Here is a 115,343-nt window from a genome sequence, read left to right on the forward strand (position 1 = left end):
GTGATTTGAGGAAGCCCACACTATACCGCTTACGGTTAGTGTGGGAGGATGTCACCATGACCACGACCATGAAATCGAGGGTGAACGTTCTGTTGCTGAGTATTAACTTGTTGAATATCCTGATTAATTCGATTTCCGTCACCTACAGCATCAGCTGATTGTGTTGCCCCTTGAGAAGAATTTTGTTGTGGTTGATGCTTTCCTTTCGAGTTACCACGATTTTTCTGGACATTCACTTGAATGATATACTGGTTAATTTGGTTATTGTCACCTGTAATAGTCGCTGTTTGGTTACTACCTTGAGTGCTTGTTTGTTCTGCTCTCACTGGTAAAGAAAAAACTCCTAAAGCAGCTATAGACATGAGAGCAAACAGATAACTTTTTTGCAGCATTTTTAAATAACCTATGTTTTTAATACAATTGATTTTTACTATCATCTTCTAATTTGGGAACTATTTTCTAAGGGCTTTGTAAAGTTATGATATAAAAGCATTAAGATATTTCAGAATTATTTTTTATAAAAAATAATTCTGAAATATTTTTCCTTATAAAGAATTACTTGAGCAGTCTGTGTATCTACTGAACCTAAACTTATTAAAAACTTTATTTTTAATAAATTTTAGAAGGTGCGTTATGCAGAGGCGTGACGTACCCTACTTAACCATATTCTATCTGTGAAATGTACTTAACAAGTATTCGGCAAAATACAATTCTAGTTTGCCGAACCAGAAGACTTAGTGTAAACCGTACATTATATAGTCATAATATCTATTTCGGTAATCATCAATAATTAAGTGATAAAAACCGAATTTACAGCGTTTCTAGTTCTCAATAACATAAGAATCAAAGGAAAGATTAAAACCTGCAATTGTTTGGCAGTACAAATACTAGTTATTCGAGGTAGAATCATGACATTAGTTCGTTTGAACCCCTGGCAAGAATTTAACGCAATGCAACGTCAATTAAACCGCTTGTTTGATGAAGCTTTTGTACCAGCCAAGGAGTTTAACAGAAGCTTTATTAGAGTTCCTGCTGCTGAATTGCAAGAAACATCCGATGCGATTCATCTCAAGCTGGAAATTCCAGGAATCGAAGCTAAAGACCTAGATGTGAAAGTCACAGAAAATGCTGTTTCCGTCAGTGGCGATCGCAAGTCAGAAACTAAGACTGAAGACAAAGGTGTGACTAAGAGCGAATTCCACTACGGCAAATTCCAACGTGTCATTCCACTTCCTTCGCAAATTCAAAATACCAATGTCACCGCCGAATATAAAGACGGTATTCTCAATTTGACATTGCCAAAAACTGAAGCCGAGAAGAACAAAGTTGTCAAAGTTAACTTAGACCAATCTGCTGCGTAATTAGGGTAATACAGCCAGAGATTAAAGTCTCTGGCTATTAGCTTGGCATTTGTCAGTAGATTAATATAATGTCCGGCAAATTAACCATAATTCAAAGCAGAACCTCTCCCCGCCTTTGACGTAAGTCAAAAGCGCCCCTCCCCTAGTAGGGGAGGGCATGGGGGAGAGGCGAACATGGCATAACTCAAAGCCCGGTTGCAAGTGAGCAACCGGGCTTTTTTATTAATACCAGTACTAAGGAAAAGCTGTTCAAGCAGACTACTCAAGTAAAGGTAAAAATTTCTTAATTAGCCCAATAGTGACACCGGGAAGTTCCAGTTGGGGTGTAAAGCCTACATCGTCGAGATGATAAAAGATGCGAATTGCCTGAGGGTTCATTTCGGCAAGACGGCGTCCTACTTCTGGTCCTGTGAATTCTGACTTTTGCCCCCAAATGATAGCAGTGGGGACGGTCAATTGAGTGATATATAGGGATAAATCAAAGGATAAATCCCCACGTACGAAAGCAAGAGCAGCGTACTCAGCATTAAACTGTTGGGCAGATTGCAAATATGCCTCGACAATTTCAGGATATACTCGTTCTGCACGAGCAAATTGGCGTTGTTCCAGGTAGCCGCGAATGCCAAAACCGCTAGCAACTCCAGTCATGTAAAGCAACCGATCCACACCTGGAATGTTGACAATTTGAGCAGAGAAGCTGCGGCTGTAGTCTTGTCCAAATTCAGCAAGACCTGCTGGTGTGATCAAAATTAAAGACTTGAACAAATCGGGGCGAAGAATCGCAGCGCGAATGGTGAAAGCAGCAGTGAGTCCAGAGGCGATCGCATGAATCGAACCATTGCCAGTCTTCTCTATAAACTCGATAATAAGCTTAATGTAGTCATCAATATGATAACTTCGGGCTGGATGGTCAGAGCGTCCCCATCCAACCAAATCTGGCGCTACGATTCGATAGTCTGCGGCAAAAGCTGGATAAACTTTAGACCACTCGTAGGCAGAAGAACCGCCACCAAACGCGTGTAGGAAAAGTAATGTCCTATCGCTTGATTGGTCAACATCTGTATCAGACCACGGTTTCCCAACAGCAGTGTAGTACACCATTCTTCCTAGCGCGGTCATCACGTATTTCTCACCAAACCCAGGAGGCAAAAACATAGAAATACCTCATATGCTGCATCATTATTTCAATCGTGGAGACCATAACCAGAAATTTGCATCACTCTAAAGTTCAATTTAGAACACTAATTTAGTAATCCTGGAAGAACCTCTCCCCCAACCCCTACCTTGGTGAGGAGAGTTTGACTCCCCCTTCCCTTCTAGGGAAGGGGGCTGGGGGGTTAGGTTTTTGATTACTAAATTGATGCTCTAGAAAGCGGTAATTAAAGTTTTCAAATCATCTGTGTGTATCTGCGAGTCTTATCGACGACAATTAATCTGTTACCCCGCAGCTGCTCAATAAAGGATGAATATGTTTTCTCAAGAAGTCTTCGTCTTTGCTGCATCTTTTGCCCAACAGCGGCTGTGGTTCCTCGACCAGTTGATACCCGGCAATGCCCTTTATAATGTGCCGACAGTCATTCGTTTGACAGGGAGGCTCAACTTAGCTGCACTAGAACAAACGTTTAACGAAATTGTGCGTCGCCACGAAGCCTTACGCACCACATTTAAAGTGCTGGAGGGGCAACCCGTGCAGGCGATAGCACCCTCCCTAACCATACCCCTTTCTCTATTAGACCTGCGGCACTTACCACCAGACGAACGGGAGGGGGAAGCAAAGCGCATTGTTACCGCAGAGATAGAACGTCCTTTCGATTTGTCTTCTGAACCATTGCTGCGAGTGATGCTGCTACAGCTTTGGGAAACAGAATATATTCTAGTGCTGAATATGCACCACATTATCTGCGACGATTGGTCTATTGGTGTACTGATTCGGGAACTGGGAACGCTGTACACAGCTTTTGCACAAAACCAGGCTTCCCCCCTACCGGAACTGCCTCTTCAGTACGCCGACTTCGCCCAATGGCAGCGCGAGTGGTTACAAGGAGAAGTGCTACAAACCCAGTTAGCTTATTGGCAGCAGCAATTAAACGGCATTTCCATGCTGCATCTGCCTACAGATAGACCGAGAGCAGCTATACAAAGCTATCAAGGAGCAACACAATTTCTAGAGTTACCGAAAAAATTATGTGATGCACTTGTGACGCTTTCCCAGCAAGAAGGTGTCACCTTATTTATGACGCTGCTGGCAGCATTTCAGACGTTACTTTACCGCTACACATACCAAGAAGATATTGCGGTGGGTTCGCCAATTGCTAACCGTAACCGTAGCGAAATTGAAGGACTCATTGGTTTTTTTGTCAATAGTTTGGTGCTACGTAGTAACTTATCTGGAAACCCGACTTTTCGAGAACTGCTAGGCAGAGTACGGGAGGTAACACTAGGAGCATATAGTCACCAAGATTTGCCTTTTGAAAAGCTCGTTGAGGAATTGCATCCAGAGCGAAATTTGAGCCACCATCCGTTATTTCAAGTGGTGTTTGGTTTCGAGAATGCACCAATGTCAGCGCTAGAATTACCTGGTTTAGTGCCTAGCTTTATAAATATTGATTTTAAAACAACACGCTTTGATTTGGAGTTGCACCTGTGGAAGTGTTCTGAGGATTTCCGGAGCCTATGGGGCGCAAACTGGGAGCATTCCGAGGGTATTAGAGGTGTAATGGTGTACAACACCGATTTATTTAATAAAGCCACTATTACTCGAATGCTAGAACATTTTAAAACATTGTTGGAAAGTATTGTTTCTCATCCAGAACAACCCATAGCCAATCTACCGCTATTGAGCGAAGGTGAGCTACATCAGGTATTAGTGGAATGGAATAACACCCATGCTGATTATTCACAAGATAAGTGTATCCATCAATTGTTTGAAAATCAGGTAAAGCAGAACCCTGATGCTATAGCAGTCATATATGAAGATGTAGAGACGTTGCATGCAACGTCTCTACATATGACCTATAGAGACTTGAATATTCGCAGCAATCAACTAGCGCACCACTTACAAAAATTGGGTGTAGGTGCTGACGTTTTAGTAGGCATTTGTCTAGAGCCTTCACCAGAAATAATAGTTGGGTTGCTGGCTATCCTGAAAGCGGGGGGAGCTTATGTACCTTTAGACCCTAGCTATCCGCAAGAACGCCTAAATTTCATGCTGGAAGATGCACAAGTTCCAGTCTTACTAACTCAAGAAAAGTTGAGCAAGCATTTTGAAGCTTTCTCAAACCGAATTTTTTACATAGATAAAGACTCGGAAATTCTTGCTCAACAAAGCGAAGAAAATCTAACAAGCAGCTTGACCAGTGATAACTTAGCGTATGTTATTTATACTTCTGGATCTACAGGAAAGCCTAAAGGAGTTACTGTCACTCATAAAGCCGTGAATCGGCTGGTGTGCAACACAAACTATGTAAAATTGGAAAGAACTGATAAAATTGCCCAAGCCTCAAACACTTCCTTTGATGCTGCCACTTTCGAGATTTGGGGAGCGCTCCTTAATGGCGCTCAACTTATTGGAATTAGCAAAGATGTCATAATCTCGCCTCACGAATTGGCATTACAACTACGACAAAAAGGCATCAGCGTTTTGTTTTTGACCACTGCCTTATTCCAACAGATTGCTAGAGATGTTCCGCAAGCTTTTGCTTCGTTACGATACTTGCTATTTGGTGGCGAAACTGTTGATATGAGATGGGTTAACAAGGTTATTAAATATGGTTCGCCAAAGCAATTCATTCATGTTTATGGTCCTACAGAAAATACAACATTTTCTTCTTATTACTGTGTGGAAGAATTACCAGACTCATCCACATCTATTCCCATAGGTCGCCCGATTACGAACACACAGATTTATCTGCTGGATGCTGATTTACAGCCTGTGCCCATTGGCGTTGTCGGCGAGTTGTACATCGGCGGTGATGGACTGGCGCGAGAATACCTCAATCGTCCTGAGTTAACTGCTGAACGCTTCATTCCCAATCCTTTTAGTAGTAAACCAGAAGCGCGTCTTTATCAGACGGGTGACTTAGCCCGCTATTTACCAGATGGCAATATTGAATTTTTGGGTCGTATCGATAATCAAGTAAAGATTCGCGGCTTCCGCATTGAGTTGGGAGAAATTGAAGCGGTGCTGAGTCAACATCCAGCAGTGGAAGAAACAGTTGTCATTGCTGCTGAGGATATACCTGGTGATAAGCTTTTGGTTGCTTATATTGTTCCGAGTCCTGAGTATCGAGTCCTCAGAGCAACATCTGACTCAGCACTGATGAGTGACATTAGCCAATTCGTGAAACAAAAGTTACCAGCTTATATGATACCAAGAGCGTATGTGGTGCTGGAATCTCTTCCACTGACACCCAACGGCAAAGTGGATCGCCGCGGCTTAAGAGCACCCGATACACTCACTCTCGATATGAAAGAAGATTATGTGGCACCACGGACGTCGGTAGAAGAGGTGTTAGTGGAAATTTGGGCTAAGGTTTTGGGAAAAGAGCAGCTAGGTGTCCACGATAATTTCTTTGAATTGGGCGGTCATTCTCTACTAGCAACTCAACTGGTTTCTCGAATACGCGACGCCTTCCAAATAGATTTGTCTGTACGCAACTTGTTTGAAGCACCGACTGTGGCACAACTTGCTAGGTACATTGAGACAATCTGTTGGGCAGCGAAAGCTTTGGATACGACCGGAACTACAGATCAGGAGCGAGAAGACGTGGAATTTTAAAGAATTTTACCAAGTTTTCAACCTGATTTACGTGCAGGCAACACAAAACGCTCTGACAGCTTCGCTAAACCGCTGGTTCTGCTCCATCAATGCCATATGTCCACCGCGTTTAATGGTGACGAGTTCAGCTATTGGCAATTCTGCTTTCATGCGATCGCTCGCAACAGGTTTAGTCGCTATATCTGAAGCACCGCAGACAATCAACACTGGAACGTTAATAGTCGCAAGTGTCTTTGTTTCGTCGTAGTTGAACATTGCCAATGTACCGCGAGCCAGAACACCAGGCGAACCCAATGCTGATAAGAAACCTGCAAAATTTAGTTGCCCGCGTGTTTCAGTACCAGTAAATCCAGACAGTTCTACGCTGATGTACAGCGAACCATTAAAATACGACAGCCAAGTGATCAGCCACATGATAGGTGACAGTAGGATGGTAAGGTACAACAGAGGTTCGAGCAGCGGCTTCTGCAATTTACGTACCAAACCGCTAAAGATACAAGTCTTTACTGGATTAGTGTAGGTGGTATCTACAAGGATTAAGCCAGCCACCCGACGCCCCAAATGCTCTGGAAACAGCCGACAGAATGTCAGGTTAATCATGCCTCCCATGCTGTGTCCCAACAGGATGACAGGCTTATCCCCGGCTATGGCAACAACGGCTTCGAGATCGCGGGCATATTTTTCTAGGGAGTAATCGTTGTTTTTCGGTCTAGAGGATTTTCCCAGCCCCGGCAAATCCCAAACAATCACTCGGAAGCCATGACTCAGCTGTCGCTTAGCATAGTACCACACAGTACTGTTTGGTCCCCAACCGTGGGACATGATAATCGGTTGACCATCCTCAGGACCATAAAACTCTACTTGTAGTACGCTACCATCTGGTCGTGGCACACGCTGCACAGTTCCGGTACGCATGAGCTTGGGTTCTTCAGTTCCAGGACGGCGCAGAAGCGGCAAACTGATAAAACGACCGCCAAAAGACCACAGAACCATTGCCAGTCCAGCCACCAAGTAGGACATTCCCACAAGTTCCCGTTCGTACCACTCATAGAGAATGTAGATTCCCCCGCCAAGCACGCCAATCGACAGCAGTTGAACCAGCCATACAAGCAGGAAATAATGAGGCATGAACACCATGAGCCTAAACCTTGGGTTAGTTTGTTAACTGCGTTGTCTTTCAGCTTCATACGATAGTTCAAACAATCCAGGGTACACAATCTCTCTAATGTTCGACATTTTCAACCCAAGGAATGATTTGTATGAAGTTGTGAATGTGTTAAAACGTCTTGGTCAATTGACAACGAGCAACTAACAGCTGTTGCGAAGGGGCGTAATTTTGAACACAGTTGAGTTTCTATCTTATCTTCGCAGCTTAGATATTCAGGTTTTTATTGAGGGCGATCGCCTTCGCTGTAACGCTCCTGAAGGAACGCTCACACCAGAATTGCGTGTAGAAATTCAACAGCGCAAAGCAGAAATTATTGGATTTTTAAAAGTAGCTAATTATACTACGCTCCACACCTCTACACCCCTCGTACCTATTTCGCGAAACAGGAATCTCCCCCTCTCCTTTGCTCAACAGCGGCTGTGGTTTCTTGACCAATTAGTACCGAACAATCCTTTCTATAACGTCCCAGCAGCATTTCGTTTAACAGGTTCGCTTAATTTGACAGCGCTGGAACAAACTTTTAACGAAATTGTGCGGCGTCACGAAGCTTTACGTACCACTTTTGTCATACTGGAAGGGCAACCAGTTCAGGTCATTGCACCTATTTTAAATGTATCCTTAGCAGTCAGAGATTTGCAGCAACTGCCACAAGTCGTAGTAGCACCGACTCCTCGGGATCAACGTGAAAAAGAAGCGCGACGACTCATGACTCAGGAAGCTCAACGTCCTTTCAATTTATCAACTGATCCATTGCTGCGAGTCACACTGCTGCGGTTGGATGAAGCAGAACATATCCTGGTGCTGAATATGCACCATATTGTCTCCGATGGTTGGTCTATCGGAGTGCTGATTCGAGAGATAGCACTGCTTTACACAGCTTTTGCCAGCAATCAACGTTCCCCTCTGCCAGAACTACCGATTCAATATGCAGATTTCGCATATTGGCAGCGTCAATGGTTGCAAGGGGATGTGTTGGCAAAGCAACTTGGTTACTGGCAAAAGCAGTTGGAAGGCGTTTCCATGCTAAATCTGCCAACCGACAGACCAAGACCAGCAGCTCCAACTTACCGGGGTGCAAGGCAATTTCTCCAATTACCAAAAAGTCTGAGCGAAGCGCTAGAAACTCTCTCGCAGCAGGAAGGGGTGAGTTTGTTTATGACAATGCTTGCAGCCTTCCAGATTTTACTTTATCGCTACACGCAGCAAGAAGATATTGCTGTGGGTTCACCAATTGCCAACCGCAACCGTAGTGAAATCGAAGGGTTAATTGGCTTTTTTGTCAATAGCTTGGTGCTGCGTACCGATTTGTCAGGGAACCCAACTTTTCGCTCACTGTTGAGTCGAGTGCGAGACGTAGCTTTAGAAGCTTATGCTCACCAAGATTTGCCTTTTGAAAAGTTGGTGGAAGAACTGCATCCAGAACGCAACTTGAATCAAAATCCGCTGTTTCAGGTGGTGTTTGCGCTGCAAAATGCGCCAATGTCAGCGTTGGAGTTACCTGAGTTAACTCTTAGTCCCTTACCATTTGATAGTGAAACAACACGGTTTGATTTGGAGTTTCACCTGTGGGAGCGAGCCTCCAAAGGAGGAGCTTCGCTAACGCCTGAAAATGGGTTATGGGTAAATAACTCAGAAGGTATCAGCGGTTTTGTCATTTACAGCACCGATTTATTTGATGACAGCACCATTACCCGGATGCTGGGACATTTCCAAACGCTGCTAGAAAGTATTGTCGCTCATCCAGAACAACGAATTGCAGATTTACCGTTTTTAAGCGAAGCTGAGCGACATCAGTTGTTAGTGGAATGGAACAATACCAAAGCAAATTATCCTCAGGATAGATGCATTCATCAGCTATTTGAAGCTCAGGTAGAGCAAAATCCTGATGCATTGGCGCTGATATTTCCAGATGTAGAGACGTTCCATGGAACGTCTCTACATCTAAGCTATCAAGAGTTAAATATACGTAGCAACCAACTGGCACATTACTTACAAAAACTGGGCGTTGGTGAGGAGGTTTTGGTAGGACTTTGTGTAGAGCGCTCTTTTGATATGGTCATTGGAATGTTGGGCATTCTAAAAGCGGGTGGAACGTATGTGCCTTTAGATCCCACCTATCCCCGTGAACGCTTAAGCTTTATGCTTGAAGATGCTCACATTCCAGTTATATTAACTCAGGAACGATGGGTTAACCGTCTTGAAAAACAGAATTCCCTTATCATTTTTTTGGATAAAGATAGGGAGACAATTGCTAAAGAAAGTGAAGATAATCTTACTAGCAAGGTTACAGCAAATAATCTTGCTTATGTCATCTACACCTCTGGCTCAACAGGCAAGCCTAAAGGGGTTAAAATTGAACATCGAGGATTGTTAAATCTTGTCTTTTGGCATCAAAAAACCTTTGCAATTTCACCGGTTGACCGAGTCACACAAATTGCCGGAGTAGCCTTTGACGCTTGTAGCTGGGAAATTTTGCCTTATCTGAGTGCTGGAGCAAGTATTTATTTTCCAGATGAGGAAACTAGGCGATCGCCTGAGAAACTGCGAGATTGGCTAGTGTCAAAAGCGATAACAATTAGCTTTGTACCAACACCTTTAGCAGAGAAACTTTTATTATTAGATTGGTCGAATCAAGCAGCTTTACGAATATTACTTACAGGTGGCGACAAACTACATCAATATCCTTTAGCTAAGTATCCTTTTCAGGTTGTAAATAATTACGGACCAACCGAGAATACTGTTGTCACAACTTCCGGTCAGGTTTTTGTTACGAATCAAGCAGATCCCCCCAACCCCCCTTTCCAAGGGGGGCAAGGGGGGATCGCACCTGCAATTGGTCGTCCGATTGCCAACACACAAGTTTATATACTAGATAAACATTTGCAACCTGTACCCATCGGCGTTCCAGGAGAACTGTACATTGCTGGTGATGGACTGGCGCGAGGCTATTTAAACTCTAGTGATTTAACTGCTGAAAAATTTATTCCTAATCTTTTTAGCAATCAGCAAAAAGCACGTCTTTATAAAACAGGTGATTTAGTTCGCTATCAACAAGATGGTAACATCGAATTTTTAGGTCGCCTCGACGAACAGGTTAAGGTGCGGGGCTACCGCATTGAGTTGGGAGAAATTGAAGCGGTGCTGAGTCAGCATCCAGCAGTACTGCAAACGGTAGTCATGACTCGTGACAATGAAGGGGAAAAGCGGTTAGTCGCTTATGTGGCGCTGAATGCTGAAGACAACAGTCAACAAGAACAAATCCAACAGACGCCATTGCAGGATGAGCAGGTTTTGCAATGGCAGATGCTCTATAACGAAACTTACAATACACCTGCGGGTGATTCCGATCCAACATTCAATATTGTGGGCTGGAATAGCAGTTATACAAATCAGCCAATTCCAGCAGAACAGATGCGCGAGTGGGTGAATAACCAAGTTGGACAAATTCTGGCTTTGCAACCCAGCCGAGTCCTAGAAATTGGTTGTGGAACAGGTTTATTGCTGTTTAGAATTGCGCCTCACTGCGTTAAATATTATGGGACGGACTTTTCCCCAGCTTCACTTAACTATATTCAAAAGCAGTTGGCAAATGTAGAACTCTCGGATGGCGCGTCTCTACAACAGGTAACGCTGTTTGAAAAGATGGCTGCTGATTTTCAGGGAGTAGAAGCACAAGCTTTTGATGCGGTGGTTCTTAACTCGGTTGTGCAATATTTTCCCAGTATTGATTATCTTATTCGTGTCTTAGAAGGTGCTGTCCAGGCAACTGCTCCTGGTGGCTTTATCTTCATAGGAGATGTCCGTAGTTTACCGCTGTTGCAAGCTTTCCATGCATCGGTACAACTGTATCAAGCTGAACCGTCTCTCACTCGTTCCGAGTTGCAGCAACAGGTACAAATGCAAATTTTCCAAGAAACAGAGTTAGTCATTGATCCGGCTTTTTTCACTGCATTAAAGCAGCAGCTTCCCCAAATTAGTCATGTACAAATTCAATTGATACGAGGTTCCTACCACAATGAATTAACTCAGTTCCGTTATAATGTGATTCTTTCTATTGGCGGTGAAACTGATCCCCCCAACCCCCCTTATCAAGGGGGGCTTGAGAACCCCCCTTTTCAAGGGGGACAGGGGGGATCACAATGCCTGAACTGGGAAGACAATAACTTCACAGTCGCAACAGTTCGTCAGCTATTGATTGAGAATCAACTAGAAATCTTAGGCATTACTAATGTGCCTAATGCCCGAGTTATGGCAGCAGTTAAAACAGCAGAATGGTTGTCAGGCGCAGAAGATTTTAAAACTGTCGGTCAGATGCGTGAAGCTTTGCAAAAACTCCAAAATTTAGGAGTTGAGCCAGAAGATTTTTATGGACTGGCTAATCAACTACCATACAAGGTTAATATTAGCTGGTCAGATTCAGGTAGTGAAGGATGCTATGACGTGGTTTTTGTCAAGCAAGGTGCATCCAAGCAAAGAACTATTTTTCCACTCAATACTCACGCGCGTCCGTGGCAATCTTACGCGAATAATCCCCTACAAGCCAAAGCAGCACGTAAGTTAGTGCCGCAATTGCAGACTTATCTCGCAGAAAAGCTACCTGAGTACATGGTGCCTTCAGCTTTTGTGGTGCTGGAGTCTCTACCTTTGACACCTAATGGCAAAATAAATCGTCGCGCCTTAAGAGCATTCGATCCAATTCAGCCACAATTGACAGGAGGTTATGTTGCGCCTCAAACTGCTGTTGAACAACTGCTGGTGAAAATTTGGGCTGAGGTTTTGGGAGTTAAGCGTGTGGGTATTGATGATAATTTCTTTACCTTGGGAGGTCATTCCTTACTGGCAACTCAGCTTGTCTCTAGAGTGCGCGATGCTTTTAAGGTGGAGTTACCTTTGCGTAGCGTATTTGAAGCACCGACAATTGCAGAACTATCTAAGGTGGTTGAAAGTTTGAAAGCTAGTAATGTTGAAAGTAAAGCTCCAGCTTTAGTGCCGCTTTCTCGTGAGAGTCGGCGGATGAAGTTATCATCGCTGAATAAAGAAAGCGAACAGAGATAACCAAGAGTCGCGCCACAACCACAGGACTTACGCATGCATTAGACCTATTGCACAAATATTTTATGGTAAAATCAAGGATTTGCTACCACGCATCTTGACAGAAAAGGTTAAATTGATGGGTAATGCGAGCATCTTGCTCGCACTACCAACCCGTCAAAATGAATTTGACACACCAGTAGTGGGTCTTTTGGATAACGTGACATATCTACATCGCCCTCCGTTAATTCATTCAACTGTTCATATTTTTACTTTGCCACTAGCTTATTTAAATGGCTATGAGCGCGCCAAATGACCCACTAGTCGTCGTGAAGTAGATGTTTGTGCTGCAATATTGCTTTGGATGCATATGTTGATTTTATTGCAATTATATATTCTTGTGGCGTATTAAACCAGTACAAGCCGTGGAGAATGGATAAGTGAGGGAAGGATGACAGAAGAAGACCGTAGCGTCAAACTTGGAGGGAGTGCTGACAGCAGTGTCATTATTCCTGGTAATAGCAATACTGCTACTATTACCATCACTAATTACTATTACCGTGAAAATACAACACTATTACCTAGTGAATATATTGATAGTGCTGATGAAAATTTCCTCTGTCCTTATCGCGGTTTATTTCACTTTGGTCCCGATGATGCAGAGTTTTTCTTTGGACGTGAGGTATTTGTAGAAGAACTTTTCGTTGCGACTCAAACAAGTCATTTTATACCCGTGTTGGGGGCGTCAGGAAGTGGGAAATCGTCAGTCGTATTGGCAGGACTAGTACCGAAGCTGCAACAAGCAGGTCACTGGCTATTTACTCACTTCCGTCCGGGTTCCGACCCTTTCCATGCGCTGGCGCTGGCGCTGGTTCCTCTTTATACCCCATATTTCAATGCTACTGAACAGATAGCTCAAGCTCGTCAGTTAGCGGGTTATTTTCGTGAAGGTACTGTGACTCTGGCTAATGTATTTGCCCAGATTCACCAAAACCACGGCAATCATCGGGTGCTGTTGATTGCAGACCAATTTGAAGAACTTTATACTTTGTGTGGAGATCAGAAAGTTCGCCTTGGTTTCCTAGATACGTTATTAGCTTGCTTTCAATCTTCCCCTGACAATACTACGGTGTTAGTTGCAACCATGCGGGCAGATTTCTTGGGGAATTTCCTCTCCTATCGTCCACTTGTAGATGTGTTGCAAAATGCTGACATCAAGCTGGGACCAATGAACTGTGAGGAACTTTCACAGGTGATTAAAAAGCCTGCTGAAAAATTGGGGGTGACATTTGAAGCGGGACTGGTAGAACGCATTTTGGAGGATGTGGAAGATGAACCGGGTAATTTACCTCTGCTGGAGTTTGCGTTAACACAGTTGTGGAAAGGACGAAGGGGTAAACAGTTAACTCATGCAGCTTATGAGGAAATTGGTGAGGTACAAGGTGCCTTGGCTCGTCATGCAGATCAGAATTATGGTAAGTTGAGTGCAACTGAAAAAGAACAGGTAAAGCGAATTTTTATTCAGTTGGTGCGTCCGGGGGAAGGAACGGAAGATACGCGAAGATTGGCGACGAAAGCAGAATTGAGTGGAGCAAGCTGGGCATTGGTGAATCAGTTGGCGGATGCGCGATTAGTGGTTACTAGTCGTAATGCTGCGGGGCAAGAAACAGTAGAGGTTGTCCATGAAGCGCTGATACATAATTGGGGAGAACTGCGAGGATGGATGGGCATGGCTCGTAGCTTTAGAGCTTGGCAAGAGCGACTGCGGGCAGCAAAGAGACAATGGGAAGCAACGAATCGAGATCCGGGTTCTTTGTTGCGTGGTGCAGCATTAGCAGAAGCAGAAGAAAAACTGAAGGAACGCCCAGAAGAGTTAATTGATGAGAAAGAATTTATCGAGCAGAGTATCCAAGAAGGCGATCGCCAGGAAAAAGAAAAGGAAGCCGCCCGCCAGCGCGAACTGGCACAGGCTCAGGAGTTGGCCGCAGAGCAGAGTCGGCGGGCCGAAGTAGAGCGCCAGCGGGCCCAGGAACAGACCAAAGCGACTAGAAAACTACGTCGGTTAGTAGTAGGGCTGGTGGTGGTGTTTCTGGGAGCAGCAGGAACAGGAGTGTTTGCAATGATCCAAACAGGAGAAGCTCAACGCCTACGCTTTGGGTCTATTGTGCAGGCACTCGCAGGACAAGCACCGCGTCAGCCAGAGCAACTTAAGCAAGATGAGCGAGGTGCTTTGCTCGCACGCCAAGCTTATCTCTTCAATCAGAGGAATCAGAACCAAGTTCTGTATCAAGCTAATGTTAATGATGCGCTGCGGGCAGTCCTTGGTTTCCGTTATTTTAGCGCCGTCCTGCGCGACCACACAGATAGGGTATGGTCGGTAGCGTTTAGCCCGGATGGTCACACGATGGCTTCAGGTAGTCTCGACGGAACTGTACGAGTATGGAACTTACTCCAACCCGGAACCAAACCCATCGTTCTACGTGGTCACGAGAATTGGGTTACTTCGGTGGCATTCAGCCCGGATGGTCAGATGCTGGTATCAGGGGGTGACGATAAGACAGTGCGGCTGTGGGATTTGCGCCAGCCTAGCGCCAAACCTACCATCTTCAACCACAAGGATAGGATTTGGTCAGTAGCATTCAGTTCGGATGGCCACACAATCGCCTCAGGCAGTGAGGACAAGACGGTGAGCCTGTGGGATCTACGCCAGCCCAGCCCTAAACCTATTGTTCTGAATGGTCACGAAGATATTGTTAGGTCGTTAGCATTCAGTTCGGATGGTCACACGCTCGCATCGGGCAGTGACGATAAAACTGTAAGGCTGTGGGATTTGCGCCAGCCTAGTGCCAAACCAATTGTCCTGACCGGACACTCAAAGGCAGTCAGTTCAGTAGCGTTCAGCAGGGATGATCAGATGCTAGCTTCCGGCAGTCAAGACAACACAGTACGACTGTGGAATCTACGTCAGCCAAATAGTATACCTACCGTCCTGAATGGACACGAAGATATTGTTAGGTCAGTCGCGTTCAGTTCGGATGGTCAGATGTTGGCTTCGGGTAGTGACGATAAAACTGTGCGACTGTGGGATTTGCACCAGCCTAGTGCCAAACCAACTGTTCTGACCGGATATTTAGAGGCAGTCAGTTCAGTAGCGTTCAGCCGGGATAGTCAGATGCTGGCTTCCGGCAGTGACGACAAAACTGTAAGGCTGTGGGATTTGCGCCAGCCCAGTGCCGCACCTACTATTCTCACGCAAAAGGATTCAGTGAGTTCGGTGGCGTTCAGCTCAGATAGCACGCTAGCCTCAGGTAGTCAAAGCAGATACTGGAAAGACCATAATGTACAGTTATGGAATCTGCGTCAGCCTAGCGCCAAGCCTATCGTCCTGACTATCCCCAATAGTGCCGGGATATATTCAGTGGCATTTAGTCCAGATGGTCAAATATTGGCATCCTCAGCAGAAAGCATGGATGAAGGAAAAGGAGGTGTACAGCTTTGGAATCTGGGTCAACCCGGCAGCAAACCCACCGTCCTCAGTGAGGCAAGAGGATACAGTTTAGTATTTAGCCCGGACGGTCACACACTAGCCTCGGCTGGTTACAAGAAAATACAGATATGGAATCTGCGCCAGTTAGAAACCAAACCCTTAGTCTTGGAAGGTCATGAGAACTATGTTACATCGGTGGCATTCAGTCCAGATGGTGATACGCTGGCTTCGGGTAGTAATGACAACACGGTACGGGTGTGGAATCTACGCCAACCAAATGCTGCCCCCATTATCCTGCGCGGGCATGAGCAACATATTACATCGGTGGCGTTTAGTCCAGATGGCCACACAATAGCCTCTGGCAGTCAGGACAAGACGGTACGGTTGTGGAATTTACGCCAGCCCAACGCTGCTCCCATTATCTTAAGCGGTCACCAGGACAAGGTTAGATCGGTGGCGTTTAGCCGGGATGGTCACACATTAGCTTCGAGCAGTAACGATCAGACAGTACGGTTATGGGATCTGCGTCAGCCAAATGCTGTCCCTACCATCCTACGCGCCGTTCTGAGATCTCCTACAGATGGATTCAGTTCAGTGGCGTTCAGCTCAAATGGTCAGTCCCTAGCATCAGGCAGTGACGATGGAACTATTCGGATCTGGAATATTCGCACTGAGGCTTTGGCAGACAAAGTATGTGAAAAAGTATGGCGCAATCTAACACTGGAAGAATGGCGTCGTTTTGTAGGTGAAGGTATTCCCTACGAGCGCACTTGCGGCAACTTGCCTGCTGACTCGGAAACAAGCAACAACAACAAACCTCGGTCAGCACCAGCAGAAAAATTAGTTACGCCAGTACAGATGTTTCCAGCTAACAAAACGATATTCAAATACTTGCCACGAGTGGGAACACTGCGATGGTCGGATGTGCCAGGTGCAACAAGTTACACGGTCGAGATTGAGTTCTGCCAGCCTGGCGGATGTACCGCCAACAATGCTCCCTGGATACAAGCATCTAACCTCCAATCTACCAGCTATACTTTTGATTTCGTTGGCGCACAACCAGGACGTTGGCGAGTTTGGGCAGTGGACGCTGCTGGTCGTGAAAGTCCTAAAAGCGGATGGTGGGAGTTTCAGTTCACAAGATAAGTCGGCGTTAAAAAATCAATTTATGTAAAGAAGTGTAAAATCAGCAAAGAGAATATAAATGAATCGTCCCAGAGTTTTTACAAAACTCAACATACCTTGGTTTTATCATGCCGACTTACTTAGTACAGCTTCGCGGAAATAAAACAAGTATTAGATAGCTTTCCCCAAATTAAATGCGAGCCATACATCGAAAGATTGTGGATGCCGTGTACTGAACAGCATATTTTACAATCTTTCGAAAAAATATATACTCAATCTGTATAAAAATCCTAAATACCAACGTATTTTCCTCGAACATATATAAAAAACCATATTAAATAACACCGTGAAAAAAATCCTCATCCTCTCCGCTAACCCCAAAAACACAAGTAATCTGCGCCTAGATGAAGAGGTGCGGGAAATCAAAAACACACTGCAACTATCTCCAAATCGAGACGAATTTCAAATCATCACTGAATTTGCGGTACGAGTGGATGATTTAACCCGCTTCCTGTCTCACCATCAACCAACAATTGTTCACTTTTCCGGACATGGCTCTGGTACTGATGGATTAGCCTTGGAAGATAATTTTGGGTATACGCAACTTGTAAGTACCCAAGCCCTAGCAAAACTATTTGATTTATTTCAGTCACAGGTGGAGTGTGTTTTACTTAACGCCTGCTATAGCGAAGAACAAGCCACAGCAATTCATCAACATATTGATTGCGTGGTGGGGATGAATCAGGCGATTGGAGATATGGCGGCGATGAAGTTTAGTATGGGATTTTATACTGCTTTGGCGGCGCTCAGGAATTATGAAGATTGTTTTCAAATGGGTTGTACATCTATTGATTTGCAGGGAATTCCAGAATCTTTAACCCCTAGGATCAAAATTAGGCGACGGCGTTATCAGACAGAACAGCCCACAAATGCAGTAAAATCTCACAAGGCTGATGGTATAAATAATGATAATAAAGGTGGGCAAAATCGTTCAGTTTCTATTGGGGGTACTGTTACTGGTAGTGCGGTTATAACAGGAGACAGCAACACTGCAAACATCAATTTTCAACAAGTCAGTTTACCCACACCTGCAAGTGTCAACATAGAAATAGAAATCAACGCCTTACGTGAGATACTAGGGAAGTTAGAAAGCTCAGACCGTCGTAAAATTGACAATGCCTTTGAAGATGCCCAGGAGGAGCTAAATAAGCCACAGCCAGATAAAAACGAGGTGGGTAAGGCATTAGAACGAGCTTTTGACTATGCCAAGAAAGCCGAAGGGTTTGCCTGTACGATCGCAAAACTTCAGCCACACCTTACTAAAACTACTGCTTGGTTAGGTGATAATTGGCACAAGTTGCTAAGTTTAGTTGGTTTAACAATTTGATAAACGTTATTACCGAACGGTATTGAGAGTGCGTCTCGAAGAGAAGAAATAATCGGTGTGCATTTGTGGTTGTAAATATCCATTAATCATACTTTTGCAAGAAGTCTAATCTTTGCGCCTTCTGTAGGAAAAGCCGCTCTGCGTCTATGCGGGTATTTTCTGCTGAGATACGCGTAGCGTGCCGAGGAAGGAGGCATAATAAAATTCATACTCGGCAGCAGGAACGCCAAATTAACTTTTTATAGATGTAACACTTATTATGACAACAAACGACAATACGATTAAACTCGACCAGTTTTTGAAGTTTGTGGGTATAGCGCCGACAGGTGGGCAAGCCAAGCTAATGATTCAACAAGGTGAGATAAAAGTCAATGGTACAATTGAAACCCGACGAGGACGGAAATTAGTATCGGGCGATAAAGTAACAGTGGAAGGACAAACTTTTAAGGTTGACTTTTCAGAGTCGTAGTGGAAGCTGTGCAGGCGAATCGCCATCTACTCTAAATCTAATTCCTGAGAATTTGCTGCAATCCAAGCTGCTATAGAATCTTGCTCCTCTATCCCTTCTGCCAAATTGGTTATCTTGATAACTGCTTCTGCTTCTTGTGCAATCAACTCGTATCCATTTAAACGTAAAAAAACGTCGATGACAACAAGAGCAATTCGTTTATTGCCATCGATGAAAGCATGATTCTTTGCTAAACCATAAGCGTAAGCTGCTGCTAAATCAAACAAAGTGGCACTATCGCTATAAGTAAATAAATGCTTAGCTCTAGCTAAGCTAGCGCTAAGTAGTCCAGAATCTCTTATGGCAGTAGCTCCTCCATACTCTGCAATTAACTCTTCGTCCATGGCTATGACTGCTGATTCGCTCACCCAGCGGGGCTCCTTCATTTAGCCAATTCTCGAAGAGCATTGCGGTAGTTCTTGCGAGTTTTCTCAAAAGCCTCCATTGCTGCTTCAAACTCAGGATCGTATGGAGTTATCCGAACTCCATCAGGAGTTTCTGTGAGAAAAATATTGTCCCCTTCTTGAATATTTAACTTTTGCAGTAACTCTTTAGGAAATACTGCTCCTAAAGAGTTACCAATCTTTCTAATCTTTAAATTGTAATGCATACTACCTCTAAACCTGATATTAGGTGTGCGATTGCCCGAACGGCAGACGCCTAAAGGCGTATCGCTAACTAACCTAAATAAATTATAGTTATAACAATTGTAATAACTAAGTAACAAGAAAATTTTAACATACTTAAAAAACCCGAATCACCAGCTTATGAGCCAGTTTTTTTCTGACAACTCCTCCCCAGCTGCTGAAGAAAAATTCAATATTCCTGAAGAAGCAGAAGTCTTCATCTTCCCTGCATCATTTGCCCAAGCTAGATTGTGGTTTCTCAACCAGTTGGCATCGGGCAATCCCTTCTACAATGTGTCAACAGCACTTCGCCTGACTGGTTCACTCAATTTAACTGCCTTAGAGCAGACATTCAACGAAATTGTACGCCGCCACGAAACCTTACGCACCACTTTTGTGTTGATGGAAGGGCAACCAATGCAGGCAATATCTCCCACCTTAACCATACCCCTTCCCTTAATAGACCTACGTCATCTTTCAGCAACAGAACGCGAGACACAAGCGCGGCGACTCGTAACCGCAGAGGCTCAATGTCCTTTCAAGCTAACCACTGGTCCATTACTGCGAGTGACACTGCTACAACTGGATGAAGCAGAATATCTGCTGTTGATCAATCTACATCACATTGTTGCCGATGGTTGGTCGATTGGAGTGCTGATTCGAGAACTAGGGGCATTATACACAGCCTTTGCTTGTAGAGACGTTGCATCCGAAAGTTCTACACCCTTACCAGAACTACCCATTCAGTATGCAGATTTCGCTCAATGGCAGCGCGAGTGGCTTGTGGGAGAAGTACTCCAAACCCAATTAGCTTACTGGCAAAAGCAATTGGATGGTATCTCGGTGCTAAATCTTCCCACCGACAGATCAAGATCAGCAGTGCCAACATACAGAGGAGCAAGACAATTTCTAGAACTCCCGCACTCTTTGAGTCAAGCGCTAGTTGCCCTCAGCCGTCAAGAAGGCGTTACATTGTTCATGACTCTGCTAGCAGCATTCCAAACGTTGCTTTATCGTTACACGCAGCAAGAGGACATTGTAGTCGGTTCAGCGATCGCCAATCGCAACCGCAGCGAAATAGAAGGGTTAATTGGTTTTTTTGTCAATAGTTTAGTCCTGCGAACTGATTTATCAGGCAACCCGACGTTTCGGGAACTGTTGAATCGAGTACGAGAAGTCACTTTGGGAGCCTATGCCCATCAAGATTTGCCATTTGAAAAACTGGTGGAAGAACTTCATCCGCATCGAGATTTGAGCCGTCATCCGCTGTTCCAAGTCGTGTTCAGCCTGCAAAACACTCCGATTGAAGCGCTACAGTTACCTGGGCTAAGGCTGTCGCTGTTCGAGTTCGACAGCAAAACCGCTAAGCTTGATTTGGAGTTTCACCTGTGGCAGGATTTGGAAAGTCTCAAAGGACAAGTGATCTACAGCACCGATTTATTCGATGACACCACCATTAGCCGGATGCTGGGGCATTTCCAAACGCTGCTAGAAAGCATTGTTACTCATCCACAACAGCGCCTCTCAGATTTGCCTTTGCTGACTGCGCGAGAACGGCAGCAGTTATTGATTGATTGGAATAATACCAGGAGAGACTACCCGCAGAACAAGTGTTTTCATCAGTTGTTTGAAGCGCTTTTAGAGCAAACTCCTGATGCGATCGCGCTTAGTGCATGCTCCGCAAACGCACTCGTCTTTGAAAATCAACACTTAACCTACCACGAACTGAACATCCGAGCTAACCAACTTGCATATCACCTGCAACAACTGGGAGTCGCCCCAGACACTTTAGTTGGCATTTGCCTAGAGCGTTCTTTTGAGATGATTATAGGACTGTTGGGCATCCTTAAGGCAGGTGGAGCATACTTGCCTTTAGATCCCAGCTATCCTCAGGATCGTCTTAACTTCATTCTGGAAGACGCGAAAGTATCGGTTTTACTAACTCATTCTTCACTAGCCTCTACTTTAGCCTCCTCGTTCCCAGGCTCAGCCTGGGAATGTAAGGCAGGTTGGGGGAATCACAAAGATGAATTGACTGTAATTTGCATAGATAAAGATTGGGAGACAATTGCACAACAAAGCCAGGAAAACCCAAAGAACTGCCTAACATCTGACAACTTAGCTTATGTCATCTATACCTCTGGCTCAACAGGAAAGCCTAAAGGTGTTTTAATCGAACACCGAGGACTATCCAACTTGATACAAGCGCAGATTGAAACATTCAATTTACAACCGAGTCACCACATTCTACAATTCGCATCATTAAGTTTCGACGCCTCAATTTTTGAGATTGTCATGGCATTGGGAACAGGAGCGACTCTTTATTTAGCAAAGAAAGAATCGGTTCTACCCGGACAAGCTTTGATCCAACTATTGCGCGAAAAAGCTATTACTCATGTCACCCTTCCGCCCGCTGTTTTAGCAGTCCTACCAAAAGTAGAACTTCCCGCACTGCAAACTATTATTTGTGCAGGTGAATCCTGTTCCGAAGATATTGTAAAATTTTGGGCATCTGGTCGCCGATTTTTTAATGCTTACGGACCAACTGAAGCAACTGTTTGGTCAACTGTTGCAGAAATTAGCGCTACTGGTGAAAAACCGCCCATTGGTCGCCCTATCGCTAATACTCAAATCTATATATTAGATAAACATTTACAACCTGTACCAATTGGAATTCCTGGCGAAATATACATCAGTGGTGAAGGACTGGCGCGAGGCTACCTCAACCGTCCTGAATTAACAGAAACTTGCTTTATACAAGAAACCGACTTTCTCCCAAAAACGCGACTTTACAAGACAGGTGATTTAGCTCGTTATCGAAGCGACGGCAATATTGAATTTATCGATCGCATCGACAATCAGATAAAAATTCACGGTTTCCGCATCGAATTGGGAGAGATTGAAACGGTGCTGAGACAACATCAAAGCGTCCAAGAAACGGTGGTTATTGCTCAAGAGAATGTCTCTGGTGAGAAGGACTTAGTGGCTTATATTGTTCCCCATCAAAAACAAGCGGCAACAAATATTGAACTACGTAACTTTTTAAAACAAAAATTACCACAATACATGGTTCCAAGAGCTTTTGTAGTGCTAAATTCTCTGCCACTAACGCCTCATGGCAAAGTAGATATCCATGCTTTGCCTACACCCTATAGTCCTAATACCCGCTCATTAGATAAAGCGTTTATCGCTCCTCGTAACTCAACCGAGTTAACACTTGCAAAAATCTGGGCTGAAGTTCTTAACCTTGAATCTGTTGGTATTCACGATAACTTCTTCGACTTAGGAGGAAATTCTCTGGTAGCTGTACGGCTTGTAGAACAAATCCACAAGCAATTTGAACGTGAATTACCACTATCTTCGTTATTTTTAAATTCAACAATTGAAACTTTAGCAAAATCTCTATCTTCAGAAAAAGCTTCTCTGCCTTGGTCTCCCTTAGTTGCCATTCAGCCTAGTGGTTCAAATCCTCCTTTCTTCTGTGTTCATCCCATTTTTGGTGTTGTTTTCCCTTATTACGAATTGGCTCATCAGTTAGGGAAAAATCAACCATTTTACGGGCTACAACCTATGGGGCTTGACGGAGAAAGTTCGCCACTGACTTCTATCGAAGATATGGCTGCTTACTACATTGAAGCATTACGTACAGTGCAGCCAAGAGGTCCTTATTTTTTAGGAGGTTGGTCTTTTGGAGGTTTGGTTGCTTTTGAAATGGCTCAGCAACTGCAAGCAAGCGGGCATGAAGTGGCTCTACTTGCTTTGCTTGACACTGCAGCACCAGTTTCCAGTAATCAACCTTCTGTTGGCGATAGTTTGAGGTTTCTTTTCACTACAGTGGCGCGATATATATGGTCATTTTTCCTCGATTATTTTTATCTAATAAGCGCTTCTAACAAGAATCAAGTTGACAGTTTTACTTCTCGTTTTCCTCTTTTTAATCCTATTTTTAATAACTTTGTTCGACGTATTGAAACCAATCTGTTCTCGCACTTTATACCTCAGGAGTCCAAGTCACGGATTTTGCGCGAGTTAACAATTCGCCCAATGCTTCGTGTTTTCCATGCCAATAGCCAAGCAACTGTCAACTATGTCCCACAAGTCTATCCCCACCGAATAACTCTTTTTAGAACAAGCGTTCAGTCAAGCATTGCTGAGGCAAATCTAACTATGGGTTGGGGTGAAATCGCTCTTAAAGGAGTGGAAATTCACAACATTCCTGGGAATCACCTAACTATGCTGAGAAAACCCCATATTCAAGTTCTTGCCGAACAGCTAAAAGCTTGTATTGAGAAAACCCAGACTTTATAGAAGTAGCCGTCTGGTTATTTATCTTTTATTTGTATTTGTCTTTTAGTTATTTGTCTTTTAACACTACAACCCAATGAACCTCTGAATCGTGGGGCTAGCCTCTGCTTTCATCTAGACGCCAAGAATTCTCCACCCGTTGGAGAGAAATTTGTAATATTTCATACTATGAGAGCAGAAAAAACAGAATTTCACCTAATAGGTATAGATGTTTTGATACATTTTATCATTCAAGAGAAAGATGAATAATTTTTGAATATTTCTAATATGAAAAAGAACAAGCAATGCAGGAGAAAAATAGATGGCACTCGTAAAGCTTGGTGACTTCTACCCTGACTATCGTGAAGAACACTCCGATCTCGATGACATCAAGAACTTTGATGTTTATGCTCAAGGAGATAATAAAGTCGGCTCGGTTTACGATATCTTAGTCGATGAGCAAACAGGTAAATTCCGCTATTTCATTGTAGACACTGGCTTTTGGGTTTTTGGCAAGAAAGTTTTACTGCCTGTTGGTCTTGGCAACATTGATTATGGTGCAAGACGGATTTCTGTCAATGGTCTGAGCAAAGAGCAAGTCGAAAGCCTGCCTAATTACGATAATTTGGAAAAGGTTGATTTTGACTACGAAGAGCAGGTACGGGGTGCATACCGTCCAATAGCTGCTACTTCTGCGGGTACTGCTACTGCAGGTGCTGCTGATGCTACTGCTGCTATTTCTGACTTAACTCAACCTACTTACGATCGCAATACTTACAACTACGAGCACGAGCCGTCATTATATAACCTTAATGACAGCAATGACAGCGAGGGTCAAACCTTGAAGCTGTATGAAGAGCGGTTGATTGCTGACAAACAGCGCCGTAAGACTGGAGAAGTGACGATCGGCAAACACGTGGAAACACAAACAGCTCGTGTTGCAGTACCCGTGGATAAAGAGCGCGTCGTCATTGAGCGTACAACTCCCACAGATGCTACAGCTGTAAATCCAGGGGAAGCCAACTTCCGTGAAGGTGAAGTTGCTCGTGTCGAGCTTTACGAAGAAACGCCCGATATCCGCAAAGAGGCTGTTGTGCGGGAAGAAGTTCGAGTCAAGAAGGTTGTAGAACACGAGACAGCTGAAGCGACTGATACGATTCGACGTGAAGAGCTAGACGTGGATACCCAAGGTCTTCCAATTGTAGATAAGCAAGGCTAAGCAAGGCTAGCACTTTGTTAAAGGCTCACAGGCAAATCAAGTATATAGCTCGAGCTGTGAGCCTTTAATATTTGCATACACTAAAGTATAAAATAAGTAAAGTTATTTCATACTTCACTCATCCCTTTAGCAGACGTTAGAAAAATTGAAAGCGTTTTATAGTAAATCCTTTGTAAAAACAAAAGCGATTTACAGATTAAGATGCCAAATTTTTCTATTTTGACCATTGTTGGACTGGTAATTGCAATAATTGGCGTAATTGCTTGGGTGGGTGGTAGCTTAAGAGTTGCAAATCTCGAAATAAATCTTGAAACACCAAAGGGGCGTGTTGTCTTCATTTTTTCTGTGTTACATATTTTGGTGGGTTTGTTGATTATCGTTATTAGTGTGGTAACTTGAGGCTTCATGCCATCAAAGGCTTGCCTTTGAGAGTACTTTGTCCCGTTGGAACTCATTGAACCTGTCGCTAACGATACTGCCTGGATTACTAAAATTTAATATTTACAAATTGCTTTGGATATGGTGATCCAAAAACCTCAGATGAAGGCAGAGATTCAACCTTACTGATAGTAGTTGGCTCTTGGGTTGCAGTTGAGGCAGAACCTTGAAGGCTCAGAGATTTCACCAAACTCAGGGGTAACGGTTCCTGACTGATGGCATTGATGTAATCTGCACTTAAGTAGCGACTGTAACTCTTCTCATTAGCAACGTACGTCTGGAAGTAGGGAAGACTCAAAGCTCTGATATATCGCTGCGCTAAGGCAGGGCTAGGACCAATCACCTGTTCGGGAACCGGTACGGCATCATTTGGTGATGCCCCAATTGTCGAGAAGTGGGTTCCGCCATTAATTAATACTAAATATTTATTTGGGGTTGTTAACCAGGTAAACGGTTGAATTTGTTCTGGAAAAGCCGGAGCAACGGTATCAACACTACCAGCGACCATCATCACTGGGATTTTAATTTGGCTGAGACTGGCTTGCCCTAAAATACTACTATCAACAGGGTTAATGGCAATGACTGCCTTGACCCGTGGATCTGATAAGTTATATTTAGATTGCGGTAAACTCACAGCTAAGCACTGAAGTAACAGCGAAGCATTGAGTACATCTGGTGAAGCTGGGCAGTTCTTGTCAAGTTGTTTAAAATCAATTGCTGCTCCTGCTAATGCCAAAGCCGTGTAACCACCAAAGGATTGACCCACCACGCCTATCTGTTCCAAATTCAAGCGCCCTCTATAAGTCGGGTCGGATTGAGATAGGCTACTGAGTTGATCCAACAAATACTTTATGTCCAAAGGTCGGTCAATAAATTCTCTGGGGCTTGTGATTTCTGCCGCCCTACCTCCGAAGAGTGCTTGCAACTGTTGGGCATTGCTACCTGGATGCTCTGGAACGGCGACGACAAAGCCATAAGAAGCGAGGTATTCAGCAAGGTAAGCAAAACTGTTGCGATCAGAGCCAAGTCCGTGGGAGATGACAATGAGTGGACGAAGGCTGGATACATTTGGTAGGTAGATGTCAGCAGGAAAAATGCGCTCGCGAGAGCTATCGTTAAGTATGATAGTTCGCTTTTGCCAACTAAAGTTTCCTGGTCGTGGCAGGTCAGTCACTGAAATATTACTTAATGTGGGAGCCGTGCCTGCATCCAACAAGGACTGCTTATTGATCAGTGCGATCGCCTGTTGAGTTTGATTCACCAGCCTCTGGAACGATCCTGCAATCTCCAAGCTGCGCGCTAAATCTATCGAAATTGCTCTTGAGGGAAACTTGCGTAGCACGTTTAATAACGTTAACCCTTGTGGGTCTGCTGCTGCAAGAATCAGGGAGGCTCGAATTGCATAAAACCCATTAATGCGAGATCCCTGCTGTACAACTTCTCCCAAATTTTCTAACAATCTCTTGCCAATTGGCGTGTAAAGAAATTGCGAAACCGCTACGGCATTTAGGGGAATGGGAGTCAGCAAAAATTGCCGTAGCAGGTTGAGTTGCTCCTTGCCTGCATACTGAACATATGCAGCCAAATCATCGTCTATTTTGCCTGTTCTGGCATAAGTTTCCAAGGAATTAATGGGAATAGAGCGAGCCACAAGACCGTAGGAGATGGTCAACCGTTCTGCACCCAAGCTAGGACGGGGGGCTAGGGTAGGGATGAACCCAATACTGAAAAGCCCCACCGCTAAATGTAATAAAATTGACTGCTTGCTGACAACACGAGCGTGAGGGCGCAACCGAACAACTCCAGAGATAGTAGGCGACATCGGTGGGCAATTCATGAATATCACTGAGCGCTTATTTAGCAATTTTACCAAGAACCACCGATGTGATTCTATTCGCCTTGACACTGGTGTGGTTGATTATCCTTGTGCAACGATGATAGAAGAATGAGCAAGGGGAATTTGGAAAAAGGCGATCCCTCTTAAAGGGGTTGATCCCACAACCATTGCATTGCTCCTGCTTATGACTGCATAAACTTCTAACTTCTGGCAATCTACAAAGAGAAATTGAATGAACAATAACCGCTGGACATTAACAGGAAGAAAAGCCTTGATTACCGGAGGAACTAAGGGGATTGGATTGGCGATCGCCCAAGAATTCCTGTCCCTGGGTGCTGAGATTATGATTGTTGCCCGAAATGCAGAAGCAGTGAAGCAACAGCTTGAGAACTGGCAATTGCAAGGAGCGAAAGCTTATGGAATTGCCGCAGACGTTGCCACACCTAAGGGTCGTCAGGCAATCATTGAACAAGTCAATCAAACTTTAGGAGAATTAGATATTCTTGTCAACAATGTTGGCACCAACATTCGTAAAAAGGCGTTGGAATACACAGAACAAGAGTATGAGTCTATATTTCAAACCAACTTAACTTCTCTATTTGAAATGTGCCGACTGGCTTATCCTTTGCTGAAAGCTGGAAACAACAGTAGCATCGTTAATATAGGTTCTGTTGCTGGGTTAACCGCAGTTCGCACAGGCGCACCTTATGGGATGACAAAAGCGGCGCTTGTACAACTGACCCGTTCTTTGGCTGTAGAATGGGCAGGAAATCAAATTCGGGTAAACACTGTTGCTCCCTGGTTTATTCTCACCCCTTTAACTGAACCTTTGTTGAGCAATTCAGATGTATTGAACTCTGTTGTATCGCGCACGCCGATGGGGCGAGTTGGTACACCAGAAGAAGTCGCAGGTTTAGTGGCGTTTTTGTGTATGCCAACAGCTACTTACATTACTGGACAGTGTATTGCAGTTGATGGTGGCTTTTTAGCCTTTGGTTTCTAGAAAGTACGGGGATATCTGCTTATGACTCTCGATGCAGCCAGCTAAAAAGCCCCAAAGAAGCGACTGTTCCGATAAAATGAGCGGCGATACCGTTCATATTTGCCGTTGCAACAAAGATATCAAGAGAGCGAATAATGCGACTTGGATCGTAAATTGCGACCCCTTGAGGTTGGGCTATGGATTTTGAAAGTAGGACTCCCAAACCAGCACCACCCCCCAAAATGAAGAGTAGCATTCCCACTAAACCAGCAATCACACTGATCCGCAGCAATTGGATCACCTGTGCTTTTTTAGGGTGTAAATCTGGATTTGGATTGCGAAGCCGTCTGGCAAAGCGAGTCAAACGAAAATCTAAATAAAGACTAAAAACTAGTGCCAAAATTCCACAAACTGCCCAAAAGATGCTGATACCAATTCCTGGTGTCGTTCCTTGAGTGTAAGTCGTGACTCCTACTCCAGGCGTAGGTGGTGTTAGCGCTTGAGAGAAGTTACGACCAGAAATAGCGAATATCACCATTAGGACAGATGCAGCCCCCAATCCCAGCTGCAACCAGAAGCTAACCCAACCAACAAAGCGCAATAAATTGGCAATTCTTTCTAATTTAGGATGAAGTGTGCGTTCTTCTGATTGGGTTTGCATAGTCATTTCATAAAGGTCGAACTTCATTAAATCCTTCCTCTTTCAACCATAGGTAGATCAACAGGAAATTACGACCTTCTGAAGTATGAATGACCAGTACTCAGACTAATATTAAGTCTCGATGTTAACAGTATTGTGTGCAAGCAGATAAAGTCAGGGGTACCAAAACGATTATCTTTCTGGTGAAGTAGACATGAGTCACAAAGCTTGATCTAGAATTTATCAGGATACTTATGTCTACGTACATTTACTATCCGTTTATCGGCTGGGTTAATAATTCGGTTATGAATGTTGGATCTTTCAAGAAGGTTCCTTTGCAACCTTTAGTGTTACTCTGGCTGGCTTATGCTTGGCTGGGATGGTATTTGTCTGTTAATCACATTGTTTGGCTGGTGGGAGCTTCTGTAGCAGCTTTAGTGTTAGCTGTGGCTTGGAGGAGTATTTCTTGGTTAGAGCGTTTGATTGAATTTGGTTCTAAGACTTTAGTTGTCGTCTTGGTTTTAAGTGCATCAATTGCTTTAATCGCCACTTGGTCGCTTTTTTCGACCTTCATTATTATGCCCTTAGCAACTACACTTTTGGCTGCAATGGAACTGCGTTTTGCTGGTTTTAGCAAAAGAGATAGGCTTTTGCTAGTTACTGTACTTGCTGGATTTGGTTTAACCGTGGGCGAAGCCATAGATATTGTTCTTTTACCCAGTGGTAGGTACTAATTATCTGTTGTCTTGCTGTTGTTTTGGCTCAATGTCCAAGGGAAAGAAGTTCAAGAACTCAAGGGATTTGATGTAATATATGTATTATTTGTAGCCGTATTGAGTTATGGCAGTACCGCTTCATAAAGCATGGACAAATATGCCCAGCCTTGGTGGCGAGGCGGTTTGATTAGTTAGATTTGGTAACTGTGTGATACGAAAACCGCCTCGCCACCGCCTCAAAGAGAAATCTTTCTTGGGTATGAATGGATAAGGCGGTCTTGTTGTCTATTTCAGACCCAACCCTTGAGGGTGCTTTTTAGATACAAAACAAACAAACCCGATTTCTGAGAGAAACCGGGTTTTTTTACCCTTCAATTGTGATAAACTACTTGACTGGAGTTTTTAATTCTTCTTGGGGTACCTGCTGACTTTCTGTTGGTTTAAGCCGTTGCCACAAAGCGCGTGGCGTTGCTTGACGGAAAGCTCCACAATAGTGCATCGTCATCACAGCTTTGAAAGCCCAATGATCCGGTGAAACATCGCTAAAGGGTACAGGCAAGGTTTCTGCCTGGTTCTGAATGCAGGCATTGAGAACTTGATTTGGTTTACCTGGGCTAGCAGTAGGGGTATCTTGAGCTTTCACAGGAGTCACTAAGCCAGCAGTGGATAACACGATAGTCGTTGCTAGAACAATACGGTTCATGCTATATGCGTCAGTTTTAGGTGGTAGAAAACATTGTAACTATCGTTAGTAGTACAACTAATCCAGCAACCCACAACATTAAAGCCCCCCAACTCACAGAATCTTGTTGTAATTTATGCCACAAATTTGTGACAAAATTATTACGTATTGCCATTTTTACCCTCCGATTTTGACGCTCGCTAGTACCAGACGCCACTCATCAAGCTTGAACTCAGTTATGTTAAATTTGTCCTTGGAAATAAGAGCAGTAAATTAATGGAGCGCACGCGAACGCGTGCCTCTAGGCGCACTCCCTTGCTTAAAAAAGAATAATCTACAAAAAGACATTTATTGTCTCTAGAATGTATTTTCGCATACGTAAGTGTTTACACTTGCTAATTTTCCAATATTGAGAAAATTCTTAATGCTTGCTTGCCGTTGTTTCAACCAGAAATTTAGAATCTCCAACCTGATAGAAATCACACAAAAGCACGAGAATTCTACGGATTGATTTTCATAGTTTGATATCTGGAATTATGAGTATATTGAAAATAGACAGCAATTATCTGTTCCAATAGGTGAGCAAAAAATGGTGCAACAAATAAGACCGGGTGAACCACAATATATCTGCGTAATTCCAGTTGAGAGCATAACAGGAAATCAAGAGGAAGAAATAATGACTTTTGGTGTGTCTGCTGATCAGGCAAAACATCAAGCCGAGGAATTGTTAGCAAATAATTACGGATGCAAGCGATTGCCCAAGGGGCAGTGGCAAAGCCAATCGCAAGTCGTGGAATTGATCCAGCAGGCGATCTGCGAACCAATAGGTCAGTGGTGTTCCGCCAATAGTCACCAAGAATAGTACTTAGATACATCTATAACTTTTGTACGGTTACAATACCTTGCGCCCTGACTCGTTATTGATAATTTCTGACTCATTTCACCCATGCAAATATTCAAAACACTACTGCGGGTTCGCCACTACGAAATGGACGCTTTGGGACACGTCAACAATGCAGTTTACCAAAACTATCTAGAACAGGCAGCCATTGAACACTCTGAACACCTGGGCTTAACTTTCGATCTCTATCAACAACTTGGTGGTGTATTTGTCATGCGACGCGTAGAAATTGAGTACCTGCGTCCAGCAGTAGCAGGCGACACGCTAGAAGTCACGACTTGGTTAAGAGAAATGCGTGGTACTCGTGCCTATCGCCAGTATGAGATTCGCAAACAAAACCAAGATGATTTGTTAGTCACGGCTGAGGCTTTATGGGTATGGGTAGACGCCAAAACAATGCGCCCCCGACCAATTCCCGATATGTTGATAGAGAAGTTCTTGCAAATAGAAAAATCACAGGTTGTTACGTAGTTAGTAGCGCTTACGCCAAAAATCATCAAATATGGATTTCATTTTTCGACTGTAAGGTGGAGAGAAGTCCTGTAGGCGGTCAGACCAGTACCGCAGTTTCTTACGGAGGGAAACCCTCCAAGAGAACTGCTCGCTGCCGAAGTCCGAACGGTTAGCCCGACCTAGGCAACTAGCTCTCCCGTTGGGGTAACCCTCGCGCAGCGCCCCTGGCTCTCCCGTTGGGGTTTCCCAACAAGCGGGAACTTCGGGGCAGTGCGAAGCATTAGCATATAATCTGGACATAATATTACGGCACTGCCCACCCTACTTTTGAATGCTTTAGTGGGCGGAGTGGGTCAATTTACGCGTCTCCTGCTTCTCCTGCTATCTTCAAGTAAGATTTAATTCAGATTTTTTTTGCCTTTGGGCTTCGTACAACATCAATGCAGCGGTAATTGCCACGTTTAATGATTCTACCCCTGGACTTAGGGGAATTTTCACTTGCAAATCTGCCATTGCTGTCAACTCTGGCGACAAACCAGCACCTTCATTACCCAACAATATTAAACTGGGTTTGCGCCAGTCTACATCCCAATAAGTCAAAGTCGCATTGGGTAAGGTAGCAATAACTTGCATTCCTGCTTCCTGGCTTTGCTGGGCTGTCGCTTTTAAATCAGAACTCACTGCCATTGCTTGGCGAAACCACTGTCCTGCAGAAGCACGTAAGACTTTTGGGTTCTCTAAATCCACACTATCTTCACTCAGCCACAATCCAGAGGCTCCAGCTGCAGCAGCAGTCCGAATCATTGTACCCAAGTTCCCTGGATCTTGCACAGTCTCCAATGCTAGCACGATACCAGTAAACGGCACTTCGCCAACACGATAACCTCGTTTTGCCGTCGCGACTACGCCATCCGGTTGCATGGTGGTGGCGATCGCCTTTAAAATTTCCTCGCTGACAATTTCTGCCCGTTCGCAAACACCACACGCTTTCTCCCACAGCAAAGGATGGGCGTCTTGCCATTCTGGAGTGCTACACACTGCTTCTAACGGGTAATTCACTGCACAAGCTTCCTCTAACAGGTGCGTTCCTTCCACTAAAAACAATTGCTGCTTGTGCCGTTCCTTGGGGGAGTGTAGTTTGCGGATTTGTTTGACTAGAGGATTTTGTGTACTTGTTAGCATCAAATCTCTGAATTTTGAGTGCTAAGTTTTGTTGTTACTTGGCACTTACTACTCAAATGCGGAACCCGGGACTTGAACCCGGAAGCCTTGCGGCACTAGAACCTGAATCTAGCGCGTCTGCCAATTCCGCCAGTTCCGCGAATGTCACTGTTTCTTGACCGTATTTAATTATCACCTAATTCTTTAATTGTGTCAAGTAATTATTCTTTTTATCACAATCTTCCTTCGTTATGCCACCAATCAGTTGATCCCCAAGTCACTTTAGGAAAACGAGGGAGGGCAAATAGATTGAGTCAGGCAAAATTTTTTTTGCACTCCTCATTCTCCCATAACGCATGTACTATGTGTTACCAAAAGTTCTAAATAAAGTTCTATAGCGCTTCTCGTTTGGATGAAGTAATTATTTATCTGTGTCCATCTGTGTCCATCTGTGGTTCTTATTTCTTGATGTATTGCACTCAACACTCGAAGCGCTATAAATAACGATATAGCAAGGGTTTCGCTTGTCAAGCCTAGCGGCAGGGCAATTTGTTAACTCTAGATGTCATGCAAAAATGTAGACAATCAAAAACTATCGTGTAGAATCGAAACCAACTTTAAACGTATGAAATCAGTAAATTTTTTTGGAGGATAGGATTATTATTCCTTCTAGCGGCTTACCAGATACTAAATCTTCTCCTACAGCAGACTCCTCAGTCTTGCAAATATGGGGCGGGCATCGTTTGCAAGGTCATGTAAAAATTAGCGGGGCAAAAAATTCAGCACTGGTGATCATGGCTGGAGCCTTGCTGTGTTCTGGCGAGTGTCGCATCCGTAACGTGCCGTTATTGGCAGACGTCACACGGATCGGTCAGATTTTATCGGCTTTAGGCGTTCCCTTAACGCAAACTGGAGACATTTTAGACATTGATGCCAGAGAAATCAAAACATCAAAGGCTCCCTACGAACTGGTTACGCAGTTGAGAGCGAGTTTCTTTGCCATCGGTCCGATTCTGGCAAGACTGGGAGTCGCGCAGATGCCGTTACCAGGAGGCTGTGCCATTGGAGCAAGACCAGTGGATCTGCATGTCCGAGGACTGCAAGCAATGGGAGCTGAAGTGCAGATTGAGCATGGCATTTGTAATGCCTATGTTCCTGGTCGCGATCGCCGATTAAAGGGAGCTAAGATTTATTTAGACATTGCCAGCGTAGGAGCAACGGAAACGTTGATGATGGCGGCTACTCTTGCGGATGGGGAAACCATCATCGAAAATGCTGCACGTGAGCCGGAAGTCGTCGATTTGGCGAACTTCTGTATTGCAATGGGAGCAAAAATCTACGGTGCAGGAACCAGTACAATTACAATTGTCGGCGTGCCAAAGTTGCACTCTACTGACTATAGCATTATTCCTGATCGCATTGAAGCAGGGACGTTTTTGGTAGCAGCAGCAATGACCCGTTCAGAGGTTACCCTCTCGCGAGTGGTTCCAGAGCATTTGATACCGGTGATTGCTAAGTTGCGAGATATTGGAGTGCCGATCATTGAGGAAGGACCCAATTGCTTACGCACTTTAGCAGCAGAAACCCTCAGGGCAACTGACATTGAAACTTATCCCCATCCAGGCTTTCCTACAGATATGCAAGCGCCATTTATGGCATTGCTGACACTGGCTGAAGGCGACAGCGTGATTAACGAATCTGTCTTTGAGAATCGTTTGCGTCATGCCTCAGAGTTGAATCGCTTGGGGGCAGATATTCGCGTCAAAGGCAACACTGCCTTTGTTCGGGGAGTACCGATGTTGTCAGGCGCACCTGTATTAGGAACGGATTTGCGGGCATCAGCAGCGTTAGTTATAGCAGGACTAGCGGCAGATGGAAAAACCATCATTCAGGGATTGCATCACCTAGATCGGGGCTACGATAGACTCGATACAAAGTTGCAGCAATTGGGAGCAAGAATCGAGCGTGTGCCACCGACAGAGGCAAATACAGAAGTTGCTAAAACCACCACTATCGAGCCTCAAGCGTCAAAGCCCCTTTAGCTAAAACGGGCATAGGTACAAAAGACCACATAAGCAGCAGGACAAGGAAGAATTACCTTCCTTGTCCCTTTTGCTATAGCTATACTGTTTGTGTGGGGCTGTTCAACAGACCAGTTCTAAGCATCACAACTCCCTTATTTCCCCAAGCTCGCATTCGCCATGTTACCGCTAAACACTCAACTGATTGGTCTCAAAGCAGATTCATTTCGTCATCCCCTCGACCTAGAGGCAACCAAAGCACTCAAGCAGATACCTGGCTTGGATATGATGGTGCGGAATGTTTTGGGACCATTAGCAGAGCAGGTTTTCTTTGTGGAAAACATCGCTTCCAGCGTTCTTGTGGGTGAAAAACAACTGCCCCATCTGCATGAGCTGTTGTTGTCAGCCTGCAAAACACTGGATATAGATCCACCCCAGCTTTATGTTAAGCAGCATCCTGCTCCCAATGCCTACACCTTTGCGATGCGGGGAAAACAGCCTTTTATTGTGGTTCACACTTCCCTGATTGATATGCTGGAACCAGAAGAAATTCAGGCGGTGATTGCCCATGAATTGGGACACCTCAAGTGTGACCACAGCGTTTACCTGACTCCAGTAAATATATTAATATTAGCTGCGGCAGCGGTGCCCAACGTCGGAAGTTTTATTGCCCAAGCAATACAGACGCAACTTTTGGAATGGGTACGCTGTGCAGAATTTACGTGCGATCGCGCAGCATTGTTGGCAACCCAAAACCCCAAAGTTGTGATGTCGGTATTGATGAAACTTGCTGGAGGTTCGCCAACGATCGCACCGCAACTCAACCTCGATGCTTTTATTGCCCAGGCTCGTGCTTATGATGATATTAGCAAGACCGAACTGGGTGAAATGGTCAAAGCCGCCCGGACAGCTCAGTTGACTCATCCAGTGCCAGTCCTGCGTGCAAGAGAAATTGACCGGTGGGCAAGCAGCCAAGAATATCAAAAGTTGTTGCAAAATCACAAAATAGAGTATAATAATGAAGTTGCACCCAAGGGCGGGTGGCGAAACTGGTAGACGCACCACACTCAAAATGTGGCGACCTTGCGGTCATAGGAGTTCGATTCTCCTCCTGCCCACTTGAATAAAGAAGGAAGAAGGAAGAAAGAAAAGAAAAAGTTTTCATTCTTCCTTCTTCCATTCTGATTTTTTTATCCGGTCAACACAAGTGTAGATACAATCTTGCTTACCATACTTCAGCGTCTTCCAATGCGGATCGTCTAACGCCTACGAGGGGACTTGCGATAGAGAGTCCACCTTGTCTACGCCATCCAAAGAAAACAAACACATCAACAATCGATTTCCCATCATAATCTCTTCATATACGAATCCTGTTTGATTTGTGTGAAAGTGCCTGCCTGATCGCATCTTCAGATTCCCGACAACTTTGGCGAAGTCGGGAATCTTGTTGTTCGGCGTTGTTTCACGCTAGCTTACCTGGAGGCAAAACCGCACTGGGAACTTTACCGTATCCACAGTCAAAACCTTTTCTGGTGAGGATGAACTTGATGAGATATCTTTATGTATTTTTTTGATGGATTTATACATCTCATTCCGGATAATCGTTGAGACATGATGAATAGTTATAAAGAGTATAAAGAGTTTGTAAATTCAGAGGTCGTCACCCATGGAAAAGATTCAGAGCACAGACGTTAGAAGCTGGAAGATCCCCAAGTATAAAGGCTAGAGGTTTTAAAAATGAACAAGACTTTTGCTTTTGAGAAATGAACCCTTGATTGTCTAGTTCCTCAATGACTTAAGGAGTACATGGTGATTCTTCATGTAGCAGAGTCACTCATATGAGTGTTTTTATGCATTTAGGCATACAGCTTGGGGAATGCACATGAAAGCTGCACAATATCAATATTTGTCCTTATCGAGTTCTAGTTTTATAATTTGACGACAAAATAACTACGAACTATAATAGATATAGAAAATCTGACTGAAAAGCAAAACAAAAGCAAAACTTTCTCTGCATATTTGCACTAACAGACGTTTGTTTATCTAGCTATTGTATTTGATTTGTGAAGTTAAGGAAGGACAATCACTATGCGACTGAAAAGATGGGAATCTCCCCGGCGAGAAGGTCGAAATCATAAGGGTAGAGGTGGTTCTGCAAGGCAGCGACAACTTAAGAAACAACAGCAAATGCTGCGGCAGAGACTTAAGGAAGGTGACAGACCCGAAAAAGATAACAAACCAGATAGTCGAAAACTAGACAATAGCAAAAAGCAAAAACAGGGGGAAGAGAATTTAATCTTCCCCCTGTTTTTTTCTTTTGTTTTAAAACAAAAACAAAGTTTGTGATAGCATCTCACACAAATCGTGAAAGTTATATAAATAGTGCCATTTGCTTCATAAAGCAATTATTTTGCATATTCATTTAAGAAAATAAGTATATTCAATTACAATTTTTATTATCAATTTTCAATTATCACAATTCGTCAGTTTTCTTGTCTGTAAATTTGATGAAGAGACTTAAATTTTTTGCTTATTCAATATCTGTTAACTTTTATAAAATCTTATATAAAGAAAATAAAAAGCGAATATGAAGTTATTGTAAAAGTTAACAATTAAGTACTAATATTGCTGAGTTTTACAGTAAATTACTATACAGGTAAAAACAAACGAATTAATACCAGGGAATTCGGCGATTTACTGTAAAAGCTACTGCATCTCCATGTGTTAACTTTCGACCATGCTTCAAGAGTTGAAAGAGTCAGACAGGGATATAGCCTGACACTTTCAATGTTTGGAATGGTTTCGTATATGTTCTGTTCTCTGTTAGACACAAGGAGTGACGTTATGGTAGGAAGAGCTTTTCTACCTGTTCAAAGAGTACTAGATTTTCCGATTACTGCCTTACGCTTTAACGATCAAATACAAACACTGTTGCGATGGGCTCTAGCTCGCGAGAGTAAGACTGTATGTATCGCCAATGTACATATGGTGATGGAGGCTTATTGGAATCCAGACTTTGGTACTGTGCTTAAGAATGCAGACCTAGTTACCCCTGATGGTATGCCTCTTGTGTGGATGATGAAGCTATTAGGAGCAAGATACCAAGACCGCGTAGCGGGGATGGATGTTTTACAAGCATCATGTGCGCTGGCTGAAAAAATGAATGTCAGCGTTTATTTTGTGGGTTCTCAAACAGAAATTCTGGCTCGCATGAAGAGCAGGTTAGAGGAGGAATGCCCTAATCTGAAAATAGCAGCGATGGAACCCTTGCCTTTCCGTCCCCTGACTTCATCTGAAGACGAAGCACTGATTGAAAGAATCAATTCCAGTGGCGCGGGTTTAGTGTTTGTCTCTTTAGGGTGTCCAAAACAAGAAAATTGGATGGCTCAGCATAAAGATAAAATACACGCAGTCATGGTTGGGCTGGGTGGTGCTTTCCCTGTTTATGCAGGAATCCATAAAAGAGCACCGCGCATGGTGCGAGATTTAGGTTTGGAATGGCTATATCGGTGGTTACAAGAACCCCGTCGCCTGTGGGGTCGTTATACTAAGACGATTCCAGCATTTCTTTGGTTGGCTTTTAAACAACTGTTAACATCAACTTCTTTTATCAGTACGCCATTCCATATTCGCGAACGCTACTTGGGATGGAGAGATTAGTAGATTGATGATTGTAGTGATTTAAGCGTTCCCACTTTCGGACAAAAAAGTTCAGTAGCAACAGATGCTACGTGACTTAATCAAACTCAACAGTTAGTGTTTCATTGCCATCAAGATGTACTGCGCACAAATTGTACCGCAAATTTCCTCGGAAAAATCTAGAGCACTATCAGTAGATTTTCTGATGAAAATGTCCTGAACATAGGAAAATCCCTGAAAGGATATGACAGTATGTCCCCCGAGGAAATACCAATAACCTTTGTTATCAGGGAAGCATTTAACTACACGCATCAACAAATGTTTTGTTGGATTTTGTAGGGGTTTAAGTTGTCTAAAGTAAACTCAAGCTTAGGCACAGTGGTACATCGAGTTGTACCGTCAGATTTTAGACAAACAAGGGCGATCGCCCCTGTCACTGGTGTTGATTCAAAGGTCGGGCGATCGCTCTATACCCCAAGAATTGCTACCTTAAAGCTAGCCAGTCAATCTACAAAGTTTTTCAAATCCCAAGTTTTCCGATTAGCACCAAAGAGCTGATCATACAAGAACAAATAAGCCGTCCCAAAACCTCTACTAACTGAGGTTTTAGACTTCGTTCGCTTCCTCTGCCTTAACTTCATGATGATGGGTGACTGTGGTGATTTAAAGTGGCTTACTCCTTGTCATAACAAAGTTTAATACCAATAGACATGGTGAATAGGCAAGAGTAATCACAACCGTGTTCAATACCCACCAGAATGCATTACAAACAATTTGCACACTAGACTTTTGCATTTTATGCAAAGTATACTTAGGGGATTTTCATTAGAAAATCTCCTAAGTATCAGGAAAACGTTTCCAAGGATCTGACAGCACCTCCACCGAAAAAATACCAAAACATCCAGCATAATCAAGCTATTTTCTATACATGTGTGTCAAAGATTTCGTTGAATTTTGTAGCGATTTATGTTGTCCAAAGTTTTGGTAAATATGCAATCCAGAGTTTTTGAGCAAAAGTTCTCACCTGTTTCTCACCTGTAATGAATACTTTTTGATTAAGTAGCAGTTGGATGAAAGCTCGGATAAAGATGCAAAAAAATTTCCGAATATTTCCTGATCCTAAAGATTACTAAAGTAAGTAACTAGAGGAACAATGTTTTCTCTGAGACTTGAGATACTTTGGCTGCAAACAATCACGCATTGTCTAATTGATGTAACATACAGGTAAGTAGATGAACACAAAAGAACTCACAATCGAGGCAGGTCGGACTGAAAAACAGTATTGAAAAGACCTGTGGACATACCGGGAACTGTTCTACTTTCTTGCATGGCGTGATATTTTAGTGCGCTACCCGAGACGGCGAGCAGACTTGCTTGGGGACTGTTCTGACCGTTTTTGACGATGGTAGTGTTCACAGTCGTGTTTAGCATATAGCTAAGCTTCCGTCTCTTGGTGATGCGCTTTACCCAATTATGGTGTTTGCGGGGATGTAGCCATTGTATAATTAACAAGAAACTAGGAACATGCAAACTTTTTTGGTAACTGGCGGAGCAGGTTTTATCGGTTCTAACTTCATCCTAAAAGCAAGAATTGAACACTGGGCAAATATTATCAATATAGATAAGCTGACTTACGCCAGCAATCCTCAAAATCTAGAAGATTTGCATAATGATTCTGGATATCATTTTGTCGGTGGAGACATTGGTGATATTGAACTATTACGTAATCTTCTACAGCAGTACCAACCAGACGCAATCATCAACTTTGCTGCCCAGAGCCATGTTGACCGCTCAATCCTAAGTCCCCAAGATTTTATTCAAACAAACGTAGTTGGAACATTCCAACTTTTGGAAGCTAGCAGAGCTTACTGGGAAAAATTATCCCCGCACAAGCAAGAGCAGTTTCGTTTCCTGCATGTGTCTACAGATGAAGTATACGGCTCGTTAGGTCCGACAGATTCAGCTTTTCGGGAAGATACCCCATATGCTCCCAATAGTCCCTATGCTGCATCAAAAGCAGGTTCTGACCATTTTGTACGAGCCTACTTTCACACATATGGTCTCCCCACTTTAATAACCAACTGCTCTAATAACTACGGTCCACGCCAGTTCCCCGAAAAACTGATTCCCCTAATTATTCTCAATGCTTTGAATGGTAAACCTTTACCAATATATGGGGATGGACATAATGTCCGAGATTGGCTCTATGTTGTGGATCACTGCGAAGCCCTCTACACAGTTTTGCAACACAGCCGTATTGGAGAAACTTACAACATTGGTGGTAACAACGAACAGAAAAACTTAACAGTCGTTGAAAAAATTTGTGCAATCCTTGATGAGTTAGCTCCCAAACCCGACTTTCGCCACTCCTCTCTCATCACTTTTGTGAAAGACCGCCCTGGACACGACCGAAGATATGCAATTGATTGTAGTAAAATCAGCACAGAATTGGGCTGGCAACCAAAAGAGGACTTTGATACCGGTTTGTTGAAAACCATTCAGTGGTATCTAAGCAACCCAACTTGGGTCGAGCAAGTCCAATCAGGTGCCTACGCACACTGGATTAAGCAGAACTATGGAGATAGAGAGGCAGTATTATCAAGAAGGGCGAAACCCCAACCATTCCAGGAGTGAACCATGAAGGGCATTATTTTAGCTGGCGGTTCTGGTACAAGATTGTACCCGCTGACTCAAGTGGTCAGCAAACAACTCATGCCTGTCTACGATAAGCCGATGATTTACTACCCCTTGTCCACTCTCATGTTGGCTGGGATTCGCGAAATCCTCATTATCTCTACACCCGCCCATCTGCCACTGTTTCAGCAACTTTTGCAAGATGGTCGCCAGTGGGGTCTTAAGTTTAGCTATGTTGAGCAACCCAAACCTGAAGGTATAGCACAAGCATTTATCTTAGCCAAAGATTTTATTGGTAACGACTCCGTATGCCTCATTTTAGGCGATAATCTTTTCTACGGGCATGGTCTAGTTGATGTGCTAACGCGTGCAACTCAGTTGCATGAAGGCGGACTCATTTTTGGTTATCGAGTCGCTGAGCCTCAGCGATATGGAGTCGTTGAATTTGATAGAGCAGATCAGGTAGTAAGTTTAGAGGAAAAGCCCAAGATTCCTAAGTCTAACTATGCTGTGCCTGGTATTTACTTTTATGATGCTCAGGTTTGTGAAATTGCTGCCACTCTCAAACCCTCAGCCCGGAATGAACTGGAAATTACTGACTTGAGCCAGGTTTATCTGCGTCGCGGGCAACTGAAAGTTGAGATTTTAGGTCGGGGCTACGCTTGGTTGGATACGGGTACTCATGAATCGCTTCACCAAGCTGCTAGCTTTATTCAAACCTTGGAACAACGGCAAGGCTTAAAAATAGCTTGTATCGAAGAAATTGCCTACTGCCAAGGATATATTAATGCCGACCAACTCTACCAACTTGCTCAACCATTAGCTAAAAGTAGCTATGGGCGTTACCTGATGGACATCATCAATAATGATATCCGCGCCCAGCAGGTTCAGCAGATGAATCAAGTTCCATCAGCAAATGGCTTTAAGCAGGAATTGCCAGGAACAGAGAGGGTGACATTGTGAAAATTTTACAAACTAAAATTCCTGATGTACTGCTCATTGAACCGCAATTTTTTGAAGATGAACGTGGCTTTTTTTACGAAAGCTACAATGAACGAGTTTTGCGAGAAAAGGCAAATATTGTAGAACACTTCGTGCAAGACAACCATTCTCGTTCAACTAAGAATGTACTACGCGGTCTGCACTATCAAATCAAGCAACCTCAAGGCAAATTGATCAAGGTTGTGGTTGGTGAAGTGTTTGATGTAGCTGTGGATTTGAGGACTAGTTCTAAGTATTTCGGTCAATGGGTTGGCGTTCATTTGAAAGCCAAGAACAAGCAGCAACTATGGATACCAGCAGGATTTGCACACGGTTTCTTAGTGATTTCAGAATATGCTGAGACGCTTTACAAAACGACAGACTATTACGCACCAGAGTATGAATGTTGCATTTTGTGGAGTGATCCTGATTTGGCGATCGCCTGGCCCGTTGAAGTAGAACCCATTCTCTCTGCAAAAGATAGGGCGGGTAAGCGACTGAAAGAGGCGGAGGTGTTTGCCTGATGAGAATACTCCTCACAGGTAGCACCGGTCAAGTTGGTTGGGAACTGCAACGAACTTTGATGACTCTTGGTGAAATCATTCCTGTAGGACGTGAAATCTCTTCCTCTGGTTTACGCATAGATTTATCTCAGCCTGACACTATTCGTCATGTGATTCGCGAAGTCATGCCTGAATTGATTGTTAATGCAGCTGCATATACTGCTGTAGATAAGGCAGAGACAGAACCGGAATTAGCAATGGCAATTAATGGAACTGCACTGGGTGTGATTGCAGAAGAAGCCAAGCTACTTGGTGCAGGAGTCATTCATTATTCAACTGACTATGTGTTTAACGGTAATCAAGCAACGCCATATACAGAGCAAGATGAGCCTGACCCCCAAAATATATACGGAAAAACGAAATTAGCTGGCGAAAAGGCAATTCAAGCAGTTGGTGTACCTCATTTCATCTTAAGAACAAGTTGGGTTTATGGCTTGAGGGGTAAAAACTTTCTGCTAACGATGCTGAAGTTGGCGCAAGAGCGTGAAGAGCTAAGAGTTGTGGATGACCAAGTGGGAGCGCCAACATGGAGCCGCATGATTGCTGAATCTACAGCACAAATCTTATCTCAAGGCACAAGAGATGTAAGCGATTTTTTGAGCAATAACAGTGGGATATACAATCTCACGGCTAGTGGTCAGACGAGTTGGTATGGCTTTGCAAAAGCGATTTTTGAATATGACTCTAACCCCAGCCAACAAAAGTTAAAAAAATTGGTAGCAATACCTTCACAAGAGTATCCAACACCTGCAAAAAGACCAGCTTATTCTTCATTAGATACTCAGAAAATCTCTAGTACATTTGGGTTAGCTTTTCCTAGCTGGCAAATAAATTTAGAGTTGGTACTTGGTTCCTGACGTTCATAATCAATTTGATGATAATTAGCACTGTTGCTTGTTCTGAGCTACTCTTTTTCCATGTCAGAATTACCAAACGAGTCGGATGACGCTCCCCCGTGCTTTGTTAGAACGTTTGACCGATAGCTTGGGCTACGCCGCCTAAATGAATAAAGTCAAGCTAAGTTGGTGTCATATTATGTCCGGATCAACACTTATAAAAAACGAAGAACCTCACCCGCCTCCGGCACCCTCTCCTTAGCAAGGAGAGGGTTGGGGTGAGGTAAAGCAGGAATTATAAGTCATTAAGCGGACTTGATATCAGATGAATACTAGTAATTTTATTTCATAAATTTTAAAGACCAAATAAAGATGTAAAAAATATACAAATATTTCCTGATACTAAAGATTACCAAAGGAAATAAGTAGAAGAACAATGTTTTTTCTGAGACTTCAGATACTTTGGCTGCAAACAATCACGCAATGTCTAATTAATGCAACATACAGGTAAGTAGATGAGCACAAAAGAACTCACAATCGAGGCAGGTCGGGCTGAGAAGCAGTATTGGAAAGACCTGTGGAAATACAGAGAGTTATTCTACTTTTTGGCTTGGCGTGATATTTTGGTGCGCTACAAGCAGACAGCTATTGGCATGGCATGGGCATTGATTCGCCCTTTCTTAACGATGGTAGTGTTCAGCGTTGTGTTTGGAAGTTTGGCAAAGCTACCCCCAGAGGGGGATACGCCTTACCCCATTATGGTATTTGCCGCTTTGCTACCCTGGCAGTTTTTCTCTGGTGCGTTAACCGAATGCAGCAATAGCTTAGTTGCCAACTCCAACTTACTTTCTAAAGTCTACTTTCCGCGTCTGATTGTGCCAACGAGTGCGGTGATTGTCAGCTTCGTAGACTTCTTGATATCTGGCATGATAATGCTTGGGTTGATGGCTTACTATAACTTTGTACCCGATTGGCGCATTTTGACTCTGCCACTGTTTATTCTGATTGCCTTTGCCGCATCGATAGGTGTGGGATTGTGGCTAGCGGCTTTAACTGTGGAGTATCGGGATTTCCGTTATATCGTGGGGTTTCTAGTCCAGTTTGGTTTGTACGTTTCTCCCGTAGGTTTTAGTAGCAAGATTATTGCTGAACGATATTCTGAACAGGTACGGCTGCTGTATTCGCTCAACCCAATGGTAGGAGTCATCGACGGTTTCCGCTGGGCGATTTTGGGCGGAGAGTCGCAGATATATTTACCTGGGTTTGCATTATCTCTGGTTCTGGTGGTTCTGCTGTTATTGAGCGGTATTTGGTACTTCCGCAGAATGGAACGCACTTTTGCAGACGTGATTTAAGTAGGAGTTAGGTAGATGTCAGATACTGTAATCCGGGTTGAGAATTTAGCTAAGAAGTACGTTCTTGGACAGCAGGAAGAGGGGAGTAGTTACAAGACATTTCGTGGGGCAATGACCAATGCGGCGAAGTCCTTTAGTAATGCACTAAATCCCCGTGCCAAGAAGGAAGCAAGAGCCACCAAGGGTGAGTTCTGGGCACTGAAAGATGTGTCGTTTGAGATTAAGCAGGGCGACAGGGTCGGTTTCATTGGGCGTAATGGTGCAGGGAAGTCAACGCTACTGAAAGTTCTCAGCAGAATTACGGAACCAACATCTGGATCTATCCGGATTAAGGGACGAGTTGCTAGTTTATTAGAAGTGGGTACGGGTTTTCACCCAGAGTTAACTGGTAGGGAGAATATCTTTCTCAATGGTGCAATTCTGGGGATGAGCAAGGTAGATATTAAGCGAAAGTTTGATGAAATTGTTGCATTTTCAGAAGTAGAAAAGTTTTTAGATACGCCAGTTAAACGTTATTCGTCCGGGATGTATGTGCGATTAGCGTTTGCAGTGGCTGCTCACTTAGAGCCAGAGATCTTGATTGTCGATGAAGTGCTGGCAGTAGGAGATGCACAGTTTCAGAAGAAGTGTTTGGGGAAGATGGAGGATGTAGGGAAGGAGGGACGAACGGTATTATTTGTGAGTCATCAAATGAGTGCTGTTGAATCCTTGTGTAATCGTGGAATACTTCTGCAATCTGGGAAATTATGCTTGGATGACAACCCTCAAAAAGTCATTAACGCATATTTGGATAGCGCGTATACTCTTGCAGAAAAAATCCCTTTAAATAGAAGGACAGATCGTAAGGGTAATGGCAAAGTAAAAGTTTCTAGTTTTAGAGTCTTGAATCAAGAAGGTGATGAACAACAAGCTCTTCAGTCAGGCAAAGATTACTACTTTGAAATTGGTTACCAAAGTAATTTAGGGAATTATTTAAACAACGCTATTGTAAGTCTTGATTTTTATGATGAAAAAAACACAAGAGTTATCATGTTGCAAAATAAGTTTACGAATAGTCAACTAACTCTAGATCCTAAGGGTGGCTCCATTATCTGTGGAATTAAGAATTTACTATTAGCTAACGGTTTATACCGAATTGGGATATTTATATCGTATGGAGACAGCGAAATACTTGATTGGATTGAAGATGCCGCATCTATATGTGTAGATGGAGGGGACTTTTTTGGTACAGGTAGCCCGGGTCTTCCCAGTCACTGCAAGGTCTTGGTTAAGGCAGAGTGGTCGTCTACAGAATCTGCTGATTCTATCTTTGATTACCAAAAACTTTAAATCGTAACTTCCTAAGATAGCAAGATGTTAACTGATTGGGACACGTATAAAAAACATAGTCCGATGAATACCCAGCAACAGCCAACGATTGCTTTGATGCTATGGGGTCATATATGGGAAGATTTTTATGACAGTATTGGGGTTTCTTTTGAATCTTTCTGTAACGAGATGACAGGCAGTTGGCAGTTTAGTTACATAGAAGCTCTACGGCTAGCTGGTGTACGTACAGTAATTATTTGTACATCAAGTCGCATACCTCAACCATCGCGCTTTACGCATTCCCCCACTGGAGCTACAGTCTGTATGCTGCCTGTTCCCAAGAGCTACCTTGCCATTCGTCGGCAGATGATTCATCCTTACCCTTCTTTTGGTGGAAGTCTGGAAGAGTTGTTTGGCGATGTCCAGGGAAGCCGTCGCGTTCTGTTTAAGGTTCTCAGGCAATTGGCTCCCTATCTAACAACGCCACTGGAGTTACTTGCTCAAGAACTGAGACGGCAAGGTTGCAGTGCGATTTTGTGTCAAGAGTACGAATATTTCCGCTTTGACACTTGCGTGTTGCTAGGGCATCTGCTGCATTTACCGGTGTTTGCTACTTTTCAGGGAACATCTTATGATGGCAATCGTATTGGGCGTTTTCTGCGAAGGCTGACGATACAAACTTGTGCAGGCTTAGTCATTGGTCCCCAAACTGAAATTCAGCGAGTACGTACACGTTATAATCTTAAGCCTACAAAGATAGGACAAATCTTCAACCCAATAGATTTAGGAATTTGGAGAGCTACTGACCGTGGAGAAGCGCGGGCATTACTTGGTCTTCCAGCTAATGCTCAAGTGGTGGTATGGCATGGTCGCGTTGAGCTACAAATTAAGGGGCTAGACGTCTTGTTGGACGCATGGGAACGGATCTGTTGCGAACGTACAGGAGAGGATTTGCGGTTGCTACTCATGGGAACAGGTACAGACTCAGAAAAACTGCGTCAGCGCATTGCAGCTTTACCGATACAGAACGTGGTGTGGGTGGACAAGTTTGTAAATGACCGTGTCGAAATCAAGCGCTTTCTCTCTGCTGGCGATGTTTATGCCTTTCCATCCCGTTATGAAGGCTTTCCAGTTGCACCAATTGAGGCGATGGCTTGTGGGCTTCCTGTAGTGGCTGCTGCAGCATCTGGGGTACCCGACATCCTTGAAGGTGGCGAAGCTTCAGGTGGGCTAGTGGTGCCATGTGGTGATGCCGCGGCGTTTGCGCTAGCCCTCGGTCGTGTATTAGATAATCAGGAATGGAGACATGAGCTTAGTAAGCGTGCCCGACGTCGAGTAGAAGAACACTTCTCACTAGAAGTGGTTGGCACAAAACTACGCGAATTTTTCTTCAAATCAGGCATATCAGCTGTCAAAAATTAAAGCAGGGATATTTTGGCAACCAAAGAAATTATTGCTATTAGTAATGTACCCCCTTATGCAACTAGCTATAAGTGTCATCATTTGCACTCATAACCCTCGAAGTGATTACCTTGACAAAGTATTAGCAGCGCTCAAGTCCCAGACATTGCCACTTGAGCAATGGGAACTGTTACTAATTGATAATGCAAGTAAGCAATTACTTTCCTCAGAAATTGACCTCACCTGGCATTGTAATGCTCGTCATATTCGAGAAGAGCAACTAGGTCTTACTCATGCTCGACTACGTGGAATTCGAGAAGCTCAAGCTGAAGTACTAGTTTTCGTTGATGATGATAACGTTTTGGATTCAGATTACCTTGAAGTAGCTTTGCAAATCAGTAAAGACTACCGATTCCTCGGTACTTGGGGTGGACAGATTAGAGCTGAGTTTGAGGTAACACCTCCAGAGTGGATAAAACCTTACCTACCTTACTTGGCTATTCGAGAGTTCGAGCGAGATAAGTGGTCGAACTTAAACCTACATGAAACAGCTCCTTGTGGTGCTGGAATGTGTGTTCGGAAATTTGTGGCTGAGAAATATGCTGATTGGGTAAATCATGATTCAAAGCGTCTAAGTCTTGGTCGAAAAGGTAAGTTACTGTTTAGTGGGGAAGATTCAGATTTAGCATTTACAGCCTGTGATATTGGTCTTGGTACAGGACAGTTCACATCTCTGAAATTAACTCATCTAATTCCAGCAAGTCGGTTAGAAGAGGAATATTTGATGAGGTTGATAGAAGGTATGGAATACTCTCACAGAATACTGGATTCTTTCCGTGGTCAAATGCCGACTTTACCACACACATCGTGGAAAGGAAAATTAGTTGAATTTTATCGACTTTTACGAATGAATCCGAGGGAGCGTCGCTTTTCTAAGGCAAAAAGGAGAGGACAGATTTTAGCACATCAAGCACTTTTCAATTATTAAAGGAAAACCTTTGTGTGCTCTCATATGTATGTCAAAACTGTCGAGCGATCGCCCTTGCAGAGTACACCCTAAAACTTCAGGCAAGTGGAATGACTTTTATTAACAACCTTAAGCCATCCTTCAATCGCATCCTTGAGATTAGCCATCAACTCTTCCCAAGTATCGCCCTCAGTAATACAACCAGGTAGAGCAGGAACCTCCCCCCAATATCCGCCTTCTTCAGCTTGGTGAACAATTGGCTTGAACTTCATACCAAATGTTGCACAAGAGATTTCTACGCTATGTTATCAGCGATCGCAAGCGTCAAAAACGTGTTGAATCTATGCTTTTGAGGAATACCCTCTTAGAGTTACGGGTAGTCACTACACTAAGTGATACCACCTAACTTTACAAAAGCTTTACACAAATTAAATAACAATCTCTTCCGATTCATCCTGATTCTTCTTGAAGTTACAGAAGAGTCCAGTAGGAACACGGGAATTAATCGGTAACTTTATCAGCGACAAAGAACATTCGTACAATCAGAAACAAGCCAAGCATGATTAGTGTTATTACCCCGGTTTACAACGGTGAAAGATTCATTGAGTCTTGTATCAAAGTTGTGATTGACCAAAACTGCCCAGATGTCGAACACATCATTGTAGATGGAGGTTCAACAGACGGAACAGTAAAGATTGTCAAACAGTACGCAGAAAAGTACCCCCATATACGATGGATTTCTGAAAAAGATAAAGGGCAGTCGGATGCCATGAATAAAGGAATTGCTATGGCTAATGGTGAAGTACTTGCGATTCTAAATGTTGATGATTATTATGAGCCAAACGTTTTAAAACGCATATCAGAGATATTTAAGACACTACCAGAGCCAAGCTTATTAGTTGGTAACTGTAACACTTGGGACGATGAAGATAATCTTTTATCCGTCAACAAACCAGCCAAAATGAAACTCGCTGATCTGCTATTAGGATGGAGTATTAACCAATTTCCAGCCAACCCATCAGCATATTTCTACCACACATCTTTACATCAAAAAATAGGACTTTATAAAGTTGGCGAACACTACGCTATGGACTTAGACTTTATTCTCAGGGCTGTACAGGTAGCAAATGTTAGATATGTTGATGAAACTTGGGGAAACTTTCGATATCATCAAAGTTCAAAAACATTCCAAAGCAATGCACGTGGAGAGGCAAATAGTGTCATGAAAAGCATCATGACAGCTTACCGTAAAGACCTGCCACTGTTTCAGCAATGGCAAATAGCTCTTCAATACGATAACGAAATATCAGAAAGAGTGAAATACTATTTAAGAAAAATTAAATACTTTCTAAAAAATCCTCTGAAACTACCTTTAAGCGTTAAAGGTAAGGTGACCAAAATATTTGGTTAACTGTAGAAGGTGCACCAGAATTGATTGTGGAAATTACCGAAATTTTATCACAGAAGCATCTGGGGCAACTACCAGCTAAAAAAGCGACTTTCTCAGGTTAAATAAGTCAACTTCATCGGGAGCATCCCAACTTGGCAAATATGCATTTGTAATTAATTATGTTATAGCGAGCTTTAAAGTTTAATATGCAATTACTCCAACTAAAAAAAGATATAGAAGCGAGCTAGTTAGATGAATTTAGATATAGTAACTATCCTTGACCTATGAAAATAGCTATTGTTAGCAAGTCTGATAGAAATGGTGGAGGGGCAAGTAGAGTTGCCGAAGAACTCGCAACTTGGTTAAATGATGCTGGACATCCAACAGATCATTTTGTTGCCTTTAACTTCAAAGAGCCTCTTCCATTCCAGCGCAGTCTCTACGCAGAACGTATTAGATTCAAGCTTTGTAAAAAAATTCATGAAAAGACGAAGGAATACGGTTTTCCAGAGTTGTTGCCTGTTGAATACTGGTTTAACTTAAGTAGAATTGTCGATAATTACGATGTTGTGCATTTTCACGATCTATACACTGCCATATCTCCAGTCACTCTCGCTTTAACTTCTCGACGCAAACCCACTTTTTTCACGGTACATGACTGTTCTCCATTTACTGGTGGGTGTATGTACCCAATGGGGTGTGAGAAGTTTACTAGTCAGTGTCACAAGTGCCCTCAATTACCTGAGGGTAAAAACAACGCTAAAATTCCTGACCGCACCAGAGAAATTCAGGCAATCAAACGATGGGTTTCTGGGCAATTCAATATTCGCTACATATTTCCAAGTCACTGGATGGCTCAACAGGCTCAACAGGCTTTCAAATTTAAAATTTCACCTATAGTCATCCCCAATGGTCTTGATTTAAAACCTTTTCCCTTAGTCACAAAGGAAAATATAAAAATTAATCTAAGTATTCCCAAAAACCGTAAAGTAATTGTTATTTCAGCGCACGTACTTAATGATCCTCGTAAGGGTGTGAAGTATGCAGTGACAGCTCTTCAAAGTGTACATGATTTGTCTCCATTCGTTTTAGTTGTAGGAATTTGCAACGATGAGTTGAAGCAAGCATTGGAGGGACTTGAATTCAGAGAAATGGGTTATATTTCAGACCCTAACTTCTTGGCTAAAGTCTATTCTGCAGCAGATGTTATGCTCTTTTGCACCCTTGCCGATAACCTGCCACTTACTGTTATGGAAGCAATGGCTGCATCTACTCCAGTCGTTGGTTTTTCCACAGGGGGTGTTCCAGAGATGATACAAACTGGACGCAACGGTATCTTAGTTGAACCGACTAACCAACAGGCACTAAACCAAGCCCTGCGCCAAGCATTACTGTCCGTCGATTTAGAATCAATGGGTCAGCAGGCAAGAAGGGATGTTGAAAATAACTTTTCAAAGGCTGCATTTCTTGAGAAGCATCTGCAACTCTATCAGAATTTTGAGCATTCATTGTCGAAAACATCCAGACAGTCTGTTATTGATCCTGAACCTGTAATAAACAGATAGGTCAAGCATTGCGTTACAGAAAACACATTTGAGGAACGATATGGTTTTCACTCCAACTCTAACACTTTCAACCACTACCTCAATCGCTTCTGAGAATAATCGTCTTTGCCTGATCTCTGGCTCAGCCAATGTCTCGCTATCTCAGGAAGTTGCTCAATATCTTGGCATTGATCTGACTCCTACAATCCGCAAGCGATTTGCCGATGGAGAGATTTATGTTCAAATTCTGGAATCAATCCGAGGTTGTGACGTTTATCTGATTCAACCCACATGCCATCCAGTCAACGATCACCTCATGGAATTGATGATCATGATTGATGCGTGTCGTCGCGCTTCGGCAAGGCAAATCACAGCAGTGTTGCCCTACTCTGGCTATGCCAGAGCAGATCGCAAGACAGCTGGACGGGAATCGATTACGGCTAAACTAGTAGCAAACCTAATAACCAAAGCGGGTGTTGATCGCGTTCTGGCGATGGATCTGCACTCATCTCAAGTTCAAGGGTTCTTCGATGTTCCACTGGATCATGTCTACGGCTCTCCCATCCTGCTAAATTATCTGCAAAGTAAGCAACTTTCGGACATTGTTGTCGTTTCCCCTGATGTAGGCGGCGTAGCGCGGGCACGAGCATTTGCCAAAAAACTCAACGATGCACCGCTTGCCATTGTCGATAAGCGTCGTCAGGCACACAATGTTGCTGAAGTCATGAACGTCATTGGTGACGTGCAAGGTAAAACAGCTGTTCTTGTCGATGACATGATCGACACCGCAGGCACCATCACCGAAGCCGCAAAAGTCCTTCGTAAGGAAGGTGCGCGCCAAGTTTATGCTTGTGCAACCCATGCAGTCTTTTCACCACCTGCAATTGAACGTCTATCAAGCGGTTACCTTGAAGAAGTCATCGTTACAAATACCATTCCCATTGTGGACGAGAACCGCTTTCCACAATTAACAGTATTATCTGTCGCTAATCTCATCGGTGAGACAATCTTCCGCATTCACAAAGAAAGTTCTGTTAGCAGTATGTTTCATAACTAAATCACAAATCTCTATACATACACTCAGTTTCCCTGACGAAAACTGTCAATCAAAAAATAAATCAAGCCTTGCACTTTTCGTTGAATATCCAAAAAACATCGGTGAAATTCCCATGCAAAAGACAGTTTACTCATTTGACGTATTTGAAACATCTTTAGTTCGGGTTTGGGCAAAACCAACAGACTTATTTTGGGAATTGGGAGAACAACTAAGGCAACGAAAACTAATCGAGATATCAGCAGACAGTTGGCAGCAGATGCGGATAAAAGCAGAAAGTGCAGCAAGAGAAGCATCGAAAACCGGAGAAGTGACTGTAGAACAAATCTACCAACAATTAGCTGGTCTTTTGGGTTGGTCAACAACTCAAGCCCAACAAGCTATGCACAATGAAATTGCATTAGAGTTGGCTTCTTTGCGCCCGGTACCCGCCATTCAAAAAAGAATACAAGCACTACAGCAAGCAAATGAGCGGGTTATCTATATGTCTGATATGTATTTATCTGAGGAAACGATTCGGACTTTCCTTAAAGAAAATAATGTCTGGACACCGGGTAGCCGTTTGTATGTCTCATCCGAAATAGGGGTGAGCAAGGCAAATGGTAAATTATTTCCACATTGCCTGGCACAGGAGTCAATCAAAGCCTCTCAGTTAAATCATATTGGAGACAACTTCCACTCCGATGTGAAAATGGCGAAAAAACAGGGGGTTAAAGTCGAACCCATTTCTCAAACCCACCTCAATCGATACGAGGAACAAATAGCCAATAACACTCAGCTCCCTTTAAAGTTTAGATCTCTACTAGCTGGCGCTAGCAGACTGACCCGTTTGCAGTCTCAAGAAACGAGCCCTGATAAACAAGTTATTTGGGACACGACAGCAAGTGCAGTTGCTCCTATGTTGTTCGGTTTCGTTTACTGGTGCTTAGTAGAAGCGCAGAAAAAAGGGATTCAAAGACTATACTTTGTTGCCAGAGATGGGCAGATATTGCAAAAAATTGCTCAAGTGATCTGCAAAAAGTGGGAATTTAGAATCGACTGCCGCTACTTATATGGTTCTCGTCAAGCATGGCACCTACCTGCTCTCCAAAAGATTGGCGAAGATGAGCTTTGCTGGCTCTTAGATGGCATTGACTCTTTAGAGAATATTCTATCAATTCGTTCTATTTTTCACCGGGTTAACATATCACCAGAGCAAATTCAAGAGATCCTGAGTCGCTATGGTTTTCCAGCCGACAAATGGGATATGAATCTTCAGCAGCACGAACGTAACTTATTGAGGCAAATTGTCATTGAAAAGGAAGTTACAGAACTTATCATTTCAACTGCTGCTACGTATCGCGATAAGGTGATTGGCTACTTTCGTCAGGAAGGACTAGACGATGGAGTTCCCTTTAGTTTTGTGGACATTGGTTGGAGTGGAAACATACAACGCTCTTTTAGTAAGTTGTTGAAAATTGCTGGTTTCTATCCAGAATCTGGTGTCAGTGGTTTTTATTTTGCCCTTCAATTTCGAGTGAAGCCATTTCAAAATGATAGTTTAACGGCTTATTTCTATGATGTAGACAAACATGACGATCTGTTTTTTCCCTGCAGGTACAGATGCTTGTTCGAGCTTTTTGTTGCAGCAGATCATGGTAGTACTATGAGCTACGACCAATGCGGTGATATGTATATCCCTGTACTTCGTTCTCCAAAAAATGAAAAAGCAATTAATTGGGGAATATATGTCCTGCAAGACGCTGTTGTTAAATTTGCAGAGCAAATCACAAAGAACCTGACTGAGCAAGAATGTACAAATGATCTTTTCCTAAAGGCTGCTGAAATTTTGGCAAAAGAACTTGTCCTAAATCCTTCCTTTGAGGAAGCGAAAGTGTTTGGCTCCTTTGTCATGTCTGGAGATCAAACTGAACAGACTTTCTATCAACTAGCACCAATTTATAGTTTAGCTGACTGGTGGAGATTACTACTTTATAGTAGACATCCACACAGAGACATCTGGTTTCCTGCTTCAATTGCTAGAGATAAGACCATTTTAGGTACACTTCTAGGAACGAAGAAAATCAACATGATTCGTCAAATAAGGAGAGATTTTTTGGACGCATTGAAGCGTAATTTTCCACAGAAAGCAGCTATGAAAACGACTTAACATTGATTTGTACCATTGCTTTCATCTTAGACCAACGCAGACGGTATACACGGAAGTTTAAGCAACAGAAAAGCAATTTGACTTTACAAAATATTGCCAGTAAGTTATACACTGACAAAAGCACAAAATTTTCCATCGAGCGTGAAAGTTGCAACTTTCAATTAAGCCTCAAGCAAGGAGAAATCACATGAAATTTGACTGGCTGATCATAGGCGCTGGATATTCTGCCTGCGTAATAGCTGAACGAGTTGCTAATGAGCTTGGACAAAGAGTACTCATTGTAGAAAAACGGGATCACATCGGCGGTAATGCTTACGATCACTACAACGAGCATGGCATTCTGGTTCATAAATACGGACCCCATATCTTCCATACAAAATCAAAAAAAGTTTGGGATTACCTCTCGCAATTCACAGAATGGAGACCTTACTATCATCATGTTCTGGGAGTACTAGAAGGAAAGAAAGTTCCTATTCCTTTTAATCTCAATTCTCTTTATGCTCTTTTTCCTCCAAAATATGCGGAGAAGCTGGAGAATTTACTTCTAGAAAACTTTGGTTTTGGGGTTAAAGTACCTATCTTAAAACTACGTGAAAGCGCCAGTGGCGACCTCACCTTCCTCGCTAATTACATTTATGAAAATGTCTTCCTCCGCTACACCATGAAGCAGTGGGGAGTGAAACCAGAGGAACTGGATCGGGCAGTCACAGGACGTGTTCCAGTCTACATCAGTCGGGATAACCGTTATTTTCAAGACCCCTACCAAGCTATGCCCAAGCTTGGCTATACCGAAATGTTCCGCAAAATGCTGGCTCACCCTAACATTAAGGTGCTACTGAACACAGATTACCGCGAGATTGTCAACGAAGTTAAGTTTAACCGAATACTCTGCACCGGACCGATTGATACTTTCTTCGATTATATGTATGGCGAGTTGCCATATCGTAGCTTGCGCTTTCAGTTCGAGACTTTAGATCAAGAGTTGTATCAAGAGGTTGGTACAGTCAACTACCCCAACGATTACGACATCACGCGCATTACTGAGCAGAAGTATTTGTCAGGACAAACCTCACCCAAAACTACCTTGGTGATGGAATATCCTCAAGCTTATGTCCCAGGGAAAAATGACCCATATTACCCGATTCTTAACGAAGAAAATCGTGAGCGTCTTGACCTTTATCTCAAAGAAGTCGAAAAACTCAACGGTTCAGTACTGTTTGCAGGGCGGCTTGCAGATTATAAGTACTACGATATGGATCATGCAGTCATTCGAGCACTTGGTGTTTTTGAAAAAGAAATCGCAGGTCAGTCATGAGTAGGAGTTGTTAAGTCAGCGCCAACTTTTCTCCTGTTCCTTATCAGCTAGATACAGAGGTAAAGATGTTAGTAGCATTAGTCAAACGGATTCAAAAGGCACTTCAGAAACGTGACTGGCCTCTTCGCATAATCTCGAGCATAGCTCATGATCTAAAAGAGAAGAGAATAAAATGGTTAAATTTCAGTGGCTCTTACACCTTCATTGATAGGAGCAAGGGAAGTCAACGTCTTTTGATCATACTTGCAGGCTACAAAAGTTTTCTTTGGCCCCTTACTTTAGAAAGGATAGCAAAGTTTGTCCCATCAGATCTTGATGTGTGTATCTTATCATCTGGCTTGTATTCTGCTCCATTAGCAGAATTAGCAGAACGTGAAGGTTGGTCTTACCTTTACACAAAGGCGAATAAGGTTTCACTTGTACAGAATTTAGCAATAGCTGTACACAAAGAAGCAAAATGGATATACAAGCTGGATGAAGATATTTTCATCTCTGAAGGATTCTTCGAGGGTCTACTAGAAGGTTACTTACGCATCAAGGAAGAGGGACTATACAACCCAGGATTTTGTGCTCCAGTCCTTAATGTCAATGGCTATTCCTACATCAATTTCTTAAAAACCATTAATGCTGATGAAGAATATAGAAATAAATTTGGCGAACTAAAACGCGCGGTTAATGGCATTAAAGCTCACTCTGACGGAGAAGCAGCTAAGTGGTTGTGGCAAAAGAGCCTTCCATTTGATGAAGTAGCTAAAAGGCTGCGATCGCAGCCTTTTAATTATTCAGCAGCACCTCATCAATTTAGTATAGGGGCTATTCTTTTTGAAAGAGAATTCTGGGAGGAAGTAGGTGGATTGCGAACTTCATTACATGAAGGTGTCTTAGGAATAGATGAAGAGAATTTATGTCAGGATTGCATGAAGTTTTCTAGACCAATCATTGTCATTCACAATTTATTTGCTGGACACTTCTCTTTTGGACCTCAAGAACCTGCTATGAGGCAATATTTACCCGAAATCTATCCTCAGCTTTCCTTAAAAGGAAGTGAAACCGAAGAAAAGGAGGTACAAAATCAAGTTGGTGTCTTTGTTCACTCATCAACTTCTTTGTAATTTTAGTGCTGCATCTACTTAAAGACATAACTTATAAATGAAATGAGGAACACATACATGAATGTAGCCAGTTGCATTCAAGTGCCACCTACCCCCAAAACCGTTCTACTAACAACTCCTGTGAAGTCATCGAATCCTATCCTCAAAAAGACTTTAGAATTAAACTCATTAGAAAGGAAAATGCAAGTATTTCTACTCTCCTAAATACAGGATATAAGGAAAGCGTTAGACTTTTATCCCCTATTTGTCACTTTCTTGAGAAAAAATTTAAGAGAATGTCTGATACCAGATAAAGAGTAGCTCCACTACCAAAGCGGAGTTACTCTTTTATATTACTGACGAGTGATGTTTTTTATCGACCGACGTAGAGCGGCACGGCTCGTCCTTCACCGCGCCCGAGGAGTTTGTCTTGGATGAGATCGCGAGTTTTGGAACCACGAGTCTCTCGAACGTGAATTTTGCTCTGGGTTACTCCGAAACCTACCGTTCCGTAGGAGAGCGAGACGCGCGAGTTGTTGTTGATGAACGCCACGTCATTCGGTGAGACGTTTACGTTGTAGTAGAGAGCTCCTCCAAGAAGTTCAGTCGCGCCCCCTCCCGTCGTGTGGATAATCGTGTTTAAGTATCCTTCAGTCTTGAATCCTAATATCCAGAGCGCTCCGCCTTTGTTGAAAACCCTCGTTACGCTGCCTTCAGGATCGAACTGTCGTGCCCACACTCGTTGCGGATGCTCAAACTGCCACCCGATGGCGCTCACATCCTCAATAAAGAGTTTGCCCGCGCCTTTGGTGTTGCGGAACGTGTACTTAAAAGACGGCGTGCCGCATTGGATATCTTTGAGGAAAAGAGTTCGGGACGTCGCCTGCTCGAACCCTATGAATCCGGGGTGAGGGGAGTTCGAATTGATCCAGATATGCTCGATTGTCACCGCTTGAGGCGCTCCGTTCTCGATGCGGAATAGCGGCTGCGGATTGTCTTTGTTCGCAAACGCCTCCCCGGTTGGAGCAAGCGTGGCGTTGCTCCCGATAATTCTCCGCACATTCTTCCTTACGTGTAACGTGCCTCGTATGGAGTACATACCGAGTGGGATGTATACGGTGGACTTGCCAGAGTCGAGAGCCTTTTGAAATGCATCCGTGCTGTCAACTTTATTGTTGTCTGCCCATTTTCGTGCGCCAAAGTCCTCGACGTTCGCCCAGTTCGACAGGTTATTGTCATGGTAAGCTGGCGGCTCCTCAACAGGAAGGTTAAGTGAGGTCTTCGGTGAGTTGGGGAAGAGCGTAAACGGAGCACTCGATGTGTACTCGCTCACCGTCGTCTTTTTGACCACTTGACCGTTTTGCTTGATGGCTGATCGGTACCCGGACGTCCGAACATTTCTGACGAAGAGGCGACCGTCGTTGTTGTTCTCAATCGCGCTTACCGAGGAGTTGCCGCCTTGGAGGTTGCCGTCAACAAGCGCAATCAAGCCAACGGCGCTGTTGTTCCGAACTGCGGGGACGCTGTTGGTGCTTGAGAGGTCTCGTATTGCAAGGACGTTGTCTTGGTTCTCGATCCCGACCTTACGTTGGTTGTCAAGCGTAATGTGTTCAAGCGTCACGCCGTAGCTTGCTCCCGAATAGACCCGGATGCCGTAGTCGAAGCCTTTGACAAGAAGATTCTTGATGAGAGCGGGACCCATTAAGCCTCGACTCATGTCAAGCCCAACAACCCCTTTGCCACGCAGCGTGACGTTGCGGACAGCGCCGAGGTTGCTCGCAAGGTAGTCAAGCGCGATCGCTCCACGGTTATTCCCAGTATCAATTGTGATGTCCTCGACATAGTTTGCAAATGCCTGGTTTCCTTCGCCTCTTTCCAAATATTCCTTGCTTACATAGTGTCCGTCGTTTGAGGACGCCGCGTATATCACCGCCTTTGGATTGGCGGGGTCAGCGTAACCAGGGGCATTGTTCTTCAAGCGAATAGTCGTGGTAGCCCGATTTTGTCCCTGAATCCACGTGAATGCCTCGAACTTTCCGTTGACGTTCCGGTACTCAAGGCGATCGCTGACAAGATAGGTGCCGGCGGGAAAGTAGATGGGTTTTCTGTGGTTTTCCCGGATGGCTTTACGAATCGCCTTAGTGTCGTCAGTAATTCCGTCGCCTTTGGCTCCGTACTGAGTTTTGACATTGATGGCGATGGCTTTTGGGAAGAATTTATCGCCGGTGACGGAGTTCACACATTTAAAAAAGAAGAAGCAAGACGTAAGAAGAACAAGACAAGCGAGGGCAAACCTCCATGTAATACCAGCGAACGAACAATAAGATTTTCTCTGCATATTTTTACTCACTGAAGCCCTGCGATCGCTTGAAGGCGGTTAGCCCTTGAGGAATATCCTCGCTTCCGTTACAAGTTGGTCATCACACCTAATCTGTAGGATCAGATTTTACAAAGGCTTTACATAATATATATACAAATCTTTTGGTAATCATCCAGACTCTTCTAATATTTACAGTAAAGTTTAGTGGCAACACGGATACTTAACTACCCAATACTTCTCGATTAACAGTAGCCGTCACCCTAAAGGGTGTAGCGACATGAACCAAGGCTGCTCTGGAGATTTACCTTAAAGAAGTAGAGAAATTTAACGGTACAGTACTGTTTGCAGGACGACTTGCAGATAACAAGTACTACGACACGGATCAAGCAGTGGTTCGAGCACTTGGTGTATTTGAGAAAGAGATAGCGTCCATGTAGGGACAAATAACATCAGATAAAGAGTAGCTCCGCTACTAAAGCGGAGCTACTCTCTTATGGTACTGAAACCGAATATTTCGGACAACCAACTCTGGCTGAACAAGTGTTGTTGATTGGTTATTATCAATACCCTGTAAACAGCGGCACCAGCTCGGGGATTTTGTTGCCGGTCAAAAGAGACTTGTTTGTCAAAAACTGACGCTTCTCTCCTTTGCGCGTCTCCTCGATTTGGATGTCGTAGGTGTAGTCTGGATCGTAGTTGATCAGGCGATAAACCAGCGAGGTGCTTGAGTCGTTGCTAATGAATGCTGGTTGCTGCTTCTCTTGAGCAGAAAACTTATGCGCCGTATTGATCACCCCTCCCAGCAATTCACTCTTCCCGCCGTTCCGCGTTTCGAGAACTGAGCCATCGTGTTCCGTCTTGAGTCCCAGAATCCAGATATTGCCGCCGTTATTGACGATTTTGGTGCCGCCGTCGTATTCGTTATTAAGTTGTCGTGCCCAAACGTTCTGATTAGGCTGAACATAAAGGGGTTCAATATTTACGTCCTCAAGGAATAAGTCACCTGCACCAGGGCTTGAGGTGTATTTATAGTTCCCATGCTTAAGCGCTACCGGTCGCGATGATTTTTGCTCCACTTTCACTCCATAGCCAAACTGCTCAATAATGAGCGGATCTGAACTATCACCCTCGACCACAAACTTAATGCCGCCGCCGTTTTTGCCCTCGCCGTGCCCATTGACCACCGATGAAAACCCGATGATGCGCTTGACCGATGCGGGAACCGTTACTACGGTTTCGTTATAGGAGAAGTAGACACCGTTCTTTTCTCGTTGTACAGGACCTTCATATGCAAGGTGATCGAAGGGGAAGTAGATTGTGGACTTACCAGAGTTTAACACCGACTGCAACCTACTGGTATCACCGTAGGCCCCAGCGTCAAAGCGTGCCCAGTTGTCCATATTGTTGTCGTGGTACTCTGGAGTCTCCTTGATGGGCAAGTTGAGAGACTTCTGCGCACTGTCGAATAACTGGTAGGTATTCGAGGCATATTCGGTCTGCGTTGTACCAGAAACTACCACGCCTTTGTACTTAATCGCTGACTGGTAGCCAGTGGTGGTGATGTTACGTGCGTAGAGTTGGCCTTCAGTCTCAATAGCGCTAACGTTAGGTGCGCCTCCTCGCAAATCAGCATCCAGTAAGGTAACCATACCAGCCCAACTGTTTTGCTTAATCACTGGTACGGAGTTGTTACTGTACAGTTTGCGGATCGTTAGTGCGCCGTCAACGTTGTGAATAGCTGCTACTCGCTGGTTGTTTAGAGTAATCTTCTCGAAAGTCGGACCATACTCGGTAGAATTAACCCGAATGCCATAATCAAAGCCGTCAATCTGGACATCTTTAATCAGACACGGACCTGGCCAGTTGCGATCCATCCCGAGACCAACAAAACCTTTGCCATCTTCGGATTTAATCGTCACATCCTTCATTGAGCCTACGTTGTTGGAAACGTAGTCGATGCCGATGGCAGCAGAATTGTTTTTCCCAGTGTTAACACTGAGATTCCAGATGTTCTGGCGGAAAGCCATGTTGCCATCCTGCGTTTGAATAACTGCCTTGGGGGCAGCAGGGTCGCTGAAGCCTGCTGCATTATCCTTGAGTCGGATGACGGTCTTGCCACTGCCCTGACCTTGGAGGGTAACGTTACAACCGACCCAATCGATTGTATCGCTCACGTCATACGTACCAGCTGGCAAGTAAAGTGCTTTGGGCAGACCGTTGTACTGATCGGGTACACTAAATAACGGGTTGCCGTTAGCATCACGCCGCCCATCGTCAAGCGCTCTTTGGATAGCAGCAGTATCGTCGATGCCATCGTCAGGCTTAGCACCGTAGTCAAGGATGCTCTTCATGAAGCCGTCTGGAAAATTAATCGGATTTTCCAGAGTCGTATTGTAGGTTTGCCCAGAGTCGGGCACAGTTGAATCTGATCCAATGGAGGCAGCTCTGCTTTGGGGAAAATTGTCACTCAATTTGCCGATTAGGCTATCGCTGCTACCGGAGTCAGAGACGGGAGAACTACTCGCAGCAAGAGGTTCAGCCGCATTCGATACGATAGTGTCTTTAACTGCTGGCTCAAAGGACGGATTGAGGTTGCTGGGCTGCATTAGCCCATTGCTAATATCAGTCTTAGTCGATATCGGTGATGCACCCATGGAGCTGTACACATCCTGAGATTTTAGACCTCCCACGTCAAAAATAGCTCTCAGATCTACCAACATTTGGTTTGAAGCTTGGGGAGAATTTTGCGTGCCTTCCATGGGTTGTTATTCTCCTTTTCCTATGACCACGCAGGTATAATACTATGCTGATTGATAGAAATCTATCAAGGTGCAGATATGATACTATGCTGATTGATAGAAATCTGTCAAGGTTTGGCAACAAGTATGGAAAAAATGTGTTCATGTAGACATTGCAGTTAGAGCCACAGGAAAGTTTGACTTCAGCACACCTAATTGCAAATACTGCCGTCTAGTGTATAAACGAGATGGGTATTCTTTTGCAGAATTTATCTACTTTTGTCCAGCAAATCGAGGTTTAGAGGTCTACTGACCGCCTCAGTGGCTCGCCCTTCTGGTCGTTAAACAGTTCTATACCAACAGTCTTTACAAAAACTTTACAAAATTACATAAAGATTTTTTCCGATTAATCCTGATTCTTCTAGAGGTTACAGAAGATTCCAGTAGTAACACGGTAATTATTTACCTACCTTTATCGCCATTCTATTAAAAAATGCTCTTAAAATCCAAAATCAGCCAAGCATGATTGGTGTTATTACCCCAATTTACAATGGTGAGAAATTCATGGAATCTTGTAGCAAAGTCATAATCAAGTAGCCTGAATACTAAAATAAATGACACTCAAATCAAGGGTTAATTGAAGTACAAGGAGCAACGTATGCAAGAACTGCAAACTGAAAAACTACAAGCCATTAAACTGCCCCAACTTCCTGATAATCCATTGGTTTCAGTGTTGGTTGCCAACTACAACTATGCCAAATATATCAGTGAGACTTTAGAAAGTGTTCTTTGTCAAACCTACCTACATTTTGAAGTAATCGTTTGTGATGATGGCTCTACCGACAACTCCTGTGAAGTCATAGAAACCTATGTTCAGAAAGACCCCAGGATTAAGCTGATTCGCAAGCAAAATGGAGGAGTTGCTACCGCTTTGAATACAGCATATCGGCAAAGTAAGGGGGAGATTGTCTGTATATTAGATGCGGATGATCTCTGGATGCCTAACAAGTTGGAAAGGGTAGTACAGAAATTTAGGTCTGACCCACAGTGCGGTTTTGTAATTCACAATGTGATTCAAGTTGATGGGGATGGCAACTTTATAAAATCGACACCGATGTTTGAGAGTTTGGCTTCCGGATGGATGGCACCATTTGCTCTGCAAAATGGTGGACATGTTGGCAACATACCGCCAGCTTCTGCACTCAGTATTCGACGCGAAGTTGCTAACTACATATTTCCAATTAATCAAGCGTTTTTGCGTAATGCAGATTCTCTGATGATCTCTGTTGGTGTATTATTAACGGTAATCAAATCTGTACCGGAGGTGCTAACTAAGTTTCGTTTGCACGGAAAAAACACTTCCAGTCAATCGACTTCGACAGCAGATTTCTTTGAGCGGGAGCAAGCTTCTCATGCGCGTGTGCATCAAGAGCAGAAACGGCTGCTGACAGATGTTTATGGTTCAGAGATTGCACAGAAGCTAACAGATTTACAGTCCAGCATAGGAATCTGCCACGATCTCTACATAATTACCCGCCTGAAAGATGCATGCAAGGTTGAGCGCAGAAAGGCACATCAACAACTCATTACTCACCCCCAGTTTGATACCCAGTTTAACTGGTTTAATCCTAAGAGGTGGTTATTCCAATGGGATCTACCTGATGTACTTTTTACAATTCTATTTAATCAGCTGTATGGTGTAAGTTCCCTGAAACGCTTAGTGAGACGCTTGAGCTGGCAATTCTTTAAGGCATCAACACAATAAGCAAAGAAATACACAATGCACTTTCTAAGAGGTATTTATGTTTTTCAAGCGGCTGAAAGTACTCCTTAAGCGCCCAGATTTCCAACAAAATCCAGTTAAAGCACTACTAAAGCGCTTTGTGTTGAGATTTTGGTGGTTTGTAACCAATCAACCTTATGTAGCACCCTTAGGAGAAAACTTAAAAATTGGTATACCCAAAACTCGCAAAGCTGGATCTAGTGCTCTAATTTATTACCAGGGTTTCTCTGAACTGGATACAGCCGAGTTCATTTGCCGATTCCTTGAACCTGGTATGGTGTTGGTGGATGTAGGTGCCCACATTGGCGAGTTTACTCTCCTAGCCGCCCAAGCTGTAGGGGTAACAGGTCAGGTACATGCCTTTGAACCTCAACCTAATTTGTTTCCAGTACTAAGTGAAAACGTGCAGATGAATGGCTTGAGTAATGTTATTCTCAATTGTTCTGCTGTTAGCGATCACGTTGGTGATATAGAGTTTGAAATCTGTGACGAACCTACATTGTCGTCAATTCGCAAGCACACAACTTCTGCTCTCGATTCAAAACTTGTACGCGTTGCTTGCACATCGCTAGATACCTACTGGACTCAGGAGCATCCCAAGATAGACCTGATCAAAGTAGACGTGGAAGGTGCTGAGAAGTTTGTCTTTGAAGGAGCAAAGCGGCTGTTGAGTCTGCCAGCTACTGAAGCACCTACTTGGCTCTTTGAGTATGTCCCCGCCAACTATGCTTGCTTTGACTATCAACCCAGCGAACTTTTAGAACTGCTCAAACATTATGGTTATGAGGTGTGGCTATACTGCGGTGCAGGGCAAATTGGCGACTTTGACCCAGATTCTCATCCCTCAGCAATGTTCAATCTGATTGCTGCTAAGGACAAAAATTACCTGCTTTCACAGATCAAGCACACAAGCAGTGCTGCAACTCCTAATCATGTTAGCGTCTAAATTCTGACCTTTAAGAGCACTTATGTACCAAAGAGGAGAAAAGGTGTAATGACCACTTCATCCCTACGCGTACTTTTTATCAGTCACGCTTATGTAGTCGGTGTAAATCAGGGAAAGCTTCAGGCGATCGCCGAAACTGGAACTGAAGTAGGTTTGCTGGCTCCTAGCAACTGGAAAGCATTAGAGTGGAATCGCCTACTTCCACTAGAAACACCCTACCCCAAGATCAAAACCTATTCAGCACCAGTCCTTTTTGCTGGTAAAGGGGGCGCTCATATCTATGCACCTTGGAAAATCTGGCGGGTGCTGAACGACTTTCAACCAGATGTAGTGCAGGTTGAGGAAGAAGTATTCTCTCTTTGTGCTTTGGAGCTTGCAATTTGGAGCAGGCTTACAGGGAAGCCCCTAGTCATGTTTGGATGGGAAAACATGGATCGACAACTGCCGCTTCCACGCTACTGGGTTCGTCAATTCGTTATGAGTACGGCAAAGCTGATTATTGCTGGGAATCGTGACGGGGCGGATTTGCTGCGTCAATGGGGCTACAACGGGTTAGTTGAAGTCATGCCCCAGATGGGAGTAGACACTCAGTTTTTTGCTGCTAGTATGCGTAGACGCGTTAGCGCAGCGTCTCCGCCAGGAGAAGCGGCTTGTCGTCAGACATCGCCTGAGCGGACAAATGATGAATTTCACATTGGTTTTTTAGGACGGTTAGTACCTGAAAAGGGTGTTGATATCATATTTGCAGCTGTCCGCCAACTCCAACAGCAAGGACTCAAGTGCCGGGTTACCCTCTGCGGTTCCGGTTCTGGTGAAGAAGCTTTGAGGCAGGAGGCGCAAAAGCAGCAAATTGCCGATTTAGTTACTTGGCGAGGAGGAGTACCCCACCACAAAGCCCCCGAAGAGATCAGCAAATTTGATGTCCTAGTTTTGCCCTCACGGACTGCGCCAACTTGGAAAGAGCAGTTTGGTCATGTGCTGATTGAAGCAATGGCAATGGGTGTGCCAGTAATTGGTTCTAGTTCTGGCGAAATTCCCAACGTAATTGGGCGACCGGATTTAGTGTTTCCAGAAGGAGATGCTCAGGGACTAGCGGCAATTTTGGAGCGCATGATCCGTGAACCAGAGTGGTGGGAAGAAACTGGACGCTATTGCATGACTAGAGTGTATCAGGATTACACACACGAACGGATTGCGGAGCGGTTGCTTAGCTTGTGGCAAACACTGCTCAATGACAAAAGTAGACAATATGCCATGAGTTAGGAAAAATTGACACAGGAATCTGCTCAGGATGGTTTTGATGTTGTTTGGATTATGAGAAATTAGCAATGCGTGTAGCGATCGTGCGTACAATGCCCGAACCTAGCATAGATGCCCATACGGAAGGTGTTATTGCAGGGCTAAAAGTTGTTCGACCAAATTGGCAGATTGCTGAGTTCAGACCAGTACCCGTGGACAGAACCAGTAGCTCTTTGTCTGTCAGAATCAGGAAAAACTACGAGCGTTTCTGGCGCTTTCCAAAGATGGTAGAGCGGCAAGCAGCCGACATCTTTCACATCATCGAACCCTGCGAAGCTCATATTGTTTATGGCTTGAGGAAGAGAGGTAAACCCGTTGTCGTAACCTGTCATGACTTAATCAACTTTTCCTACCCCGGTAATCTCCAAACTTCAGTACAACTGCCAATCATCAGTACAGCTTTCTGGAAACACTCTGTGAAAGGTATGCAGTATGCCGACCATATTGTTGCCGTCTCTTCTGCTACAGCCAAAGATACAACTCAAATATTGAATATTGAGCCAGCACGTATTTCGGTAATTCCTAACGCTGTTGACGCTATATTTCAACCATCGCCCAAAACACAAGTTGCGGCTATACGTCAAAAATATGGCATTTCGCCTGAAACAATTTGCTTACTTAATGTTGGTGCAATTCATCCGCGTAAAAATATTTCTAACATTCTCATAGCAATACAAACATTGCAGCAACGAGGACTACCTTTCCATTTTTGGAAGGTAGGTGCAGACTTTACCGATGAGCAAAAAAAAATCATAAATAATCAAGGTCTTGAAAAGCATATTAGTTACTTAGGTAAACCAGATAAATCTACTTTGATTCAAATCTATAGTGCTGCAGATATGCTACTAGCACCTTCACTTTATGAAGGATTTGGCATGACTATTCTGGAGGCGATGGCTTGTGGAACTCCAGTAATCACCTCGAATGTTTCAGCTATGCCTGAAGTGGCAGGAGATGCTGGTGTTCTAGTAGATCCAACTAATTATCAAGCAATAGCCGATGCAGTGTGTCATCTTCATAAAAACCCTGTTTACTATCAGGAGTTGGTAGAAAAGGGACTGGCAAGAGTTAAGTCATTTACTTGGGAAAGAAGTGCAGAGAAAATTGCTGAAATATATGAAAAAATTTTATATAAAAAACAATTACAAGTAGTTGCTAAGACTTAGGGTAGCAAATACTTAAAACTAAATTGCTACAAAATTCTTGCACGAATGTATTTCTGTTAAAGCTTAATGCTTCTGGTTGTTCTATCTATTTTGAAGAGGCGCTCTAAGTATGAAAATCCTAATGTCCGCCTACTCGTGCGAACCAGGTAAGGGTTCTGAGCCTGGAGTAGGCTGGAATTTTGTTCGGGCAGTCGCCAAGTATCATGACGTCTGGGTACTAACTCGACCTGATGAAGGTAGAGAAGTCATTGAAGCAGAGCTAGCCCGTAACCCAATCCCTAACCTGCACTTTATTTACTTCACCCTGCCAATTTGGGGTGGTGGGTGGAAGTGGAAGTTTGGAGCAATGCAACTCCACTACTACCTCTGGCAAATTCAAGCTTATTTTGTAGCTCGTCGCCTCCACCGTCAAATAGGCTTCGACCTCGCCCACCATGTAACTTTTGTAAAGTATTCAAGACCTAGCTTTTTATGCTTACTTCCTATTCCATTCATCTGGGGTCCGGTGGGTGGGGGTGAATTCGCGCCAAGGGCTTTTTGGCAAGATTTCAGCCTAAGTAATAAAATTCACGAAACTGTACGTATGCTTGCCTGTTGGGTATTTGAATCTGACCCCTTCGCCCGCCTTACCGCTCAGCGAAGCGTTTTAGCTAAGGCAACCACCGAGGACACGGCAGCACGAGTTCGCAAAATGGGTGCCAGGAATGTACAGGTTTATTCAGAGTCAGGTTTACCTAGAGAAGAAATCGCTCGTCTTGCCCAGTGCAGTATGTCTAGCGATTCACAAGTGAGGTTTGCTAGTGTTGGCAGACTTTTGCACTGGAAAGGATTTCACTTGGGGCTACGTGCATTTGCTCAAGCCAAGTTGCCTGATGCTGAGTATTGGGTTTTTGGGGATGGACCTGAGAAGAAAAGACTTCAATGTCTAGCTGACAAGCTAGGCATTGCACAGCAAGTCAAGTTTTGGAACAAGCTACCACGGGAAGAAACTCTGCGTAAGCTAGGCGAGTGTACTGCATTGGTTCATCCAAGCTTACATGACTCTGGAGGATGGGTTTGCTTGGAAGCAATGGCAGCAGGTCGTCCAGTACTCTGCTTGGATTTGGGAGGACCAGCTGTTCAGGTAACAGAGCAAACTGGCTTTAAAGTTCCTGCCCACACTCCTGAGCAAGCGGTGCGGGATCTCTCCAAGGGGATGGTAAGTCTGGCTAAGGACTCAGATCTGCGTGTAAGAATGGGTGAGGCAGGGCGCAGAAGGGTGAGTGAAATGTTTGACTGGGAAGTCAAAGCGAGTCATCTAGCACAGCTGTATGAAGAAATTTATAATCAACAACAGGTTTTCAAGTTGAAAGAATTTGATACAGCTGCACTCAGTTCCAGTGAGTCAAAATAACCTCTCATTAGCAAAACTGCAAGCTAGCATATAAACGAGAAAGTAAAACTTGCAGCATTGATTGACTGCCAAAAATATCCGGACTTCACAGGTTACCTCTGAAAATGTAGTAAGAGTTGATACTTCTAGATTGCAGATAAAACTACAGAATAAGGTTTTCAGGCTTTTTCTATGAACCAAAGCGTAGCAGGTACGAAAAATATCTAGTCGCGACTCATCTAGAGTTGCTTCTTAATAAACAAAAAAATAGTGTTCATTAATTGAAAAAGGAGAAATTTCAGATGGATACTCAATCATACTATGAAGAGAATGGCTACGTTGTTTTTCGTAATTTGATACCCCAGCAATTAATTGAGAAATTGCTAGATTTGTATCTTCAGAAAATTCTTCCATCAACCTATCCGTTTTTTAGACAGAGTACCAGCCAATATGAAGTGAATCAGCTTAATGAATTTGGCTATGTCAAACAGTCTTTTTTAGATATTCATGACTATGAAAAGTATCCTGAATTTAGCGATACTGCTAAGGAAATATATTGCAGTGACCAGATTCAGGATGCACTGAAACAGGTAACTGGTTCTGACTCCTTTAATTTGATGCAAACGATGCTGTTTGACGCAAACACCGAAACACAACCACATCAAGACTGGTGGTATTTAGACACCGTACCTAATGGACATTTAATTGCTGCCTGGATAGCGTTGGAAGATATCGATGAAAGGGCTGGTCGGTTCTATGTACTACCAAAATCAAACAAAAATCCTGATTTTCACAGTGACAAACCTACTCTATCTCATAGTGAGTGGTTGAATCGAATCAAAGAATATGTAGATGCTCATCAACAAGATATCAAAGCCCCAGATTTGAAGAAAGGGGATGTTCTCTTTTGGAATTCAAAAACGATTCATGGTGCTTTACCAACAATTGATACTCACTTTTCTAGAAAGTCTTTAACCGCACACTACATTCCATCAGGATATCAATTTGGTAATCTTTTTAAAACCAAAGATTATATTAGCTACAAAACTTACAAAGGAGTCAATTTCTATCGAAACCAGCCAGACTATTCTTTGGGTAATCAACTTAAATCTTCTATCAAAAACACAGTATATGATAACCCATTATTACTCAAAGCAATGCGCCAATTTCAAGGTAAGTGATGAAGTGGTGCAGTTAGCATGAATATTGCTGGAAGCTATGTGATGCTTAGCTAAACAGCACTACAAAATGAGTGTAGCTAATGTGCAGGTTATACCTGTAATAAGGTTCGTAGAGGAAGTCAATCTAACTATGATGCTTGGAAAACAGTTTCTCAGAAGGTTATTACCTCCGTGGGTAGTTATCCGTTTGATGTCCATAATGCATTACCGAAAGGGAGAGCCTGAGCTTAGAATCCTCAAATCGCTCGTTGATCCCAAGAAGAGCAGTATCGATATTGGTGCAAATAAGGGCGTATATACATATTTTCTATCTCGACTCTCACGTCAGGTATTTGCCTACGAACCCAATCCGGAACTTGCAAAGTTTATTGCCCAATCTGGTTGCTCCAATGTAACTAGCTATTCTATAGCTTTGTCCGATAGGGAAGGGCAAGCAACTTTATCAATACCAGTTATTGATAATTTTGCATACGACCAACTTGGATCTCTGCAACAACAGATTGTCACAGGACCAGTCAGGACATTTGAGGTTCCACTCAAACGGCTCGACGACCAAGAACACACTAATGTTGGCTTCGTAAAAATCGATGTTGAGGGACACGAAGAACTAGTGATTGCAGGAGCAACTAGTTTATTAAAGCAGCAACGACCAAATCTTCTGATTGAAATTGAGCAAAGACATATCAATAAGGATATATCTGAAGTATTTTCCCAGATTCAGGCTTTGGGCTATGAAGGTTACTTTCTTCTGGACGGAAAACTCAGGAGCTTGGATGAATTTTCTGTCAAAGAACACCAAGACAGAAAAAACTATGTAGGTCTCTCCTCCTTAGGAAAGACATATGTTTGTAACTTTATCTTCAAGCCTAGATTAGCCTAATAAAAAGACTGCACATTTAAGTTACATATTTTCGCTTTTCGATAGAAACGATTTTGGCAAAGGAAGTATAACTGTATGTGTGTAGCTCAGCTTTCCAATCAATTTTTTATCTGTGGACAGCAAACACCTTTGAATCCAATTCCTTGGAATATCCCTGATGCTGATGAAAAAGTTAATGCTGATTGTATTTATTTCGGCAAAGTTTTTGAGGCGATGGAAAGTAGTTTGAAGGAAAGAGGTTTAATATTCTATCTTACTTGGAGTATCGATGAACTTCCATCCTATGGGCAAAATGTTGTTGCCGTTGTGCTGGGAGATGAATGGTGTCGTATACCAAAATACTTTCATAAAGTACGAGCTGTATTCAAGTCCTATGGTATCTCTCCAGAACTCGGTTTTAACCCTCTCCTCAGACCGTCTTTCCTTAACTTGCTAACCCTGCTTCAATTTCTGAAAAACTGGTTTATTCGCTTACCAAGCTTACTTAATTACAGGTTTCAGCAATTTAGATACTCAAAGTCGAACGACAAGTTGCCATGTATATATGATATTCCTTTGGGATACTTCAATCAATTAGATTTACCAATTAAGGATATAGAAGAACGATCCAATGATGTGTTTTTTGCTGGAAGTGTAGCCTTCAAGTCATATCCTCTGTGGTCTATAAGGCATTGGCTTCAAACTCCAAAAATTCTTGCTCGAAAACAAATGGTTTCGAGTGTCTATAAAATTCAAGAAAAATATCCAGAGGTTAAAGTTGAATTATCACTTACGCCTAGCTTCGGTTATCAAGGAGCAAGGAACATAGCAGCAAAAACATACTCTGAAAAGCTAATGGATGCCAAAATATGCCTAGTTCCCAGAGGGAGTTCTTTTGAAACATTTCGTTTTTTTGAGGCATTGAGGTATGGCTGCGTTGTCATAGCAGAGACATTACCTTCACGATGGTTTTATGATGGTTCACCTGCTATTCAGATAGAGGATTGGAATAAACTAGAGGAAATAGTAGAGAATTTGAGCAAAGACAGTTATTTGATGAAAAAACTACACAAAGAATCATTATATTGGTGGAAAAATAAATGTTCAGAGACTGCGGTTGGTAGCTATATAGCAGAAAAGTTAAATAACATAAAAAATGTCATTAATTGATTATTTACCATATGCATATCCTGATTTCTGCTCTACACAGACCTTCAAAACCAACTGGTGTTTGTAGACATGCTGTAAATCTCGCTCAATGTCTTGCGGATACTGACCAAGTTACCAAAGTTACCTTAGTTGTAGGAGCATGGCAAAAAGATTACTTTGAAAAATCTTTTACTATTTCTTCAGATAAAATAAAATTATTTAGCGTAGACATTAAAAATAACTCAGTTTCTAGAAATATCTGGTTTTTATTCAATTTACCAAAACTTGCCAAACAACTCCATTGTGATATCGTCCATCTTTCATTTCCACTTCCATTTGTTCGCTCACTTTTTCCCTGCCCAGTCGTTTCCACCATTCATGATATGTATCCCTATGAGTGTCCGGAAAATTTTGGCTATCCAAATGTTATATTTAATCAATTATTCTTGAAACAATGTATCAACAATAGCGATGGATTATCATGCGTATCAAAACGTACATTGGAATATCTAAAAAATTATTTTCCAGGTATTGAACAGCGAAAAAAAACTACTGTAGTTTATAACTATGTAGATTTCAGTCATCTTGAACCAAGAATTCCTAATGGTATAGAGAGTAGTATTAATGCTCCTTTCTTACTTTCTGTTGCTCAGCATCGCAAGAACAAGAACCTAGATATTTTAATACAGGCATATTCTCTACTGCTAAAAAATAATCAGCTAAAAGGTTCAACTAAGCTTATTCTTGTTGGTAGCTCAGGACCTGAAACGGAAAATATTTGTCAACAAATACGGGCACTTTCTCTACAAGATCGCGTGCTAATGCTTTCATCAATAGATGATGATGAACTGTGTTGGCTGTATCAAAATAGTGAACTTTTAGTAGTGCCTTCTTCATCAGAAGGCTTTTGCCTACCACTAGCTGAGGCACTATATCTTTCGTGTAAAGTAGTCTGCTCAGATATTCCGATCTTTAGAGAAATCGGCTCATCTAACTGCACTTATTTTGAACTACAAGGCGAGCGTGTCCAAAATCTTTCACAAGCTATTATTTGCTCCCTAGCTCAGCCTCATGATGATAATATTTCTCCTGATTCTCGTTTTTCCAAAGAAAAAATAGCACATCAGTATCTAAATTTTTACTCTATATTAAAATAATTTAAAAAACTTAGTATTTATATATTTTTTGAATTCTGACTATTATAGCCTAAAAATAAATTGAAACTAACAAGCTTGTCAAAGCATGTACAATAGCAACTCCGTGAACAGACAGTTTCTCAAACCAACAAAAAAAGTATATCTTACCAGTTTAACGTTAATAATAACAGCCTTTGCTACTGCTTTTTTCCCCCGCATTATTAGTGCAGTAGGTGCCCCTAAAGCCATCAATTTTGTACATTTTTTGCTTGTTCCATTTGCTTTTCTAGTTGCGATAACTAAGACCCCAACCAAGGATAGGAAGCAAATTGCAATTTCATGGGAACTTATAACTGCTTGTCTGCTCCTTCTTGGGATCATGATCGCCAGTGCGCTTTTGAATAAGGCAGGTGTGATTAATGTATTCTTGGGTTTCATGATACTTATTGAGCCTTTCCTGCTGCTGCTGGCGATAGTTTGTATCCCCCTAACGACAGCAAGTTTTAAAAAATTGAGAGCTTGGCTACTAGGTTCTGCCCTGATTAACCTATTGGTGGCTTTGGTTCAGAAACCTCTTATAGACGCAGGTAAGCTTAGCGTTGGTCAATACACTCCGCAGGACGCTATTCAAGGGGTATTCTATTTGTCAGGAGCTGGCGGTTATGTATCTTGTTCCGTTTCAATAGCCGTTGCTTTGTACTATTTTCTAAACGCTAAGACGGTTTCTATTTGGATGCGTGTATTTTGGTTACTCGCTGCGTTTTATCAGATGTTAATTTCCGACTCCAAGCAGGTATTGGTTGTATTTGTGGTAGCCTGGGTACTTTTGTCATTTACTAAAATCCACAATTTTGGTAAGGTGCTAATGTATTTTATAGGCATAGTTATCTTTCTTTTAGGTTTTTATTGGGCTGTGGAAAACCTAGACATACCAGGCTTAGATGGTTTTAAACTTTGGTTTTCTAGGACAGATCTTTACGGTCCAGATGGTGAGGCTGTTAATCTTAAATTGGCAGGAATTCGCATTATCCTTTCTTACTATAAGTCACCCTTAAATTGGTTGTTAGGTCTTGGTCCCGGTCATACCGTTAGCCGATTAGGAGGGTGGTTTTTCCGGGATTATTGGGATCTGCTGGCTCCGCTAGGGGCTACAACTCATCCTGTAAGCATGGAAAGCTGGAACGTTGTAAACGCTAGTTGGCTTGCTCTTTCGTCCTCAATGTTCATGCCTTTATTCAGCTGGGTTGGCATCTGGGGAGACTTAGGGTTTTTAGGTCTAGGGGCTTATCTGTATCTTGGTTATATCCTATGGAGTCGTCTTGCCAAAGATGACTTTTCCCGGCTGTTGATACTCACTATGTTTGTCTTCGGTCTAATTTTTACTCAGATGGAAGAGGCTGGTCAAACTCTTACTGTGGCTTTTTTGATTGGTCTGCAATGGCAGGAGCGACAGATTGCTCGTCAAGCACGTGAGCGCTCTTTACACCTGAATGCAGATGCAAACAGTTCCCTAGAATTCACCTGAGGTGCGAGCAGTCATCAACCAGTAAAAGAAAGATTGGAAATACAAAACTTTGTCCTGCAAGCGTTCCCTGATTTGTATGTGGTACAAAGTTCTGCCAAGAAATCTATCTGAAGTCCCGACCTCATGAAAAAGTTGATTGTACACTTGGGGTAGGAGAGTAGTTACCCTAGGCTCAGCTTTCACCTGCTGCCAAATTTCCTCTGGCAAAACCACTCCCAAAAGATGATGCGCCAAAAAAAGCCCTAGAAAGAGTATTCGTCTACAGCCCCAGGTGCTAGCTTGTTTCAGCACTTTCTCCCAATTCAGGTTAGGGTTATTTTGAATAAGTGTAGCAATATCGCACAGGCATGCTAAACGTGTCCACATGTGTCTAGATGCGTGTACACATAGAATTGGTAACCAGTCTTCGTTGGATAGGTTAGATACAGTTGTACCCGCTAAGGAGAATGGTTCCAAGTCTTTCCATAAGTGTTGAGGTTCGATGCGAGATACATATTTTGGTGCAATTCGCCAATGAACTTCTATAAAAATTCCTTTATCATCATGAATAAAGTCATAGGTATGCTCAGTTTTAGATTGCAGATAGGCAATTTCCTCTGCATACGTCATATTAACTTTGCATCGGTATCCTTGAGTCAGCAACAGCTTCTTGACTGCAAAAATATCTTTCTGTTGAACGATAATGTCTAAGTCTCCGAACTGCCGCAGAGCGACGTTACCGTATATTAAGGACGCTAAAACTGGACCTTTGTAAGGCACTGCCACAATGCCTTGTTGTTGCATCAGACTTAGGAGTTTGATGAGTTCTCCTGTTAAAAACAAGTTGCGCCCAGCGATCGCACCAAAGAAGCTGCGGAGTTGATTTAGGATAGTTTCTGGTACAAACTCTGGGCAAATGGTGTTGAGGCGCGTATAAACAAGGGACACCACACTATAGCTGTGTGCTTTTTGAACGAATTTTTGCCAGTCGATGTTATTTTCTTTGACCAAGCTTTTGATACGTGCAGTAGTAGCATCATCAACTTGTGGACGAACACAACACAAAATAAGCTCTATCTCTGGCAAAGCATGAATTGCCTGATTTTTTATATTAAGTTTAGATAAAGTTTTCATCCGAAATGAGGAATAAGTTTATTTGATGTTGACCGATTTGAAATGGCGTACCTAAACAACTCCACTCTCTACACTTGAACTTTCACTAGTCATTTGCATTTGCTCAAACCAAGATTTGGCATAAAAACCACCCAAACCAAGCAGTTCGTCATGACTCCCTGACTCTACAATCTCGCCAGCACGCATTACGTGAATGATGTCTGCTTGCATTGCCAAGGTAAAGCGGTGAGTAATAACAATGGCAGTGCGATCGCTTGCCAATGTGCGAAATCTTTCCAACCAGTCGTGTTCAGCCCAAGGGTCCATAGCGCTAGTCGGCTCGTCTAGAATGATTATTTGGGCGCGTCTAAAAAATGCCCGTGCTAGCGCTAAACGCTGCCATTGACCCCCGCTTAACTCAGCTCCCTCAGGGAATAATTTACCCAACATAGTATTGTAACCTTGGGGTAAGCGCAGAATTTTATCGTGAATACCTGAGGCTTGAGCTGCTGCTTCAATCTCTGCCTGATTTGACGCTGCCCATATATCACCCAAAGCAATATTTTCTCCAGCTGTGGTGTAGTAGGGAATATGAGACTGGAACAAAACAGTAATTAACCTGCGGAATTTATTTACTGGGAACTCGCGTATATTTGTGCCGTCTAGTTCAATGCTTCCTGAGTCAGGGTCATAGAAGCGGCATAAGAGCTTGATGAGCGTACTTTTTCCAGCACCGTTATCACCAACAATCGCCACAATTTTGCCTGCTGGCAGCACCAGGTTAAAGTTATCCAATACTGGTTCTTCTGTACCAGGATAGCGGAAGGTGACTTGCCGAAATTCAATTCCCTGCGTGAGTATTGATGGTATCGGCAAAGGATTGGGCGGGTCTACAATTTTAGGTTGGATTTGTAAAAATTCAAATAAGTTACCAATGAATAAGCTATTACGGTAAATTTGCCCCAGATTACCTAACAATGTCTTAATAACGCCTTGTGCCTCACCAAGCGCCTGTAAAAATACAGCTAAATCCCCTAAAGTTAAAACTCCCAGCAATACTTGCCGTCCCATCCAAAACACAGCAAAACCCAACATAGCCAATGCGATGATGGTAGCTGCGAAGCGACCCAAAGTTTGCTGCCTCAAGAGCCTGAGTTGTTCCTGTCTAAGTTGCTGACGCAACTTCTTATAAGACGACTGGAAGTAATCACCAAAGTCAAACAACCGCACTTCCGCCGCCGTGGAGTTATTAGTCAATAGCCAATCATAGTACCCTAGCCATCGGCGAGCAGTCGTAGTCCGCTGCGACCAGTTATACTGAACTTTATTTAAATACATCAATATATAGAATGCAGGAAAGGCACTGATGACTAAAAGCAAGGGGAGCCAAAAACCGTAGGGAATCAAGATTGCTGCTACCGCAAATAAAGTCACGCTGTTTTGCAATAAACTGCCAGTACTTTCTAGTAAAGCAAGCGATCGCCCACTCGCTCCCTCCCTGGCGCGGTTAAGCTTGTCATTAAACTCTGAGTATTCATAAAAGCCATAATCGACAGTCAGTGATTGTTTATGAATCAAACCACTTATGTAGTCGTTTACTAATTCTGACTGAGCTGTACGAATCCATTCAGCACAAGCATTGAAAAACTCCCCCAAAAGCAAGATACTTGCCATTAACCCTATTGGCATCAAAATTTTCTGAAGACTTTCCCAAGAAAAGCCACCTCCAGCAACTACTACCAGATTATTAACCAACTGTCGGGTTAGGGTAATAGAGATTGCTGGCAACAATCCTTGAACCAGCAGCATGATCATCCAAGCTACAGTCCAGTAGTGTGACGCTGCCCAGACCAAGCTGAAAGTTTTGTGTAGATGAGATAGTATTGTATTTGCGCCACGGAGTTTCCTAAACAACCTAAAACCCCCCTGAGTTAGGGATAGTGAATACAGTTCGAGTTTATTTGACGGATAACAGATAACTAAATGTTGTAGCTAGGGAACTCTCGCTATCATTTTTTGGTCAAAATCTTTAGTGTTGATTTGTGCCAGGTCATCCTCAATTAACTTTACAAGTTCTGGTAAGTCTGTCAGGGAGGGTTTGCGAGTGAAGCGACAAAAAGTTACATTATTAATAAGTTCAGAACAAAGACGCATATGGGAAGTCACAAATTGTGGATTTGTCACTAAGCTAATGGCACGAGTATGACGCACTAACTCGACAAAGGCTTCTTGGGGTTGTAACTTAGTAATCTTGTGAGCGCTTCCTTTATCCAGGACATAAATCCGCTGAAGCGGTAAGGGAGTTTGTTGGAAACCACGTTCAAATTTGTAGGAAAGTTTGGGTGAATTTTGAAAAACTGGAGATAACCTGTCAGTATCTTGTCCCAGAGAAGCTACTGCTTCTGGAAAAAGTTTGAACTGAGGATAGGCAGGAATGACAATCGGGGAATCTGAAACAAATTCGATAGGCATGACGTCATCTGTTAATATGTCATATCCCTTGGTATGGAAAGCTGCTGCCAAAGTTGACTTACCCCAGCCTGAACCACCCATAAATGCTACAGCCTTATTGTTGATGTCCACACAGCTAGCATGGAGAACTAGCAGTCCCCGTTGCCGAAGCAGTATAGATAGTATAGGACCCAAAAGTATAGTGCGCAGGAGAGCTTCTTCGACTCCTAAAACAGGATCAATGACAACTTCACGTCCCCTTTGAATGAAAAACTTGCCTACTTCTGCCACTTCTCCTTGAAAAGTGTTACCGCCATCATGTTGTGTCTCCCTTGTATCATTGATTTTGCCAAACTGCACAATCACGTCTGGCTTGCCTTCGCTCTCCATCAGCTCTGGTAGGGGCAGTTCTGAAGCAATGCATATATTGTAGGCTTGATAAAGTTTCATATCTTCAGCGTGTTTCGGCAATGTGGGGATGGAGGCTTAAGTTGTCAGCAATTGTACAACTTTATTTACTACAAAATCGCTATGATAGGCCGGTTGAATTGCTACAGCGACAAACCAGAAATCTACTGTTCTTCACATAGCAATCGATGCAGTCATACAAGTGTTATAAACTCAATCCAAAGATTGTTTCTGTAGAACTATTTTCCTTAAATGCTCTTAATGCTTGGACTTACAGTGTGGCTTGGTAGCGGTAGAGACCGCAATAACCAAAGCCACAACCAGCCAAAATGTTGGACTTACTACATGATCGAGTTGTAGTCAAACCACAAACCAAGATCACTGCTCTAGTAATCTATCGCATTAGTTTTAAAGGCTTGGTAGTGAGCGCTGTCTTCGCTCAAATAGTCTAGGACTAAAGTCCTTACTACGAACTTATACAACGATCATAATTAATCCGATGAACTACTAGCAGCAGAAAAAATGATTTGCTTTTTGAAGTAAGTCCGAGTTTATGCATCCAGAGTGATATTCAATGAAATTTTTGAATATTACTCTAGGGTTATTTCGGTGTATAGCTGCCCTGAGGTACGATATCCGCGTCTGTAGAACCAGTGGTGCCACTCACGACAGTACCGGGGGCAACGCCATTCGGATTACCGGTGAAAAAGAGGAAATCCCTTCTTGACCCCGGTCCATATAGTTGGGTGATTGCTTCCACACTTCCATGATTGGTCAGTTTAGGTGCGTTGTAAGTTTTTTTCATGAGTTGAACTCCTAGTTGTCTATCCACTGTGACGACTTGTTGGTTGTGGTAGTGCTCCCTGGTCATTGGACTTACGGTGTGTCTTGGTCTTATATAATGATTGAACCTCTCCAAAAATAAGTTTGGAACCCTGATGAAAGCGTCGTTGATTTTTTATTTCTGGAGAGGTCTATTGATTAAGCCAATCTACAACCTGCCAAGAGGTTGGACTTACGGCATCAGTTGCTTGTAGTCGAGCCACAAAGCCAAGATGAGTGCCTGCCAAACTGCCATGCTGTCTTCATCGCTAACTTTGTTACCATCACAGAGCAATCGCTGATATGCTCCTTGTAAAATATCTAAATTAATGTAATTTTCAAGGCTGCCTAATTTGTCGCGCATGACCTCTTCCAAAAGTTGGCGATCGCGGTTGAGGAGTCCGTCAGTGAAATTTGGCGATAGATCCGCTTTTCCCCCACGCCATTGAACTTCTTTTGGCAAGATCCCCTCTAAGGCGCGCCTCATCACTATCCGACCCCATCCTTGGTAGAGCTTGTGCTCCGATGGCAATGCTAGACAAAATTCAATCAGTCGTTTGTCCATGAACGGATGACGAGCTTCTAAGGAAAACATTGCCGCATATTGATCCATCTGCTCTAAAGTGTAGGCTAGTAACCCTTGGTTAAAACTAAGCCATTGCTCCTCTCTAACGCTAAGGGGTTGTTTAGGAGAACCTTCCAATTTCTGGATACGCTCATCCAAACCAATACACTTTGCAAAGTTACGATTGACTAAGGGAGTCTGGCAGGCTACAGGGCTGACGGATTTGTCTTGTTTATACGAACGGTACCACCATTGCCACATTGCTTCTGGGACCAGATATTTGAGTCCGTGCTGCAAAATCAACTTTTTGCGCGAAACACCAAAATGCTTGTGGATTTGCTGCACCGCCTTGGCAAACGCTATCCAACGCCACCCCTTTGCCAAATCCTTGAGGTATGGCAGACCATGACTCAGAAGCATAGTATAAGCTGAGACATTAAAGTTTTTCGCAACACCTTTGGCTTCCTGTATAAAACTTTGCCAATCTCCTTGCCGCGCCAGTTCCGTGAGTCTCATAAAACCGTGACTGACTGTGGTATCGCCATCAAAACCATCGAGGCTAATTCGCAGTCCCAGTTCCTTAATAGTTTTGTTCAAATGCCAAGGATAAAAATGACTCGGTCCTAGTAGAGCTTCATCTTCATACTGGAAAATTTCATCTAGGTTAGATAATGGACCAAACTCGTCTCCATGAACGTAGTGAGAAATGAAACCCCCCTGCTCCAACACTGCGTTAATGTAGGGGCGTTCGTCGCACTCAGTAATTTTATCAAAAATACTAGAGATAGTGTGTAATTTAATTTTACCAGACTTCGTAAGTAAATCCCGCGCAACACAGGACACAGCAGAAGAATCTAATCCACCGCTCAAGTGGCTGACGATGGGAAAGGCACTCCGCATGCGACAACTTACAGCCTCTGTGAAGATTTTGCGAAATTCCTCTGCATAAGCTTCATGAGAAGCTAACCGGATTTCATGATGGGGGTTAAGTGACCAGTAAGACCATGACCTGATACCAGACTGGTTTACCACCATACTGTGGGCAGGGGGAAGCCGGATAATGTCTTGGTAAATCGTGATGGCTTTGTCTTCCATCATCAATGCCAAGTAGTCGGCAATCCTGACCTCATTCAAGCGGCGTGGTACTTGCGGCAAACTAACGAGTGCTTTTATTTCAGAGGCAAAGAGAAAGGCTTTACCTGCTTGATGATAGTAGTAAAAGGGCTTGACTCCAAAATGGTCTCTAGCACAAAAAAGTTTCTGCTTGCGCTTATCCCAAATGGTGAAGGCAAAGTCACCTAAAAGATGTTCTGGACATTGCTCGCCCCATCTTTCATAAGCTGCCAAAATCAACTGGCTATCTGTGATTTTTTCGGGTGGACAGTTATCAAACTGTAACGCACAGATAAGTTCATCGCGATTATCTATGCGTGCATCGGATGTCATAACCAAATCGCCAGTTTGACTGACTAAAGGTAACTCCTCTATAAGTGATTCCGGTGTTGTCCATAGCATCCGATGTCCAAAACCAACAGATCCATCGACCCAAATGTCTGCACCATCAGGTCCCCGATGCGCCAAGATATCAACCATCTGCCCCAAGTCTGCACTGTCTACAGGGCGACCATCAAGGTAGTATATGCCTATAATGCCGCTCATAGTTTGACTCCTTGCAGAGATGGCAGTGGGATAAACCGAGAAAGGTCTGGAAGATTGCCGATCGCCACCCGCCCCTGATACTCTATCCAAGCGTGAGCCTCTAATTTTCCTTCCTGTCCTTTGGCAACACCTATACGGAGTTCAGGAGTATGACCGTGGTAACTCATCAATACTTGCGTAGTCAAAGCACGGGCTAGACACTTAACACCACCTGGCATATAGCGGCTGGCTGCGTTCACAGCCCAAACAATCTTGCTTACGGAAATTTGGCTTTTATCCTCACAAGGAACAAGAAAATTTGATTTGCTAATCTTTTGCAAAAGCTTCAATAAATTCCGAAAGGGTAAAAGCCATAGCCCTAGCCTAATTGCTGCCAGTAAAATAAAGGTGATGATGAAAAGAAGATGGCGATGCTCCCAAAAGGAGCTGCCCAAAGGGCGATCGCCCTTGGCGGGGCTTTGCCCATCGCGTATCTCCTTCGGAGACGCTGAGCGCAAAGCGCACGCTCCGCGAACGCGAACGCGTAGCATGTCCTGAGGACTCAGCGGGCCCTCTGCGCCATTACCCTTAGAAAGGTTGAAAAAACTAGACAACCGTCTCATTCTTAACCTCTATTAGCCCTGCATCTTTCAAATTGTCTAGCAGTGCCAACAGATCGCTTATACAAATTTCTGGTTCAACTTCATACTCTTCCAGAAGCACCTGCTTAATATCTTTCACAGACTTGGGTTGCTCAATCAAATTCCAAATTCGCGCTCCCGCTTCATTCAAACCGTGGTATACACCCGATTTGAGGTTCAGGATGACCGCTTCGCCGCCGAGATCGGAAGATATTTGCTCTACAGCAGCTACTACTATCGACGATTCTGAGATTTCGTACTTTAGTTGTTTTGAACTCATCATAGCTAAAGTCATTATCGATGTGTAATTCTGCTATGGCTACCCAAATAGCACCTTGCCTAAACAAGGTACAGTGCCAACATTTGAAGGTTTGTGCCTATATTAAGTGATGCAACTGGTGCATCCACTTCTAAAACTTCCCTGATATTAAAGTATTTGCAATTCTGAATGTATACCTGCGTTTTCTATTACGCAGTGGTAGATTCCTACTTAAATAACCAACCCTGTGTATAAACTCTGGAGATGCTTGTATTCTTATCTTAGTATAGGATAAATGAATTTCCTCAATTTCTCCACAAGTTTATAAAAACAACACATTCAGATAAAATTATCCGAATTCTCACGGAGAACCTTGATTATAGGAAGTCTGCTTATTCTTCGATAAAAATATTAAATTGCTGCAAGCCGACTGAAGATTTTTTGATCTGGTAAAGCGAGATCCGAGAAAACTTCTACATACACTATGAATGCCAATTGTTATAAACTTTGGTATTTGGCTCTATAAAGTAAAGTTATGATAAGCCAGTTCTTATTGGGAGCTTATATCATCAAGTAAAGCTATCCACATATCTGGTGGTTCAGAGTAGTAATCAATTTCCTCAACTTGATAGCGACAAGATTTAGAGCCGTTATATAAGATGATGTAATCGCCGCGTTTGATACCTTTACCCTGTCCTGTCATGTAACCTTTAGCCTGGTTATCAGCTAGTTCAAAAACATAATCACGTCCACTGACATATTGGGTATAGTCGTAGGTCTTAGTTTGTGAGTGTTTAATTTTCTTTAGTATAAACTTATATAACGATAAGAAAATGATATTAAGGTTGACGCCTGACCTGGTATATGACATAAGTGATTCGCAAAAAAATAGTGGTGACACTAAGGAGTTTTTTCTCTTACAAGTGGTAAATATCAGATTATGAGATTCATCACAATAATTCTGGGTCAAAGCTAAATAGTACGATAGATATTTTAATTTAGTGTTTGCAATGAACAAACAGTTGAACTACGCAAAATATCAAGGCAAACACATGAAAATTGCAGCAGGATTTAACGTGGTATAGGGAGTCAGCGTGCTGTCAGCAACCAAAACCTATTGCATACCGCTAAAATCCATACTCGCTCTTGTTGTCCCTAAACCCTTACTACCCCTTGGGCTAAATCATAAGAAAACGGATCAACCTTATATAAGTAGATAGGTGGAAATAAACAGAACTACGTTAAGAAATGTAAAAACGCCTAAAACCCTTACTAATGACGCCGGACTAATGACTGCCAAAACTTGTTAACTTTATTTGTACCGACCTACTTATTTCTTTACTAAAATATGTACTCTTTTCGGCGGCAGCAAGGCAGTTTGTCTTCTTGTAATCCAAATATGTACTACTTGAAACTGCCTTGCTGCCAAGGTTGCTCCGTTTTCTATCACTTTGATGAAACCCCTGTGTGCTTGATACTCGCTACAATATTTCAAATTTCAAGTTGCATTTCTGGTATTTGCCCGAAAACATCTGTCAAAGTACTTGACACGACCCTAGGTGTCGCTGCTATATTATGTAAGGATGAAATTGTTGGGGCGTAGCCAAGTGGTAAGGCAGCGGGTTTTGGTCCCGCCATCCCTAGGTTCGAATCCTAGCGCCCCAGTATCATAAACGGTAGGCTGTGAAGTCTACCGTTTTAGTTTTTCCATTGTTCCTTACTCAGCAGTCAACATGAAATTGATGTGTAAGTGTCATCTGTAGTGAACGCTGTCTTCCCTAAAACGCTTACTAGGAAACTGTCAAGTCAATGTTGACAAACCCCCCATAGGAACTTGTAGAGGCGATCGCTCGTATACTCCCAAAAAATCGCCCTTGTGGCAACCCCTCCCCCGTTTCACAAACGAACGGGGCAGCTGATCTTCAAGCCGTTGGGTAGTAGGATACCTTGTACACGCGTTGCACTCAAAGATAGTACTTTCCTCCCAAGTTGGGACACGGGAAGGGGTGAGGGTGCTACTTCGCCAATGCAACGCGCGTATTACTTGATGGCAGCAACTACCCGCATAAAGGTCATGGCTCAGAGTGCCCGCCGTATGGCGATCGCCTTTAAACAAGAGGGTAATGTGCTCATTAGCACTCTCATCTCTGGTGTATACCTATGATAAGAAAGTCAAATCGATACCACTGGGTTTTATCCGGAAAAGTCTCAAGTGCATAAGAAGAATGTACTAAACAAGATAAATGTCAAAGAAGTACTATTCGACACATATCTAAACAGAGCTTTGTGCCCGATTAAGTATTTCAACATTGAGTTTCTTAAATTTCTTATGAACAGATTAACCCTTATACCAACAGCATGGTCACTCTATATAAAATCTTCATATTATGTCATTGAAATATAAATAAATTACAAAATTTTTCAATGTAATGGTACTGTATCTATAAATGCATCCCTCCAGTCTTATCAGTATTTTTTTTAGACTTCAGACAGGGTAACGTATCTATCACTTGGTTTATGACGAAGCTCAAGACAGCCCTCTAAGGTGTCAAAACTATGTGATTCGCTAACATGTTCATTAACCTTTGTGCGTGTGTTGAATAACTTGGCAATCGAACACACTTAATTATCTATGCCAGGATTGAATCGAGGCGTGCAACCACGTAAAACTATAAGTTAGACAAGTTACTAAGCCTATGCTGAAGTCAGACAGATATCCTCACCCGTTGTCACAAGCCTACACAGCCCAGTCGAATGAAGAAGGTGGATTGAATCTGGGTCAAGTTGGAGCAACTCTCCGCCGTCGCGCCTTGTTGATTGCTGGTGTAACAGGCGTGGTGGCTACGGCAGCGGTGTTGAAGGCAGAAACAGATCCTCCAGTGTATCAAGGCAAGTTTGAGATTCTCACTAAGCCTGTGACTGGTGAAGGTCGGGCAGTATCCAATGTCCCTCAAACCCTAAGTTCACAAGAAGGGGTAGCACCTCCTGAACAAGTCGTACAGACAACGATCAAAGTTTTAGAGAGTCATGTGATACTAGACCCGGTGATCAAGAAGCTTCAGGAGAAATATCACACAAAATATCCAAACCTGAACTACGACTTAATCGCTGGTATTTTACAAATACAAGCCCAACAGCAAAATATTTTAGAAGTCCAATTTACAAGTTCAGATCAAGAGCTAGTAAGCGATGTTTTAACATTAGTGAAAGATGCCTATGTGCAATATAGTCTGGAAGAACGTCAAGACGAAGTTAAGCAGGCAATAAAGTTTGTTGATGAACAAAAACAGCCTTTAGAGAAGCGGGTTGAAGCCTGGCAAGAAAGACTGCGAATCATTCGACAAAAGAATGACTTGGTAGAACCAGCACAGAAAGCTCAAGAAATATCTAATCAGGTTGCTACTTTAACGCAACAGCGAGCAGAAAATCGGGTGCAGCTAGAACAAATGCTAGCGACCTATCAGGACTTGAAACGGGAATTAGCGCAACAGCCTGGCGAGAGAGCTGGGAATTCGGTGCTGAGCGAAAATGCTCGCTACCAAAAGATACTGGATCAAATCCAAACAGTAGAAATTGAGGGCAAAAAAAGTGCAGCTAAATTAACAAATAATAACCCTAGTATGCAGTTTTTACAGGAGCAGAAGGCAAACTTACTGCCAATGCTTACTGCAGAAGAGAACCGCGTGAAAAGAGATTATGAAAGCCGTATCCGGGCACTGCAAGCGCGTGATAAATCTTTGGGAGAAAAAATTGATTCTTTCAATAAGTATCTTAGAGAGTTAGCAGTCACTATCCGTGAATACGATAACATTCAGCGGGAATTAAAGATTGCCACTGAAGGTCTGACTCAATTTTCAACCAAAAAACAAGCATTGCAGATTGAGCAAGCTCAAAGGTTACCATCTTGGAAGTTACTCGACCCCCAACTCCAGGAAGTGAAAGAACCAAGGGCTGTGGCAGACAGTGCCAAACGTAACTTAGCTTTGGGGACAATGTTAGGTTTGCTGTTGGGTACAGGTGCAGCTTTAGTTGCGGATAAGCTCAGCAATGTCCTATATTCTTCTAAAGACCTGAAGGAAGCGACAGGATTACCACTATTAGGAGTCGTTCCCTTAAGAAAAGAACTTGGAACATTAGCTCGGCAAGAAGCCGGTGGTGGATTACAACAAGCAGCTAGAGCCTCCTTTTTTGAAGTCTTTCGCTCTCTTTATACCAATATTCTTCTTCTTGGCTCGGATACACCGATCCGTTCACTGGTTATTAGTTCGGCGGCAGAAGAAGATGGTAAGACGACTGTGGCAATAAATCTAGCGCTTGCAGCAGCAGCAATGGGGCAACGAGTCCTACTAGTAGATGCCAATCTCCGCTCTCCCACAATTCATAATCGCGTCGGTTTGATGAATATTCAGGGATTGACCGATGTCATTTCACAAGACCTAGACTGGAACAATGTGATTGAGCGATCGCCCTTAGAAGATAACCTATTTGTCCTTAGTGCTGGTCCAATTCCTCCTGACTCAATCAGGTTGCTTGCGTCTCAGAAAATGCAGGATCTGATGAGCGAGTTGCAAGGTGCTTTTGATTTAGTGATTTATGACACGCCGCCTCTCGTAGGATTTGCTGATGCTAACCTGCTGGCTGCTAATACCAATGGACTTATACTAGTCGCTGGATTGGGCAATCTCAAACGTACTATCTTCCAGCAAGCATTAGAAGAACTCCAAGTATCTGGCACACCTATTTTAGGGGTGATCGCCAATAAATCCAAAGATGCCACCCCAGCCTCATATAGCTATTACCAGCAGTATTACAAGCACAGCACGAGCGGCGAAAGAAGTGGAGAGGATAGCATTAACGTCAGTCATTCCACATCAAACTCATCTTCTTTTAGAAACGGTGGAAGAAACTCATAACCAATAAGTTCCTAGTTGCGCCCAAGCGCAACTACAATTGCATTGACACAGCAAAACAAGCTTGGGGATTTTTGCCTCATTGTTAGGTTCGGTGGATGTTGTCGCTGCTTTGCTCGTTATGAAACCGCTAAGTCTTGGGAAAAAGATGGAGAAAGCTGGTTGCAACACGTAGTACTCTATTGGGAGCATCAATATTAGACTCATAGTTATGACAAGTGCGCGAATTCATTCTTGGGTGACGTGTCCTCAACCGAATCCTCAAGCTTCCCTGCGTTTATTCTGTTTCCCCTACGCAGGTGGTAGTTCTGTGATTTTTCGTACATGGTCTCGCAGTCTACCCACAACTGTTGAAGTGTGTCCCATCGAATTGCCAGGACGCGGAACACAGATGAAGTTGCCTGCATTCACGCAGCTACAACCTCTAGTCCAAGCCATTGCTCCTGTTCTCCTGCCACATTTAGACAAACCGTTTGCCTTTTTCGGTCACAGTATGGGTGGGCTCGTTAGCTTTGAGCTTGTCCGTCTACTGCGTAAAGAGTATAATATTATTCCAGATCACCTGTTTGTATCTGGTCGGCGTGCCCCTCAAATCCCTGACCCAAAGCCACCCATCCACGCCCTTCCAGAGCCTGAATTCAAAGAGGAATTGCGCCGTCTCAATGGTACTCCGGAAGCGGTGCTGCAAAACGCCGAACTGATGCAACTTCTTGTCCCAATTTTACGAGCAGACTTTGCAGTTCTGGAAACCTATGTTTATACTACCGAGCCACCCCTGAACTGTCCTATCAGTGCTTATGGTGGCTCAGAGGATGAAGAAGCGAGTTACGATGAACTCCAAGCCTGGCAGAACCAAACAAATGCTGCATTTTCTCTACAGATGTTTACAGGCGATCATTTCTTCCTGCACTCAGCCCAATCAGTTCTGCTGCAGTCTCTTTCCCAAGAACTACACCGGATTACGAGTTGAATGAAGCGTTTGAGCCTAGGTTTATTGGAAAGCCCTTTTGATTCTATTTTAGATGACTGCTATTTTGCTTTTTTAGGGTTTTAAAACCTTAACTTCATTATTTTATTAACACGAGAAATAATTTTTTCTTCAACATCTTTACCTAAATTCACACTATGATTGTGACTTCCTTTGAGAGTACAATCAGGCAGGAAAGCTAGAAAAAAATTTACAGTAAAATCCTCCAAAAGGAGGAGCATAAGGGCTTATCGTCGTTTACAGCGGTATAGGAACTAGATTCATACAATATTTATATCAATATGGCGGGTCAGGTTTTCCTTGCTTATAATTAAGGAAAAAGGTGTAAAACAAAAGCACCAACATCTAAAGAAAACCACAAAAAACTAAGTTAAATAAATCTGAAAATTATCGAAACTGTAAAATAACAAAATTTAACGGTGCCAGATTAGCATCAACAATTTGAGCATTATAGCTGCTAGCAAAAATTGAGCATAGCTCAAGGGGATTTTTTGCGCCAAGGAAATTTTTTCTTAGCAGTAGAATGGTTCACATTTTGACTGGAAATTTTCACATTGGGTTCGACCATATAGCCAAGCCAAATTTTTGAAAGTGTCAACATGGCTATATTTGGTCAACCTGAGGAGGATAGTAAAATGTTGGAATTACGAAAAAAAGACTTTAATTGTATTACCAGTTACGCTTTAGAAAACATATCTTCTATAAATGTAGATAAGCTGAAGCCTTTGTTTAACAAGCTTCCTGTAGATCCATATTTGGCAGGCAACTATCGTTTTAGGCGACTCTCTCATTTTAAAATTTCTGGCAACAGCATAATCAAGCTGCCCCATAGACCTTTCTATCAGGCAAGACAATATAATCCTTTACTGGGTAATCTAGTCAGGGAGTATCCAGAACTAGATGATGAACTGATACAATTGGAAGATTTTCAGAGAATTATTTTAGAATTTTTCGAGTTTTGTAAAGTCTGCTCAACCTACAAAGAAGTTGCAGTTCATCAGATTAGAATCACCGCTTCCTCAGAGCAAATAGGCGAACCAGCCCCAGAGGGAATCCATAAAGATGGAGTAGACATGATTTGTATATTCTCTGTGAATAGAGAAAGGATTGAAGGGGGAGAAACTCATCTCTATAAATCTAAGGATGACAGCCCAGTTTTGAACAAAATTCTCAATCCTGGGGAAATGTTAGTATTCAGCGACAAGGAATTTTTCCATTTTACGTCTGCTATCAATGCAATAGCCTTAGAGGGCGGTGTGAGAGATGTGTTTGTGTTAACTTGTCCAGGATTGATTCCGTCCAAAGAGAATTGAAGAAGAACAAGAGAACTCAGAACACAGAACTCAGAATGCAATTATTTGACGGTACAACCGACGGGAGCATCCCAAATGTTTAAATTGCCTCTCGTTCTGACAACTGATTTCTGCGTTCTGTGTTAGTAAAAAATTAAATTAAATATCCAGACGTTAACCTCTATCAAAAATAAAGGAGTTTTTTATGGTTGACCTTGACTTGGGGTGGATACGCAATCAGTTTCCAGCACTTTCACAACAAATCAATGATCAACCTGTGATTTTCTTTGATGGACCTGGTGGTACTCAGGTGCCAAGTAGCGTGATAGATGCGATCGCCGAATACCTACTAAAGTCAAACGCCAATGCTCACGGGGCTTTTGCCACAAGTCAGCGGACAGATGCACTCATCACTTCAGCTCGTGCAGCCATAGCTGATTTATTGGGGTGCAATTTGGACGAAGTGGTCTTTGGTGCAAACATGACCACGCTGACGTATACCTTGAGTCGAGCGATCGCCCGCGAACTCCAACCCGGTGATGAAATTATTGTCACCAAGCTAGACCATTATGCCAACGTTTCACCTTGGTATGCGCTTTCCGAACCCGGTGTTGTGATTCGTGAGGTTGATATCAACGTAGAAGACTGCACGCTAAACATGAACCATCTCCAGCAGCAGATGAATGAGCGGACGCGATTAGTTGCAGTGGGGTATGCGTCCAACGCTGTCGGCACAATTAACGACGTGGCAACAGTTGTAAAATTAGCTCATGCTGTTGGGGCGATGGTTTTTGTTGATGCAGTTCATTACGTTGCTCATGCTCCAATTGACGTACACGTGCTTGAGTGCGACTTTCTCGCTTGCTCCGCTTATAAATTCTTTGGACCCCATGTTGGAGTATTGTATGCAAAGCGTGAGCATCTTGAACGGCTGCGTCCTTACAAAGTCCAGCCAGCCCCAGAAGAACTTCCATCTCGTTGGGAAACTGGAACCCAGAACTACGAGGGGCTAGCGGGGTTGGTGGCAGCAATCAACTACTTAACCCAAATAGGTCATCGAGTGTTGCCAGGTGTTAAGAACCGCCGAGAAGCTTTGTTAGCAGCGATGATCGCAATTAAGCAATACGAAAGAGATTTGTGCCAAAAGTTGGTTACAGGATTGTTACAAGTTCCTGATCTAACTTTATACGGCATCACCGATCCAACCCGCTTTGACTGGCGGACACCAACCGTTGGCATCCGACTTGCTGGGCAACCACCTCACGCCATTGCCAAAGCGTTGGGTGAGCAGGGTATTTTTACTTGGAACGGCAACTTTTATGCGCTTGGTCTTACCGAGAAGTTAGGAGTTGAGTCAAGCGGGGGACTTCTGCGGATTGGGCTTGTACACTATAACACCGTTGAAGAGATTCAGCGTTTGTTGAAAGCGCTGTCGCAGAGGGTGTAGAGTAATCCGTGTGTGTAAAGACGTTCCAGTGCAACGTCTTTACACTCCTTTGCTCGACATTCAGTCCAATAAGTCGGGTTGCTGGCGGACAATCATGTCATACAGTGACTGGAAACTGAACCAACCCATGAAATGTGATCCAACTTGGCGATAAGTCAGACTAGCGGTATCAGGGTTAATCAGCACTGGCTTCCCTGCTGCTTCAGCCATTAACTGCGATTGACACGAGCGATCCATTGTGATGAACCACCACGCTGTTTCATCCACTGAGCGACCAACTGTCAGTAAACCATGGTTGCGAAGAATGACCGCTTTCTTTTGCCCCAGAGTAGTGGCAATATCCTGACTTTGTTCCAAATCCAGCACCACTCCAGTATAGTCCTGAAACACAGCGTGGTCTTCATAGAAAGCGCAAGCATCCTGGGTAAGTGGGTCGAGAAGGCGTCCCAAAGTTGACCAGGTTTTGCCATAAAGGGAATGTGCGTGAGCAGCCGCTACTACATCTGGTCGCGCTTTATGGATCTGCGAGTGTATAGCGAAAGCAGCAGCATTTACTGGCTTGTCACCCTCAACGACCTCACCCTTATGGTTGACCAGCACAAGATCTGAAACTCGGATGTGACCAAAGTACAGCCCAAAAGGGTTAACCCAAAAATGGTCATGCAACTCAGGGTCGCGAGCAGTGATGTGTCCGGCGATGCCTTCATCGAATCCGTAACGAGCGAACAAACGAAAGGCAGCAGCCAAACGCTGCTTGCGATGGAGACGCTCATCTTCCACACGCTCAAACTTAGGTGGATGGGGAAGTTCTCCCTTGGAGAATTTTGAGGGGTCTATTGTGAGCATAGTTTTATCTCCATATCAATTCCATTGCTATTAGACAACAGAATTTTTTCTAAGTTAAGTTTTTAAAGTTTTGTAAACTTATACATCGGTTATAATTTAATTATAGCCTCCTCAGAATTTTGTTTAAAAGCTCTCTGGATTGGCTTTAGGAAAAGCCTGCCTATAAAGTTATTTCCTCGCATATTCATTCAGGTTCTGTTTTCAAGTGTGTCATTCCTGAGGTTAACCCTTTGTGGAAGACATGGAAATTTCTTGATCGGCAGTTCAGTTTGGTTTGAAAGGAGAGCAATATGAAAAATCAGTATTTAGCAACTTCTACAACAGCTTACAATTCAAATGAAACTTTGACTGCAAGTGAGTCACCTTTTGTCGAAGCTGACGGAGTTCTATTGTACAAGGAAAACTGCAAGACTCCGGAATTTTTAAACTCATCCTCTTCTATAACGCTATTTGGCGAGTCAGTTATCGTAGACCACTTTGTGCTGCTGTTTCCTGAGCGAGAAACCCTGACAAACTACGCTGATGCACTGGTGAAGTACGGTGCCCAAATCACTGAAGGACCAGGACTATGGCCCGATGACTTTTGCTCCAACTTTGATGCATTGCCGCAAGACATATCAACGTATTTCCTCGCAGCGTTAATGCCTTCAGGTGTCATCTTCGTGTTACTTGTACCTCATGCGCCGAACGATAAACTTGACATCTTGTTGAACAAGCGCGGTGTCAACGCCGTCCATCACGTTGCCCTTCGGGTTAACGATATATATGCAGCAGCAGCGGCGTGGCAGAAAAAGGGTTTTATTCCCTTGTCTATGACTCCTCAAGATGATGGCTGCTTGTGCCAGTGGTTCCTTGGCAACTCAGCCGAGCAAATAATAGAACTCATTTATCGCCGATGTGGAGGTAGAGAAACCTTTTCCTGTCCAAATATTGCTGGTTTACGCCTTTCGGAAGGAGAACTGACAAAAATGAAACATCTTTCCCTTAGATAATAAGGAATATCTGAACTTTTTCAGTAACTTTATCCAAGGAGAAAAAAATGTCAGATTTCCATGACTTCTTGAAACATCAATTTGCCTATGTTGCAATAGGAGAATTTAAACCAGGCAAGTTTGAAGAAGCTAAAAGACTTTACGAAAAAGCTGTCTCAACTTATACCCAAGGCTTCAAAAAAGCATATATGCTGCAAGAACCGGGAACTGACAAAGGAATTGCGGTCATTTTTTGGGAAAACGTGGAAGATATGGAAGCTAATCATAGCGAGGCTTACGATAATATCTTGAAACAGATGATGCCCTTGTTTGTCAAGGCTCCAACGACTTATTTACATGAAGTTGTTTGTGAGATTGAACCAGCAGTGAGTCAAAATTCTAATCTCGACGAATAGCTAGGACTGTGACGGTTGGTAAGAAGGGGTATCAAATTTACAGCAGTTTGTTCGTGCGTGAGGTACAGCTCCTAGACTTCACGCGCTAGATATGAAGACTGTTTTACTCCTGACTCCTGAATTGTGCTGTATGAAAATGAAACCACAGATGGACACAGATGCACACAGATAAATAACTAGTGTTAATCGGTGTGCATCTGTGGTTCTAAATACAGCAGTTTGTTCCTGCGTGAGGTAAACAACCTAGACTTTACGCACCAGATATGAAAGCTGTTTTACTCCTGACTCCTGACCCGTGACTGCTGAATTCTGCTGTATCACTCGTGCTCGTTCTGTTTTTCCACCAGGTAGGACAATAAAAGATTTGTAATCTCTTGCTCAAGTTGCCCATCGCTCAGCAATTCAGGACATTCAATAACTGCTGCATGGGTTAAAGATTCAACAGTGCGCCCTAAAATAAACACTGTCAAATCGAGATTTTGTGGTTTAACTTGATCTCGCCATCTCTCTAAATAAGACCGAAGCAAAGCGTTAATTTGTTCTTCTGCATTCCCGACTTGCTTAAGCCGACCAATTCGAGGGACTTCCTCATCCAGCACTTTATGCAGTTTTGGATTGACTGCGTGAGCTGCGATCGCCGCTTTCACTAATTCAGGCAAAGCAACTTCTATCGGAGCATCGAACAAATCTTTTAGTTTCGATTCGACCAACTCAATCATCTCATTGACATGATGCTCGACAAGTGAAGCGACTAAGGCTTCTTTGTTGGGGAAGTACTGATACAGCGATCCAATGCTCACTCCAGCTAGCTCTGCAATCCGATTTGTACTTGCTTTGTCATACCCCTCGTCAGTGAGAATGCGAGCAGTTGCAGTCAAAATGGCATCGACTGTTATTTTGGAACGGTCTTGCTGCGGCAATTTACGGGGTATGGTGGGAATTTTGCGAGGCATCGGAATCACCAAATCAAATGCGAGTTGCTAAAAGTGAGTTATCACTCGTATCATATGAGTGATGGCTCACATTATACCAGTATGAATTCACCCAAATATCGCCTGTTTGTCTGTACAAAACAACGTGATGCCAATGATCCAGAGGGTTGCTGCCATAACTGTGGAGCGCTGGAAATTTATCAAGCCTTCGAGGAGGAGATTTCACAGCGACAGCTAGAAAATCAGGTGGAAATTCGTCGCTCTGGTTGTCTCGACCATTGTGAAGCTGGAGCTGTTGCTATGATTTCTCAACCTAAGCCTCATGAAGTGTCGTGGTTACCTACAAAAATTCAGAAAAAAATTGCCTCTAACAAACATTATTACGGTCGCCTCAAACGTGCAGATATTGCTGAACTAGTCGAGAGTCATTTTGTCAATGGACAGCCACTGAAACGCTGCCTTCTTTAGAAGAGGCTATCAACCTATGACAGCCATTCAAGACCAGGTGATTCTGGTAACAGGTTCAACAGACGGTATCGGGAAACAGACCGCTCATGACTTAGCAAAGATGGGAGCAACTGTCCTTTTGCATGGGCGTAGTCGAGAACGAGCAGAAGTAACACTGCAAGAAATTTTTGCTGCAACCGGGAGCGATCGCCTGGAATACTATCTAGCAGACTTCTCATCGCTTGCCGATGTGCGGCGTTTGGCAGAAGCCGTGCGATCTCAGCACTGCACTTTAAATACTTTAATCAACAATGCAGGCATTGGTGCGGGTGATCTCACAGATACACAGCGTGCATTGAGCCAGGATGGCTATGAGTTGCGCTTGGCAGTCAATTACCTTGCCCCGTTTTTGCTGACTCACCTGCTATTGCCTTGTTTACAGCATACAGTACCCTCACGAATTATTAATGTTGCCTCTTTTGGACAGCAGCCAATTGATTTTGAAAATGTCATGCTGGAGCAACACTATGATCCCATGCAAGCTTATTGCCAAAGCAAACTGGCAGGTATAATGTTTACCTTTGATTTGGCTGAGGAACTCAAAAACAAGGGCATCACAGTTAATTGCTTGAATCCTGGATCTCGTTTGAATACAAAGATGGTGCGCGAGATGTTTGGAGAGTATCGAGGTAGTGTGCAGTCAGGCGCAGATGCAATCATTTATGTTGCAACATCTCATCAGCTAGAAGGTGTCACAGGCAAGTATTTTGACCAGATGCAAGAGTCTCAAGCCATCGCGCAGGCATATAATCACCAAGCCCGCCAAAAATTATGGCAACTGAGTAAATCGCTCTGTAATATGTAACCCTTAGCAAGAGAGGATTTAGAGTACAGTGAAAGCGGCAGGAGCGATCGCCTTTGTACTTTTTCGTCCCGCCAACTTACTCATTTTAGATGAGCCAACGAATCACAAAGGCAGTTTGTTGAAATTTTAAACTATAAATTCAGCTAAACTTTTATAAAGATTTGGTAAAGTATTCGTAAAATTTCTATTAAATACCTCCGAAGCCAGTGCTATTTGAATTTGTCCTACATTACACTTAAACCGAGTACTTAAAATTGTCTAAAGACAGTTGCAAAGTAAAGAGTTTGTGCATATAGTGCAACTCTGAATTAGAGCCTCAGAAGTTATTCCTATGATCAGACCAGGTTTTATTCCATCAACCCTCCAGGCTCACATCCACCAAACACTGTTAAAAGGTTCTCTTTTCCTGGGATATAATCCCGTTGTTCAAAGAGTCTCTGCTGTACGAATTCCTGGTGGTTTGACTCCACCCTAAGTTGAAAAATTTGAATTGCTCTCGTGGTAGATATCAGAGGCATGGGCTTAATGCTGTCCAGCCTTGCGAGAGATAAGCTAAATCCAGTTAGTGTTTTTGTTTTTTAGCTAACAAGATTCTGAAGCTTTCTAAAACCCTAATTTTATAGTAGACGTTGTTACCTGAGTTTTTAAAGTAGCTACAAAAACTTGGTAACACTGCTACGGTATCTGCGACTCTAGCCTGTTCTCCTAGATATGGAAGAACTTAAGCCAAGGCTTTGTCGAGATGGTGTTAGGTGAAATCTGTTTGCTTTGAATTGCTGGCTTTTTAAGCAATTAATCTTTGATTAAATACTCCGATAAGTCTTTTTTTGCTTAGCAAGAATTACTTCTTAAAAGTACATTTTAGTACTTATCCCAGAGTTTTAAGCTGTGGGAACGGAGTATTAGCTTAATCTCCTCCATTTTGAAGCCAGGTTAGTCATTGCTCTGCTGAGTTACACCGCTCTTTCAGTAAGAACTGTAAGTTTTGACTGAATAAACCAGCCTTTTTTGGTCTTGTTCCGGTACGGAACTTTCTCAGATAGTAGACCTCAGCAACGGTTGTTGACAAATTTTTTAAGGCTTAATTTACTGCATTATTATCTAAAGGAAATACTCATGACTACCGAATATTCTTTTTCAACAGGGATACGTTTACAAGAAATTTTAGTAACTACTTTATTAAGAGAAATTTCAATAATTGATTTAGGACCAAAGCTGCGAAATCTGGTATATCGTAGTATCTTTTCACGGATAGGTAGCTCAGTTTATATTCAAGAGGGGGTTAAATTTACCGGGACTTCTTCTATTGAAATTGGAAACGGGGTGCGTATTTTCAAAGGTGTTCGTATAGATGCACGAGGACACAAAAATAATAAAATTTATTTGGACAATGGAGTTACGATTGAGCGTAACGTTAATATCCAGTGTTTGGAGAACACTTACATACACATCGAACAAGATACTTTCATCGGTCCTGGTGTTTGTATTGCTGGATCTGGAGACATCAAAATTGGCAAGCGATGTCTTATTGCAGCAAACTCTGGAATATATGCAAATAATTATAATTTTTCAAATCCCATAGAGCCAATTAAATACCAAGGTATTTCTCGCAAGGGAATTGTGATTGAGGATGATTGTTGGCTGGGTCATGGAGTGACGATATTAAACGGAGTAACTATTGGTGAAGGTAGTGTCATTAGTACAGGAGCGGTTGTGACCAAAGATGTTCCTCCCTACTCCGTCGTTGTCGGTGTACCTGCACGAGTTATCAAAAACCGAACTAGCAAGCAACGGGTGAATACTAAAGACTAACGCTGCTGCCTAGTCTTTCCTACAACAAAGATTATCAGTTACATCAAATTCTGATTCTTTGTTTTCACTCGCTGATATAATTCCTCCATTGCTTCAATAAAAGAATTATCCTTTTGCCAAAAAGCTGGGAAATCACCCTGTTTCTTAATCAAAATTGCTGAAACTGCGCTGGGAGTTGCAACTTCAATCGTTTGAGGTAATCGCTTTGTCCCTAACCAAAATTCCCTTGCGCTAGGCTTTTGGTCTATCTGCTGTTTAGAAAGCTTTGTATACAAAGAAGTCGAAGCTTCTATCTCAATTTCTTTAGCATCAAGTTCCTCAGAAAGCGCTTTACCCAAAGGTGATTCAGCTAGTTTTGCCTGAAGTTCTGCTTTCGATAATCCCCGTAGTTCAAATAGCAAAAATGGGTTCTGATCTAGTTGAGAAGCAACGAGATAGTAAACCCCAGCAATGTGTTTGCAGGGATTGGCATAATCTGGACAAGAGCATGAAGTTTTGAAATCCTTTTTGCTATGAGGTAATAGGTGTAATCCTGATTCCGAAAAAGAGTCTTCAATGTTTTCTGGGACTTCGTTAAGTAGTAGCCGAGAAACAATACTCGCTTTAGATGAAAGTTGCTGGATAATTTCATTCCAGCGTGTTTTGGCAATGGATGTAATTTCTATTGAAATGTTGTATGTTGGTTCTTTGTAAACTCCAAAGTAGGGATTAACTGACCCTTTTACCATAGCTGTGATGTGATTTTGCTCAATTTCAAAGCTCAACACTTTCCCACCACGAGCATAGGAACGTCCGCGTTGTAGTCTGGCTTCATCGGTAAAAGCTTCTAGTGCTTTAATAAAGCGATCGCCCCACCAAGTTCGACTAAATTTAGCCATAAATTCCTCCAGAAAAGAACTCAGAATGCACAACTCAGAACTCAGGAGTCGGAATTGAGAATGGAAGTAGAATAGGCTGTAAGTAACCTGCTGACTTCTTCAAGTTGAGATGTCAATTCTAAACTATTCCCGTACTCAAGGTCTTTTGCTAGAATCAAGTAATAACGGCACTCTTCTAAAGAGCAATGGGCAATATTGATAAACCGTAGTTTATCAGGAGCCGTTTTTTTCCTAAATCCTTCTGCAATATTAGCTGGAATAGAAACTGCTGCTCGCCTCAGTTGAGAAGTCAATCCGTAAACCTCTGTTTTGGGGAAATCAGCACTAAATTGATAGACTCCTAAAACAAATTGATGCGCCTTTTGCCAAACAATCAAATCCTGAAAAGTTTTTGCTGGCTCCCTCTTCATCACTGACTCCTAAAGTTCAGAACATAGGACTTAGTTGTTATAACCCAAAATTCTGAGTTCCTAGCTGCGGAGTTCTGAGTTCTCTATTCTAATATCGCGCTTTTATTTAACGCGATAAGTTCCTTAAAAGCTTCATTATCCAATTCTGTTAACCAAGACTCATCAGCACCAACGACAGCAGCAGAGAGTTTTTTCTTATCTTCAATCATTTGGTCAATCCTCTCTTCTAAAGTGCCAATGGCAACAAATTTATGGACAAAAACATTCTTCTTTTGACCAATACGAAAAGCTCTGTCAGTTGCTTGATTTTCTACTGCTGGATTCCACCAACGGTCAAAGTGGAAAACATGGTTAGCTTTCGTAAGGGTAATGCCAACACCACCTGCTTTCAGAGAAAGTATAAAAACAGATGATTCTGTTTCTGGGTCTTGGAATTCTGCAATCATCTTTTCCCGTCTTTGGCGGCTAGTACCCCCGTGTAGATAGTAGGTATTGCAATGGAGAGAATGTTTGAGATATTTCTCTATATTTTCGCAAATTTCAGTGAATTGACTAAAAATGAGGAGGTTTTCTCCTTCTGATAAAGCCTCTTCCACCATCTCTGCTAAACGACTTAATTTATGCGATCGCTCAGGTAAAAATTCGCTCCCATCTTGTAAAAACTGTGCTGGATGGTTGCAAATCTGCTTCAATTTCATCAGCGTTGAGAGGATTAATCCTTTGCGTTGAATTCCCTCTGCTGTTTGCAGTTTTTCCTCCACATCCTTGACAACAACTTCGTAGAGTGATGCCTGTTCTTTCGTTAAATTTGTGTAGAGTTTTTGTTCAATTTTATCTGGCAAATCATTGATGATAGATTGGTCAGTCTTGACGCGCCGTAAAATCAATGGTTCAACTAACTTTTTGAGAGTCGTTGATTTTATTTTGTCATTCTCTTTTTGAATGGGAATCTCAAAGGACTTGCGAAACTGCGCTTCTTTCCCCAAGTAGCCAGGATTGAGAAAGTTAAAAATTGACCACAAATCTAGCAAGCGGTTTTCTACAGGAGTTCCAGTTAAGGCAAGTTTGTGTTTTGCTGAGAGTTTCAAAATTGCTTTGGTCTGTGCAGCTTTGGGATTTTTAATATTTTGCGCTTCATCCAGTACCACCCGCTGCCAGTTGACACTACTAAGTAGTTTTTCATCTTTGCGAGCCAGGGTAAAGGAACTAATCACCACATCATGCTGTAGACTCGCTGCTTTAAAGTCTGCCTGTTGCTGAATACGGTTACTACCGTGATGCACCATCGTTTTAAGATGAGGTGCAAATTTGAGGATTTCTTTCTGCCAGTTTCCCACAACTGAAGTCGGAGCGATTAATAGTGTAGGCATTACGGAGGATGTTACTCCCCCATCTCCCTCATCTCTCTCCTGCACGAGTCTAGCAATCACCTGCACCGACTTACCCAAGCCCATATCGTCCGCCAGACAGCCATTCAATCCCAATCTTTCCAAGTATTGCAACCATGAGACGCCGCGCTTTTGATACTCACGCAGATTTCCTTGCAACTGTAGCAGCTCAGAAATGGGTTCCAGGCGGCTTTTGTCTTGCAACTTTGCCATTGTTTCAGACAAAAATTCGTCATATTCAAATTCCCAGTCGTCACCCGCTTCAGCACTACGTTGCAGGAACTCTAGCATCGTCATTTCTGATTTTTCATCAGCGTGTGACTGCCAAAATTCCAGGAACTGCTGCATTTTATCTCGGTCTAATTCCATCCATTGACCGCGAAAATGCACCAGGGGAGTTTTAGCGTTGATGAGTTGTTCCCATTCCTGTGAAGTTACAACTTGGTCACCAATTGCCAGTTCATACTGATACTCTACCAGTGAGTCAAGGCTGAAATAGCTTTTTGTCTTGCTTTTCGTTGCAGATAGTTTGCTACCAGATGCTTTCAGGCGAATTTTTGCCCGACGGCGACCTGCAGGTGTATACCAGGCAGGTACAATGACTTTGAAACCAGCATCTTCCAGTACCCAAGCACTTTCCCTTAGGAAGTCAAAAGCCTCTTCTAGGCTGAGTTGCAGTCCCGTGGGGTGTTGTGTTTCCAATCCCTGCCATAGCTGAGGATACATACGTGCTGCATAGCCCAGATTCAGCAGCAGATCCGTTTCAAAGTCTTTGCCAAACTGCTTGTGTACCCCTGTTTTGGTTTTTTGACTCATTGTCCAGTAGTCAGCCAGCGCTAGTTTCAGCGAGGGATCTTGTTTGCTAGCTACGAGGAATTGAATTTGCCAGTTATCTATTGTCTCTGGGGGAGGAGAGTGCAACTGAAAGCAGAGATGAAAAGGGGAGTCGCTTTGGGTACGGGTAATTTTGGTTTTCCATGTCAACCATTGCTTGTATTCTTCTAAAGCAGTATCCGTTGTCTGTGGGTTGTAGCTGTTTGGATGTAAGCAATGGTGAATGAGGGAATCAGCAATTTGTTTGTCAAAAGCAGCCGTTGAGGGTGTGTGGGTGACTAGATCGTGAAGGAGAAACTCACTGAAGTGACGCAAAAGCTTTTCTTTATCAAAGAAGTCCACCGGATCACTAGGTGATACCGAACCCGCCACACAAATTAGCGGCATATATTCGATATACTTTTTCAGGTTTGATTCGTATTGTTCAGAAATAATTTCCCAAGTGGCGTAGATTTCAAATGGCTGTGTTTGCTCAGTTTTTTTCTTGGCTTTTTTATTAATCTTAGTAACGGTAGCTTCTAATTCACGGTATTTTAGTGCAGGAATATATTGGTCTTTGAGAATGACTTGTTTAAAGGCTTGAGTGTAGTGATACCAAAACAAGAGGTCTGAGCCAAGTTGAATTTCGCCTGAACTATATAGTGCTAAAAAGTGGATTTCATTGAGGAGTTTTATAGCATTGATGGCTTTCGAGGTTCGATAAGAATCAGTTTTGACAGATATTACAGCCTCATAACAATCTACCTGCCAGTATTGAAATCCTTCATATTCTTCAGGAATTTCAATTTCCAAATACTTAATTAATTCCGGTGAAGGAAGGGGCTGATTATTGGCAGTTGGTAGGGCAAAGTATTTGGGAGATATGCGATCGCTTAAGGTAGCTGCTGGTTCTTTGATGCCTAATTGGGCTAAAAAAGCTACCAATTCATCCTGTGCTAGATGTCCAGGGTGAATTTGTTGATTTTTGTAACGATGTTTTTTGAGTTCAGGGGTTTCTACCCACAGATAAAAAGACCCTGGCTGAATAAAGTCAGCGACTGTGTTGGGTATCCATGTACCATGAATTACTTTCATGAGTCCAGGTTTTGGATTGTCTAGAAGTTCTAGAGGCTCTAGATTACTTTACCAAAAGTAGGTATGGGGTTTTACACAATTATGCAAAGAATTTAGAATTTTTTGATTCTACTAAAGTGAGGCACTGGCGAGAGCAAGAGCTGAGGAACTGGAAGCATTCATGGAAATTGTTCCAGCCGCTGTCTGGATTGCCCACGATCCAGAGTGTCATCAAATGACGGCAAACCAAGCGGCATACGAACTGATGAGAACCACAGTAGATTCAGTTGCAACTGTCACTCTTGCCGATGGTGTGTATCAGTTCAAGTTCAAGCTACAGAGGAACGGTGAGGATATTCCATCAGAAGAGTTATCCATGCAGAAAGCTGGAAGAACCGGACAGGTAGTAGAGTAACCTTTGTAGAGACGTTCCATGGAACGTCTCTACACCTGTACAAGGGCGGCACATTCGTGCCACGGACTCGTCGCAAAGCGTCCCGTGAGGGATACGCTGTCATAAAAAATCCTTAACTGAATAGTATTGACTTCTAAAAAAATTTCAAAACATTATTCATCTATCTTTTCGGAGATAATATACAATCCAGTCTCCAACTAATTTTTCATTAGCTCTTTTTGCTTTTTTACTCCAGTAGGTTATATCTTCGTTGATCCATAGACCTCCTCCATTTGTCGCTGAGATAGGTGAACGATGGTCAATATCTAAAGAATATTCATAGCTATGGACATAGTTAAACCACTGAGAGTCACAATAAGAATTGTATATTGAAAGATTCGTCTTGTTAAATATAATTTCTAGGCTTTTTCGGGAGTATATGAAAAAATGACGAGGGGCATGAAATCCCCACCAGTTTTCCTGAAATTTCCTAAATTCTATTGAATCAAAATTCGGAAATCTTAAAATACATATACCTCCCACCTTAAGTAGTTCATCTATTTTGGCTGCCGCTTCAAAAGGATTAGGAAAATGCTCAAATGAGTGGTTTAATGTAATTAAATCGAATTTACCAGTCATGCTCGGTAAATCCTTCTTCAATATTTTAGCTCCATTATTAAATACAAGATCAGCGTCAATAAAAGGATCACATCCTATAGTATTTATAAATCCAAACTCAACCAAAATTTGTACTAAAGAGCCACTACCACTACCAATATCAAGAATCTGAGCATCTAAGCTTGGTATAACACCAATCAATGCTCTTAATCCAAGACTTAATCTTTGTTCCAAAATACTATATATAGCTTTGCTTCTCAAATTATTATTGAGCATGAGGTATCTATAGTAAGGATATATAAAAATATTTTTTATTTTTTTCTTCCATTCTTTGATATTAAAGGTATTGGCTGAAGAAAGAGCATCATAATCTTCGTAGTACTTAGCTAGATTGTCAGGAATATCTTCTGGAAGTAAAAACAAGGTGTGACACTCAGAGCATAATCCATAACGGAATATCTCTCGCGTTCCTTGAACCATTTCTTTTACATTTAATATTTTCTTAGTGTCACTTTCGCAAATAGGACATTTAGACATGATGCACCTACCCCCTCAGCGATTATAAACAATGAATTTTTAATAAACCGCTCCTGAGCCAAGAACGCCAAGATTAAGAGATTCACATCTTGCACCTGAAAAAATAAATGTTATTGAAACACTAAGTACTAAGCGTAAAGTGCTTTATTTTCGATAAAGAACCGCATAAGAAAATGTAACTTTCTTTCTGCGCTTTTTGCTTTATTGTGGTTTATACGGATAGGTGCAAGATATCAGGAGAGAAACGTTTTTCATCAACTATTTTTTCATCGAAAATTTGGGTAGAAACCCCGTCCTTATAGGACGGCAATACACATTCTTTGTTGTGAACCATTACCGCCTTGGGGTTACTAGATTCGGTGTACCTTTGTAATGTACTTTCAATGGGACAGTTGCCATCTCAAATCGTTCACCCCAACGGGAGAGCCAGTTCCCTACGGCGGGAAACCCGCCGATGACTGACTGGACTCACCTGTACGCATAACGGTTTTGCACTCGATGTGCCTTCCCAAGTGGGAGTAATGTTAGCCTTGACAAAGTTATTGGTCGGTACTTTCGCTTGCGACACTGGCTTAACCCTCTAAACCTGTTTAATCGTCCGGTTTCAGAGTCCGGGACTGGCTATGCCTATCGGCACGCTGCGCGAACGCATCCCGGAGTGAGAACTTGAACACTTACCAATAACGTAGTACGCTTCGGTACTGAGTCGGGTCAGCTAATCCGCTTAGGTTTGAGGCTAGAAGCCCCGAGCCGCCAGCCAGGGGTGCTGACATCTCAGTGTGAGATATGTTTTGTTTTTAGTATATAGGATTCGTGAAAACTTAAAGATTTTTTTGTCAAGAGTAAAACATGAGCCTGGTTGTCTGCGGCATGATATCATGTTCGGTTAATTAGTTATGATTTCCACGTTAACTGCACCCCACCCCTTAATCCCCTCCCCCGCAGTCGCCTCAACGGGGGGAACCCCCGCACGGCGCTGCTCTCCGCTCGCGGGGAGGGGAGGTGAAGCGCAGCTTTACGGGGTGGGGTTATTCGGGTAATGATAAGTATTCAACCGGACTTGATATGAGTCCATCTGTGCATACAGCGCATCAGACAAAAGGCAGAAATCAGACATTTTGAAAGAGCTGGTTCTACCCTGCTATAAGGTTATAGCGGTTCGGGAGTTGAGTGCAATACATTAAGAAATAAGAACCACAGATGGACGAGGCAGTGCGTTGCGGTGAGACAGCCCTGCAGGCGGGTTTCCCGCCGTAGGGGACTGCGAACCCGAAGGGGGGTTCCCCCCGTTGAAGCAACTGCCGTACAGATGGACACAGATAAATTTGTACTTCATTCAATTGAGTTGCGCTATAGTTTCACCAAGCAACGGCTAAACCATCAGCACGAGGCTCACTGGCAGCAATGAGCACTTGATTCTGCTTCAAGATAATTTGACCTTTACCAAAAAATTCCTTTGGACTTGGCACCACATTATGACCGCGCTTTTGTAGTCCCTGTACTATATTAGAGGCTACACTTTGCTCTACAAGAACTGTAGAATCTTCGGTAAACTGCCATCTGGGAGCGTCCAAAGCAGCTTGGGGATTCATGCCATAATCCACCAAATTAACCACGACTTGCAGATGTCCCTGAGGTTGCATAGCTCTACCCATCACACCGAATGGTCCAATCGGTTGATGATCTTGAGTCAAAAAACCAGGAATAATTGTATGCAGAGGGCGCTTTCCTGGTGCTAGCTGGTTGGGATGCCCTGACTCTAAGGTAAATCCGCATCCCCGATTTTGCAGTGCAATGCCAGTGCCAGCAGGAAGAATGCCACTTCCAAAACCAAAGTAGTTAGATTGGATCAAAGATATCATCAATTCACCATCAGCCGCCGCGAGATACACAGTTCCACCTTTCGGTAATCCTGGGTTCGCTGTGGGAATTGCCTTTTCCCCAATCAAAGAGCGACGAGAAGCTGCATAATCCAACTCGAGAAGCTGCGACGAAGAAACTTGTAGAAAAGGCTCGTCTGCAATGTACTTGTACAAATCAGCAAAGGCAAGTTTCAATGCCTCAATTTGCAAGTGGTAGCTTTCAGGTGATTCGCGTTTGATTTTGGACAAATCAAAGCCAGAGAGAATATTTAAAGCAATTAAAGTTGCAATACCTTGGGTGTTGGGTGGTAGTTCCCAAACGGTGATTCCTCGGTAGTTAGTTGAGATTGGTGTTACCCAGTGGGGTTGATGTGCAGCTAAGTCACTGGCAATCAAGTATCCGCCAGTGTCTGCGGCAAAGTTAGCTATGCGTTCAGCAAGTCTACCTCGGTAAAAGCTTTCGCCACCAGTAGCAGCTATTTCCCGCAGTGTATCAGCATGAGCTTGGGAATGCCAAATTTCTCCGGCGGCTGGTGCTCTATTGTGAGGGAAAAAAACTTCTTTAAACGGCGCAAATTCAGCACCTGTTAGGGGGAGGAAAATTTTTTCTGCTTGCTTCCAAAGAAGTGATGTGACTGGCGATACGGGGAAACCTTGCTCGGCATAGCGAATCGCTGGTGCAAATAACTGCTCAAAAGGCAGGCGTCCCCAACGTTCCCACAATGTCCGCCATCCAGAAACAGCACCTGGTACGGTAACAGCACGCCAGTCAATTTGTGGCACAGCCTTGAGTCCGGCAAACTGTTCTAAAGTCAGATTTTGCGGGCTTTTACCAGAAGCATTTAAACCGTGCATTTGCCCGTCCCAAACTAAGGCAAAAGCATCTGAACCAATACCGTTGCCCGTGGGTTCTACTACCGTCAAGGCGATCGCCATTGCCACAGCAGCATCCACCGCGTTTCCCCCAGCCCATAACATCTCCATCCCAGCCATAGCAGCCAACGGTTGACTTGTCGCGACAGCACCGCGAGTCCCCATAACAGCTCGTCGGGTACTTGGGTAGGGGTAGTCCGTGAGGTTTCGTAATAGCAAGGGCGATTTGCTGAGTTGTGGCTATTTTTTAACGTAAGCTACTCACATTCTTTACAATTTGTTACCACTGTTTTCGAGTTCCCCAAAACGGGGTAAAACAAGTGGCATACCATTTCATATCATGTCCGGCAAATTACCGATAATTACAGAACCCCACCCCTAACCCCTCCCCGCAAGCGGGGAGGGGAACTTTGGCGTCGCCAAAAGCGGGGTGGGGTTTTCCACGATTTCTCGGTAATTGAGCGGACATTATATCACCAAAATCCTGTTTTTTGCTATTTACTGTTTAGGACATTTAGCAGGAGTAGATCCTAAACCAGGGGTACGTAACGCATTCCCCACGGCTAGAAGCCGGAGGCTTTTCGTAGCCCTGTACGGTAGCGGCTTAGTTCCTGTTCAGGTTCCGAAACACTACTTTCCGAGCCTCCAGGCGTGGTTACGATTCACAGAGGGTGTACTCACCCCCACGCCCCTGAAACACATTGGGTTGCCGTCTGGGGCAAGCAATATGCTTCTACCCATTTACGAGACAACTCGCCGCCTCTTGCCTACTGGATAGCCGTTCCTGTCGGGTCAACAGTGCGTTTCCAATTTTGGCATATACTTATTGTCGCAGATTTTTCGTATTGTGTTCGGTGGATATTGGACGACAATTAAAATTGCCTTCGGGCTTCCGCCCTTCTATTTTTGGTGATGCATTGGAGATGAGAGTGACTTGACCTTTGCCGTTGAACACCCAACCAGTAGCAGGCACAATTGCAGCTACATGACTGTCAGAGGGTGGGGGAGTGGTGATTTGGGAGCGCTGTGCTGTAATGTTAGGAATGCGAGTATCAGACCAAACCACATCAGGGCTGAGGGGTTCGTAAGGGCTGGGGGGTAATCCGCCGCGTCCAGTGATGGTAAAACTATTACCTTGTGAATTAGCAAAGGCAGCACAGCCAGTGTTGACTAGCGCTGAGGTATCAACTAGAAGTGTGGGCAGTTCCGGCAAGATTAAGTTCGGTTCAACATCTGGTCTGTTGATATTCACGCTACCCGCCAAGCCAAAGTCTGAACTGGCATCTATGTCATTGTCATTGTCATTGGTTTCTTCTGTTTGCTTTCGCTCCTCAATTCCGAAGATGCCAGAGGTTGTGATGGTAATGTCGCCACCTCGACCTCGAACGGCACTAGCAATAATGTCATTGTTTTGCCCAGGAACGGCAACCACAGAACCATTTCGAGCATCGATATTGATGTTCCCCCCGTTGGCATTGTTGAAAGCTTGGGCAGAAATCTGACTTCCATTTTGCATCAACAACAGGTTTAAGTTTCGTAGCGTGATATTCGCCGCTTCTTCTCCGGCGTTGGTTCTCGCAGTGATTTTTCCTCCGTCGAGGCGAAGGTCGTTCGCTGTAACAGTCAAATTGCCAGCAGCAGAATCAGGTCCTTCCCCGCTCACACTCACTGTTGCCCCATCTTGGACATTCAAACTCCTGGTTGTAATATTCAAGTCGCCAGCTTTTCCAGAAGCTTCTGGAAAAGCTTGAGCAGACAAAGTGCTGATACCAAGGGGTCCCTCGCCAATGACATTGACAAACTCGTCAGCCTTTACAGTCAACGTTCCGCCTGGACCAGAAGCAAATGAGCCTGACCTGATCTGTCCTCCGTTGCTAATAACTAACTGCCTAACGTTGATGGCGGACTGGGTTTCTCTTTGACCCGAACCTAAATTATCCGCTGATATTTTGGCTCCATTTTCAACACTTAGCAGTCCAGTGTTTATGGTCAAATTTCCGACATTACCCCTAGCTCCTCGTTCAGCAGAAACAAAAATGCCACTGCGATTAGTATCCGTAGGGTTGTCTGTGGCACGTTGATTAGCGCCGCTTAATGTAATCGAATCTGGGGCGTTTATGGTTAAATCCCCTGCATTTCCGCTTGAAAAGGTAGCTGTGGATATCTTTGCTCCGCCCTCGACTCTTAGCCGTTGGGTTTTAATGGTCACATTTCCTGCATCACCTGTATTTTCGATGACTCTCGTTCCGGCTTGAGAAAAAATGCCACTACCTAAACCTGTTGGTCCCGCCCCCACCAGTTCTATATTATCACTTGCTGTTACTTGTATATCCCCGGCTCGACCCGCCCCAGATGTTGAAGCCGATATGCGTGCTCCATCTCGGATTGTCAGTCGTCCAGTTTCAACAGTCAGGTTTCCAGCGTTGCCTGTAACGCGTAATTGGACAAGTCCAAACAAGCCACTGTTAGACCCTGATAGTTCTACAGAATCGCTTGCTCTCACCAGTAAATCCCCAGCTTTACCCGAACCATTACTAGGAGTTCGTATAGATGCACCATCTGTAACTGTTAGCTTCCTAGTTGTGATTGTTAAGTTGCCAGCAGACTCAGTACCTTGAGCCTCAGTCTCTAATCTAGTGTTAAGTCCACTCAAGTTGACAGACTCAGCAGCGTCTACTGTCAGATTTCCTCCTGTGCCTGCACCTGAGTTGAAAGAACGTATTTGGGCACCACTCGTAAGGTTGATGTTCCTGCCGTGTACCTGAATACCGCCGCCCCCCATAAGGCTAGCAGCAACAACCCGAGCGCCATCAGAGAGTTTAATATCCTGGAAGTTCTGCACGCCGGAATATCCCAAAGCATAGCCTTGTGGGCTTTCAGTCAGATTAACGAAACCCGTCCCAACGCTACCTAGCTCAATTCTTCCATCTACTCCTGTTAAATTGCCACCCTTTTCTATGGACACGTTACCGCCTACAAGTGCCAAGGTTTTGCCGGAGGGGACTTGCAGACCAGGATAGCCAAAACTATTGACTACTTGGGATCGATTAACAATCTCTCCAGGATTTGAGCCAAATTGCAGCCCAAGAGGAACACTAATCGTTAACAGAGGGGAAGCTTGAGGATTGGTCGCGCTAAATTCTGTGCCATCGGCAAATCTCAGACTGTTCGCTGTACTCGCTACAAACGAACCCCCAATTTCCAAACGAGCATTTAGTCCAAATACAATTCCATTTGGGTTAATCAAAAACAGGTTAGCCATACCTAGGGTGCGAATCAACCCATCAATATTAGAAACTGACCTACCTGTGACACGACTAATTATGTTCTGAATATCACCAGCATTTTTAAAGAAAGCTTGCCCACCATTAGGGACGGAAAACTCGTTGAAGCTGTGGAACAGGTTGCCCTGCTTTTGAGTTCCGCCAGTGATCTCGAAGGTCTTACCAGAGGGTGTAACGATTGTATTGGTAGGAAGCGTTGTATCTGGAGCGATATTCTGTGTCTGTGCTGATACGGGGTAGGAGGCTAACAGCCAAAACAAGGCACTTCCACTAAAAGTCCAGAATCGGAATGGGCAGAGTTTCAAAAGCTGAATTTTCACCATTCTTAAAACCTATGTTATTTAATGGTTTGAATAAATCCGATAGCTTGGTATAAGCTCGTTGCTATCCCGATTTTCCTGGTAAACATTATGCTTGGGTAGGTCAACACCCACAATCACTTTTTAGCAGGATACTAAGCTGCTGACTGGGGAAATTGCAAGAATTCGCTAATTAACTTTATAAAAATAAAAAATTAGATTTTGTATGGTATTATTAAGAATTATTAAAAAATTGGCGTTGCTAAATTGGAGCATGAAATATGATTGTAGTACGATGTTCAATTTCCAGCAAATCCCTGTAGAGACGTTGCATACAACGTCTCTACATCAATAAGAATTTTGAAAATCATATTTTGATATCAGGTTCGGTTGATTACTTATCATTGCTGAAGAACCCCCTTTCCCCCTATCCCCAAAGGGGACCCCGAGTCCCCCAACCCCAGAGGGGACCCCTAGCCCCCGTAAAGCTAGGCTTCACGTCCCCGGACCGCTTGCGGGGCTACGGTGTACACACAAGCGATTGAATCACTACCAGTCCTCGAATTACCCCACCCTAACCCTCCCCTTGCAAAGGGGAGGGAACAAGATTTTCCAGTTTCCCCCCAATACATCGGGGGGATTAAGGGGGGTAAAACGCGGGTTGAACAAGCCACTCCGACTTGTGTGTACACGGTAGGCTTGCGGGGAGGGGATAAAGGGGAGCCAGCGCTGCACGAGGGTTTCCCGACCTAGGCGACTGGCGTGTGGGGTGCAGTCAACGTGGGAATCATAACTAATTAGCCGAACATGATATGATTCAGCAATGCCAAAATTCTGCCCTCGCTCTCATCCCCCGGTGTAGGAATGGAACCGGGGACTAAAGCGGTAAAAAATAAGCCACACAGGAATGTACGTAAAGTTATAACCTTGCGGGAGGCGAGGTTCTGCCTGTGGACGCGGAGTAAGACCAAATCAAACACGGGAGCCAGTACTGCAGGAGGGTTTCCCGACCTAGGGTTCTGGCGTGTTTGAGGAGGCATCGGCGGATGAAGCGGGAAACCCATTCATACGAATAAGACCGTCGTTGTTGTAGTTGAAATTGGAAGCCCCTTTTTCAGCGAAGCAAAAAGGGGTACTTCACATTCAGATCTTGCACCCAACAAGAGCCAGAGGCTCTAATATCTCGTTACCAGGTTCAACCTGCTAACGAGGGTTTGGAGGCTGAGCCTCCTCACTGTTGCAATTGCAAGATCTCAGTTAAACAGACTTCTTCAAACGCTTGTTCCGCTTCAACAGTGATATGGCACCCAAAGTTCCTAAGCCAAGCAAACTAGCTGTAGCAGTAGGTTCGGGGACTGTGGCAACTCTGAAATTTAAGGCTTGTCTGTTACGATCAGGGTTGCTTGCCAGAAATCTTGCTACATTTCGTGGTCGATCAACACCGGGACGACTTACCACTGCTTGTACCCGACCTGATAGTAAAATCTCATCTAAACCGGATAGCGAATTAATTAGACTCGGATCAGTGGATGGAATGAACAAAGTCAATGTTGTAGGGGTGTTGGGAAACGTAGCATCAAACCTTAACCAGTCATTGTTAAAAGTACCATCAGGCACGATATCTCTGTCAAATCGAATGTTGTCGCCGTCAAAGTCTGGAATTCTGGGTAATACTTCACTAGTACTAGGATCTATCGTAAGTCTAGATGTCGTCAGAGTTCCAGATTCACGAAATAGGTCGAGATTGTCGTCGTTGCTATCAATTCTAAAGTTTTGAATAGCTTCAGGGAACTTTCCTACGTTGAGGTCTGCTGGTTCAGTATCCTGAACAGAGGTATTTAAAACAAACGAAATTTGACGAACATTTGCCTCTAAATTCGGCTCGTCTTCAGCTATAAGGGTCGATGTTGAGTCGAGAGATATCACTGGTTGCGCTTGTTGCGCTTGAGCTTGATCGGTTGCTAGTTGCGCTTGAGCGATCGCCGGAAATAGACAAGTTGCAACCCCGATAACTGCAGCAACGGCTGTAGTCTTTGTTAAGTTTTGTCTCATTTTATTCAAACTCATCGAAGACTTGTTTTCATTGCATCCTTTACCAATAGCTTGGTACAAGCCAGTTGCTGTGACGACTTTCTTGGTAAACATTGTGCCTTTGCAGGTTAGCACCCACATATTAACTTCTCAGGCTGAATACTATGCTGTTGAGTCCAGAAATTACAAGAATTGGCTGATTAACTTTATGAAAATATTATATTTAATATAGTATATTTACTATGTATTCACAATCTATGTATATAAAATTACATTATATGTCTGCAAGCCGAATTCTCAATTAGTCCTCATACCAGGCAGAAACTTCTCATTTCTGGATCATAGCTGAAGCTTGAGGGACTGAAATTTTAACTAACTAAGTCTCTAGATAGATGAATCAATACGCTGTAACCACATTCTAGAAAAAAGACCTTGCACTTTCTGCTTTGCAAGAATGTTTTCCAGCCTACTCCCATTATCGTAAATTTAGAAACTGGATATGCGAAATTTATTTCGTGGCTACTATAAACCTACGGCGGAAGAATTATCTGAAATTTGGAAAAATTGTATTTTTTCTTTTGATACTAATGTTTTATTACACATTTACTGTTATACGCCAGAAACGCGAGCCAGATTTTTTGAAATTCTGACGCGGCTACAAGAAAGAATTTGGATACCTTATCAAGTGGGTTATGAGTACCAAAAGAATCGAGTCTATGTTATAGAAAGGTATGTGAAAGCATATGAAAGAATCGAGAAAACTTTAAATGAAAAACTTCAAGACATAAGAAACGATTTTCAGGAATACAAACGGCATCCATTTATCAATACTCAGGAAATTTTAGAAGATATTGAACAAGTGATAGAAAAAGTGATATCTCAAATTAGCATAGCTCAAGACCATCACCCGAATTATCTTGAATATGACGAACTTCGAGAACAGCTATCTGATTTGTTTGAGGGTAAAGTTGGTCAGCCTTACACTGAAGAAGAACTAGAAAATATTTACTATCAGAAAGCTGAGAAACGATTCCAGTATCACAAGCCACCAGGATACAAAGATGCTAATAAACCTGTTCCCAAAAGCTATGGTGATGTGATTCTTTGGTTTCAATTAATAGATTATGCAAAAGTTCAACAAAGACCGCTCATCTTTGTCACAGATGATAATAAAGAGGATTGGTGGTTAAAGTATAAGGGAGAAACACTGGAACCAAGACCGGATTTAATTCAAGAAATTATATCTGAAGTTGGGAACGATAAATTTCAATTTTATATGTATCATAGCGACCAATTTTTAGATTACGCTGAGAAGTTTCTTGAGTTGCCAGTTCAGCCGCAAGTTGTTCAAGAAGTTAGAGAAATAGTACTTCAGAGAACAGTTAATAAGCGAATAGCAGTTGAGTCAGAGTATCTGCGTAGTGTTGGATATGATGAGTTGAATCAAGTTCTGGAAATTGAGTTTCAAAAGGGAGAAATCTATCAGTATAAAGACGTTCCTGCTACAGTTTACGCAGGGTTAATGAGTGCTCCATCACATGGCAAGTATTTCAATGCCAACATTAAAGATGTTTACCCCTACCATAAGGTAAGTTAGCAATACAATAGATAAGCTATGGGAGTCCTCTTTAAAACAGTGAACAGTGAACAGTGAACAGTGAACAGGCGTATGGTGGGGGATTTAAACCCGCCCTCCGGGTTCGCCACTTGCTCTACTTGGGGAAACCCCAAGACCGCAGTGGCTCACCACCAACGCTTTCGGTGCTCTTGGTGGGGGACTTAAACCTTTCGGATGAAACTGATAACTGATAACTGATAACTGGTAACTGTTAAAATGAACCGCCAGGGACACGGAGGACGCCAAGGAATGAGAGGAGAACGGAAAAAGTGAAACCTTTACGGGTAGTCGTTGTCGGTGGTGGCGCAGCTGGTTTTTTTGGTGCGATCGCCGCAGCGGAAGCCAACCCCCACGCAAAAGTTACAATACTCGAAGCCAGTCGTGAAGTCCTGGCAAAAGTCCGCATTTCTGGCGGAGGACGCTGCAATGTTACTCAAGCTTGTTTTAACCCATCAGAGTTGGTACAAAATTATCCCAGAGGCGGGAAAGCTTTGCTAGGTGCGTTCACTCGCTTTCAAGCTAAAGATACAATAGCCTGGTTTGCTCAGCACGGAGTACCGCTGAAAACCGAAGCTGATGGAAGGATGTTTCCCATCACTGATAATTCCGAAACTATCGTGAACTGTCTGATAAATACAGCTAAAGCAACAGGGGTAGAAATACGTACTGGGATATTTGTTGCTTCAGTGAAAATATTTAGAACTCAGGGTTCTGAACACAGCACTGTGTTTGAAATTCTTCTTAAGTCGGGAGAAACTTTGGAGTGCGATCGCCTACTCGTTGCTACGGGCAGCAATCCTGTAGGGTATAAAATAGCTCAGGCGTTGGGACATACAATTGAACCACCAGTCCCCTCTTTATTTACTTTCAACATTCGTGATGAAAAAGTTTTGAAGTTGGCTGGTGTGAGTGTCAACTCTGTGCGGTTGCGCTTAAGCGTACCAGGAAAGCCCCAACTAGAGCAAACCGGACCATTGCTCATTACCCATTGGGGTTTCAGTGGTCCAGCTGTGCTAAAACTATCTGCTTGGGCTGCGAGAGTGTTGCATTCAAGCAATTATCAAGCAACTTTACAGATTAATTGGCTAGGCGATCTTAAGCCAGAAGAAGTCCGGGAAAAATTGTTAGCAGTCAAAAATGAATGGGCGAAGCGGGCGATCGCATTGCATCGCGGCGTTGACTTACCGCATCGCCTCTGGCAGTATATTATTTTTCGTGCAGGTATCACTCCAGAAGACCGTTGGGCAGAACTATCTAACAAAACACTCAATCAGTTGGTGCAAGAACTTACCCAAGGGCAATACCAAATCAAGGGCAAAGGAGTTTTTAAGGAAGAATTTGTCACCTGTGGCGGTGTTACCCTCAAGGAAGTCAACTTTAAAACAATGGAAAGTAAGTTAGTTCCAGGGCTTCACTTTGCTGGAGAGATTTTGGATATCGATGGTGTCACTGGCGGCTTTAACTTCCAAAGTGCTTGGACAACCGGATATTTAGCAGGGTTAGCAATGGTGCGGCAAGAAAACTTAACTATTTGAGTCCCTTCAATCGCAACGTCATCCCTATAACTGCTTCCCCAACTGCATAAGTTCATTTTTCTGAAAATTATTTAACAATAGAGACAACTGACAAAACCAACACACAACTGAGGATGTGATGACTCAATACGATTATGTGGTCATTGGTGCTGGCTCGGCGGGCTGTGTGGTCGCCAATCGTTTGACGGAAGATGGTGAAACAACTGTGTTGTTGCTCGAAGCTGGTAGTCCTGATACCAAACCAGAGATCCACATTCCTACACACTGGACGCAACTATGGGGCACGGAGGTGGATTGGGCATATTTCACTGAAGAAGAACCGTATCTCAATGGGCGCAAAATTTATTGTCCGCGTGGCAAAGTCCTGGGTGGCAGCAGTTCGATCAACGCCATGATCTATATCCGAGGCAACCGTTACGATT

General features: G+C 43.3%; 91 protein-coding genes, 3 tRNA genes and 2 pseudogenes (1 of these 96 running past the window's edge). 63 read left to right on the forward strand and 33 right to left on the reverse strand.

Annotated features, from left to right (window positions below; all coding sequences use genetic code 11):
• Positions 1–35: 35 nt before the first annotated feature.
• The gene (locus AACT52_RS14415) at positions 36–392 is read right to left on the reverse strand and encodes a hypothetical protein (RefSeq protein ID WP_143172787.1); all 357 of its coding nucleotides are present in this window, start codon (positions 390–392) and stop codon (positions 36–38) included.
• Between the two features lie 516 nt (positions 393–908).
• Here AACT52_RS14415 and AACT52_RS14420 point away from each other — a divergent pair.
• Positions 909–1,361: an Hsp20/alpha crystallin family protein gene (locus AACT52_RS14420; protein ID WP_073631594.1), complete on the forward strand. Its 453-nt coding sequence runs from the start codon at positions 909–911 to the stop codon at positions 1,359–1,361.
• Between the two features lie 258 nt (positions 1,362–1,619).
• Here the strand turns inward: AACT52_RS14420 and AACT52_RS14425 are convergent, their stop codons facing one another.
• Complete coding sequence (locus tag AACT52_RS14425) at positions 1,620–2,516, reverse strand: alpha/beta fold hydrolase (RefSeq protein ID WP_073631597.1); 897 nt, start codon at positions 2,514–2,516, stop codon at positions 1,620–1,622.
• Positions 2,517–2,829: 313 nt separating this feature from the next.
• On the opposite strand from AACT52_RS14425, the gene AACT52_RS14430 reads away from it, so the two are divergent.
• On the forward strand, positions 2,830–6,138 hold the full coding sequence (locus AACT52_RS14430) for a non-ribosomal peptide synthetase (protein ID WP_073631599.1): 3,309 nt from the start codon (positions 2,830–2,832) through the stop codon (positions 6,136–6,138).
• A 27-nt stretch (positions 6,139–6,165) separates the two neighbouring features.
• Here AACT52_RS14430 and AACT52_RS14435 read toward each other — a convergent pair whose 3' ends face one another.
• The gene (locus AACT52_RS14435) at positions 6,166–7,275 is read right to left on the reverse strand and encodes an alpha/beta fold hydrolase (protein ID WP_073631601.1); all 1,110 of its coding nucleotides are present in this window, start codon (positions 7,273–7,275) and stop codon (positions 6,166–6,168) included.
• A gap of 199 nt (positions 7,276–7,474) precedes the next feature.
• Here AACT52_RS14435 and AACT52_RS14440 point away from each other — a divergent pair, with 199 nt between their 5' ends.
• From AACT52_RS14440 to AACT52_RS14455, 4 genes are all read left to right on the forward strand, one after another.
• Entirely contained in the window at positions 7,475–12,361 is a 4,887-nt protein-coding gene (locus tag AACT52_RS14440) for a non-ribosomal peptide synthetase (RefSeq protein ID WP_073631603.1), read from the forward strand.
• Between the two features lie 427 nt (positions 12,362–12,788).
• Positions 12,789–16,970, forward strand: coding sequence for an nSTAND1 domain-containing NTPase (locus tag AACT52_RS14445; protein WP_096549446.1), 4,182 nt, complete (start codon positions 12,789–12,791; stop codon positions 16,968–16,970).
• A gap of 325 nt (positions 16,971–17,295) precedes the next feature.
• Positions 17,296–18,336, forward strand: coding sequence for a CHAT domain-containing protein (locus AACT52_RS14450; protein ID WP_073631607.1), 1,041 nt, complete (start codon positions 17,296–17,298; stop codon positions 18,334–18,336).
• 259 nt (positions 18,337–18,595) lie between these two features.
• Positions 18,596–18,805, forward strand: coding sequence for an RNA-binding S4 domain-containing protein (locus tag AACT52_RS14455; protein WP_073631609.1), 210 nt, complete (start codon positions 18,596–18,598; stop codon positions 18,803–18,805).
• Between the two features lie 26 nt (positions 18,806–18,831).
• Here the strand turns inward: AACT52_RS14455 and AACT52_RS14460 are convergent, their stop codons facing one another.
• Positions 18,832–19,230, reverse strand: coding sequence for a type II toxin-antitoxin system death-on-curing family toxin (locus tag AACT52_RS14460; protein ID WP_073631611.1), 399 nt, complete (start codon positions 19,228–19,230; stop codon positions 18,832–18,834).
• A complete protein-coding gene (locus AACT52_RS14465) occupies positions 19,227–19,454 on the reverse strand; it encodes an AbrB/MazE/SpoVT family DNA-binding domain-containing protein (RefSeq protein WP_073631613.1) in 228 nt (75 codons plus the stop codon). Before AACT52_RS14465 ends, AACT52_RS14460 begins: the two co-directional genes overlap by 4 nt.
• Positions 19,455–19,611: 157 nt before the next feature.
• Here AACT52_RS14465 and AACT52_RS14470 point away from each other — a divergent pair, with 157 nt between their 5' ends.
• From AACT52_RS14470 to AACT52_RS14480, 3 genes are all read left to right on the forward strand, one after another.
• Positions 19,612–23,778, forward strand: a complete 4,167-nt coding sequence (locus AACT52_RS14470) for a non-ribosomal peptide synthetase (RefSeq protein WP_073631615.1) — start codon at positions 19,612–19,614, stop codon at positions 23,776–23,778.
• A 298-nt stretch (positions 23,779–24,076) separates the two neighbouring features.
• Positions 24,077–24,973 carry a DUF2382 domain-containing protein gene (locus AACT52_RS14475; protein WP_073631617.1) on the forward strand — a complete coding sequence of 299 codons (897 nt, stop codon included), beginning with the start codon at positions 24,077–24,079 and terminating at the stop codon, positions 24,971–24,973.
• 201 nt (positions 24,974–25,174) lie between these two features.
• The gene (locus AACT52_RS14480) at positions 25,175–25,372 is read left to right on the forward strand and encodes a hypothetical protein (RefSeq protein ID WP_073631619.1); all 198 of its coding nucleotides are present in this window, start codon (positions 25,175–25,177) and stop codon (positions 25,370–25,372) included.
• A gap of 88 nt (positions 25,373–25,460) precedes the next feature.
• On the opposite strand, the gene AACT52_RS14485 is transcribed toward AACT52_RS14480, so the two are convergent.
• Positions 25,461–27,248 (reverse strand): alpha/beta hydrolase, encoded by a 1,788-nt coding sequence (locus tag AACT52_RS14485; RefSeq protein ID WP_083630319.1) that lies wholly within the window; start codon positions 27,246–27,248, stop codon positions 25,461–25,463.
• 232 nt (positions 27,249–27,480) lie between these two features.
• Here AACT52_RS14485 and AACT52_RS14490 point away from each other — a divergent pair, with 232 nt between their 5' ends.
• Positions 27,481–28,251, forward strand: a complete 771-nt coding sequence (locus tag AACT52_RS14490; RefSeq protein WP_073631628.1) for an SDR family oxidoreductase — start codon at positions 27,481–27,483, stop codon at positions 28,249–28,251.
• Positions 28,252–28,270: 19 nt separating this feature from the next.
• Here AACT52_RS14490 and AACT52_RS14495 read toward each other — a convergent pair whose 3' ends face one another.
• Positions 28,271–28,891, reverse strand: a complete 621-nt coding sequence (locus AACT52_RS14495; protein WP_073631772.1) for a DUF3611 family protein — start codon at positions 28,889–28,891, stop codon at positions 28,271–28,273.
• Between the two features lie 284 nt (positions 28,892–29,175).
• Between AACT52_RS14495 and AACT52_RS14500 the strand changes: the two genes are divergently transcribed.
• Positions 29,176–29,604, forward strand: coding sequence for a hypothetical protein (locus tag AACT52_RS14500; RefSeq protein WP_073631774.1), 429 nt, complete (start codon positions 29,176–29,178; stop codon positions 29,602–29,604).
• 367 nt (positions 29,605–29,971) lie between these two features.
• Here the strand turns inward: AACT52_RS14500 and AACT52_RS14505 are convergent, their stop codons facing one another.
• Positions 29,972–30,289 carry an S-layer protein gene (locus AACT52_RS14505; protein ID WP_073631630.1) on the reverse strand — a complete coding sequence of 106 codons (318 nt, stop codon included), beginning with the start codon at positions 30,287–30,289 and terminating at the stop codon, positions 29,972–29,974.
• 568 nt (positions 30,290–30,857) lie between these two features.
• Between AACT52_RS14505 and AACT52_RS14510 the strand changes: the two genes are divergently transcribed.
• The gene (locus AACT52_RS14510; RefSeq protein ID WP_073631632.1) at positions 30,858–31,130 is read left to right on the forward strand and encodes a hypothetical protein; all 273 of its coding nucleotides are present in this window, start codon (positions 30,858–30,860) and stop codon (positions 31,128–31,130) included.
• An 84-nt stretch (positions 31,131–31,214) separates the two neighbouring features.
• The gene (locus AACT52_RS14515; protein ID WP_073631634.1) at positions 31,215–31,640 is read left to right on the forward strand and encodes an acyl-CoA thioesterase; all 426 of its coding nucleotides are present in this window, start codon (positions 31,215–31,217) and stop codon (positions 31,638–31,640) included.
• On the opposite strand, the gene AACT52_RS14520 is transcribed toward AACT52_RS14515, so the two are convergent.
• The 3 genes from AACT52_RS14520 to AACT52_RS14530 all read right to left on the reverse strand — a co-directional run bounded on the left by AACT52_RS14520 (position 31,641) and on the right by AACT52_RS14530 (position 32,943).
• The gene (locus tag AACT52_RS14520) at positions 31,641–31,922 is read right to left on the reverse strand and encodes a hypothetical protein (RefSeq protein ID WP_143172788.1); all 282 of its coding nucleotides are present in this window, start codon (positions 31,920–31,922) and stop codon (positions 31,641–31,643) included. It lies immediately after the preceding gene.
• Between the two features lie 87 nt (positions 31,923–32,009).
• Entirely contained in the window at positions 32,010–32,804 is a 795-nt protein-coding gene (locus AACT52_RS14525; RefSeq protein WP_073631636.1) for a TrmH family RNA methyltransferase, read from the reverse strand.
• Positions 32,805–32,861: 57 nt separating this feature from the next.
• Positions 32,862–32,943: transfer RNA gene (locus tag AACT52_RS14530), tRNA-Leu, on the reverse strand.
• 484 nt (positions 32,944–33,427) lie between these two features.
• Between AACT52_RS14530 and murA the strand changes: the two genes are divergently transcribed.
• The 15 genes and pseudogenes from murA to AACT52_RS14605 all read left to right on the forward strand — a co-directional run bounded on the left by murA (position 33,428) and on the right by AACT52_RS14605 (position 48,509).
• On the forward strand, positions 33,428–34,825 hold the full coding sequence (gene murA, locus AACT52_RS14535; protein ID WP_073631638.1) for a UDP-N-acetylglucosamine 1-carboxyvinyltransferase: 1,398 nt from the start codon (positions 33,428–33,430) through the stop codon (positions 34,823–34,825).
• 159 nt (positions 34,826–34,984) lie between these two features.
• Positions 34,985–35,860 carry a M48 family metallopeptidase gene (locus AACT52_RS14540; RefSeq protein ID WP_073631640.1) on the forward strand — a complete coding sequence of 292 codons (876 nt, stop codon included), beginning with the start codon at positions 34,985–34,987 and terminating at the stop codon, positions 35,858–35,860.
• Positions 35,839–35,922, forward strand: a tRNA-Leu gene (locus tag AACT52_RS14545). The genes AACT52_RS14540 and AACT52_RS14545 overlap by 22 nt, the downstream gene beginning before the upstream one ends.
• Positions 35,923–36,892: 970 nt before the next feature.
• Positions 36,893–37,150 carry a hypothetical protein gene (locus AACT52_RS14550; protein ID WP_073631642.1) on the forward strand — a complete coding sequence of 86 codons (258 nt, stop codon included), beginning with the start codon at positions 36,893–36,895 and terminating at the stop codon, positions 37,148–37,150.
• Positions 37,151–37,648: 498 nt separating this feature from the next.
• A complete protein-coding gene (locus AACT52_RS14555; protein ID WP_073631644.1) occupies positions 37,649–38,464 on the forward strand; it encodes a WecB/TagA/CpsF family glycosyltransferase in 816 nt (271 codons plus the stop codon).
• Positions 38,465–38,791: 327 nt separating this feature from the next.
• A complete protein-coding gene (locus AACT52_RS14560) occupies positions 38,792–39,001 on the forward strand; it encodes a hypothetical protein (protein WP_143172789.1) in 210 nt (69 codons plus the stop codon).
• Between the two features lie 734 nt (positions 39,002–39,735).
• Positions 39,736–39,934: pseudogene (locus AACT52_RS14565) on the forward strand (ABC transporter permease); the annotation flags it as partial.
• 33 nt (positions 39,935–39,967) lie between these two features.
• On the forward strand, positions 39,968–41,077 hold the full coding sequence (rfbB, locus tag AACT52_RS14570; protein ID WP_073631646.1) for a dTDP-glucose 4,6-dehydratase: 1,110 nt from the start codon (positions 39,968–39,970) through the stop codon (positions 41,075–41,077).
• A gap of 3 nt (positions 41,078–41,080) precedes the next feature.
• Complete coding sequence (gene rfbA, locus AACT52_RS14575) at positions 41,081–42,040, forward strand: glucose-1-phosphate thymidylyltransferase RfbA (protein ID WP_073631648.1); 960 nt, start codon at positions 41,081–41,083, stop codon at positions 42,038–42,040.
• The gene (rfbC, locus tag AACT52_RS14580; RefSeq protein ID WP_073631650.1) at positions 42,037–42,582 is read left to right on the forward strand and encodes a dTDP-4-dehydrorhamnose 3,5-epimerase; all 546 of its coding nucleotides are present in this window, start codon (positions 42,037–42,039) and stop codon (positions 42,580–42,582) included. Before rfbA ends, rfbC begins: the two co-directional genes overlap by 4 nt.
• Positions 42,582–43,478 carry a dTDP-4-dehydrorhamnose reductase gene (gene rfbD / locus AACT52_RS14585; RefSeq protein ID WP_073631653.1) on the forward strand — a complete coding sequence of 299 codons (897 nt, stop codon included), beginning with the start codon at positions 42,582–42,584 and terminating at the stop codon, positions 43,476–43,478. The genes rfbC and rfbD overlap by 1 nt, the downstream gene beginning before the upstream one ends.
• Positions 43,479–43,972: 494 nt before the next feature.
• Positions 43,973–44,812, forward strand: coding sequence for an ABC transporter permease (locus tag AACT52_RS14590; RefSeq protein WP_073631655.1), 840 nt, complete (start codon positions 43,973–43,975; stop codon positions 44,810–44,812).
• A 15-nt stretch (positions 44,813–44,827) separates the two neighbouring features.
• The gene (locus AACT52_RS14595) at positions 44,828–46,141 is read left to right on the forward strand and encodes an ABC transporter ATP-binding protein (RefSeq protein ID WP_073631657.1); all 1,314 of its coding nucleotides are present in this window, start codon (positions 44,828–44,830) and stop codon (positions 46,139–46,141) included.
• A 24-nt stretch (positions 46,142–46,165) separates the two neighbouring features.
• The gene (locus AACT52_RS14600) at positions 46,166–47,542 is read left to right on the forward strand and encodes a glycosyltransferase family 4 protein (protein WP_198940919.1); all 1,377 of its coding nucleotides are present in this window, start codon (positions 46,166–46,168) and stop codon (positions 47,540–47,542) included.
• Between the two features lie 55 nt (positions 47,543–47,597).
• Complete coding sequence (locus AACT52_RS14605) at positions 47,598–48,509, forward strand: glycosyltransferase (RefSeq protein WP_233153942.1); 912 nt, start codon at positions 47,598–47,600, stop codon at positions 48,507–48,509.
• A 68-nt stretch (positions 48,510–48,577) separates the two neighbouring features.
• On the opposite strand, the gene AACT52_RS14610 is transcribed toward AACT52_RS14605, so the two are convergent.
• Positions 48,578–48,760, reverse strand: coding sequence for a type II toxin-antitoxin system HicB family antitoxin (locus AACT52_RS14610; RefSeq protein ID WP_073631662.1), 183 nt, complete (start codon positions 48,758–48,760; stop codon positions 48,578–48,580).
• Between the two features lie 287 nt (positions 48,761–49,047).
• On the opposite strand from AACT52_RS14610, the gene AACT52_RS14615 reads away from it, so the two are divergent.
• The 6 genes from AACT52_RS14615 to AACT52_RS14640 all read left to right on the forward strand — a co-directional run bounded on the left by AACT52_RS14615 (position 49,048) and on the right by AACT52_RS14640 (position 57,052).
• Positions 49,048–49,899: a glycosyltransferase family 2 protein gene (locus AACT52_RS14615; RefSeq protein ID WP_073631666.1), complete on the forward strand. Its 852-nt coding sequence runs from the start codon at positions 49,048–49,050 to the stop codon at positions 49,897–49,899.
• Between the two features lie 263 nt (positions 49,900–50,162).
• Positions 50,163–51,443 (forward strand): glycosyltransferase, encoded by a 1,281-nt coding sequence (locus tag AACT52_RS14620; protein ID WP_073631668.1) that lies wholly within the window; start codon positions 50,163–50,165, stop codon positions 51,441–51,443.
• Between the two features lie 40 nt (positions 51,444–51,483).
• Positions 51,484–52,479 carry a ribose-phosphate pyrophosphokinase gene (locus AACT52_RS14625; protein ID WP_073631670.1) on the forward strand — a complete coding sequence of 332 codons (996 nt, stop codon included), beginning with the start codon at positions 51,484–51,486 and terminating at the stop codon, positions 52,477–52,479.
• Positions 52,480–52,591: 112 nt separating this feature from the next.
• Positions 52,592–54,625: an HAD family hydrolase gene (locus AACT52_RS14630; protein WP_073631672.1), complete on the forward strand. Its 2,034-nt coding sequence runs from the start codon at positions 52,592–52,594 to the stop codon at positions 54,623–54,625.
• Positions 54,626–54,812: 187 nt separating this feature from the next.
• Positions 54,813–55,940 carry a UDP-galactopyranose mutase gene (gene glf / locus AACT52_RS14635; protein ID WP_073631675.1) on the forward strand — a complete coding sequence of 376 codons (1,128 nt, stop codon included), beginning with the start codon at positions 54,813–54,815 and terminating at the stop codon, positions 55,938–55,940.
• 65 nt (positions 55,941–56,005) lie between these two features.
• Positions 56,006–57,052, forward strand: coding sequence for a hypothetical protein (locus AACT52_RS14640; protein ID WP_073631677.1), 1,047 nt, complete (start codon positions 56,006–56,008; stop codon positions 57,050–57,052).
• 352 nt (positions 57,053–57,404) lie between these two features.
• Here AACT52_RS14640 and AACT52_RS14645 read toward each other — a convergent pair whose 3' ends face one another.
• Positions 57,405–59,369, reverse strand: a complete 1,965-nt coding sequence (locus AACT52_RS14645) for a glycosyl hydrolase family 28-related protein (protein ID WP_073631679.1) — start codon at positions 59,367–59,369, stop codon at positions 57,405–57,407.
• 275 nt (positions 59,370–59,644) lie between these two features.
• Between AACT52_RS14645 and AACT52_RS14650 the strand changes: the two are divergent.
• A pseudogene (locus AACT52_RS14650) lies at positions 59,645–59,788 on the forward strand (UDP-galactopyranose mutase); the annotation flags it as partial.
• Positions 59,789–59,911: 123 nt separating this feature from the next.
• On the opposite strand, the gene AACT52_RS14655 reads toward AACT52_RS14650, so the two are convergent.
• Complete coding sequence (locus AACT52_RS14655) at positions 59,912–62,110, reverse strand: glycosyl hydrolase family 28-related protein (RefSeq protein ID WP_073631681.1); 2,199 nt, start codon at positions 62,108–62,110, stop codon at positions 59,912–59,914.
• A 637-nt stretch (positions 62,111–62,747) separates the two neighbouring features.
• Between AACT52_RS14655 and AACT52_RS14660 the strand changes: the two genes are divergently transcribed.
• The 9 genes from AACT52_RS14660 (at position 62,748) to AACT52_RS14700 (ending at position 73,001) form a co-directional block, all read left to right on the forward strand.
• Positions 62,748–63,854, forward strand: a complete 1,107-nt coding sequence (locus AACT52_RS14660) for a glycosyltransferase family 2 protein (RefSeq protein WP_073631682.1) — start codon at positions 62,748–62,750, stop codon at positions 63,852–63,854.
• Between the two features lie 37 nt (positions 63,855–63,891).
• A complete protein-coding gene (locus tag AACT52_RS14665) occupies positions 63,892–64,818 on the forward strand; it encodes an FkbM family methyltransferase (RefSeq protein ID WP_073631683.1) in 927 nt (308 codons plus the stop codon).
• A 48-nt stretch (positions 64,819–64,866) separates the two neighbouring features.
• Positions 64,867–66,081: a glycosyltransferase gene (locus AACT52_RS14670; RefSeq protein ID WP_073631685.1), complete on the forward strand. Its 1,215-nt coding sequence runs from the start codon at positions 64,867–64,869 to the stop codon at positions 66,079–66,081.
• A gap of 65 nt (positions 66,082–66,146) precedes the next feature.
• Positions 66,147–67,283 (forward strand): glycosyltransferase family 4 protein, encoded by a 1,137-nt coding sequence (locus AACT52_RS14675; protein WP_073631687.1) that lies wholly within the window; start codon positions 66,147–66,149, stop codon positions 67,281–67,283.
• 109 nt (positions 67,284–67,392) lie between these two features.
• Positions 67,393–68,676: a glycosyltransferase family 4 protein gene (locus AACT52_RS14680; RefSeq protein WP_073631689.1), complete on the forward strand. Its 1,284-nt coding sequence runs from the start codon at positions 67,393–67,395 to the stop codon at positions 68,674–68,676.
• Positions 68,677–68,957: 281 nt separating this feature from the next.
• On the forward strand, positions 68,958–69,836 hold the full coding sequence (locus tag AACT52_RS14685) for a phytanoyl-CoA dioxygenase family protein (protein WP_073631691.1): 879 nt from the start codon (positions 68,958–68,960) through the stop codon (positions 69,834–69,836).
• 130 nt (positions 69,837–69,966) lie between these two features.
• Positions 69,967–70,716, forward strand: coding sequence for an FkbM family methyltransferase (locus AACT52_RS14690; RefSeq protein ID WP_158054637.1), 750 nt, complete (start codon positions 69,967–69,969; stop codon positions 70,714–70,716).
• A gap of 75 nt (positions 70,717–70,791) precedes the next feature.
• Positions 70,792–71,865 carry a hypothetical protein gene (locus tag AACT52_RS14695; RefSeq protein ID WP_073631695.1) on the forward strand — a complete coding sequence of 358 codons (1,074 nt, stop codon included), beginning with the start codon at positions 70,792–70,794 and terminating at the stop codon, positions 71,863–71,865.
• 11 nt (positions 71,866–71,876) lie between these two features.
• Positions 71,877–73,001 (forward strand): glycosyltransferase family 4 protein, encoded by a 1,125-nt coding sequence (locus tag AACT52_RS14700; RefSeq protein WP_073631778.1) that lies wholly within the window; start codon positions 71,877–71,879, stop codon positions 72,999–73,001.
• Between the two features lie 78 nt (positions 73,002–73,079).
• Here AACT52_RS14700 and AACT52_RS14705 read toward each other — a convergent pair whose 3' ends face one another.
• Positions 73,080–73,418 carry a hypothetical protein gene (locus AACT52_RS14705; protein WP_233153943.1) on the reverse strand — a complete coding sequence of 113 codons (339 nt, stop codon included), beginning with the start codon at positions 73,416–73,418 and terminating at the stop codon, positions 73,080–73,082.
• Here AACT52_RS14705 and AACT52_RS14710 point away from each other — a divergent pair.
• Positions 73,417–74,505: a hypothetical protein gene (locus AACT52_RS14710; protein ID WP_233153944.1), complete on the forward strand. Its 1,089-nt coding sequence runs from the start codon at positions 73,417–73,419 to the stop codon at positions 74,503–74,505. The two genes, AACT52_RS14705 and AACT52_RS14710, sit on opposite strands and share 2 nt — an antisense overlap.
• On the opposite strand, the gene AACT52_RS14715 is transcribed toward AACT52_RS14710, so the two are convergent.
• The 8 genes from AACT52_RS14715 to AACT52_RS14750 form a co-directional block, all read right to left on the reverse strand.
• Positions 74,491–75,618 (reverse strand): nucleotidyltransferase domain-containing protein, encoded by a 1,128-nt coding sequence (locus AACT52_RS14715; RefSeq protein ID WP_073631700.1) that lies wholly within the window; start codon positions 75,616–75,618, stop codon positions 74,491–74,493. The genes AACT52_RS14710 and AACT52_RS14715 overlap by 15 nt on opposite strands.
• Before the next feature lie 51 nt (positions 75,619–75,669).
• A complete protein-coding gene (locus AACT52_RS14720; RefSeq protein WP_339374987.1) occupies positions 75,670–77,511 on the reverse strand; it encodes an ABC transporter ATP-binding protein in 1,842 nt (613 codons plus the stop codon).
• Positions 77,512–77,589: 78 nt separating this feature from the next.
• Positions 77,590–78,498: a hypothetical protein gene (locus AACT52_RS14725; RefSeq protein WP_073631704.1), complete on the reverse strand. Its 909-nt coding sequence runs from the start codon at positions 78,496–78,498 to the stop codon at positions 77,590–77,592.
• Positions 78,499–79,057: 559 nt separating this feature from the next.
• The gene (locus AACT52_RS14730) at positions 79,058–79,327 is read right to left on the reverse strand and encodes a lasso peptide (protein WP_233153945.1); all 270 of its coding nucleotides are present in this window, start codon (positions 79,325–79,327) and stop codon (positions 79,058–79,060) included.
• Between the two features lie 144 nt (positions 79,328–79,471).
• The gene (locus AACT52_RS14735; protein WP_073631706.1) at positions 79,472–81,502 is read right to left on the reverse strand and encodes a lasso peptide isopeptide bond-forming cyclase; all 2,031 of its coding nucleotides are present in this window, start codon (positions 81,500–81,502) and stop codon (positions 79,472–79,474) included.
• Positions 81,499–82,032 carry a lasso peptide biosynthesis B2 protein gene (locus AACT52_RS14740; protein ID WP_083630323.1) on the reverse strand — a complete coding sequence of 178 codons (534 nt, stop codon included), beginning with the start codon at positions 82,030–82,032 and terminating at the stop codon, positions 81,499–81,501. The genes AACT52_RS14735 and AACT52_RS14740 overlap by 4 nt, the downstream gene beginning before the upstream one ends.
• Before the next feature lie 55 nt (positions 82,033–82,087).
• Complete coding sequence (locus AACT52_RS14745; RefSeq protein WP_073631784.1) at positions 82,088–82,402, reverse strand: PqqD family peptide modification chaperone; 315 nt, start codon at positions 82,400–82,402, stop codon at positions 82,088–82,090.
• A gap of 529 nt (positions 82,403–82,931) precedes the next feature.
• Positions 82,932–83,252: a hypothetical protein gene (locus tag AACT52_RS14750; RefSeq protein ID WP_073631708.1), complete on the reverse strand. Its 321-nt coding sequence runs from the start codon at positions 83,250–83,252 to the stop codon at positions 82,932–82,934.
• A gap of 722 nt (positions 83,253–83,974) precedes the next feature.
• On the opposite strand from AACT52_RS14750, the gene AACT52_RS14755 reads away from it, so the two are divergent.
• The 6 genes from AACT52_RS14755 to AACT52_RS14780 all read left to right on the forward strand — a co-directional run bounded on the left by AACT52_RS14755 (position 83,975) and on the right by AACT52_RS14780 (position 91,018).
• Positions 83,975–84,046: transfer RNA gene (locus AACT52_RS14755), tRNA-Gln, on the forward strand.
• Between the two features lie 361 nt (positions 84,047–84,407).
• Entirely contained in the window at positions 84,408–84,545 is a 138-nt protein-coding gene (locus tag AACT52_RS14760) for a hypothetical protein (RefSeq protein ID WP_158054639.1), read from the forward strand.
• Positions 84,546–85,077: 532 nt separating this feature from the next.
• Entirely contained in the window at positions 85,078–87,294 is a 2,217-nt protein-coding gene (locus AACT52_RS14765) for a GumC family protein (protein ID WP_073631712.1), read from the forward strand.
• Between the two features lie 208 nt (positions 87,295–87,502).
• On the forward strand, positions 87,503–88,261 hold the full coding sequence (locus tag AACT52_RS14770) for a thioesterase II family protein (protein ID WP_073631716.1): 759 nt from the start codon (positions 87,503–87,505) through the stop codon (positions 88,259–88,261).
• Positions 88,262–88,914: 653 nt separating this feature from the next.
• Positions 88,915–89,592: a 2OG-Fe dioxygenase family protein gene (locus AACT52_RS14775; protein ID WP_073631786.1), complete on the forward strand. Its 678-nt coding sequence runs from the start codon at positions 88,915–88,917 to the stop codon at positions 89,590–89,592.
• 184 nt (positions 89,593–89,776) lie between these two features.
• Positions 89,777–91,018 (forward strand): cysteine desulfurase-like protein, encoded by a 1,242-nt coding sequence (locus tag AACT52_RS14780; RefSeq protein WP_073631718.1) that lies wholly within the window; start codon positions 89,777–89,779, stop codon positions 91,016–91,018.
• A gap of 60 nt (positions 91,019–91,078) precedes the next feature.
• Here the strand turns inward: AACT52_RS14780 and AACT52_RS14785 are convergent, their stop codons facing one another.
• Positions 91,079–91,864 carry a class II aldolase/adducin family protein gene (locus AACT52_RS14785; RefSeq protein WP_073631720.1) on the reverse strand — a complete coding sequence of 262 codons (786 nt, stop codon included), beginning with the start codon at positions 91,862–91,864 and terminating at the stop codon, positions 91,079–91,081.
• Positions 91,865–92,154: 290 nt separating this feature from the next.
• Here AACT52_RS14785 and AACT52_RS14790 point away from each other — a divergent pair, with 290 nt between their 5' ends.
• Together AACT52_RS14790 and AACT52_RS14795 are read left to right on the forward strand one after the other, a co-directional pair.
• The gene (locus tag AACT52_RS14790) at positions 92,155–92,856 is read left to right on the forward strand and encodes a hypothetical protein (protein ID WP_073631722.1); all 702 of its coding nucleotides are present in this window, start codon (positions 92,155–92,157) and stop codon (positions 92,854–92,856) included.
• Between the two features lie 47 nt (positions 92,857–92,903).
• On the forward strand, positions 92,904–93,251 hold the full coding sequence (locus tag AACT52_RS14795; RefSeq protein ID WP_073631725.1) for an antibiotic biosynthesis monooxygenase: 348 nt from the start codon (positions 92,904–92,906) through the stop codon (positions 93,249–93,251).
• A 317-nt stretch (positions 93,252–93,568) separates the two neighbouring features.
• On the opposite strand, the gene AACT52_RS14800 is transcribed toward AACT52_RS14795, so the two are convergent.
• Entirely contained in the window at positions 93,569–94,204 is a 636-nt protein-coding gene (locus tag AACT52_RS14800) for a TetR/AcrR family transcriptional regulator (protein WP_073631727.1), read from the reverse strand.
• Between the two features lie 81 nt (positions 94,205–94,285).
• On the opposite strand from AACT52_RS14800, the gene AACT52_RS14805 reads away from it, so the two are divergent.
• The 4 genes from AACT52_RS14805 (at position 94,286) to AACT52_RS14820 (ending at position 97,307) form a co-directional block, all read left to right on the forward strand.
• Complete coding sequence (locus AACT52_RS14805; RefSeq protein WP_073631729.1) at positions 94,286–94,651, forward strand: (2Fe-2S) ferredoxin domain-containing protein; 366 nt, start codon at positions 94,286–94,288, stop codon at positions 94,649–94,651.
• 16 nt (positions 94,652–94,667) lie between these two features.
• A complete protein-coding gene (locus AACT52_RS14810; protein WP_073631731.1) occupies positions 94,668–95,495 on the forward strand; it encodes an SDR family NAD(P)-dependent oxidoreductase in 828 nt (275 codons plus the stop codon).
• 331 nt (positions 95,496–95,826) lie between these two features.
• The gene (locus AACT52_RS14815) at positions 95,827–95,970 is read left to right on the forward strand and encodes a hypothetical protein (protein ID WP_198940920.1); all 144 of its coding nucleotides are present in this window, start codon (positions 95,827–95,829) and stop codon (positions 95,968–95,970) included.
• A gap of 641 nt (positions 95,971–96,611) precedes the next feature.
• Entirely contained in the window at positions 96,612–97,307 is a 696-nt protein-coding gene (locus tag AACT52_RS14820; protein WP_073631733.1) for an acyltransferase, read from the forward strand.
• A 38-nt stretch (positions 97,308–97,345) separates the two neighbouring features.
• Here the strand turns inward: AACT52_RS14820 and AACT52_RS14825 are convergent, their stop codons facing one another.
• From AACT52_RS14825 to AACT52_RS14835, 3 genes are all read right to left on the reverse strand, one after another.
• Positions 97,346–98,185: an SWIM zinc finger family protein gene (locus AACT52_RS14825; RefSeq protein ID WP_073631735.1), complete on the reverse strand. Its 840-nt coding sequence runs from the start codon at positions 98,183–98,185 to the stop codon at positions 97,346–97,348.
• Positions 98,186–98,226: 41 nt separating this feature from the next.
• Positions 98,227–98,595 (reverse strand): four helix bundle protein, encoded by a 369-nt coding sequence (locus AACT52_RS14830; protein WP_073631737.1) that lies wholly within the window; start codon positions 98,593–98,595, stop codon positions 98,227–98,229.
• Positions 98,596–98,678: 83 nt separating this feature from the next.
• Entirely contained in the window at positions 98,679–101,891 is a 3,213-nt protein-coding gene (locus tag AACT52_RS14835; RefSeq protein WP_073631739.1) for a DEAD/DEAH box helicase, read from the reverse strand.
• A gap of 160 nt (positions 101,892–102,051) precedes the next feature.
• On the opposite strand from AACT52_RS14835, the gene AACT52_RS14840 reads away from it, so the two are divergent.
• Positions 102,052–102,285, forward strand: a complete 234-nt coding sequence (locus AACT52_RS14840; protein ID WP_073631741.1) for a hypothetical protein — start codon at positions 102,052–102,054, stop codon at positions 102,283–102,285.
• A gap of 156 nt (positions 102,286–102,441) precedes the next feature.
• Here the strand turns inward: AACT52_RS14840 and AACT52_RS14845 are convergent, their stop codons facing one another.
• From AACT52_RS14845 to AACT52_RS14855, 3 genes are all read right to left on the reverse strand, one after another.
• On the reverse strand, positions 102,442–103,419 hold the full coding sequence (locus AACT52_RS14845; protein WP_073631743.1) for a class I SAM-dependent methyltransferase: 978 nt from the start codon (positions 103,417–103,419) through the stop codon (positions 102,442–102,444).
• Positions 103,420–103,828: 409 nt separating this feature from the next.
• Entirely contained in the window at positions 103,829–103,987 is a 159-nt protein-coding gene (locus AACT52_RS14850; RefSeq protein WP_158054641.1) for a hypothetical protein, read from the reverse strand.
• A gap of 790 nt (positions 103,988–104,777) precedes the next feature.
• Positions 104,778–106,373, reverse strand: coding sequence for a gamma-glutamyltransferase family protein (locus AACT52_RS14855; protein ID WP_198940921.1), 1,596 nt, complete (start codon positions 106,371–106,373; stop codon positions 104,778–104,780).
• Between the two features lie 238 nt (positions 106,374–106,611).
• On the opposite strand from AACT52_RS14855, the gene AACT52_RS14860 reads away from it, so the two are divergent.
• The gene (locus tag AACT52_RS14860) at positions 106,612–106,932 is read left to right on the forward strand and encodes a hypothetical protein (RefSeq protein ID WP_143172790.1); all 321 of its coding nucleotides are present in this window, start codon (positions 106,612–106,614) and stop codon (positions 106,930–106,932) included.
• A 45-nt stretch (positions 106,933–106,977) separates the two neighbouring features.
• Here AACT52_RS14860 and AACT52_RS14865 read toward each other — a convergent pair whose 3' ends face one another.
• Both AACT52_RS14865 and AACT52_RS14870 read right to left on the reverse strand, forming a co-directional pair.
• Positions 106,978–109,761: a two-partner secretion domain-containing protein gene (locus tag AACT52_RS14865; protein ID WP_073631749.1), complete on the reverse strand. Its 2,784-nt coding sequence runs from the start codon at positions 109,759–109,761 to the stop codon at positions 106,978–106,980.
• Between the two features lie 1,233 nt (positions 109,762–110,994).
• Positions 110,995–111,882 carry a PEP-CTERM sorting domain-containing protein gene (locus AACT52_RS14870; protein WP_073631753.1) on the reverse strand — a complete coding sequence of 296 codons (888 nt, stop codon included), beginning with the start codon at positions 111,880–111,882 and terminating at the stop codon, positions 110,995–110,997.
• A gap of 385 nt (positions 111,883–112,267) precedes the next feature.
• On the opposite strand from AACT52_RS14870, the gene AACT52_RS14875 reads away from it, so the two are divergent.
• The 4 genes from AACT52_RS14875 to AACT52_RS14890 all read left to right on the forward strand — a co-directional run.
• Entirely contained in the window at positions 112,268–113,365 is a 1,098-nt protein-coding gene (locus AACT52_RS14875) for a PIN-like domain-containing protein (protein WP_073631755.1), read from the forward strand.
• 53 nt (positions 113,366–113,418) lie between these two features.
• Complete coding sequence (locus AACT52_RS14880; RefSeq protein ID WP_158054643.1) at positions 113,419–113,577, forward strand: hypothetical protein; 159 nt, start codon at positions 113,419–113,421, stop codon at positions 113,575–113,577.
• Positions 113,578–113,655: 78 nt separating this feature from the next.
• Positions 113,656–114,921, forward strand: coding sequence for an NAD(P)/FAD-dependent oxidoreductase (locus AACT52_RS14885; protein ID WP_073631757.1), 1,266 nt, complete (start codon positions 113,656–113,658; stop codon positions 114,919–114,921).
• A 118-nt stretch (positions 114,922–115,039) separates the two neighbouring features.
• Positions 115,040–115,343, forward strand: the 5' portion of a protein-coding gene (locus AACT52_RS14890) for a GMC family oxidoreductase (protein ID WP_073631759.1). It continues 1,253 nt past the right edge of the window; only the first 304 of its 1,557 coding nucleotides appear in the window; the start codon lies at positions 115,040–115,042; its stop codon lies off the right edge, out of view.

Source organism: Scytonema sp. HK-05, assembly GCF_963872035.1.
GTDB lineage: Bacteria > Cyanobacteriota > Cyanobacteriia > Cyanobacteriales > Nostocaceae > Kalymmatonema.

Coding starts and splice junctions, on each gene's coding strand:
- AACT52_RS14590 (WP_073631655.1), top strand. CDS start 43,973: ATGAGCACAAAAGAACTCACAATCGAGGCAGGTCGGGCTGAGAAGCAG.
- AACT52_RS14610 (WP_073631662.1), bottom strand. CDS start 48,760: ATGAAGTTCAAGCCAATTGTTCACCAAGCTGAAGAAGGCGGATATTGG.
- AACT52_RS14700 (WP_073631778.1), top strand. CDS start 71,877: ATGCATATCCTGATTTCTGCTCTACACAGACCTTCAAAACCAACTGGT.
- AACT52_RS14770 (WP_073631716.1), top strand. CDS start 87,503: ATGACAAGTGCGCGAATTCATTCTTGGGTGACGTGTCCTCAACCGAAT.
- AACT52_RS14725 (WP_073631704.1), bottom strand. CDS start 78,498: ATGAAACTTTATCAAGCCTACAATATATGCATTGCTTCAGAACTGCCC.
- rfbA (WP_073631648.1), top strand. CDS start 41,081: ATGAAGGGCATTATTTTAGCTGGCGGTTCTGGTACAAGATTGTACCCG.
- AACT52_RS14620 (WP_073631668.1), top strand. CDS start 50,163: ATGAAAATAGCTATTGTTAGCAAGTCTGATAGAAATGGTGGAGGGGCA.
- AACT52_RS14640 (WP_073631677.1), top strand. CDS start 56,006: ATGTTAGTAGCATTAGTCAAACGGATTCAAAAGGCACTTCAGAAACGT.
- AACT52_RS14495 (WP_073631772.1), bottom strand. CDS start 28,891: ATGCAAACCCAATCAGAAGAACGCACACTTCATCCTAAATTAGAAAGA.
- AACT52_RS14875 (WP_073631755.1), top strand. CDS start 112,268: ATGCGAAATTTATTTCGTGGCTACTATAAACCTACGGCGGAAGAATTA.
- AACT52_RS14840 (WP_073631741.1), top strand. CDS start 102,052: ATGGAAATTGTTCCAGCCGCTGTCTGGATTGCCCACGATCCAGAGTGT.
- AACT52_RS14780 (WP_073631718.1), top strand. CDS start 89,777: ATGGTTGACCTTGACTTGGGGTGGATACGCAATCAGTTTCCAGCACTT.
- AACT52_RS14490 (WP_073631628.1), top strand. CDS start 27,481: ATGAACAATAACCGCTGGACATTAACAGGAAGAAAAGCCTTGATTACC.
- AACT52_RS14820 (WP_073631733.1), top strand. CDS start 96,612: ATGACTACCGAATATTCTTTTTCAACAGGGATACGTTTACAAGAAATT.
- AACT52_RS14420 (WP_073631594.1), top strand. CDS start 909: ATGACATTAGTTCGTTTGAACCCCTGGCAAGAATTTAACGCAATGCAA.
- AACT52_RS14625 (WP_073631670.1), top strand. CDS start 51,484: ATGGTTTTCACTCCAACTCTAACACTTTCAACCACTACCTCAATCGCT.
- AACT52_RS14515 (WP_073631634.1), top strand. CDS start 31,215: ATGCAAATATTCAAAACACTACTGCGGGTTCGCCACTACGAAATGGAC.
- AACT52_RS14615 (WP_073631666.1), top strand. CDS start 49,048: ATGATTAGTGTTATTACCCCGGTTTACAACGGTGAAAGATTCATTGAG.
- AACT52_RS14445 (WP_096549446.1), top strand. CDS start 12,789: ATGACAGAAGAAGACCGTAGCGTCAAACTTGGAGGGAGTGCTGACAGC.
- AACT52_RS14790 (WP_073631722.1), top strand. CDS start 92,155: ATGAAAAATCAGTATTTAGCAACTTCTACAACAGCTTACAATTCAAAT.
- AACT52_RS14685 (WP_073631691.1), top strand. CDS start 68,958: ATGGATACTCAATCATACTATGAAGAGAATGGCTACGTTGTTTTTCGT.
- AACT52_RS14865 (WP_073631749.1), bottom strand. CDS start 109,761: ATGGTGAAAATTCAGCTTTTGAAACTCTGCCCATTCCGATTCTGGACT.
- AACT52_RS14595 (WP_073631657.1), top strand. CDS start 44,828: ATGTCAGATACTGTAATCCGGGTTGAGAATTTAGCTAAGAAGTACGTT.
- AACT52_RS14485 (WP_083630319.1), bottom strand. CDS start 27,248: ATGAATTGCCCACCGATGTCGCCTACTATCTCTGGAGTTGTTCGGTTG.
- AACT52_RS14670 (WP_073631685.1), top strand. CDS start 64,867: ATGACCACTTCATCCCTACGCGTACTTTTTATCAGTCACGCTTATGTA.
- AACT52_RS14455 (WP_073631609.1), top strand. CDS start 18,596: ATGACAACAAACGACAATACGATTAAACTCGACCAGTTTTTGAAGTTT.
- AACT52_RS14525 (WP_073631636.1), bottom strand. CDS start 32,804: ATGCTAACAAGTACACAAAATCCTCTAGTCAAACAAATCCGCAAACTA.
- AACT52_RS14785 (WP_073631720.1), bottom strand. CDS start 91,864: ATGCTCACAATAGACCCCTCAAAATTCTCCAAGGGAGAACTTCCCCAT.
- AACT52_RS14550 (WP_073631642.1), top strand. CDS start 36,893: ATGCGACTGAAAAGATGGGAATCTCCCCGGCGAGAAGGTCGAAATCAT.
- AACT52_RS14835 (WP_073631739.1), bottom strand. CDS start 101,891: ATGAAAGTAATTCATGGTACATGGATACCCAACACAGTCGCTGACTTT.
- AACT52_RS14870 (WP_073631753.1), bottom strand. CDS start 111,882: ATGTTTACCAAGAAAGTCGTCACAGCAACTGGCTTGTACCAAGCTATT.
- AACT52_RS14510 (WP_073631632.1), top strand. CDS start 30,858: ATGGTGCAACAAATAAGACCGGGTGAACCACAATATATCTGCGTAATT.
- AACT52_RS14520 (WP_143172788.1), bottom strand. CDS start 31,922: ATGTCCAGATTATATGCTAATGCTTCGCACTGCCCCGAAGTTCCCGCT.
- AACT52_RS14830 (WP_073631737.1), bottom strand. CDS start 98,595: ATGAAGAGGGAGCCAGCAAAAACTTTTCAGGATTTGATTGTTTGGCAA.
- AACT52_RS14555 (WP_073631644.1), top strand. CDS start 37,649: ATGGTAGGAAGAGCTTTTCTACCTGTTCAAAGAGTACTAGATTTTCCG.
- AACT52_RS14690 (WP_158054637.1), top strand. CDS start 69,967: ATGATGCTTGGAAAACAGTTTCTCAGAAGGTTATTACCTCCGTGGGTA.
- AACT52_RS14460 (WP_073631611.1), bottom strand. CDS start 19,230: ATGAAGGAGCCCCGCTGGGTGAGCGAATCAGCAGTCATAGCCATGGAC.
- AACT52_RS14715 (WP_073631700.1), bottom strand. CDS start 75,618: ATGAAAACTTTATCTAAACTTAATATAAAAAATCAGGCAATTCATGCT.
- AACT52_RS14800 (WP_073631727.1), bottom strand. CDS start 94,204: ATGCCTCGCAAAATTCCCACCATACCCCGTAAATTGCCGCAGCAAGAC.
- rfbB (WP_073631646.1), top strand. CDS start 39,968: ATGCAAACTTTTTTGGTAACTGGCGGAGCAGGTTTTATCGGTTCTAAC.
- AACT52_RS14675 (WP_073631687.1), top strand. CDS start 66,147: ATGCGTGTAGCGATCGTGCGTACAATGCCCGAACCTAGCATAGATGCC.
- AACT52_RS14500 (WP_073631774.1), top strand. CDS start 29,176: ATGAATGTTGGATCTTTCAAGAAGGTTCCTTTGCAACCTTTAGTGTTA.
- AACT52_RS14845 (WP_073631743.1), bottom strand. CDS start 103,419: ATGTCTAAATGTCCTATTTGCGAAAGTGACACTAAGAAAATATTAAAT.
- AACT52_RS14505 (WP_073631630.1), bottom strand. CDS start 30,289: ATGAACCGTATTGTTCTAGCAACGACTATCGTGTTATCCACTGCTGGC.
- AACT52_RS14735 (WP_073631706.1), bottom strand. CDS start 81,502: ATGAGCGGCATTATAGGCATATACTACCTTGATGGTCGCCCTGTAGAC.
- AACT52_RS14745 (WP_073631784.1), bottom strand. CDS start 82,402: ATGAGTTCAAAACAACTAAAGTACGAAATCTCAGAATCGTCGATAGTA.
- AACT52_RS14435 (WP_073631601.1), bottom strand. CDS start 7,275: ATGGTGTTCATGCCTCATTATTTCCTGCTTGTATGGCTGGTTCAACTG.
- AACT52_RS14805 (WP_073631729.1), top strand. CDS start 94,286: ATGAATTCACCCAAATATCGCCTGTTTGTCTGTACAAAACAACGTGAT.
- AACT52_RS14680 (WP_073631689.1), top strand. CDS start 67,393: ATGAAAATCCTAATGTCCGCCTACTCGTGCGAACCAGGTAAGGGTTCT.
- AACT52_RS14470 (WP_073631615.1), top strand. CDS start 19,612: ATGAGCCAGTTTTTTTCTGACAACTCCTCCCCAGCTGCTGAAGAAAAA.
- AACT52_RS14775 (WP_073631786.1), top strand. CDS start 88,915: ATGTTGGAATTACGAAAAAAAGACTTTAATTGTATTACCAGTTACGCT.
- AACT52_RS14480 (WP_073631619.1), top strand. CDS start 25,175: ATGCCAAATTTTTCTATTTTGACCATTGTTGGACTGGTAATTGCAATA.
- AACT52_RS14695 (WP_073631695.1), top strand. CDS start 70,792: ATGTGTGTAGCTCAGCTTTCCAATCAATTTTTTATCTGTGGACAGCAA.
- AACT52_RS14815 (WP_198940920.1), top strand. CDS start 95,827: ATGATCAGACCAGGTTTTATTCCATCAACCCTCCAGGCTCACATCCAC.
- AACT52_RS14540 (WP_073631640.1), top strand. CDS start 34,985: ATGTTACCGCTAAACACTCAACTGATTGGTCTCAAAGCAGATTCATTT.
- AACT52_RS14710 (WP_233153944.1), top strand. CDS start 73,417: ATGATACTTATTGAGCCTTTCCTGCTGCTGCTGGCGATAGTTTGTATC.
- rfbD (WP_073631653.1), top strand. CDS start 42,582: ATGAGAATACTCCTCACAGGTAGCACCGGTCAAGTTGGTTGGGAACTG.
- AACT52_RS14765 (WP_073631712.1), top strand. CDS start 85,078: ATGCTGAAGTCAGACAGATATCCTCACCCGTTGTCACAAGCCTACACA.
- AACT52_RS14730 (WP_233153945.1), bottom strand. CDS start 79,327: ATGACCAGGGAGCACTACCACAACCAACAAGTCGTCACAGTGGATAGA.
- AACT52_RS14795 (WP_073631725.1), top strand. CDS start 92,904: ATGTCAGATTTCCATGACTTCTTGAAACATCAATTTGCCTATGTTGCA.
- AACT52_RS14655 (WP_073631681.1), bottom strand. CDS start 62,110: ATGGAAGGCACGCAAAATTCTCCCCAAGCTTCAAACCAAATGTTGGTA.
- AACT52_RS14600 (WP_198940919.1), top strand. CDS start 46,166: ATGTTAACTGATTGGGACACGTATAAAAAACATAGTCCGATGAATACC.
- AACT52_RS14665 (WP_073631683.1), top strand. CDS start 63,892: ATGTTTTTCAAGCGGCTGAAAGTACTCCTTAAGCGCCCAGATTTCCAA.
- AACT52_RS14465 (WP_073631613.1), bottom strand. CDS start 19,454: ATGCATTACAATTTAAAGATTAGAAAGATTGGTAACTCTTTAGGAGCA.
- glf (WP_073631675.1), top strand. CDS start 54,813: ATGAAATTTGACTGGCTGATCATAGGCGCTGGATATTCTGCCTGCGTA.
- AACT52_RS14475 (WP_073631617.1), top strand. CDS start 24,077: ATGGCACTCGTAAAGCTTGGTGACTTCTACCCTGACTATCGTGAAGAA.
- AACT52_RS14810 (WP_073631731.1), top strand. CDS start 94,668: ATGACAGCCATTCAAGACCAGGTGATTCTGGTAACAGGTTCAACAGAC.
- AACT52_RS14425 (WP_073631597.1), bottom strand. CDS start 2,516: ATGTTTTTGCCTCCTGGGTTTGGTGAGAAATACGTGATGACCGCGCTA.
- AACT52_RS14705 (WP_233153943.1), bottom strand. CDS start 73,418: ATGAAACCCAAGAATACATTAATCACACCTGCCTTATTCAAAAGCGCA.
- AACT52_RS14740 (WP_083630323.1), bottom strand. CDS start 82,032: ATGCTACGCGTTCGCGTTCGCGGAGCGTGCGCTTTGCGCTCAGCGTCT.
- AACT52_RS14760 (WP_158054639.1), top strand. CDS start 84,408: ATGCAACGCGCGTATTACTTGATGGCAGCAACTACCCGCATAAAGGTC.
- AACT52_RS14645 (WP_073631679.1), bottom strand. CDS start 59,369: ATGCAGAGAAAATCTTATTGTTCGTTCGCTGGTATTACATGGAGGTTT.
- AACT52_RS14750 (WP_073631708.1), bottom strand. CDS start 83,252: ATGTCATATACCAGGTCAGGCGTCAACCTTAATATCATTTTCTTATCG.
- AACT52_RS14415 (WP_143172787.1), bottom strand. CDS start 392: ATGCTGCAAAAAAGTTATCTGTTTGCTCTCATGTCTATAGCTGCTTTA.
- AACT52_RS14430 (WP_073631599.1), top strand. CDS start 2,830: ATGTTTTCTCAAGAAGTCTTCGTCTTTGCTGCATCTTTTGCCCAACAG.
- AACT52_RS14630 (WP_073631672.1), top strand. CDS start 52,592: ATGCAAAAGACAGTTTACTCATTTGACGTATTTGAAACATCTTTAGTT.
- AACT52_RS14825 (WP_073631735.1), bottom strand. CDS start 98,185: ATGGCTAAATTTAGTCGAACTTGGTGGGGCGATCGCTTTATTAAAGCA.
- AACT52_RS14605 (WP_233153942.1), top strand. CDS start 47,598: ATGCAACTAGCTATAAGTGTCATCATTTGCACTCATAACCCTCGAAGT.
- AACT52_RS14660 (WP_073631682.1), top strand. CDS start 62,748: ATGCAAGAACTGCAAACTGAAAAACTACAAGCCATTAAACTGCCCCAA.